Genomic DNA, 86,573 nt, shown 5'->3' with positions numbered 1-86,573 from the left:
AAGAAGCGATGAAGCAACTTGATGCTGCGCTAGGGCTGGATGGAGATAAAAAAGCTACAAGTAAACCATCGAACGCTAATGAAATTTCAAAAGAAAAGGTGCAGGCCATTTTTGATCAAGTAGAGGCGGGTACACTAACGAAAAAAGAATCTATGAAGCAACTTGATGCTGCACTAGGGCTGGATGGAGATAAAAAAGCTACAAGTAAACCATCGTACGCTAATGAAATTTCAAAAGAAAAGGTACAGGCCATTTTTGATCAAGTAGAGGTGGGTACGCTAACGAAAGAAGAAGCGATGAAGCAACTTGATGCTGCGCTAGGGCTGGATGGAGATAAAAAAGCTACAAGTAAACCATCGAACGCTGATGAAATTTCAAAAGAAAAGGTGCAGGCCATTTTTGATCAAGTAGAGGCGGGTACGCTAACGAAAGAAGAAGCGATGAAGCAACTTGATGCTGCGCTAGGGTTGAAGGACGATAAAAATAAAGTGAGTGGGCCAGCAAGTAAACCTGTAAAGTAGCTTTCAAGAAACCTCAAAAACTGAGAAACTATCCATTATAAACCAAGTAACGGGTAACCTAATATGTAAGAAATAAAAGTAAAAGTGGCAATATCGTAATAAGAATACAGAAGCACCGATACATTCGTAGTTTTTTTACATGTATTGGTGCTTTTTGAGATGAAAGTTATAAGAAAACCTACTGTTTGCAGCACGTCAACAAATATAGAAATGCTATTCATTTACTCCCTTTATTGTCTTTATTTTAGGGTGAAGCCTAATGATTCAATTATGATGGGTGTTCCTCTAAATAATGTGCCATCGTAGGGAGTAATGGTTAAGGCCGTGTTTGATAGGGAATAAATACCGCCCTCTTGCATAACAGCATTAATATACAAATTGATATAGCCATTTGGTGAAAAAATCACGAATTCAGTAATGGGATCTGTCTGATCATTCCAAAAGAGAGTAGCGGGTAGGATTGCTCCGTTTGTTAAATCAAGATCGCTTGTTAAAATGTAAAAATATCTATTAATCGTTGGAATGACTACTCCATCTGGGACAACTTCGGTGGGAGGGACGATTGGACCGTAAGAGGCTTTTATACGGGGCCAAATAAATCGATCCTCATTGTTACAATCACAGCTTTTATTACTGATTTGACCATGCTTAGGGTTGACCATGTGTTATCACACTCCATTCTTGTAAATTTAACCTTTGCCCCGAATTCAGTTACTATAAAATATGAAGAAAATAAAATTCAATCTAGTTGAGCATCTATCATTCGATAAAGATTATTTCAGACAACCATGCTTTTTTTATAAATGCTAGTTGGATAGAAGCGTTGGCATACATGCTTTTTACCGTAAATTAGTGTTATACTTTGCTAGTTGAATAAGGTAGAATACTAATTATGAATAATTAACGAAAAAGGGGTTACTGGTTTCATGAAAGATTTTGATCAACAATTGGAGGGGCTACTAAAGCAAGCCGCTTTGCAATACATAATATATCAGCATAATGGTGATTCGGAGCGCATGGATAAAACATCACTTTTTGCCCGAAAAATTCAGCAAAAAGAGTATGTGATTGGGTTTGCAGGCCATTTCTCTGCCGGGAAGTCGAGTATGATTAATGCGCTGTCTGGCGAGAATTTATTAGCATCAAGTCCGATTCCAACAAGTGCAAATATCGTAAAAGTGCATAAATCGGAGGAAGACTTTGCGATTGTTTATATGCACAATGAAAAGCCTGTTAAATTTGAGGCAGGCTATGATTTTAAAACGGTCAAAGAGCTTAGTAAAAATGGGGATTTGGTATCTCAAATTGAAATTGGTCATAGTGCGTCAACACTACCGTTTGGCGTTACCGTGATGGATACACCTGGAGTAGACTCCACAGATGATGCACACCGCATGTCGACGGAATCTGCGCTCCATATTGCCGATATCGTATTCTATACAATGGACTACAACCATGTGCAATCGGAGTTGAATTTCCAATTCACGAAGCAATTAATGAAATATAATCCAAATGTTTATTTGATTGTTAATATGATTGATAAGCATAAAGAAAATGAGTTGAGCTTTGAAGAGTTTAAAGCAACTGTTCATAATTCCTTTGCGGCGTGGGGCGTTGTGCCGAAAGGTGTATTTTTCACATCATTGAGAGAGCCTGAACACCCACATAACGATTTTGAAGCCGTGAAGAAAATTGTGATGGATAGTATGAACGATTGGCAGGATCAGCTTGTCCAAACAGCAACCAATACATTGCGTTTATTACAAAGCGAGCATGACCATTATTTAATGGAAGAAAAAGAGGATCGTCTAGCGTTAGATGAAGAAATGTTAAGTGCAGATGACTGGGCAAACCACCAAGATATTTTAGAGCAATACAACAAGTTAAATCGTCAGGTAGAGCTGTTCTCTGTCGAGGCATGGAACGAAACATTTGAGGAGCAGCGAAAAGAATTGCTTGCCAATGCTGCTATTATGCCAGCTGACTTACGTGATCGCTTACGTCTTTATTTAGAAAGTATGCAGGAGGGCTTTAAGGTAGGAGGGCTCTTTACGGCGAAGAAAAAAACAGAGGAAGAGCGAAACCGTCGTAAAGAAGATGCTTATAGTGCCTATCAAAATGTTGTCCATTCGCAAATTACAGGGCATTTAAAGGGTCTTATGAAATATGCACTGAAGGACGTCGGTGCCTTAAATGAAGATCGTGCGTCTGCTATTGACGCTTATCCATTTGACTTACCTTTTGCATTAATTGAACAGCAAGTTCAAACAGGAGCATTGTTAACAGGTGATGCAGTATTAAACTTTGCCAACCGTGTGGCAGAGGCAACAAAGCGCTATTTTATTCAGGAAACAGATAGCTGGAAAAAAGCACAAGCGACAACATTAGAAGCAGTGGCAACCGAAACAGCGGCTCCTTCGAAGTTGAAAATGGCAGGCATGCAGGATAAAGTGGATGCTATTAAGGCTGTACTTGAAATCGAAGGCTACCAACAATATAGTGCGAGCATTATGCATCAAGCGAGCAATGAAATCCGCAAAGTTGCGAATGAGCAGCTAACAAATTGGGAAAATTCCTTTAAACAGGACTTAGCAGAGATTCGTTTGTTTGATGAGTCCATGCTACAACCAAAGGAACAAGTCATTCAGCAAGAAGAAGCGCAGCAAACTGTTAGTGCGACGAGTCTGCCAATCGATGGTGTGATTAATCGTGCTCTGCATACCGCCAATGCTGTAAAAGAAGTACAAGGTTTTGCTGAAGTTGCTCAATATCTAGAAAATAAAGTAGAACGTCTACAGAAAAAAGACTTTACGATTGCTTTGTTTGGGGCTTTTAGTGCTGGGAAGTCCTCCTTCTCGAATGCATTAATGGGAGCGAAGGTATTACCTGTATCGCCAAACCCAACAACCGCAGCTATCAATAAAATTCGTCCAGTTACACCAGAGCATCCTCATGAAACGGCCGATGTCCTGCTTAAAACAGCTGAACAAATGTTAGAGGATATTCAAGGGTCGTATGCCGCGATTGGCTTATCCGTCCATTCATTGGAGGAAGCATATAATCGTGCTGACGAAGGGCTTGCTGTACAGTTAACAGATGAGCGTTTAAATGTGCACAAATCATTTATTCGTGCCTATAAAGAGGGGTATCCAACGTTCAAGTCTGAGCTTGGAACTATTATTCGAGTGGACCGCGTTGAATTTGAAAAATTTGTTGCGCAAGAAAATAAATCATGCTTTGTGGACAATATCGACTTCTATTATGATAGTCCATTAACGCGCATGGGCGTTACATTGGTGGATACGCCAGGAGCAGACTCCATTAATGCTCGACATACAGGTGTAGCTTTTGAATATATTCGGAATGCGGATGCCATCCTATTTATTACGTATTATAATCATGCATTTGCCAAAGCGGACCGTGAGTTTTTAATTCAGCTTGGTCGTGTAAAAGATGCATTTGAATTGGATAAAATGTTCTTTATTGTAAATGCTATTGATTTAGCGACAACAGATGAGGAGCAGGAAGATGTAAAAGGCTATGTTCGTTCAGAATTACAGCGTTTTGGAATTCGATTCCCAAGACTGTATGGTGTATCAAGTCTTCTAGCGTTAAATGAAAAGGTAGAGGGTTCAGACTTAGCATCTGGTATGCCACCGTTTGAAAATGACTTCCATACCTTCCTAAATGATGAATTGAGTGCATTAGCAGTGCAGGCTCTTGCGGAGGAAGTTGATAAAACAGAGCAACGTTTAGCCGATTTAATTGCGCAAACAGAGGAAAACCTAAAACGTAAGGATGAGCGATTAGAGGAATTAACAGTACTTGAAAAACATGTTCAATCGAAGTTTAGTGTGCTGAATACAAGTATGCTGGAAAGTGAGACAAAGCAAGAGCTTGATGAGCTTCTCTATTATGTTCTACAGCGTGTCTACTATCGTTACCCTGAATTCTTTAAGGAAGGGTATAATCCTTCAACATTTGCGGCTATGCCAGCACAGCAGGCATTGGAGCAAGCATTGAAGGAAGTCATGCAAAGCTTACGTTTCGACTTTACACAGGAAATGCGTGTTACAAACTTCCGTTTATCACAGTTTATTAGCAAGAAAATGCAGCATCGCTTTAAAGATGAAGTACGTGAGCTAAAAGAGCTTAACCGTAGCTTCTCGTTCTTAGCATTTGAATCGTCTGAACCAAATTTACTTAATTTTGAAGGTCCATTTGGTGAGATTTCGAAATATGCGAGCGTAAAATCTCACTTCCGCAATCAAAAAGCTTTCTTTGAGAAGAATGAAAAGGTGAAGCTGAGCGAGGCATTAGAAACATTGACAAAACCAGATGCGCAGGATTATTTAGATGCACAGAAAGTTTCTCTCATGACATGGGCGATTACGTTTATTGCAGAGGAAGCAGAAAAATTACGTTTATATATTTATCATCAAGCGCTTGAGCAAATTGAAACAGAAAGATTGGCGCTTCAAGAAGAGAGCCGTTTAGCTTCTTGGAAAGCGATTTACGCACAATTACAATACGCATGAGGTGATTCCTATGGGAAAAGTATTCAAATCAGTGGATGAAATTCAGTCTGATGGTGTCCGTTTTATCGATGCTCGTTTTGATTTACAAGACAAGGAAGCTGGAAAAAAAGCGTTTGAAGAAGGTCATGCAATAGGAGCAATTTATATTGATTTAGAGCAGCAGCTATCTGATATGGACAGTAAAGATGGCCGTCACCCAATGCCGAACAAAGAAAAACTGACATCGGTATTTCAAGAATTAGGCCTACGTTATGAAGACCAAATCGTTATCTATGATCAAGGAGCAGCACCATTTGCTCCACGTGCATGGTGGATGCTGACGTATGCTGGTTTCCCAAATGTGGTCATTGTTAATGGGGGCGCATCTGCATTGGAAAAGAAAACTCCGTTTACAAAGGATGTCGTTAAATACCCACCAACCTTCATTGATTTTGTCTGGAAGGATGAGCTTTATGCTCCGCGCCAAGCGGTAAAGGCAATTGTGGACGGTGAAGTGAAAGCGACGTTACTCGATGCTCGTGCGGCTGAGCGTTACCGTGGGGAAGTCGAGCCATTGGATAAAGTAGCTGGCCATATACCAACCGCGAAAAACTTTGACTGGGAGCAATTAAAGACAGACGGTCAATTGCAGGCCAACGATGCATTACGTCAAAAAGTGGCACCAGATGAACATGTAGTTGTCTACTGCGGCAGTGGTGTGACTGCATCCCCACTCTATGCCGTCTTAGCAGATGAAGGCTATGAAAACATCCAATTATATGTAGGTAGCTTTAGTGATTGGATTACACAATATGATGTTGAAAAAGGTACAAATGAATAAATAAGAATCACAGTAAAAACGCTCACCTTAGTGAGCGTTTTTTTTGTGGAGAGGTGGATTTGATGCGGGGGAGAGTGGTGGATAGAGGTGGGGAAGTGACGGATAGAGCAGGGAGAGTGGTGGATAGAAGGATGAAAGTGATGGATAGAAAGGCGAAAGTGACGGATAGAAAGCCAAAAGTGACGGATAGGATGGCGAAAGTGACGGATAGAAAGCCAAAAGTGATGGATAGAAAGCCAAAAGTAGCGGATAGAGCGGAAAAAGAGCTGTCTAGTTTGCTTGATATGCGTAGGTAGAGCTGCTAATGGCTCGAATCCTGGAAGCGGACGGATAGAAAAATGAAAGTGACGGATAGGATGGCGAAAGTGACGGATAGAAAGCCGAAAGTGACGGATAGGATGGCGAAAGTGACGGATAGAAAGATGAAAGTGACGGATAGGATGGCGAAAGTGACGGATAGAAAGCCAAAACCGACGGATAGAGCCAAAAAGCGTCTCCCGTCTAGCTCGCTTGAAATAAACGGATAGCCAACCCTTACAACAGCCGATCGAAATCAAAATGACTCGCCATTCATTTTATGCTACACTCTTTTAAAAGGGGGAAAGTGGATGTTTAAACGGGAGACGAGCATAGTTGTTCAACACCATGGTGATGTACAATGTGCACTTGGAAAGGTAGCAATTCAGGGCTTTGGTATGAGTGTATATAGTTTTTTTGTGGATGGTTTATTAATTGATACAGGCTCTAATTCGCTGGCACAGGAGTTTCAATCTTTTTTTAAAGACTTGCCAATAGAGCAAATTGCCTTAACTCATGCGCATGAGGATCATGCGGGTAATGCCGCGTGGCTTCAGCAGCAAAGGGATGTACCTATTTATCTTCATGGTGAGTCTCTTCAGATTTGTACGCAGGATGGGGATTATCCTTTGTACCGTCAAGCATTATGGGGGGAGCGGCCAGCTTTTCTAGCGCAGCCGATAGGGACTACATTGCAGACGAAAACAGCTGTCTGGGATGTTATTGAAACACCTGGACATACGACAGATCACCTAGCTTTCTATAATCGCCAAACAGGTGCTATGTTCACGGGAGATTTATACATTCAAACGAAAACCAAGGTAGTACTCGATGAAGAAAATATTGTACATACCTTAGCTTCCTTAAAGAAATTATTAAACTATGACTTTAACGAAATTTATTGTTGCCATGCAGGCTATTTAGCGAATGGACGAAATAGAATACTAGAAAAAATAGCGTATATTGAAGAAATGGAAGAGAAGGTTCGTCACTTGTTTCAACAAGGTTATTCAGTAGAGGAGATGACGTCCAGTATTTTTCCTCGAGAATATCCCATTGTTCAAGTGTCCGGCGATCAATGGTCCTCTAAACATATAATCAATGCATTTATCCGTCATTTTACACAGGAGTCCTTGCAATAGGGCTCTTTTTTGTTGGATTAAAAGCTGTAACAGCAATAATAAAAAACTTTGTGAAAAAATGTGGATAAATTGTGACAAACTCAATTGGCTCAATGGATACGCTTACATAAGTTTGTGAAAAAATTCTCATTTACACAAGAAAAATACTATGTGAAATATTGAACAGCTTGAAAGGCGATAGTTGTACATTTTCCATTACTCATTATAGGATGTTAATTATTTCAAAATAATTGATTGTGAAAAGTTTAATTTGACAGAAAAATGTATATGAAGTCTTTTATTAATGCGTTTTCGAAAGAAAAAATAAATTGACAGAAAATTAATTGACTATATTTTCACAAAGTAATATGATTCTAAAATATAATGAAAAACAATGAGAAAAGGATGGGATGGAATGGATGTCATGAAGAAAGCTTTAGAAATGCATGCACACTATAGTGGTAAATTAGAGGTGATTTCAAAAGTACCAGTACAGGATTCTTATGATCTAAGTCTTGCTTATTCACCTGGAGTGGCCGCACCGTGTGTGGAAATTGAAAAAAATCCATCATTGGTTTATGACTATACAATGAAGGGGAATATGGTGGCAGTTGTATCAGATGGTACAGCAGTTTTAGGATTGGGCGATATAGGGCCTAAAGCCGCATTACCAGTTATGGAGGGGAAAGCGATTTTGTTAAAGCGTTTTGCCAATGTTGATGCTTTTCCAATATGTTTAGATACAAAAAGTACGGATGAAATCGTCAGCATTGTGAAGGCGCTTGCCCCTACGTTTGGGGCGGTAAATTTAGAGGACATTTCAGCACCTAGATGTTTTGAAATTGAGGATCGGCTGCGTCAGGAATGTGATATCCCGGTATTCCATGATGATCAGCATGGGACAGCAATTGTAGTAGGTGCCGCTATGATTAATGCCAATCGTATTGTGCAAAAGGATATTGCCACAATGAAGGTTGTCATCAATGGCGCTGGTGCAGCAGGGATCGCTATTTTGCGAATCCTTGTGCAAATGGGCTATAAAAATATTTTGATGTGTGATACGAAAGGTATAATTTACGAGGGACGTAAAGAAGGGATGAATCCGATTAAAGAGGCGGTTGCTCATTTAACAAATCCAGAGAAAATACATGGTACGTTGAGTGACGCGCTCGTTGGTGCAGATGTCTTTATCGGTGTTTCGGTAGCTAATCTATTAACAGAGGCGCATATTGTGTCTATGAATGAAAACCCGGTGGTCTTTGCATTAGCTAACCCAAATCCAGAAATTACGTATGAAAATGCGAAGGCGTGGGGAGTACGAGTTATGGGCACAGGTCGTTCGGATTATCCCAATCAAATTAATAACGTCCTTGCTTTTCCTGGCATTTTCCGTGGGGCATTAGATGTACGTGCGACGGATATCAATGAAACCATGAAACTGGCTGCAGTGGAAGCAATTGCTTCACTTGTAAGTGATGAGGAGCTCGCGGAGGAATATATTGTTCCGAAATCTTTGGATGAGCGTGTCGTTGCAATTGTCTCTCGTGCAGTTAGCGGAGCAGCGGTTGAATCTGGCGTGTCGGAACTATTCCAACAAACCACTGCGCTATCAATTTAACAAATAAAAGATATTGAAATACAGCAGATGTAGAAAAGCGAAGATAAGCTTTTCTACATTTTTTATCGAATTTGCTCGAAAAATGTTGTTGTTTGTTTTTTTATGTAATAAAATTGGTGAGTACAAGGTAATAACTTGTGCAAATAATTGTGAAGTATAAATACATAATATTGTAATATTTTAAAAGAAAAATAGGTCTTTATTCTAGAAAAGAGGAGATAAAATACATGAAAACATTCGTTCAATTCCGGTCCATTAAAGCCAAGCTGATTGCTTTCTCTTTATTGCTTTTAATGATTCCCCTTATTACTTTAGGCTATCTAAGCTATCAACAAAGTAAATCAAATTTAGAGTCGGTGGGAAAAGAAAATTTAAGAAACAGTGTGGAAATGACCATTGCCATGATTGAACAATTTAATCAAGAGGTTGAGGCAGGCAATTTATCTTTAGATGAAGCGCAAGAGAAAGTCAAGGTCGCTATTTTAGGAGAAATGGATAGTGAAGGGAAGCGACCTATTAATAAAAATATTAAACTAGGTGAGAGTGGTTATATTTTCGTTGTGGACCAAAAGGGGAACTCTATTGCGCATCCAAATATCGAGGGAAATAATGTCTGGGATGAGCAGGATGACAATGGAGTTAAGTATATGCAGGAAATCATTGCGAAGGGGAATGAAGGTGGTGGATTTGCCTCCTATTCGTGGCCATTACCAAATACTGATCAACTAGAAGAAAAAGGGGTCTATGCAGAAACGGATCCGTATTGGGGATGGGTGATTGGTGCCAGTACGTATTTAGCAGACTTTAATAAGCCCGCGGAGAGTATTTTGAAATTAACGCTTGTTGTGATTGGCGTGGCTATTATTATCGGGCTATTTGTTATTTGGCAATACGCGAGTAGTATGGCTAAGCCAATTAACCGAGTGGTCCAAGCGATGGAGCGATTTGCGCAGGGTGATTTGACGCAAGAAAGTATGTCTATTCGCTCAAAAGATGAAATTGGCAAACTGGCAAACGCTATGAATCAAATGCAAGCTAAATTGAAGGACATGATACACAATATTGCTCAAGCATCTGATTTAATCAATACATCCAGTAAGGAGCTATCACAATCAGCTAATGAAGTGAATATGGGTGCTGAGCAAGTAGCAATTACGATGAATGAATTAGCATCTGGTGCAGAGGGACAAGCCCATCATTCTAACGAATTAACGTCCTTGATGGAGCGTTTTACTGCGGATTTACGTGAAACAAATAAGCATGGGGAGCATATTCATCAATCTTCTGTTGAAGTATTAGGCTTAACCAATGAAGGAAGTCAGCTCATGACATCTTCGAATTCTCAAATGAGTAAAATTGATGGCATTGTACAGAATGCCGTAGAGAAAGTAAAAAATTTAGATGCTCAAGCACAGGAAATTTCAAAATTAGTGGTGGTTATTAAAGATATTGCTGATCAAACGAACTTATTAGCTTTAAATGCCGCGATTGAAGCTGCTAGAGCTGGGGAGCATGGCAAAGGATTTGCGGTAGTTGCGGATGAAGTACGTAAGCTTGCAGAACAAGTAGCCTTTTCTGTCAATGATATTACATCGATTGTCACAAATATTCAGCAAGATTTTGATGTCGTTACGAGCTCATTAGAGGATGGCTATCAGGAAGTAAAAGAAGGAACCAATCAAATTAAAGCTACGAGTGAAACGTTTTCGACGATTAGCCATTCTATTAATGATGTAGTAGAAAGTGTTCAATTGATTTCCAGCAATTTATCAAAAGTAACTGAAGATGGTCAAACAATGAATAGCGCTATTCAAGAAATCGCTGCGGTCGCAGAAGAATCTGCGGCAGGTGTAGAGCAAACGACGGCGACAACAGAACAGACAAGTAGCTCAATGGAGGTTATGGCGGGAAAATCAGCCCAATTATCAACATTAGCTTTAGAATTAAAAACATTGATTGCCCAATTTAAACTATAAAAAAATCTCCCACTCTCTTAAATGAGAGGGGAGATTTTTTTACATCATGCCAACACCAATAATCCCAACGAGAATAATGAAGAAAAGAACGAAGAACAAGATGAATAAAATAATTCCAGGAATAAAGATAGTGAAAAAGGCCATCCAATTAGAGATTTGGTGTGCTTCTGCTACCACACCGACTGAAATGACGAAAGACCAAATAGTTACAACAATAGAAGCTAAAATAGCTGGCCAAAAAACCCATGGCAGTGAGCCCATAAAGTTTGGATCTAGTAAAGATTCTGGTGACGTGAATAACCATATTAAATAAAATGGAATAAGCACTATAAATGGTACAGCTGTAAGGCTCAGCCCTTTAAATAAGTCTGAATACGTGCCAGTACCCTTAAATAGTTTACCAAATAGCCATGTAATCAGAGCGGATATAGCTGTCCCAATAATCCCAGCGATTGGAGCAAAAATTACACACAGTAAAGCCAATAACCAAGGGGAAAGATCAGTGAAAAACTCCGAATCCGTCAGCCCTGACATGATAGAACCGATATAACCGATGGACATAATCAAAATAGCAAAGCCGATTGATTTTTCGTTAATCATATAGCGAGCGGTTTGCTTTGGATGTAACCAAACAGATATAAACGGGTTCACCTTTGGCCTTTCTTCTTTCTGTGTGTCATTAAAGTTTTCCATCAAATTACCTCCAAAATAATAGAATAATTGCATGTTACGCATAGTTAGTATACGAGTGATACAGTGAAAAGTTTCGTAGAAAGTAAAAATAAGTTATTTTCATAACAAAAGAGCCGCACAAAGGCGACTCTTATTAGTGACTTAACATCATTTTTTCAAGCTCTAATGGTTCAATGTATTGCTCACCTTTGTAAGCACGCATATTGCCACCAGATATTTCATCGATTAATAAAATTTCGTTAGTTTGGGCATCACGGCCAAATTCCAATTTAATGTCAAAAAGCGTTAAGCCCTTTTTAGCAAGCTCAGTTCCAACAAACTTAGAAATTTCAATTGTACGTTGTTTTAAAATGGCATATTCTTCGTGTGTTAACAGGTTTAACATAGCTAATGCATCTTCAGAGATTGGAGGATCTTGGCGATCATCATCTTTAATGGTAACTTCCACAAATGCATCAAGATCTTGGCCTTCCTTCACATAGGCACCGTACCGTCGTAAGAAGGAGCCAACAGCCTTAAAGCGGCAAATTACTTCCAAACCGTTTCCGAAAACTGTTGCAGGTTTTACAGTCATTGTTGCATCATCAAAGTTGGCATTTACATAGTGAGTAGGAACACCTTGTTCATTTAATTTAGAATAGAAATAAGAAGTTAGGCGTAAACCCGCTAAGCCAGCACCATCAATTGTTAAGCCGACCGTATTAGCGCCTGGGTCGAACACGCCGTTTTCGCCTGTTACATCGTCTTTAAATTTTAATAAATAATGACCATCTTCTAATTTGAACACATTCTTCGTTTTCCCTGTATACATTAATTCCACAAAAATACCTCCAATATTCATAGTACTCTAAAATTATAACACGAATATTTTAAATATTTAATATTGAAATTGTTCGTTTTATGTGTTTGTTTCTATCGATTATTGCTAATTTACAATAAAAACACAAGGTGATAACGAATAATCGTCATCACCTTGTGTTTTTGAAATGCTTCGTAAACACGCTGGAGGATTTATGCTAGATAGCTAGGGCAGTTATTAATAAATGCCTTCAGCCAGCATTCCATCTGCCACTTTAATAAAGCCAGCGATGTTTGCTCCCATCACTAAGTTGCCAGGGAAGCCGTATTTTTCAGCAGCAGCTTTACTATCTGAATAAATATCTTTCATAATTTGATGAAGTTTCGCATCTACTTCTTCAAATGACCAAAATACGCGACTTGAATCTTGTGCCATTTCAAGAGCAGATACAGCAACTCCTCCAGCATTCGCTGCTTTTGCTGGTCCGAACAATACACCAGCATTTAAGAATTCATTAATTGCTTCAAGATCAGATGGCATGTTGGCACCTTCGCCAATTGCTTTGACCCCATTAGAAATTAATGTACGAGCTGACTCACCATTAATTTCGTTTTGAGTAGCACATGGTAGAGCAATGTCACAAGGAATCGTCCAAATGCCAGTGCAGCCATTTGTAAAAGTAGCATTTGGTCGGTAACTTACGTAAGTTGAAATACGATCACCTTTAACTTCTTTAATTTCTTTAATGACATCTAAATCTAAGCCTTCTGGGTCATAAATATAGCCTGCGGAATCAGAGCAAGCAACTACTTTTGCGCCATATTGTTGTGCTTTCTCAATCGCATACGTCGAAACATTTCCAGAACCAGAAACAACCACTGTTTTTCCTGCAAATGAATCGTTCGCATCTTTTAACATCTCATTGACGAAATAAACTGTACCATAACCTGTTGCCTCTTTACGTGCTAAGGACCCACCATAGCCAGGGATTTTCCCAGTTAATACACCTGATTCACTAGCTTTAGTTAGACGTTTATATTGTCCCCATAAATAACCTACTTCACGAGCACCTACACCAATATCACCAGCAGGAACATCGACATCTGGACCAATATGACGGTATAATTCAGTCATGAAGGCTTGGCAGAAACGCATGATTTCTGAATCTGACTTACCTTTCGGATCAAAGTTAGACCCACCTTTACCACCACCGATTGGTTGCCCTGTTAAAGCGTTTTTAAAAATTTGTTCAAAGCCTAGGAATTTAATAATGGATTCATTTACCGAAGGGTGGAAGCGTAGGCCGCCTTTATAGGGACCCATGACATTGCTATATTGTACACGATACCCGCGATTTACTTGCACTTGGTTCGTATCATCTTGCCAAGCAACACGGAACGAAATGATGCGATCAGGCTCAACAATACGAGATAAAATATTAGCCTTAATATATTCAGGATGTTGGACGAATACAGGTACTAATGAAATGAAAATTTCTTCAGCTGCTTGTAGAAACTCCGCTTGATGACAGTTCTGTTGTTTGAGTTGCTCGAATACGCCATCTACGTATTCTTTAGCTAATTGTTCATTGCTAACAGTTGTGATTGTCATAGTAAAAACCCCCATTTAGTTGATAGGTGTATCGTATATTTATTTTTCAAACTATTCAATAAAATACTTTTTTAGTTTGTGAAAAATTGAGCAAGACGGGTCGGGAAAATGATATTTTAGAATAATTTTAGGTGATAGTATTCATCTAATTATTAGAAAGGAATGATGCCTTATTGTGAAGGTTCTTATAGACGCTGATGCCTGTCCAGTAGTGGATTTGGCGCTATCTGTATCATCTGAGTTTGAGATTGAAACTATCTTATTTTGCGATACATCCCATCGTGTAGAACGTGATAATGTAATAACAATTATGGTGCCGAAAGGTCCTGATTCGGTTGATTTTACGCTAGTGAACGCGCTTTCAAAACACGATATTGTCATAACACAGGATTATGGGCTAGCGGCAATGGTTTTAGCAAGAGGAGGGTATCCAATTGATCAAAATGGACGAGAAATGTCTAATGAAAATATCGAACGCCTGCTCGATATGCGCCATGTCGGTCAAAAAATTCGACGAGCAGGTGGACGCACCAAGGGCCCTAAAAAAAGGACACAAGAAAACAATATTTCGTTTGAAATGAAATTTCGACAAATTTGTGAACGAGCGATTTTTGCACAAAAAATGGAGGACTCTACAGGTGAAAAATGAACGTAAGCATGATCTTTTAGAGCAATTTCCACAGTTAAAATTGATGGCAGCTACAGATACTGTACTTTGGGAAAATACAAATTGGGTGAAACAGCCGGAAACATCGCTCTTTACTATGCAAGAAGTAAAGGAGGCAGAGGAAACGTTACAACGCTTTTCTTCATATTTACAAGTGGCATTCCCTGAGCTTGAGGAAAGTAGTGGATTAATTGAATCAGATATTCTAGAAATTCCTGCTATGAAAAGCGCGCTTGAAAATAAATACGGTATGTTGATAGAAGGTCAGTTGCTTTTAAAATCGGATCATGCTCTACCTATCTCAGGCTCCATCAAAGCACGGGGAGGCATTTATGAGGTCTTAAAGCATGCTGAAAGGCTGGCATTAGCAAGTGGGCAGCTTCAAGTAACAGATGATTATGAGCGATTAGCATCAACGGAGTTTCAGTCCTTCTTTCAGCAATATACCATTGCGGTTGGCTCTACAGGAAATTTAGGTTTAAGTATCGGCATTATAGGCAAGAAGCTCGGCTTTAATGTCGTTGTACATATGTCGAGTGATGCCAAGGAATGGAAAAAAGCTTTACTTAGAGAGAAAGGTGCCACGGTAGTTGAATATGAGGCTGATTACAGTGTTGCCGTTGAACAGGGGCGTCAAGAAGCAGAATTAGATCCTATGTGTCATTTCATTGATGATGAAAATTCAAAGGATCTATTTGCAGGCTATGCAGTTGCAGCATTGCGTTTAAAAGGGCAATTAGAAAACAACAACATCCGAGTCAGTGCCACACATCCATTGTTCGTGTATTTACCGTGTGGGGTAGGGGGAGGACCAGGCGGTGTTGCCTACGGATTACGAGAAATATTTGGCGAACATGTGCATATTTTCTTCGCAGAACCTGTTGCCTCACCTTGTATGACGCTAGGCTTAATGACTGGACTTCATGATGCTATCAGTGTAGAGGATATAGAATTAGATAATAAAACCGAAGCAGATGGTCTTGCAGTGGGTCGCCCCTCCAAGTTTGTAGGAAAAGTAATGGAGACGTATATCAGTGGCTGCTATACAGTGACAGATGAAGAGCTGTTTACCTCTTTAGGTTTAGCTATCGATAGCGAAAAACTATTTTTAGAGCCATCTGCACATGCAGGAATGTTTGGCGCTATTCGCTTGTCCCAAAAAGGTCAACACTTTTTAGCTCAGCGCGAACTAACAAAGCATATGGCGCAGGCAACCCATCTTGTGTGGGCAACAGGTGGCAGCATGGTTCCAGACAGCATGCGTGCTACGTATTTGGCTAAGAGCAGAGATTTAGATTGAAAATGATGCTACTTATTGTTCGAACAGGGAAGGTCTTGCCCCAATCAAGTTATTCGAAAGAGCAAAAACAGGTGAAGAAAAATTCTTCACCTGTTTTCTTATTAACGTTGCAATGCTTTACGTTGAGCTGCTAAATATACCTCTTGAGCTGCAAGGACGCCTGCGCCTGGCTGGAAGTCATAAGCGAAGTCTTGGAGCGCCGCCTCCAATAAGGATACGGCTTGTAGTATATCACTCGGGAAGCAATAGCCCATATGGCCGAATCTGAAAATTTTACCTTGTAGATGACCAAGACCACCTGCAAAATCTAAGTGGTATTGCTGCTTAAGGTGCATTAAAAATTCACCAAGCTCAATACCCTTTGGTGCCTTAATCGCTGTAATGGTAGGGGAGGCGTATTGCTCTTCCGTTAAGAGCTCGATGTGTAAAGCTTTCATAGCACTACGTACCATGTTTTTCATCAGCTCGTGACGAGCAATGGTCTGTGAGAAGCCGCCTTCCCGTTCAATTAGCTGACAAACCTCATGCAGGCCATCAATCAGCGTGATAGCAGGAGTATTTGGCGTCATCCCCTTTTCTGCCCAACTACGATAACTTAATAGATTTAAATAATATGCTGGCGTTCGATTGTCTTCAATGACTTGCCAAGCTTTTTCGCTCACACTGATAAGAGAGAGTCCAGGCGGAAGCATCATCGCTTTTTGAGAGCCTGTCACGAGAATATCAATACCCCAAGAATCCATTTCAGCCGGCGCGCCGCCGATGCAGCTTACGCCATCCACGATAACGAGAGCATCTGTTTCGTCATGAATCACTTGTGCTAATTCAGCGACTGGATTTAAAATGCCTGTAGATGTTTCATTATATGTGACGAAAACTGCTTTAATTTTTTGTAATGGCTGTAAAAATGCTCGTAGCTCCTCAGGTGTGCAAGCTTGCCCCCATTCTTTTTCAAGCTTATGTACATGGAAGCCATATTGCTCACAAATGGAAACGAAATAGTCACCGAATGCCCCAACAGTAATGACCACAACTTCTTCACCAGCCGCAACCGTATTGACTGCCGCAGCTTCAAGTGCAGCTGTCCCGCCTGATGGCAAGAGTAAAATGTCCTGTGTCGTGCCAAAGACAGGCTTTACGGCTTCAATCGTCTCCCGGTATAATTCCACAAATTCTTGACTTCGATGACTAAAAATATCTCGACTCATCGCTAGTTGAACTCTCTTTGGAATCGGTGTTGGCCCTGGATGTCTTAAAATATTTTCATACATATTATCTATCCCCTTTACTTGACAGAAATTCGAAATTTTCTAACTATAATAATAACATACTTCTTGTAGGGGCTAGCTGCTTTTTTATTAAATAATGGAAGAGATTGTCATGATACTATAAATTGAAAAGGAGACCAAGGTGCATCAGGAACAGGGACATGTGGATTTTATTCAAACTGGGACATTTCTTTTAGAGCTACTGGCTAGAATGGAGGAACCGCCAAACATCTTTTATTTAGAATATAGAATTCGATATTTAATCTATAATGGCACCCTAGCATTAAAAGGTATTCCTAAATCTATGCGGGATTATTGTGTGAAAATATGCCAAAAAACCTCTTTAGTCTGAAGACTTAAAGAGGTTTTAGGATAGTGAACTAGGCAGCGAATGGTCTGTTCATGCGCATTAAACCGTAAATAGCAAAGAACAACCCGCCTGTAATAACCATTAGAATCGTGTAAAGTACAGCCTTACCAGTTTCACCACACCAGCGATAGAATAGGCGATATGTGAAATACAATGTAAAGCCCACCATACCTAGAGATGCGAGGAAACCGATAACTGGTATAAACGAAACGATAATCAAGCCTGCATAAATAAGGGTATTTTTTAGAGCTGTTGCACGAATCGTTTCTCGATTATCTCCACCGGCAGTCAGTAGGAAAAGGCTGTATACATTAATGATAGGAATCCAAGCAATATAGGCTACATCTCCAAAACCATTTGTTTTAGATGTCATAAAATAAATGAGTGCACTAATAATGTAGGCGATTAGCCCAAGAACAAGAGATGCTAAAATTAGGATAATAAATAAGCCTCCCATGGCTGCATCCAAATCAGAGTTATAATAATTATAGTCCATCAGAAAAACCTCCCTTCTTAAGAAAATACCTCCTAATGATACCAATCCTATTATGTTTAATCTACAACCATTTATATGTAAATTTTAGTAGAAACGGCATAAATGTACTAGAAAGAAATTTTTTATTCATTCTTTTATGATGATTTTTTGAGTAATGAATGAAAGAAATGCAAAAAATACCCTTGGGAAAATGAATATGATAGTTTAGGAGAATCATTTTTAAAGTTTTTTACCTTGTACTGCTCACAAACATTACTATCCTATGTTTGTAGTGGCATCTGACATGCCATTTTATTCAGAAAAAAATCACCTTCCCATATAGAAAGGTGACAATTTTACATGTATTACATAAATTTGGCGATATGCTCTAGCTCAATTCGTGAAGAATTATAGGCAGGGGCTGCTGCTTTACCAATCGCAATTAAAATAACGGGTACAATATGATCCGCTAATTCAAAATGTTTGGCGAAGGCTTCTTTATTAAACCCGCCCATTGGTACTGTATCATAGCCCATGTCTTTTGCTAAAAGCATGATTTGCATGGAAATGAGACCCGCATCAAATGTAACGATATTCTTTAAAACCTCCTGAGGAAGCTGAGAATATAAGTTCATAGAATTATTAATCATTAAATCCTTTGTTGCTTCATTAATATATCCAAGATCGAAATTTTTTGTAAAGATCGATTCAGCATTTTCGTACATTTTTGTATCGCCTAGGACAGCAATAACAGCTGAGGAAGTTTCCACTTGCTCTTGATTGTTAGCAATGGCACGTAACTCTTTTTTCATTGCCTCATCTTGAATAACTATAAAGCGCCATGGCTGTAAGTTACTTGAAGATGGTGCAGAAGTGGCTTCTATTAGTAGTTCCTCTAGTTGTTCTTGAGGAATTTTATAATTTTCGTCGTATTTACGAACAGATTTACGGTCATGCATAACTTTATTTAAATCGCTTTTTGTCACTGTCATTTATTTTGACTCCTTCATTATAAGATGCGTTTTTACTATACGATAAATGATTTCAAATTCCAAGTAAATTGCTCGAATTAAAGAGTCTTGAAGATAGGATTTTCGATGAGGTGGTGATCGCCTAAATGTCATGACGCATCAAGCTCAAAATTTGTAAGAAGCAATAACTGCATTTTTCATGCTTTTGATAGAATCTATCTTTGGTCTTAGAAAATATGTATTCGAACGAAGGACGACGAATCCTGCGGGAAAGTGGGTGTTGGGGTCGTGGATAGAGGGGATATTTTCTATGTGAAAGTGAAGAGAGGGATGCAGCTCGAAACTGTCCAGCCGTAGTGATAATTATTAAAAAAGACTATAGATCCACTCAGCTTTTTTGAGCTTGTCTACAGTCTGAAGGGCAACCCTCACTATCTTAATTTAAATGCCTCCCATTCTATATGGCTAGTAGGAGAGGACGATTTGAAGTGCTTCATCATTTTTTCGGGTCCACATAGATAAATACTTGTATGAGCTGGTATGGTCAGCTGGTCAAAAGAAAGTCTTTCCACCTGAGTTGTATCTATAAAAGTGACCGTAAATTGCTCATTGGATTGCGCATAATTCAGTAAATAATCTTTATAAACAATATTATCTACACCATGAAAGGAATAATATAAATCGATTTTCTCGGTTGGCTTTGTTTGCAAATAGGCGATAAATGGCGTAATGCCAATGCCCCCAGCAATCCAAAGTTGTTGATTGGCTCCTTTGGCAAAGTCAAAATGGCCAAAAGGACCATCAATGGCAACAGGGGTATCCACTTGTATTTCATTGTAGACCTGCTTAGTAAAATCGCCGACTGCTTTAATCGTCACCCTAATTTTTTCTCCATGACCACCAGAAATAGTGAAGGGGTGTGGTGCTTTTTCAATACCTTCCTGAAAGATTTTTAGAAAGAGAAATTGTCCAGGGCGGTAATGAAGTTTTTTCGTGAGGGTTAGCTCTAATTCGATAACATGGGCATTCAGTTTTTGAAAGTTGGAAATAGTTCCGTTATATGGGAAGAACATATCTTGATACATGGTCATCATATACAGGGCAGACATAAAGCCAATGGTTGCCGTAAGAGCTGTGAAAATACTTAATGCTGAAGGCTGTAATAAATCATATTCGCTCGAAAAATAAGTATGGTAAATGCCCAATGTATAAGGGAGCAGCAATAAGCGGTGTAGCCAGCGCCAATGCTCATATTTTAAAAATTTTGCTAGGAATGCGAGGGCGATCAGAATAATAAAGCCATATTGTGCGAGCTCACCAAGCTCTTTCGCCCATTCACGAAAAGATGTTTGTGGCAGATCTTCATCTGGAACCATCTTTTGCAATTGTCCATGGATAAGGATGAACGCAAGTGAAAACATGGCCAAAACTTTATGATAAAAATTTAGGCGCTCTAGCCCATGGAACCAGCGCTCTAATATTTTCATTCTTGTAGAGAAAAGAAATACAAGGAAGAGTCCTGTAATCGCTAAACCCCCAATAATATGGGCAAGCTTGTTCAGTGGATGAATGGGTGTCAGCGGTGTAGCAAAATACCAAAGGCATGCGCTACTTCCCATCGCCAAAATAATAAGTAGTAGTCCTCTATACGCTTTCATAAATAACCTCCATTCTTATTTTTAACCATATTTTTTATGGCTATACAATTATTGGATGAAAATATTTTAGATCGTACGTTCGGAATGTATGTTCCCTTTTGGGCATATGTATGTTACATTAAGAAGGTTCGCAAACTGCGTAAGAAAGGTGGAAGTAATTTATGCAAGGGAATACCCATATTGTTGGGGGCATTACAGCAAGTCTAGCCTTTGCACAAATTTCTAATGATAATCCGCTTGTTTTGGTAGGGGCAGGCGTTATCGGTGCATTACTTCCAGATATTTGCCATGGTGGTAGCAAAATCGGAAGGAAGCTTCCCATCATTTCAAAAATGGTTAATTCGTTGTTTGGACATCGTTCCTTTACACATAGTTTACTGTTTTTATTTTTGATTGGGATGCTACTACATACATTTATACCGTATAAATCCATTACAATAGGTATTTTATTAGGGATGGCAAGTCATGTTTTACTGGATATGGGGACCAAAAAGGGTGTTAAGCTATTTTTCCCAGTATCCATTTCGGTGCGTTTACCACTTACTACAAAAACAGGTAGTAAAGTTGAAAAAGTAGTGTTTACATTGTTAACAATGCTTTCAGTCTTTTTTAGCTATGAAATTATTGTGCAGCTTCTTGCTACTATTTAAGCAAAGAAACCCCTAAGCGTGTAAGATGCTCCCTATTAGGTAGGCAGATAAAAACATCTGTTTATCTGTGGGGAGTATTTTGTAAGCTTTTTTGTTGTGCATAGAAGCTTTGTGCAAGCCAAAAAAGCTTACAAATGGGGGATTTCTATGGAGTTTTTTCATTATAAAAAATCTGAAACTAGCTATTGCCCTTTGTGTAACACAAACCTTTATATAATAAGTGTTGCTCAAAAAGGAACCCCTGTACGAGAAAATTCTCATACAGGGGTTTTATAGGTTGTGCATCTTATTGGGTCATGCTAGAAAAGTAGGCCACTCATCAGTCAGCCTGTACCTCTTCGACCGTTTGTTCAACCTCTGTTCGTGTAATTTTTTCACGACCATCTTGCATGGCTTTCAATGTTTTATGCGCTAATGCAAGTGGTAATCGACAGAATAATAATACGGTGCGTTTATTAATATCTTTCATATAAAGATCAGCTTTTGCGAGGTTTTCCTCTGCATAAGCAAATAAGTCCTCGCGTGTCCAGCCGTCAGGAACGAAACTTACGCCACGCTCATCTAGATCCTCATGCTGATTGCGTAAAATATTGACAGCCTGGAGACCTCGGCCATAGCCAATTGCTAAATCTCGATCTGTTTGAATGTCTGCACCCCACGCCCAAAGCTCAGACAGCATTGTCCCAACAAGCCCTGCTACGTAGTATGTATAATCATCTAAATCCTCGCGTGTCTGCACCTGCCAATTCGCTTTAGACCACTTCGCCATACCAAGGGCCATTTCACTTGTAGAGGCTTGGACAATTTTTCGTGATTCCTCAGGGCAGAATGTTAGCCAATCTGCTAAGCGAAGGGTTACCTCAGGTAACTGTGCCGCATAAGGCGCTAACAATTCTTGATACGCCTCATCATTAAATGTGTCCTTTAAAAGGTCGCTAGTTGCTGATAATAAATCAAACTTCACATCATTGGAAAGCTGTTCATGATCTTCTATTTCATCAATGGCACGCATTGCTAAATAGGCAGCTGCTACCGATACCTTTAAATCATTTTTTAAGAAAGTGATAGGTATATAAAAAGTACGACTTGTGTCTTTTAAAACTTGCATCGCCTCTTTATAAAGTCTTTTTTGATCTTTCACTTGTATTCCTCCGTTCAAATGGTTCCACATCTATAGTATATCGTATCGTAAAAATGGGGAAAGATAAAACAGATTGTTCATGATTATGGAGATATTCTTTGAAAACGGTTACTAAAAATGATATAGTTTAATAGTAAACTATTTAAACCTATACCTTTATTGTGGTCTAAACGTGTCGGTTTATACTAGTACGACAGACAAATTTCAAGTGAGAGGAAGTATAAAGTAATGGGACGTTTAAATAATAAAATCGCAATGATTACAGGTGGAGCATCTGGAATGGGGGCAGCGATGGCAAAATTGTTTGCACAAGAAGGGGCTACAGTCATTGCAGCGGATATTAACGAGGAGAACCTAGCGAAAATTTCAGAGCTAGAAAATGTAGAGGGTATGAAATTAGATGTTTCTTCTGACGAAAACTGGGCAGAAGTGACAAAAGCGATTGTCGAAAAATATGGCCGTATTGATATTTTAATTAACAATGCTGGTATTTCTTCCGAAAAAGGTCCAGATGAAATTACACAAGCGGACTGGACAATCATGCATAATATCAATGCTTTTGGTCCATTCCTTGGCATAAAACATGCAGCTAACTATATGAAGGAAGCAGGAAAGGGTTCTATCGTTAATACATCATCTTACACAGCGATTATTGGTGCAGGCTTCAATGCATATACGGCATCTAAAGGTTCTTTACGTGCAATCGCTCGTGCAGCAGCTTCCGAGCTTGGTGCTTTCAATGTTCGTGTCAATACGGTATTCCCAGGTGTTATTGAAACACCGATGACAGCAAAATTATCGGAAGCAAAAGAAGCTATGGATATGTTAGTAAAAACTACGCCAATGGGACGTCTTGGTCAACCAGAAGAAGTAGCGAATGCCATCTTATTTTTAGCATCCGATGAAGCGTCTTATATTACAGGTGCTGAATTAGTTATTGATGGTGGTTATTCAGCTCGTTAATTAATACTAAAGAATAAGAAAGTGGAAATGCCTGTGTTCAAGCAGTGCATTTTCACTTTTTTTGTTTTTTTAGTAGAATGATGTTAAAGTATTATAATTCGTCAAGATTCCGCTGTTGATTAGAAAAATTTTGATAATTTTCGTGTTTTTTTCATGATTGTTTATGAAGTTATTGCACAATCATTTCAACAGCGTTAAAGTTTAGAAAGGGCGAAAATGTCATTACAAGATTTGGGGGACTGTACGAAGCATTATGGTTTCGTATATTAACTAGTTAGTCAGGGTTTTGGCACACAAAAACTCCTTGCAAAATCCTTGACACCAATGAAGGCATGAAACTTAAATAGTTGCCTGACTACTAGCGTAATGGTCATTAGGTAGATGAGATTACGTAATAAACACAAAGGAGAATAGTATGCCAAAGGCTATAGGTATTGATGCAGGTGGCACATTGACAAAGGTTGCTTTTTTAGATGAAGACAATGAACTTATTCTAACAACCTTCCCGTCAAATGATTTGCTATCTGTGAAAAATTGGATTATTGACCATCCAGATATTGAGGATATTGGTGTGACGGGGGGACGTACAGAACAATTACTTGATGTCATTAAAATGATGAAATCGATTCATTATATAGTAGAATTTGAAGCTACATTAAAAGGTGTTCGTTTTTTATTAAATAAAGAAGGCTACTTGTTTGAACGTAGTATGATTACTAATATCGGAACAGGAACTTCTATACATTATATGGAAGATAATACACATATACGCGTTGGTGGGACAGGCGTTGGTGGCGGTACATTAATAGGATTGTCAGCGCTTACAACAGGCATTACAGACTATAATGAAATTCGTGAAATGGCTGCTAACGGTAATCGAGAAAGTATCGATTTATTGGTAAAGGACATTTATCAAGGAATGGACACACCGATTGATGGTCATTTAACGGCTAGTAATTTTGGTAAAGTAGGTATTACACAATCATTGAAGCATCCTGCTGAGGATATTATTGCCACTGTCCAGGGACTTGTTGGCGAAGTGATTACAACATTAAGTATTCAATATGCTGAGGAAAAAAATACACAGCATATCGTCTATATTGGATCGACTCTCAGCAATAATGAGCATCTTACCCGCGTAATTGCCAATTATACACGAACAAAAAAGCATACACCTGTCTTTATTAATGATCATGGCTTTTCTGGAGCTGTGGGAGCATTACTAAATATAACGGAATATACAATTGTCTAAAAAATAAGAATGAACATGACTAACTGGCGTTAGTGGTGTTCATTTTTTTTTACAAAAATGCCCGAAAAAAAGACCTCATATAAACGGTAGTACCTGAGCAAATTATAGATAGGAGGTGATATCTGTGGGCAACCGAAATAATAAAAACAGCAAAAAAACAATGAATGCCAGAACGCATAATCCTTTTGGCACCTACAAAAGCAAAGACCTCGATAGAAGTAATAGTAATAATAACAACCCGAATGACAACTTGAATGAGGAGTTCTCGGCAGAATTTGATGCGAAAGCCAAAAATAAAAACAATAAAACGAATCATGATAAAAATCAACAATCCAATAAAAAAAGCTAATTATTATTTGGAGGTGTAAGCAATGGCGAAGAAAAGAAAAACAAGCTTTAAAAAGAAAAAGAAAGAGGATACACATAAAAAGAATGATCGGGAAGAATACTCAGCAGAGTTCAACCAAGTTATTCATAATAATCCTCAACAGCCAAAACAATAAACACTCCAGCTCCATAAGTAAAAGCTTTTGGAGCTCTTATTTTTTACTTGGTTCATCATTCTATACCGTCTAATGAGGAGGGTTTTCTGTGAAAAAAGTGTATGTAATGCTTGGTCTTCTGTTTGCCGTGCCATTACATATCCCTGAGATGGTTTTGGCACAGCAAGAAACACCTGCCTATGCGAAGTGGGGAAAGATGGCGGTAGAAGAAGTGAAGGGGAAGTATCCTCATGCCAAGATTGTGGATTATTTACATGAGGGCAAGGAAGTAAATGGGGCGTCAACCATTGAAAAATTTAAGCTTTGGCTGAAGCAACCTGACAAAGAATTTGGGGTTCATGTAAGAATTAGTTATTTAACCTCTACGCAAGAAGTAGAAAAAATCGAATTACAGGAAAGCCAGTCATAAAAAAGGGGATGCCTATGCTTAGGCATCCTCAATGCTTATCCCTCTAATTTTTGAATAAATTCACGCATAAGCCCTGGTAAATCTGGCCAAGCATGTCCGCTTACTAAGTTTCCATCTATGTGAAGATTGGCATCAATATAAGTGGCTCCTGCTATTTGGACTTCAGGCTTGCAGGCAATATAAGCTGTTAGTTCGCGTCCTTTTAGTATTTCGGGGATGGTAGCAAAAATTTGCGCTGCGTGACAAACGGCGGCAATCGGTTTATTGGTTTCAAAGAAATGGCTAACAAGTGTTGGTACATGCTCATTTAAACGAATATATTCTGGCGCTCTACCACCTGGAATTATTAATCCATCAAATTGTGATGGATCAACATCTGCAAAAGAAGCATGTGCCTCTAAGCCATAGGCAGGACGTTCAATATACGTATCGACGCCCTCTACAAAGTCATGTAAGACAGTTTGTAATTTCTTTGCGGATGGTGCAGCGATTGTGACATCAAAACCTGCCTCAAGACAACGATAATAAGGATAAAAAATCTCTAAAGCTTCTACTGCATCTCCTGCTAGTATTAAAACCTTTTTCCCCATGATTCCATCTCCTTTTCATTGTGAATCTCCTTGCTTAATTCGACAGAAGCAAAAAATTTCCTGCAAACATAGAACGACCTTTTGCCAAATTAGTTACTTTACAAAGAAAAAAATGAAGCGTATAGTTTATTTAGCTAGGTAAATAATTTTAGGAGGTAGATCATATGAATCCAATATTCCATGCTTTATTCCAAAAAAGCCGGTATTTAACGAACTGCTTAAATGAAGTTTTGAAGCAGCATCATTTATATAGCTCACAGTGGACCATTTTATATTGCTTACATAAAAACGGTCCTATGACCTTAACGCAAATATGGAAATATTTAAATGTAGAGGCACCAAGCATCACCAGAGCTATCACACGATTAGAAACTTTAGGGTGGGTGGAACGATTAGACGGGGAGGATAAGCGTGAAAAAATTGTAACCTTAACTGAACAGGCCAATGAGCGCTTACCAGCCATTACAGAAACGATTTTAGCGTTTGAGGAAGAAATGGTAGGATCACTGACGGCTGAGGAACAGCAGCAGTTTATGATATTACTGGAAAAAATGAAAGGTTGATTGACATGCAGCAAGAGGAAAATACACAAATATGGACAAAGCGGTTCATTAGTCTCTTTTTAACAAATATCTCAGTCTTTTTTGTTTTCTATGGGCTAGTAACGACTTTGCCGCTTTATGCCATCGGTGAACTACACCAAACGGATAAGGAAGCTGGCTTATTATTGTCAGGTTTTTTACTTTCAGCGATTATTGTGCGTCCATTTTCAGGAAAATTATTAGATGTGTTTGGAAAGAAAAAATTGCTAGTGCTATCCATAGCCGGCTATTTTATTTGTACTGTTTTATATTTATTCATACATCCATTTGGACTTTTACTTGGACTTCGTTTTATTCAGGGGATTTTCTTTAGTATTATTACAACAGCCGCAGGATCATTAGCTGCAGATATTGTACCAGCTAAGCGAAAAGGAGCAGGCTTAGGGTATTTCACGATGTCTACCAATCTAGCTGTTGTCATTGGGCCATTTATCGGCCTCTTATTAATTCAATATAGCACTTTTAACGTGTTATTTATTATCATGAGTATTTGTATATTAGCTGGGGGAATTTTAGCATTAACGGTTAATACCGACGATTTACCGCAGCCAACACATAAAGGGAAATTAACGTTCACCTTCCACGATTTATTTGAGCGTAAGGCTTTGCCCGTTGCAGCCATCGCTAGTTTAGTAGCTTTTTCCTATGCAAGTGTTTTATCATTTTTATCGGTTTATGCACAGCAGAAAGATTTAATGGCGGTTGCCAGTCTTTTTTATGCCGTGTTTGCAGCAGCTATGTTAATTACACGCCCATATACAGGTAAACTTTATGATACAAAGGGGCCTCAATTTGTCATACTTCCTGGTATTATCTCTTTTGCTATCGGACTTATCATGCTAGCCTTCGTTGAAGGACCTATCTTATTTTTGAGTGCAGCTATTTTTGTAGGCTTTGGCTACGGAGCAGTAACAACTAGCTTACAAGCTTTAGCCGTTCAATCAACAGCCATCCAACGAAGCGGTTACGCAACAGCAACCTATTTCACGATGTTTGACCTCGGAATCGCCCTAGGTTCTTATATATTAGGAATGGTAGCCGTACAGGCAGGGTATGCTTCTGTTTACTTATCAGGAGCCGGATTATTAGGAGTGGTCTTTATTATTTATCTCCTACGTCTTGCCAAGATAAAGCCGAAAAAAGTAGTGAATATATAGCAAAACAGTTGGGACACACCCAACTGTTTTTTGCTTTTATTATAAACGACCATAGCCAACGAAATGTTTTTTCCAATAGGCGTTATTAATATTAGCAATAGTAACGCCTCCATTACTAGCATTGATCATTTGATTATTGCCAATATAGATGCCGGCATGAGAAATTCCTGCTTTATATGTATTAGCAAAAAACACGATATCTCCGACTTGAGGTGAACTTACTTTTTTAGCAGACTGATAAAATCCAGCTGCCGTTTTACGTGATGTAGACTTACCAGCTTGATTAAAAACATAGGTGATATAGCCTGAGCAGTCAAAGCCTGTGCTCGGTTTTACCCCACCAAATGTATATTTGACACCTAATTGTTGCTTGGCGACCTGTAGTAATTTGGTCGACGTGTTCGGTGTAGTAGACAGTTGTTGATTGATCGTTAATTTTTGTCCAACATAAATATTGGAAGACGATAAATGATTTAAGTTCATCAATGTTTGATAGGATACACCGTGATGATTGGCAATCTTCCATAAGGAATCACCAGATTGAACGGTATAGGTCGCAGCTGATGCTGATTCTACTGTTGAAAAAAGTACGGATGCGCTTAATGCCAATGCCGCTAATTTCATGCCCCATCGATACTTTTTACTGCTCTTCATGCTTTCTTTCCTCCTATAATGTTAAAATTTAATACGAAAATGATTTTAACATCATATTATTACAGTTAGATGTCAATAAAATAACAATGTAGAGACTTTTTACAATGGGAAGAACATGATTTTTTTCTGATGATTTAGGGCTATATGGAGGTAGACAATGACCTGCTGAAGTTTGATCTAATTGGAGAACAAATGGTTTAGATAAGAAGGGAGAACACTAAATAACCAGATACTCAAATGAGTACCTGGTTTGATTTTATTCTAATCCTAATTGAGTTTTGTTCATTAATTTACCACCTTGAAACATTAACGAGGCATTGGCACCTAAGGATTTACCATTATACGTATACATAACGATATCCCCTGATTCAGAAAGAACCGCACCTTCGCCACCAAGAATATCGAATACTTGTTCTTTTGTCATTCCATTTTCTAGCTTGTTAAATTGATCAAGAGTAATTTCGATATCAGACGTTTCAACACCGAATTGTGCTTTATTGATTAACTTACCACCTTGGAACATCATTGTAGAAGATGACATGACGCCATCTGTTTCAAATTCGTACATAACAGTGTGGTGAGGTTCACCAGCTGACCCCGTTTCAGACATAATATTGCCCTCGGCACCAACAATTTTTACAACTTCTTCGTATGTCATGCCATCTTTAATTTGTTTGAATTTTTCTTCTGTCAATTTACCTTCTTCTTTTGCAGCTGGTGCGGATGCTTCTTGTTTAGAATCATTTGTTGGTTCATCCTTTGTAGCGGTCTCTCCACATCCAGCTAAGCCAAGACTTAATAATAGTGCCGCGCTAAAAATGAGTTTTTTCTTCATAATGAATTCCCCTTTAATTAAAAGTATTATTAAATTGTATCAATAATGGAAGGTATTGTCATTATGTAAAAAAACAACGTATTTTTATCAAGCATACCAGGGCTAGTGACTATTTTCTTTAGGTACAAAGGAGGTTTCCATTCCATTATTCCATGTTCTGAATAGCATGATGGCAAGACATAAAGCAATGATTACTGCACCCAATCCTACCCAATTCAAATTTAGGACGGAAGTATGGCTGATGACAAGCCCGCCTAATCCAGAGCCTAGCGCAAAACCAAATTGAATAAAGGACGTATTGATGCTTAGGGCAATGTCTGGATTTCGAGGTACCAAGGTAACCAAAAATAACTGCTGAGCAGGGGAAATACTCCATGTTGCTAGCATAAATATCATGAGAACTAAGATCAAAACAAAGAGATGGAAGCCCGCTAGCGTGAATAAAAGTAAGGTTACTCCCTGTAAGAACAGTCCGAAATAAATGGTGAATTTCAAACCTTTTGTATCTGCTAATTGTCCGCCCATTCTTGATCCCATGAAGCTACAAATTCCTGCTAGAAATAGAATGCCACTAATTTCAGTTATGGAAAGGGTGGATGTGGCTTGCAAGAAGGGCGTAATATACGTGAATAGAGTAGAGTATCCACCGATATAAAATAAAGTAATAGCCAGGGCAGTGAGAATTTTTGGATCTTTTAAAATAGAGAGCTGCATTCTAAGGGTAACAGTTTCTTCTTCTTTGATTGCTGGAACTCTTTTATATACGGTTAGCAATGGGAGAATCATTAATAAACCGATCAAAATAAACAAAACTCTCCATCCAAACATCTCACTAAAAAAGGTACCGATCGGAACACCAAGCACGAGTGAGCTACTTAGACCCATCAAAATAATTCCGATTGCACGGCCTCTTTTTTCTTTTTCAACTAGTCGTGTAGCTACTGCCATGGCTACCACTGTAGCAATTCCTCCGCTAACCCCTTGCATAATTCGTATCCACAGTGCTGCTTCATAAGCAGGACTTATAAACATTAGTATGGTGCTGGCAATAAACACACCTATAGTTATAATGAGTAGCTTTTTACGGTCCATATTGATCGTGAGGGCGATTAGAATGGGGGCGATAATGGCTGCAGCGAGGGCAAATACTGTCACCAATAACCCAGCTTCCGAAACGGTTACTCCAAAGTCCACGGCAATCATTTCAATTACTCCTGTAATAATGTACTCAACAGTTCCAATAAGGAAAACAATAAATGCTAAAATATAGATAATCATATTATTTTTCAACTCAATTCCCTCCGCCTTTTTAGTTTCTCTCTATAATGGGAATTTGTATTTCCATTAATTGTGCACCCTGTGACGTAGATAACGGTAAATATATTTCCCTACCAGGTTCGTTTTCTTTAATCTGATAGTTGTTTTTTTCAATCCATTTAGCTAAATCTACACAGGCTGTACTAGCGAAATGAGAATCCGAGCGAAAGGTCATGGTTGCCATCATCGGCTCAGGGGGAAGTGTTCGTAATTGAAATGTATCTGGATACGATGGAAGCTCCCGGCTTAAAAAATAACCGATTTCAAATTCGAACTCATCTTCCTGATCCTCTATTTCCTGCCATAAAACGACCTGAGGACTTTGAGCCAATTGGCGAGTTTCCTTGAGTAATATGTGATTAAATGTCCGAAATAGATCAGGAATGTCTTCTTCTCTTCCGTGCGCCTTCAATGAAAGGAACTGCTGGGCATCTTCAGCCTTGATCCTGATTTCTTGTAGGGTTTCTACTTGCCCCTCACTTTCTAAAAGCTGCATACGCTCCTCAATCCGAGCAAGTTTCAATTGTTCCATATCGATAATGCGTTGGATTTCACTTTTTTTTAGCTTAAACATCCCTTGAATATCCTTGAATGTAATATCCTCATGGAGCAAATGAATGATTTGTGGCAAAGTGAATCCTAATTCCTTATAAATAAAAATACGATTGATTTCAAGTAGCTGGTCTGCCGAATAGTAACGATAGCCGGTTTCATGATCCACCTTTCTTGGCTTTAATAGACCAATCTGATCATAGTAGCGCAAAGTTTTTAAGGATACTTTGCTTAGCCTAGAAAACACACTAATTTTAAACAAAATATTACCTCCAATCTCTATCATAATGGAAGTATATAGTTTCCCGTGCAGGGGAAAGTCAAGAGCAAAATAATTTTTATTCAAGCAGGAACATTTTTAGGTTTTGATCTATAAATTCAGAATCTGGCTCATGCTGTCCAATCCCTGCACAATGACCCCATTTCGATTCAATAGGGAGGAAGCGGGCATTTGGCATATGTAGTGCATCATAGTTATTATCCTCTGGAGGAAAGAAAAGATCTGTACTTCCTGGCATGACTAATGCACGAGCTGTAATCTTGCTTAATGCCAGCTCGAAATCGCCATCATACGTCGCATTGGCACTAATATTCCCAGTAATGCCAGTACGTAGCATGGAGATTAAATCATTGGCATCAAAGCTTAAAAACACTTGATCCCAGTAATCTACGAGATATTCCTCCAGCGTTTCATAGCCTTCTTGCTGATAGAGCTGTTCTAAATAATAAGCCTGTGAGAAGCCCCAAGCTGCATAGACGCGTCCCATGGCAGCTAATCCCACTTTAGGTTGTTCGGTGTAAAAACCATTTTTCCAGCTAGAATCTGCTTGAAGGGCAGCAATCATTCCTTCAAATACAATCCTGGCATGGGGTCTGGTCATGGCAGTTCCTCCGAATGGAGCGATTCGTTCGACCATATCAGGGTAGCTTGCTCCCCACTGAAAGGTTTGTACAGCCCCTAACGACCAACCAACGACGAGCGCTATTTTGGTAATACCAAACTTTTGAGTAACCAATTGATGCTGTAGTCGCACATTATCATCAATTGAAATGAGGGGGAAATTTGCTTGATGATAGGGTGCTGGTGTATTACTTGGAGAAGAAGATAAACCATTGCCAAGCATATTCGGTATGATGATAAAATACTTCTCTGGGTCCAGTGCCTTACCAGTTCCGATTAACCATTCATTATCAGTATGCAAACCTGCAAACCATGTGGGATAAACAATAACATTATTCTTTTCTGCATTGAGTGTCCCATATGTTTTATAGGCAAGAACTGCATTTGGCAGTATGTCACCTGATTGTAGCTGAATGTCTCCCAGTTCATAAAGTTCATAATCTCTCATGTGAAAAACTCCTTTTCGTAATTAAAGATGGATTAAATGGCCTTTCTTGTCATTACTCTACGAGAATGCTATTGTTAAGTCAAAGAAACGTTTTTGAATAAAACGTTCATTTTTTTTGAATTACGGGGTGAAATTTACTATGGAATTGCGTCAATTAAAGACCTTTTATACACTTGCTTCGACCCTCAGTTTTAGCCGTACTGCCGAAGTGCAAAACTATGTTCCATCAACGGTTACGATGCAAATGAAGGCATTAGAAGAGGAATTCGGTGTTAAGCTGGTGGATAGATTAGGAAAAAAAGTAATTCTGACCGATGCAGGTAGACGTTTTCTAGATTATGTAGTCCGTATATTGGATGAAATTGAAGAAGCAGAGCATGCTGTTAAGCAATCAGGCGAAATGACGGGGACGTTGGTCATAAGCGCAGATGAAACGTTGTGCACGTACCGTCTGCCTGCTGTTTTGCGTCTGTTTCGCTTACGTTATCCAGGAATTCGGCTCATATTTCGGCCGTTGTCTCATTCAAATTTGAAACAGTGTTTGCGAGAAGGGGACGCAGACATTATTTTTATGCTCGATGAGGACAAAAGCGAGATGGGCTTTTGCGGAGAAAAAATGCAGGATGAGCCCTTTTATATTTTGGTAGCTCCCGATCATCCTTTAGCTTCACGTACTGAATTGGACATTGAAGATTTTAATGGGGAGACCTTTTTGCTGACGGAAAAGGGGTGTTCCTATCGCACATTTTTTGAACGGAGTCTTTCACAAAAGGGTATGGGCGGAATTACCGAATTGGAATTTAACAGTGCGGAGGCCATTAAACAATGTGCGAAAATTGGGATGGGCATCGCGATCTTACCTGAAATGGCTGTAACAGCAGAATTGAGTAGGGGGGAGCTGGTCTCGTTGCCATGGGATATGACAGCTACATCGTTTGCCACCCAAATGTTTTGGCATGAGGAAAAGTGGATTTCGCCTGCCATCCATGCTTTTTTAAACTTGGCACGAGACTTTGCTTGAAGTTTAATCACATAAACAATTTAAACAATGACTCTATCAATTTTCACAATCAATATTTTCTTTATCAATACATTAGGTTATAAAGAAAATCCGTTTACAATGATTGTAGGTGTTCAATCAAATAGTAAATATAGACCTGTATCAAGTGTAGAGTTTGGATTTAAACCTGAAAACAGCATTTAGAGAAATAGCTAATCAAATAGTAACCAGCGTGGAACGGGATGTAATATGGCTAGAACCAACATTATTCTGTAAGGTACAGTATCTTGAGAAAACAAACACAAGATCTATAAGAATCGTTTCATTTAAAGGGTTTAATTTAGAAGTTAATGAGCTTTAAAATACGAAATTAAATAACCACTAAAAATAGAGAAAAAGCGTATTATGAAGAAATTTTTGTAACACCCTTTTTCTCTATTAAATGATTTGAAAATTTAACATATCAATTTAGTTATTGAATTCTATTCTAGCTTCATTAAAAATATTTTCAATTATTTCTAGTTCTGAATCATCTAAATTTTCTTCGTAAATTTCTAATCCATCAGTGTCCAATGGCACTTTACCAACTGTAACTCCACTTGTAGCAAATACTCCGTCTTGTTCGTCTGTTAGAAACAGTAAATACTCATCACCTGTATTCATTTTTTCATATCCATTAACACTGTAAATAGTACCTTCTGATTCAAAATTTAATTCTGCAATAGGAATAGTTTGCTCTAAATTAATTTTAGCATTCGTAGTTGCGTTTTTTACAACTTCATTAATTTCAAAATCGGCAACTGTATATCCGCCAATTACTGCTTCATCTATTTTAGATTTAAATACTTCTGTTCGTACATCTTCTTGTTTAATTCCTTTAACAATAATAGGTGATTTTTCTGCTAACTCATTGAAATCAGTGAAGCCGTCCGTTTTAGCCTCACCGTCAACTCTATTAGGTTTTGAAGGAGAATCTTCTGAAATAATTTTATTTTCATTAGCATCTTCTTTAGAGAATCCTTCTGAAATAAGCAAACTACCACTAAATAAAACTATTAATCCGGCACTAAATACAAAAATTTTTTTATTCATTTTTAACCTTCCTTTCAATATTTTTTTGCGATTCCGGCTTTGTCATCTTTTAAAGGATAAGCTTTGTTATTAAAGCCTAATCTTCTCATAACTGCTATTTCATCATTCTTTTCTTGTGTGTGTGCTAATCCAGCCTCATGACCAACTTCATGGACTATGGTTTCAGTTCTTTGAGTCGAATCTAACTCTACACGCCATTTTTTATAAATAGTGATTCTCCCATTACCAAAACTTTGACCATAAATATTTCCATTGTATTTATCTAAGTATTCAATACTTGCTTCTACACCAGATGCAGTAGGTACTTTTTTCGTAAAGTTAATTTCAGGGAGCGCATTCCATGCTAGAATTCCATTTTTGACTTCACCACCTAATTTGTAACTATCAAAAGTAGGGTCTATCCAATAAAACGCATCTTTTGGATTGCTAAATTTGTCGCTATTCAATTCATAAGCTTGTCCTTCAGGCACTTGAAAACAAAATAAGATTCCTAAACATAAAACTAAAAACGAAAATTTCCTCTTCATATTACCATCTCCCATTTACATAATATTACAACAATACCATATTAATATAAATTGAGAATAAAAGTCAATAATGCTAAAATTTAATAAGAAATACAATTAGAAGGGGGTATTTATGTGTTAAAAAAAATAATTATTATTTCATTTGCATTGATTTTTCTATGTGTGGGATGTTCTAATGATACAAAGAAAATTATTTTAGAGATGGCTGATAAAAATGGAGATTTTAAAGAAAGTTTAGAAATCCTAGATAAAGATCAAGTTTCAATAATAAATAAAATTCTTAATAAAGTTAAATGGAAAGAAAAAAGTGAAGATTCATTTGGACTATTAAAGTATAGAATGTCTTTTGATTTTATAGACCCTAATAAGGAGTTGAAGTCTTCTTATTATTTAATCTATGTAAATTCAAAAGAACAAGTAACTCTGGTAGAAAATGATATGAAATATACTAAATTATCAAAAGAAGAATCAAAAGAATTACTTGATATACTAGCAATATAATTACTTAATGACGACTTAACTAGCTTCAAAGATAGAAAAATTAAAAATCAATACAATGTTAATTAAGAACTTTATGAAGAAGAAATCCTTTAATGAAAGAATACAGATTTTTCAAAACATGTTCACAACTATTGAGAGAGTCTTAAATGTCACTCTTTAATTCAATAATATTTCCCTTTTATAAAATTAAATAAAAAAATACAAAACTGAAAACATACTACTCAATATTTAATAAAACAGAACCCTTTGAACGAAAACATGAAACTGATTTATATGATATGGGTAATTCCATGTTGGATCTATTATTTAGACAAGCAAAAGACAAACAATCAAAAAAATTTGATATTTTTCAAGAGTATATAAATTATCCGATAATTAGTATGTTCTTAAAAATACCTTTTGGAATAATAGTTAAAAGATAGATTATTTATTCAATAGCATGTTGTTCATAAAGAGAGAAACTTTAGCTTGATAAAGAAATGAAAAGAGAGCAGTTACGTCTGCTCTCCTTTTAGTTTAGGTTCTTTTGTAAAAAAGCCTTTGTCCGTTCGTTTTGTGGGTTCGTAAAGAAGTTTTCCGGGTGGTCGGATTCGATAATTTGTCCATCATCCATAAAGACAACCTTATTGGCTACTTCTCGCGCAAAGCCCATTTCATGTGTAACGACAATCATAGTCATATGGTCTTCAGCTAAGCTTTTCATGACCTTTAATACTTCTCCTGTCAGCTCTGGATCTAAGGCAGACGTTGGCTCGTCAAATAATAAAATTTGAGGGTTCATCATTAAAGCACGAGCAATTGCAACTCGTTGCTTTTGACCACCGGATAGATTCGCTGGATAGGCGTTTGCCTTCTCGGAAAGTCCAATTTTTTTCAATAAATCTAGACAACGGCTCGAAATGGCTTCAGCTGATTCTTGTTTTAATAAGCGAGGGGCCATTTCAAGGTTTTGCTGCACGGTTAAGTGGGGGAATAGGTTAAAATGTTGAAAAACCATCCCCATTTTAGCTGTCAGGTTTTTGATTTCCTGAGGCTTGGCATAAACGCCGTCCTGCACAAGATAATCACCATCTACTAATATACTACCACCATCAATTTCTTCTAAATGAATTAAGCTTCGAAGCATTGTACTTTTACCAGATCCAGAGGGACCGATCACTGCAATGACATCGTTCTTTTCCACTGAAAATGAAATTTGTTTAAGAACCTCCACTTGATTGAAGGATTTCTTTAAGTTTGTTACTGCCATCAATGCCATATAGATCACCTCTATTCAAATTTAAAACGTTTTTCTAGCCATTTAAAGAATACGGTCAAGATCAGCGTCATGATTAAATAAATAGCACCAGCAATAAAGAAAGGTACAATCGTAAAGTCACGATTGACGGCTGTTTGTGCAAAATGTAGTAATTCTGGAACAGCTACAGCATAGAGCAGGGCTGTGTCCTTAATTAGCGTAACCGATTCATTCGATAAGGCTGGTAATGCTACGCGAAACATTTGTGGCAAAATGACACGTGTTGTTGTTTGCCATTTTGATAAACCGAGTACTTGTGCTGCCTCATATTGTCCTTTATCGATGGCGAGTAAACCACCACGAAAAATTTCAGCAAAGTAGGCAGCATAATTTAAAATAAAGCCAAGACACGCAGCTACAAAACGATCCAATACTAAATATTCACCGATTACTGGCAGCATAGGTAGACCAAAGCAAATTAATAATAATTGTAGTAATAGTGGCGTACCACGCATGATATAAATATACGTATGTGCAAGCCAAGAAAGTGGTTTAATACGACTTTTCACTGCGAGTGTTAGTAAAAAGCCAAATGGAATCGATATAAGAATGGCGATGAAAAACAGTATAACTGTCATTTTCGCGCCTTCTAGCATCGGCCATATCATAGTTTGCCAGTAATCTGCCATAGTGATGTCCCTCCAAAAAGAGTAAGAGTTTCGCAGAGGAAACTCTTACAATAAATATCCTGTCCTTATTTTAAAACTTTATCCTCACCGAACCATTTTGTTGAAATGTCAGCTGCTGTACCATCTTCATTCATTTTGTCTAATGCAGCTTGCAGTTTTTCCAATAATGCTTCGTTCCCTGGTTTTACACCAATACCGTATTGTTCGGGAGCAAGTGATTCCTCTAATAATGTAAATGTGTCAGGCTCTTGTGTCATGTAATATTCTGCTACAACAGCATCAATTACGACGGCATCAACACGACCTGTTTTTAAGTCTGATAAAGCTAAAACGTTATCCGAGAATTCTGTAATGGTTTTCACTTCTTTATGGATAGGGTTACCATTTAATGCATCTGCAGCAGAAGAAAGAGATTGAATGCCTACTTCTTTGCCCGCTAAATCATTTAATTTCACAATCTTAGAATCTGCTTTTGTCATAACCACTTGAGAGTTTTCAAGATAAGGCTTTGTAAATAATACTTTTTCTTTGCGCTCATCTGTAATGGTATAACCGTTCCAAATTAAATCAATACGTCCACTGAGTAATTCAGCCTCTTTCGTTTTCCAGTCGATTGGTTGGAATTCAGCTTCTACGCCCATATGCTCAGCTGCCGCACGTGCTAAATCAATATCGAATCCCACGATTTCATTTTTATTATCACGGAAGCCCATTGGTGCAAATTTATCGTCAATACCAATAATGATGGTTTCTTGATCAGCTGAAGATGGGTCTTTCTCTGCTGATTTTTCTTTTGATGTGCCACATGCTGCTAAAACAATTACAGCTGTTAGCATCATAAGTAAAGTGATTATACGTTTCATCCTTAATTTCCCCCTATATAAATCTATCGCTTTCGTTTGCTAAACTACTAATGTGTTAAAGGATATCACCGAGGCTAATGGATGTCAATATCGTTTTGGATTAATCAGAAAATTTTATGCATTTTATAGCTAATTTAGGATGATCTTTAAATTGATTTCATAAAAATAATGGATCAGGGGAAATTAAGTATCTGAATAGAAGAGGAAAGAAAAGGGACTGTTATAGTTAACAGTCCTGTGGCATGCATGGTTTAATGATTATTGTTTTGAATAGCTTTTCGTGCCAAGGCATCAGCAGCTTTGTTTTGAGAATCAGGCACCCATTTAATAAAAAATAAATCGAAGGTGTTGGCGAGCGATAATGCTTTTTCTAGAAAAGGTTTAAAATCCTCGTTTTTCACATATTCTTTTTCCATAGAAGCGACAACGATTTTAGAATCAGAGCGAACGGAAACATGTGTAGAATTAAGCTTTTGTGCTTCCTCGAGTCCCCGGACTAAAGCAGTAAATTCAGCAATATGATTATTTGTTAGCCCGATATACTCACTAATTTGTATATGTTGACCCTCTCCTTTAATAAATATACCAATGCCACTTGGACCAGGGTTACCTGCACTAGCAGCATCTATATAAACCTCTAACATATCATCCCTACTTTACTATTTGACTTCCATATAATTGTACAACATGGATACGCTGTAAAACACCTATGTGCTAGTCGTAATGTGCTTGAAAAAAATTGCTGAAGTGGATAAACAAAATAGTTGCTTGTTCAAAATGAACGCTTCATAATAGTAGGAAGTGAATTTTGGACGTGAAAGGAGCGAGAGTTCACATGGATAAAGTGACGGTTATGAAGGATATAGACGAACTGCATGATACGTATTGCGCAGATTGCTTAGTCATTCAGCAATTACGTAAAGAACGTGGTAAACCAGGAGCTCATCGCTTCTGTATTGAAGCTTGTTCAATTGGAGAAAAGCTACAGTTTTTAGGTGAAGAGCTTTTGAAAGTTTACAGTAAATAAATAGGCATCGTTAGAAAAAGCTACACTTATCAGCAAATGCTAATAAATGTAGCTTCTTTTTTAGGTTTTATTTTGCTTCGACATAGCTATTTAAATCTTGGTAATACTTTGTAAGTGAAGAAGCGGAAATATCAAAAGTTGCGGCAATTTCTTTTACCGTCATAGAAAGAGATTCAAAGAGCTCTTTTTCCTGGCCATAACGAATTGCACCAGCAGCAATAGCCGCCTCTTTGCGCGCAGTAGGTTGTCCTTCTATTAAATAGTCCTCTAATAGCTCAAGTATTGGAGCTGTTTCACGATCATTTTGCTCCAAGAATTCTTTTACTTGTGTAAGGACTGTGCTTTCAAAATTAGTGAATTCTTCCCCTTTATAGCCGTTGGAGACAAGTAATTCCCAGAATGCAAGATGTTCTTCTTTTAAGAAAGCTCCAACCTTTTTCTCGGATGCTTCAAAGTTTTTCTTGAATTCTTCAAATACTTTTAAATGGTCCTCAGGGAAGAAAATCAATGTAGACACAGCTAAATAATGTGTCAATTTCTTCGTTCCATCCGGTAAAATAAAGGCAAAGACATGCATGCCTTCCGGAATTGGTTTATTATTTTCACGACGAATATAAAGCTCTTCATTTGTAAGTAAATGGCTAGCTTTAAAATATTTTTCCTCAACAACAGTTACCGTACCGATAAATAATGTAGGGTGAGACCAGTCTTCCAGTACTTTTACTGTAGAAGGTCTTACTGCTTTTTTCTTCGTTTTCTTTAAATAACTTTTCCAAATAGATGGCTCTTGATGGAAGAAAAAGTCGTCTAAAGCGATGGCTTCAATCAGCTCACGCTGTAGCACGCTCTCTAATTTAGGTTGCCATGTGCCTACATGCTCGATATAAGCACGAACATCTTTACGCTCAGGATACTCTAAGTAAAATGTTTGTAGCACACGCTCTAATTCTTCGATTTGTACTGTTTCCACTGTTACTTGTTGTTTACCTTCACAACATTTTTTATATTTTTTGCCGCTACCGCATGGGCATGGATCATTACGTTTTACCATAATTAGAACACTTCCTTTGACAATTGTTAATCGTATATTGCTAAATAATTTGCGTACTATTAATAATAACGGTACTTTTGTATGAAGAAAAATGATTGTCTATTTTGAAATATCTAAAAAGTGTGGAGGGACGCCCTAATTCAAGTATATGTATGCACGTTTTCACTTAGAACTAAAAAAAGAAAACGATCTGTACGTTGCAAGCACAGAACCGTTTTCTAGAACGTTTATGATTGTTGCACAGCCTCAATCTCTAATGTGAGGCGCTCAAGCTCGTCTACTAAATGGCCAATATAGCCAATCGTATCTCGAAGTGGTTGATCCGTTGTAATATCAACGCCTGCCATTTGTGCTAATTCCACAGGGGATTTTGTTCCACCAGCCTGCAGGACAGCTAACCATTCTTCAACGGCTGCATCACCTTCTTTTAAAATGCGCTGAGATACTTGTGTTGAAATAGTTAAGCCCGCACTATACGTGTATGGGTAAAGGCCCATATAATAATGAGGCTGACGCATCCACGTCAGTTCAGCACCTTCCGTAATATCCACTGCATCACCCCAGAATTCTTCAAGCACCGAACGTTTTAACTGATTTAAAATATTCGCGTTGACAGATTCACCAGCGTCCACCAATTCATATACTTTTCGTTGGTACGCGGCTTCAAGTAAGTGTGTGACAAAGTTATGATAATACGTTTTAGAAACAATATTTGAAATCACCCAACGCTTAAAGCGCACATCTTCATTATGCGTCAATAAATAATTCGCTAGCAGCATTTCATTCATAGTAGATGGTGCTTCAATAAAGTATAGGGAAGGGCGACTATTAAAATAGGATTGATGCGCATACGTATTCGCAAAATGTCCTGCATGACCAAGCTCATGAACGAGGGTAAAGACTTCATTCATACGTTCATTCCATGACATTAAAATATATGGGTGACTACCATAAGGACTTGAACAGAATGCCCCTGTGGATTTCCCTTTATTTGGTGCAAAGTCGATCCAACGTTCCTTGAAGGCTCTGTCCATTAGGTGATTGTAGTCTTCACCCATAACCGCTAATGATTTATCAACATATTCCTTCGCTTCGTCCATCGATAATTTTGGATCATAGGCAGAATCTAAAGCAATTTTTAAATCTGCAAATGTCATGTGCTCAATGCCATTCGCTTTTTGAATTAATTTTGCATATCGACGCATATGTGGGGCAAGCTCTTTTGAAATCAAATCGATTTGGCGATTATAAAGGGAGCGATCGACATCTTGATCGAATAGTAAATAATCAAAAATGGAATCAAAGCCTCGTAGATCCGCCATTGTTTTTTCTTGTTGAATATGTGTGTTGTAAACTTGTGCAGTTGTATGTTGATAATCACTCAACTTGCTTGAAAAAGCTTTAAAGGCAGCACGGCGAACTTCTGTATTGGCTTCAAACTCCCAATTATTTTCATAAAGGACAAAGCTTAACGGATGCTTTTCACCATCTGCTTCAAATTCACCAAAATTCATATCTACTAATTTCGTCGTATTATATGTTTCGTATGGCGCATCAAAAGTAGAACTAAAGGCAGCAAGCGTTTTTTCAACTTCTGGATGTAGCTGATGAGGTTTTCGTTTTAATAATTCCTCTAAATAATGTTTGTAAAGAGGGCTTAATGTTGCTGCTTCTTGTAGTATCCCTTCATCCAAAGCAAGTAATTCACTCCGTACGAATGATAAGGCACTGCTTATTTTGCCGATAGCTGTACCAAATTTTGCAGAACGCATTTGAGCTACATCATCCGTTCGATCTGCCTGTAGGTTTAAACTCGCATACGTACCAATTGGAACGATACTTTTTTGCAAATTTTCGAAAGCTGTTAATACATCAATAACTTTTTGTGCATCTGTAATGGAGCCTTGATACGTTTGTTCAAAGCTAAGAGCTTCCTCTACAAGCTGTGCTAAAATCGGTTCAAAATCTGCATCATTTTTCAGTAAATCAGTTAAATCCCACGTTTCTTCTACTGCAACATCTTTTCGTAATGGTAAAACTTCCATTTATAAACACCCCTTTACATATAAGTGATTTCATTATAACGAAACTATTTAGGAAAGTGAAATAATTTAATAGAATAGTTGAAATTTTCTTAAAGAAAACAGTCCTGTTTTTTAATCAAGTAAGTAGGCGTATGTTTGAAATATTGCTAGGCGGGAACAATATGTGTATAGCCAGCATCATTTGTAACGCATACTAAAGGCTAGAACAATTGACACATTGGAGGAGAACTAATTATGACACAAAACTTAAACAAACAATTAAATAAGCTAGTATCAACATGGTCTGTACTTTATACAAAGCTGCACAATTATCATTGGTATGTTACAGGGCACGCATTCTTTACACTGCATGCAAAATTTGAAGAATTGTATAATGAAACAACGTTGAATTTAGATGAAATTGCAGAACGCATTCTTTCGAAGGAGGGCAAGCCAGTTGCGACTTTAAAAGAACATCTAGAGCTATCCTATGTAGAGGAAGCAACAGGAAATGAGTCGACGGAGGAAATGGTAGCAACGACGATTTCTGATTTCCAAAAGCTCATGAAAGCATTGAATTCCACAATGGAGCTAGCAGCAGAGGATGGGGACGACCGTACAGAGGATTTACTGAATGCGATGTACCAATCTCTTGAAAAGCATACATGGATGTTAAAAGCCTTCCTCGACAAATAAACGATTTACAAGCATGCCCAGACAAGTGGGGATGCTTTTTTTTAGGGTTTTTACTCTTTATGACAAAAAGAGTACTTGTATAAAAGCATAGTAACAATTATTACAGTTTGGTAACGAAGCGGCAAAAAGAGTTTGTTTCCCCATTGTCAGGGTAATTATTTAGTAAGCCATACAAATTAGGAGGAATTGAACATGAACATGAACATGATGAATGAACAAAATCCAAAAATTGAGGTGGCCCATACAAGGGACGAAATGCTTCATATTCTAGAAAATATGCGAACAGAAGGTTTCCATAAAGAGGATATCCATATTATTGCGAAAGACTCCCAGCAGTTGGAGGATGTGAAATGGGATGATGATGTCCACACACATGAGGCTGGTAACTGGGTGGACCAATTTAAATCTTGGTTTACAGGTGATTCTGCTGTAACAGAAGGATTAAAACGTTTTAATCTTTCTGAGGGGCAAATCGCTTACTATGCTCATCTTGTAGAGCAGGGGAGTATCGTATTATTTGCAGAACGGGATGATGATTATGATACGCTACAATCACAACATCTGGAAACGGCTGCTGAGCAGGAAGAGCGTTTAAGACAAGAGCGTCTGAATGAGGCTGAGCAACTTAGAAGATTTTTATAAAAGGACAACAGATTGATCATTGTGAATCACTCTGTTCAGACTGTAGACAAACTCAATGAATTTTGAGAGCTTGCCTACAGTCTTTTTTCTTTGACAATTTGACCATAAAATAAAGTAAGGCTCGACCCCCATCCGCAGAAAGCATACACCCATAGTAGCTAGTGTATTACTAAAATGGGTGATTGCAGGGATGACAAAAGCCACCGAGAGTGAACTTCTCGATGACTATTGCCCATAGTTTGAACAGAGTGACATTGTGGACCCTCTGTTTTTTAATGAATTACTTTTTCTGGTGCATCTTTTTTAATAAAGCGCAACACATGGAAATGCTCTAATTGGGCAAATAAATTACCAATCAAAATAAAGCTACCACCAATAACGAGTTTCACTGTCAATCCTTCACCGATGAACATCATCGCAAACATCGCTGCAAATATAGGTTCTAGTGAAAAAATGAGACCTGTATGTGTAGCAGAAGTATACTGTTGTGCAACAGTTTGACCAACGAAGCAAAACGCACTACAAATGATTCCAAGACCTAAAATAGCAATCCACGATGTCGTATTATTTGGTAACGTCGGTGTTTCAAATAATAATGTTAAGATTAGCGCATAAATGCCAGCGAAGCCTAATTGGTAAATACCATATGAAATAGACTCCACATTCCGTGTAAATGAACTGTTTAAAAGTAAATAAATAGAATAGCATAGCGCAGCGATTGCAACTAACAAATCTCCTTTATGGAAGGAGAATGAACCTTGTGCCGTTAACACTGTAATACCAATCATTGTACAAATAATCGCAAAGCTGACGGCTCTGGAAGGTAATTTTTTATCAATAAAGCTACTGAAAATCGGCACTAATACAACCGTTAGACTTAAAATAAAGCCTGCATTTGAAACTGAAGTGGACTGTAAGCCAAATAAGCTTAAAGCGAACACAATGAATAATAAAAATCCTTGGATAGCGGCATATTTTAAAGTCTTACCATCTACCTTAATCATCCGTTTATAAAAAATAAGCCCTGCTACTAAAAATGCGATGATACAACGCAATGCCACCACATTATAAACAGCCAATGTTTCAAGCCCCATGACCATAAAGGTATAAGATAGTCCCCAAAACATTGTGACAATAACCATCAATACATTTGCTTTTCCTTGGATACTCATTATGTTCACCTACCATCTGTGTACTAAAACAGTTTTTATACTAAAAATTACTATATATCTTGTCTTGAGATTAGTAAAACGAATGTTTATAATGATTAGTATTAAAAAAATTCATGTATGTAGAGGGATTGCTGATGAGCTTAGTGAAATATGAGATTTTAACAAAGGTAGCAGAGGTAGCAAGCTTTACAAAAGCAGCAGATGCACTAGGACTAACTCAGTCTGCTGTCAGTCACGCCGTGTCAAGTTTAGAAAAAGAATTTGGATTTGCGCTCATACATCGGAGTAGAGTGGGTGTCACACTGACAAGTGAGGGGCAAACCATGCTAAGGGCGATGCGTCAGGTTTTAGACGCACAGGAATTATTGCAACAAGAGGCAGCACATATTCATGGAGTCACAAGAGGAAACGTGCGTATTGGCGTTATTTCAAGTATATCTTCCAATTGGATGCCAGAAATTATTAGGATTATGGATAATCAGTTTCCTGGAATACAGGTGGAATTACGCGAGGGTGATTATTATGAAATTGAACAATGGCTACTCAGTGGGGAGATAGAGGCTGGGTTTTTAAATGGTCAAAAATCTGAGCAATATCAATATACGGAATTACAGCAGGACCCATTATTATGTATCGTTTCAGATCAAAGTCCACTATTTAATAAGTCTGAGATCGATATTGTTGATTTGGAAGATATGCCTTTTATTATGACTTCCTATAAAGGGACCAATGATGTCAAAGTTTTGTTGGAACAATATCATGTGAAGCCCAATATTCGCTTTGAGCTTTCAGAGGAGGTCGGCATTGTTTCCATGATTTCTCATCAGCTTGGGATTAGTATTTTACCCCAATTAGTCATTCAAACGTTGCCGCCTACCTTAAGAGCGATTCCTCTGAAGCAAGGTGCCTATCGTACGATTGGAATTGCGATGAAGCATAATGCATCACCTGTAACAAAGAAATTTGCGGAAATTTTAAGTGCATGGCTGATGGAACAAAAAAATGCACTATGATGGAATCTATTGATGCCTATCCTTGCATTACGGTAAAATAGTAGGTGTATATATTTTAGAAAATAGGTGAGTGGATGGGGACATTACAAGGTAAAACCGTACTCATTACAAGTGGGGGAACACTTGAAAAATGGGATCGTGTACGAGGGCATACCAATTTATCAAAAGGGACAATGGGCTGTTATTTAGCGGAGGCGGCACTCGCTGCTGGTGCTAATGTAGTATATATGCATGGTTATTTTGCACAGCTCCCAGTGAATCACGATCAAATGACATTGATTAAATTTGAGGGTATTGAGGATTTAGGAGAAAAGGTTCGTCATGCTGTCCAACAAGAGCGTGTAGATATCGTTATTATGGCTGCGGCTGGCTCCGATTGGGTCATTGATAAAGTATATGATCAATCAGGCAACTTGATGGAGGAAGCGGGGAAAATGCCTTCCGATGAGCCACCTATTATTCATTTTAAAAAGGCACCAAAAGTCTTAGGGCAAATTAAAGGCTGGCAACCGAATGTGACGTTAGTAGGGTTTAAGCTAGAAGCGACCGATGATGAGGAGTTTTTATTAGCACGGGCACGACTGCGAATGGAAACAGCCCATGCTCAATTGATGGTAGCCAACAGCTCTCAATCTTTATATGGCGGAGACGAGCCCCATTGGATTGTACCTGCTAATGGACAGCCTATGAAAGTAACGGGCAAGCAAAAAACAGCCGAAGCTTTAATGAGGTATTTATAGCATCAATAAATGTGAACTGTGTAGAGAAATATTTCTACACAGTTTTTTCTTGTTTAAAAGAGGAGTATCATTTAATGTTTACTTAACGGTCGGTAAAAAAGGAGAATGATGATGGGGAATAAGGAACAAACTTTTCAAAAAATTATAGAAGTTGCTTATGTGATGTTTGCAGAAAAAGGGTTTGAAAAAACAAGCTTAGCCATGATAGCTGCAGAGGTCGGTATATCGAAACCAGCCATTTATTATTATTTTCAATCAAAGGATCAATTAATCACTTACTTATTTGATGAACTGTATAAAGTAATTCAACAGGATGTCGCTGTGGATTATATAGAGCTTTCTCGCGTTAATTTCAAGGAGGAATTACTAGAGCTGGGCTATAAGTCTATTGAGGCGCAGGGCAAGGATCCTTATTTTAATAAAATATTTAACCAATATGTACTATTAGCAGCTCGCGATGAAAGCTATAAGAAGCAATTAGAAGAGCTAGAAACCAGCTTTTTAACAAGCTTTGTGGAAGTCCTACAATATGGCGTGCGGCTAGGGGTTCTAGAGGATACTCCCACTATAGAAGCAAAGGCACAGATGCTGGCCTTGGTCTATGATAATATCGGTAATTTCATATTAACAGGTAACCAATTGGACTACAGAGCTATTTGGAAGGAGGCTGTGTATAGCGTTATCCAAGGAGGCGAAGATGGGAAAAAGAGATGATGAACAGCGCATTGAAGGCCTTGATTTTGCAAGAGCTCTCGCCATGTTTGGTATGTTCATTGTCAATTTTGGAGTTGTAACGGGTTCTACAACGAATGGTTCAACATGGTTGATGGCCTTACAACATCTATTTGAGGGGCGTGCCTCGGCCGTATTCGTCATGCTAGCAGGAATAGGAACAGCTTTAATGACTCGTCAGGCTAGAGAGACTAAGGACCCAATACTTCTTCGCAAGAATCGACTTACTTTGTGGAAGAGATCGTTTTTGTTATTCGTGATAGGGATAGTCCTATATACAGTCGGCTGGACAGGAGATATCTTACATTATTATGGCGTCTATATGTTTGTTGCCGCATGTTTGATTGCCCAATCCAAGAAAATGATGATGTTCATAATCGGTGGCATCCTCATCCTTTCACAGTGGCTCCAAATTCAATTTAATTACCTTGCTGGGTGGCATCCAACATATGTATTACTAGTGTATCTTGATTTTTGGACACCGGCAGGATTTATAAGAAATTTGATGTTTAATGGCTATCATCCACTATTTCCCTGGATTTGTTTCTTTCTAATTGGCATGGTAATCGGCACATTAGATTTAACTAATCGTTCATTACGAAAAATCTTATGGGTAATGGGCTTATTGCTAGTCATAATGACGGAGATTTTTTCAACGCTATTTATTAAGATGACAACGATCCATTTATTAGATGTAGAGAGTGCATTGTATTTATTTGATACGGGACCGATTCCACCGAATATGATGTATGTTCTATCTAACTCGGCGTCGGCAATTGTCCTTATTGTGGGCTCCATCTATCTTGTTGAGACATATAAAAATAAAGTAATTGAAGCTTTGATCTTTACGGGACAACTGTCTTTAACGCATTATGTCGGCCATGTTTTTATTGGCATTGGCATATTAATTGTTTGCCAAAAGTTGGAGAACCAGACGCTTACTTTTTCCATGCTCTATGCCTGCTGTTACTTTGTAGGATGTGTGCTTGTTTCTGTCTGGTGGAGAGCTAAACATCGTCGGGGTCCCCTTGAATTCATGATGAGGAAATGGAGTTCGTAATAAATTAATGGATTGCCATCTATTTCTCGTTGATTAGGCATAAAATACTTTAGAAATAGATAGTCTACTAATCTAAAATGATCATTACAAAGTATTCAGCTAGGTTTTCTAATATTTTATATTGACAATCTTATAACAGAATTATAGAATTATTTTCAAGAAACGCAGTACTCTTATCAAGATAGGTGGAGGGACTTGGCCCAATGAAGCCTCGGCAACCGAAACATAGGTGCCAATTCCAACAGATGGATCTGAGAGATAGGAGGGGCTATCAATCAGTTTGATGCATTGGCCTCTTTTGTACAACAAGGATGAAAAAGAAGGGGTGTATCGTATGGCTCAGTCGGCAAAGGTAGAAGATAAGAAATTAGAGGCTATTGCAAAGGCCATTCAAAATCTTGAATTTGGTGAAGTGCATATTACGATTCAGGATGGTGTAATTGTTCAAATTAATAGGCTTGAAAAGCAGAGATTTCCTCAGAGGAAATAAAGGATCATTTCAGTTGAACGATGTGAAAAGGCCACCAATAAGCATGGTTTTCGTTGCTTACAAGTGGCCCTTTTTTTATGGCAATTAGCTATAGAAGCTTTTTGGAATCTGACCGATATGACGGCGATGATAGAGAAGCGGCTCCTTTTGAGAGTTTGTAATATCTAGCACCTGGCCAATAAAAATAGTATGATCACCTGCATCTATTTGCTGAAAGGATTTACATTGTAAAATAGCTGCTGTATCATGTAAAATCGGTAGTCCTAAAGAAGAAGTAGACCATTTTGCTTGAGCAAAGCGATCTGGGACTTTACTTGCAAATAATGTACATAATTGCTCTTGATCACTTGCTAAAATATTGACAGCGAATTTCTCCGCGCTCATAAAGTAAGGATGAAGCTGAGATTTTTTATCCAGTGACCATAAAATAAGTAGTGGGTCAATGGAAACAGATGCAAAAGAATTGACTGTTAAGCCAATTGGATTCGTTTCATGACATGCTGTAACAACTGTTACACCTGTAGGATAGTTACCTAATGCCAATTTAAAAGCAGCAACATGATCTGTCATTCAAATCACCTCTTTATAGTTAGTAATAAATTAGTTAACGGAGTTAGTAGGTAAATGGCACTTTTTTTCATACCATATAGTAACTCCTTTTCTTAAGTAAATATTAAATCAATTACACATCCAGGTAAAGCTAGTGGGGGAAAGAAAGGGGAATTGCCATGACTTTATATTTTGATCATCTGGTACATCAAGTAGAATCACCAGAAAATATAAAGGTTTTCTTCAATAAACGAAATGTTCATACAGTGAACGGTGGTCAACACACGATGTGGGGGACTTACAATACACTAAGTTATTTTGGCTTAAGCTATATTGAACAAATCGCAATTTATGATCGTGATTTATTTGAGCAAGCGGCCCTGTACCCATATTCCCTACATTATACGTTTAAACGTGATCATGAGCGCCAAGGATTTTCACGAATTGCCTTGCGCACCAATAATATTGAAGACGAGGGTCAACGATTGCGTGCATTGGGCTATGAAGTATATGGTCCCGATGCTTGTAGCCGCACAAGACCAGACGGCACGATAATCGAATGGAAGCTATTACATTTTGGCAGACCTGGCCTTTCAGTGGATTTTCCATTCTTAATTGAATGGGCAGATGGAGATGAGGAGCGTTTGGCTCAATTAAAGGCTAGTGGTGCGATTGATGAAAAACAAGCCATTACAATGGAATCCATTCAGTTTTTTGTCAAGGATGTGGAGGAGACGGTGCTGCTTTGGCAGAAGGTTTTACAACTTCCCGAGTTTGAGCAGCATGAGCAGTTTATGTCTCTACAGCTACCGAATATGCGTTTGGATTTTTATGAGGAAGCCTCAGCATCTAGCATGACGCTCGGTCATTTAAAAGAAGGGCCAATCGGTGTAACATTGAAGGATCCACATCGAACAAAGGAAACATTAGTGTGTCCAGGTGCTTTTTATTGGATTAATAAATAAATTAAAAATCCACTTCAATCGTTGAAGTGGATTTTTATGTGCAAACATGCAAAAAGTGGATTGAGCCATTTTCAAATACTTCATCCACTTACTATATTCTAGCTTATAATTTTACAACATTTGATGCTTGCGGGCCGCGATTGCCTTCCACAACATCAAATGAAACCTTTTGACCTTCATCAAGTGTACGGAAGCCTTCCTCCTGGATGCCCGTAAAATGTACAAATACATCTTCTCCATCATCACATTCAATAAAGCCATAACCCTTTTCATTATTGAACCACTTTACGATCCCATGTTGCATAAGCATTCGCCTCCAATGCGCTTGAAAGTAAAATAAAGTTAAAGAAGTCGTGCTATCAATGAGAAAATGTGAAAAAATTGCATTTTCTCTTAGAACATACATGAATTGAACAAAAATGTCAATTGATTGTCGGAATGCTAGCATATCTGACTTTCTTTTTTTTCACAATTAAGACTATAATGGAAATGAAAAACATAGAAAGTAGGATGCCAAATGACAACGAAAAATCAACCATTAACAGATTTAGAAATCGCGAGTCAAGCAGTGATCAAACCTATTACGGAAATTGCCAATGCTGCAGGTATTCCAGAGGATGCTCTTGAGCAGTATGGCCGCTACAAAGCGAAGATTGACCCATTAAAAATTACAGCTCAAGGTGAGGACGCAAAGGTTGTATTAGTGTCAGCTATTAGTCCAACCCCAGCAGGTGAAGGGAAGTCGACTGTGACTGTAGGACTAGCTGATGCCCTTCATCAATTAAATAAGAAAGTGATGGTAGCTTTACGTGAACCATCTCTTGGTCCAGTAATGGGCGTAAAAGGTGGCGCAACAGGCGGAGGCTATGCACAGGTAGTACCAATGGAGGATATTAACTTACACTTCACTGGTGACCTTCATGCGATAACAACAGCTAATAATGCTTTATCCGCATTTATTGATAATCATATCCACCAAGGGAATGTCTTAAACATTGATCCACGACGTATTATTTGGAAACGTGTGATGGACTTGAATGATCGTTCATTACGGAAAGTGATTGTAGGATTAGGAGGGCCTGTTCAAGGCATGCCACGTGAAGACGGCTTTGATATTACGGTTGCCTCCGAAATTATGGCAGTTTTCTGTTTAGCAACAAGCATTGAGGATTTACGCGAGCGCATCGCCAGCATTGTAATTGGCTACACATTTGAGCGCGAGCCTGTTTTTGTGCGTGATTTACAGGTAGAGGGTGCCTTAACATTATTATTGAAGGATGCCTTTAAGCCAAACTTAGTACAAACATTAGAAGGGACACCAGCTATTATACATGGTGGTCCATTTGCTAATATTGCCCACGGCTGTAATTCTATTATGGCGACACAAACTGCTCGTAAGCTGGCTGATATTGTGGTAACAGAAGCGGGCTTCGGCTCTGATTTAGGTGCTGAAAAGTTCATGAACATTAAAGCTCGTAAAGCAGGCTTTAAGCCAAGTGCCGTTGTGATCGTAGCAACGATTCGTGCACTAAAAATGCATGGTGGTGTTCCAAAAACATCACTTGTCGGTGAAAATGTGGAAGCCCTGCTCCAAGGAATTGAAAATTTAGCTAAACACGTCGACACGGTACGTACATTTGGTGTTGAACCGATTATTGCATTAAACCGTTTCATTACAGACACAGAGGCAGAGCTAGAGGCCGTTCTAAACTGGTGCCAAGAAAATCATGTACGTATTGCCCGAACAAATGTCTGGGAAGAGGGCGGTAAAGGTGGAATAGCCTTAGCTGAACAAGTACTAGCTGTGTTGGAAGAAGAAAACAACTTCTCACCATTATACGATGTAACAGAGTCCATTGAAGAAAAAGTGCGTACCATTGTACAAAAGGTATATGGTGGAAAAGATGTTCAATTCACTGACCAAGCTAAAAAGCAAATGGCTCAAATCGAAAAATTCGGCTGGGATTCTCTACCGATTTGCATGGCGAAAACGCAATACTCTTTATCCGATCAGCCTAGCTTACTTGGACGTCCAGAAGGCTTCACGGTCACAATTCGTGAGGTGATTCCAAAGCTTGGCGCTGGTTTCTTAGTTTGTCTGACAGGCGATATTATGACAATGCCAGGACTACCAAAAGCTCCTGCAGCCTTACGTATGAATGTCGATAATGACGGACATGCGGTCGGATTGTTCTAAATAAATATTGAAAAGCTGCCCTTTAAAAGAGGTGCAGCTTCTTTTTTTATTTATTAGCTGATAAAGCCTAGTCATTTTAACATCTCCTTCCTCAAATGCCACTAAAAAGGATTCTGTTATTTTCCTTCTATACTTGATAACCTGTCGAAACATTCATCATCGCTATTTTTTTTATAAAATTTACGATTCTAATTGAAAAACTAGGATTTTTTTTCTTACGATTAATAACTCGAGAAGCTTCCTTATATAAATGTGTTTGGTATTTTTTATCAATTGTTCTCTGTTATTGGAAGGAAAAAGCGGATTTTTACAAAGAGAAGCAATTGTCAAATGAATTTTTATTTAAAAAATACATTGAATTTTCTTTTTCTTTTAAATATAATTTACTTAATTCTAATTCGGAACACTGTTCCGATTATAGGAACACGGAGGGATGGAGTCTTGAAAATCGCAACAGATATTGGCGGTACTTTTACCGACCTAGTTTATACAGATGAGAAAGGAAATCTTCATTTTGACAAGGGTCATACGACGCCAGGGCATTTTGAGGATGGGATATTAAACGTATTAGGACGACATGTAACAGAGGATTCTCTCATTGAATCGTTTATCCATGGTTCTACGGTAATTATTAATACATTAACAGAGAGAAAAGGTGGCGTAGTCGGATTAATTACAACAAAAGGCTTCCGTGATATTTTAGAAATTGCACGTGGTAACCGACCAGACTTATATAATTTTAAATATAAAAAGCCAGAGCCATTTGTAGAGCGTTATTTACGACAAGAAATTGATGAACGCATTGATTTTAAAGGTAATATTATGAAAGCGCTTAATAGGGACGAAGTTGGAGAGATTGTTCGTCAATTTAAGGAATCAGGTGTAGAGGCAATTGCCATTTCGCTGATTCATGGCTATAAAAATCCCATTCATGAGCAGCTATTAAAAGAAGAAATAGTAAAAATTTGGCCCGAGGTGTATATTACACTTTCAAGCGAAACGATTAAGGAATATCGTGAATATGAAAGAACAAATACAACGGTTTTAAATTCATATGTGAAGCCCATTGCTCACGCTTATTTAAAAAGCCTAAAAGAAAAATTAAGCACAGTTGGTATTACGGATCATTTAAAAATTATGCAATCCAATGGTGGGACAACAAGCTTTGATAAAGCGATGGAGTTACCAATCAATCTAGTAGAGTCTGGCCCTGTAGCAGGAATGTTTGGGGCAGCAAAATTAGGTGAGCTTCTAAATGAGTCCAATATTATTGCCTTTGATGTGGGTGGTACGACAGCGAAATGCTCACTTATTACAGATGGCAAAGTAAACGTTACGACCGATTACTATATTGAAAGAAATGAAAAATTTGCTGGCTATCCAATTAAAACTCCAGTTGTAGATATTGTTGAAATCGGTAATGGTGGCGGCTCTATCGCTCGTGTGGATCAGTTCGGCTCCTTAAAGGTTGGTCCGGATTCTGCTGGGGCAAACCCAGGTCCAGTAGCCTATGGGTTAGGCAATACACAGCCAACGATTACGGATGCTAATGTTTATATAGGAAGATTATCATTAGCCAACTTCGATAATCCAGTTTCTATCGACAAAGTAGAGGAGGCACTTGTTGAAGCGATTGCGAAACCGTTTAAAGTTTCTGCGGAAGAAGCAGCGCAAGGAATTTTAGATATTGCGAATTCCAATATGTTAAATGCGTTGAAGCTCATTTCCATTCGTAAAGGCTATGATCCAGAAGACTTTACAATGGTTGCCTTTGGTGGCGGTGGTCCACTACATGCTATTAATTTAGCTGAGGAATTAGGCATGAAAAAGGTCATTATACCTTATGGCTCCTCTGTCTTTTCAGCATTAGGAATGATGATGACAGAATATCGACAAGACTATATCCAAACAAGTTTAATGGGCTTTAATCACGCGCATCTTGCGGAAATTCAAGCAAATATCAATCAAGCTATTGAAAGTGCCTATACTGACGCACCTTTATCGAAAGAGCATTATTATTTCGAAATTAATTATGATTTACGTTATAAAGGTCAAGAGCATGCAGTCAAATTGAACGCATCGAATAGCACGATTGATGATGAAGGGCTTCTTCAATTGGCTGAAGCGTTCCATGTCAAACATAAACAAGAATTTTCATTCAATTTACCAACTACTCCAATTGAATTAGTAAATCTACACATTACTATCTATGGAAAAGATGAGGCTGTTCAATTTAAAGAATTAGATTTCTCTCATATTGATGTGTCAACATGTATCAAAACAAAGCGCAACTTATATGTAAAAGAGAAGGGTTGGGTTGAGGTCAATGTTTATGACCAGCAAAAGCTTGCTCCTGGGTATGTTATTGCAGGTCCTGCTATCGTCGAAAATCCAACATCTACAGTCGTAATCAATGAAAAGCAATCCATAGAAATTGATAAATATGGCAATTTGATTGTAGAGATGGAGGGGAAATAAATCATGAAAAAAGACGTTTTTGCTGTAGAGATTATTCAGGATTCATTGCTAGCTATAGGGGATGAAATGTTTGTCGCTCTAGCACGCTCTTCTATGAGTCCCGTCATCTATGAAGTATTAGACTATGCTTGTGGTTTAACAGATGCACAGGGTAACTTAATTAGCCAAGGAAATGGTGTTACCAGCTTTATTGGTATGCTAAGTCCAATGGTGCAGCGAGTCATTGAAAAATTCGATCATGGCCAAAAGTTACATGAGGGCGATGTCATTATTATTAATGACCCATATGTTGGGGGAGGCTCGCATTTATCAGATGTTGGCTTAGTGCTTCCTATTTTTTATAACGGTGAAATCATCGCTTACTCTGCCAATAAAGCACACTGGACAGAAGTTGGGGGTATGGATCCTGGTTCATTTACAAGTAATTCTAATGAAATCTATCAGGAAGGTCTACAACTGCCAGGTGTTAAACTATATCATAAAGGTGAATTGAACGAAGCCATTTATGAGATTATCTCGACGAATGTTCGTTTACCAGAGCTATCTATCGGCGATATGTTTGCACAAGTAGCCGCCTTAAAAACAGGCGAAAAGCGAATTACAGAGCTTTGTCAGAAATTTGGTGCTGAATCGGTGAAATTGTCCATTCAAAAACTATTGGACAAGGGTGAGAAAATTGTAGAGCTAGAGCTGCAGCATTTACCAAAAGGTGAGTTTTACGCGGAGGACTTTATTGAGGGAGATCCATTAAAGGGCGGACCATACCCGATTAAAGTAAAAGTAACGATTAGTAATGAAGAATTTATTTGTGATTTTAGAGGCTCCCATCCAGCGGTGAATGTGCCAGTAAACTGTTCCAAATTTGGTTTAATGGCCAGTGTGCGTGTCATGTTCCTAGCATTACTAGGTGATATTGATGTCATTAATGAGGGAGTCTTTAAACGGTTAACTATTTTAACGGATGAAAATTCCATCGTCTCGGCTAAGCGCCCACATCCAGTATCCATGAACTTTGAGGCACGTATTGGGGCAGCAGATTTAATTTGGAAGGCACTTGCGCCACATTTACCAGAAAGATTATCAGCAGGACACCTACAATCCGTTTGTACATTTATTCTGACAGGTAAAAATCCTGAAAATGATGAGTCATTCCTAATCGTTGAACCATCTGTTGGTGGTTGGGGAGCATCGAATGATGAAGATGGTCAAAGCGGGCAATATTGTATGGGGGATGGTGAAACTTATAATCTACCTGTGGAAATTGCCGAAACGAAATATGGCATTCAAATTGATGAGTATAGCTTAAACTGTGACGGTGCAGGTACAGGCCAGTTTAGAGGTGGCTTAGGTGTACGTCGTGTATATACAATCAATCATGATGGTCAAAAGGTTTCAGTCAACTTAGGGAGACACCAATTCGCTCCATTTGGTTTAAGTGGAGGAGGCGAAGGGTCTCATAACTATTTAATCGTTCATAAAAAGGATGGCTCCACAATTGGACCAGTTGGCGTACTAGCCAATTATGAGTTGCAAAAAGGTGATCGCATTGAGCTAGTTACCGCAACAGGTGGTGGCTATGGTAATCCACTTGAAAGAAGTCAAGAGGCTATTGAGCGTGATGTGTTAAATGAATATATATCTGTAGAAGTAGCGAAAATGCATTACGGTTATCAAAACGCTTAAAGGGAGAAATGAATGACTGTCAAGACATTAAAAAACTCATTAGATATACTAGAGTGTTTTGCGACGACAGAAAATGCATTAGGTGTACGTGAAATTTCGCGCATGATGAAAATGCCGACAAGTGTCGTACAAAGAGCCATTCATACATTTACAGAAACGGGTTATTTAATTCAGGATGAAGGCACGAAAAAGTATAAATTAGGCTACAAAATGTTCCTTTTTTATGATGTGCTCTCACATACAATGGACCCACACTCGACTATTTATGAATTAATGCAAAATCTTGCAAGTGAAATAAACGAATCGGTGTTTCTCACTTATATGGACAATGAATATGGTGTCACAACAAAAATTGCCGAAAGTAATAAAAATGTAAAGTATGCGGTGTCTTTAGGAACAAAGACACCCCTTTACATCGGTGCTTCCTGTAAAGTCATGTTCGCCTTTTTAGAAGAGGCTAGACAGCTTGAATTAATAGCATTTTTTCAAGGCAAGCAATCGAAAGATGAGCATAATGAATTTCTTGAGACATTAAGGGAAGAGCTACAAAGCATACGCCAAAATAAATGGTGTGTAACCGTTGGAGAATACAATGAACACGCTTTTGGTATCAGTGTACCGTTATTCAACTATAAAAAAGAAATTATCGCATCTCTTACAATTTCTGGATTAGTATACGATATAGATGATCAAAGGGAGAAATATATGCTTGACCAGTTAGTGAAAGTAGTTCATCAGATACAATCGCATATTTCAAAACTATAACAGCAATAGGGGAGCTGACAGTATGAATAATAAAGTATTACACCCACGGGCTTTGGAGCCTGTAACGCTACTAATGATTGTTTTAACATCAGTCGTTGGGGCCATTATCGGGATACAGCTGATTACGACTTTAGGGATTTCTGCCAATACATCAATCGTTGGGGCAATATTTGCGATGATTTTAGGAAGAATTCCAATTGGCAAACTAATTGCATTTAAATCGGTGCATAGACAAAATATTATTCAAACGGCCATTTCATCAGCTACTTTTAGTGCAGCGAGTAGCTTAATGTTGCCAATTGGTATTCCATATGTTTTGGGCTATGAAAATTTAGTATTACCGTTGTTTATCGGTGTTATTTTAGCGATGTTTGTGGATGCTTTATTATTATATAAATTTTTTGATACAAAAATTTTCCCAGCAGCAGGTACTTGGCCACCAGGGATTGCGACAGCTGAAGCAATTAAGGCTGGCGATAAAGGCGGTAAAAATGCCAAAGTATTAATTGGTGGTGTATTAATCGGTATCGTGGGAGCTATTCTTAAAATTCCGATGTCAGCTTTTGGGGTAGCGTTTATCGGTAATATTTGGGCACTATCGATGTTTGGGATTGGGCTTTTACTAAGAGGCTATTCGGTTCAATTATTTAATATTGATTTAAATGCTTATTATATTCCACATGGCATTATGATTGGTGCCGGCATCGTGGCTCTATTCCAAGTAGCCTTCACCCTATTAGGGAAACGCGCTGCTAAAAAGTCAGAAGAGTTAAGCTATTCTAAAGATACGAAAGAAATTCGCCAAGGGTTCGGTGTTGGGTTTATTGCCTATTTAGCGATTGCCTTATTAATTGCAGTTTTAGGCGGCATTATTACACATATGTCATTTGGGATGTTAATAGGATTCATCCTCTTTGCAACAATCGCAGCATTTGTCCATGAGCTAATCGTTGGTATTGCGGCAATGCATGCGGGATGGTTCCCAGCGTTTGCAGTGGCATTTATTACATTGATTGTTGGTATTTTAATAGGCTTCCCTGCACCAGCACTTGCTTTGTTAGCAGGTTATAGTGCAGCTACAGGGGTAGCATTTGCGGATATGGGCTATGATTTGAAAACTGGTTTTATTCTTCGTGGAAATGGTAGTGATCCAGCACTAGAAAAAGAAGGGCGTAAACAGCAAATGATCGCTGGTATGATTGCCTTCTCTATTTCTGCTATTGTTGTTTTACTATCCTACAAATCCTATTTTGCACAAGATTTAGTAGCCCCTGTTAACCATGTTTATGCGGCAACTATTCAATCTGGTGTTACAGGAGATGTAGCGAAACAACTAATGATTTGGGCTATTCCAGGGGCATTGATCCAATTGATTGGTGGCTCGAAACGACAAATGGGTATTCTTTTTGCCACAGGTTTATTACTAATCAATCCGATTGCTGGATGGGCGGTATTAGCAGGTATCTTACTTCGTGTTATTTTCACATATGTGACGAAAGGTAAGAGAGAATCTGAAATGACTGTCTTTGCAGCAGGTGTTATTGCTGGGGATGCTTTATACAGCTTCTTCTCTTCTATTCTAAAAATAGGGAAATAGAAAGGAGTAATGCTCGATGGCAAAAGTATTAACGTATGAGGATGGGATTGCTGCTGTTTATGGTGGTGCAATTCTTGGCGGAGGCGGAGGTGGCCTCCTAGAGGAAGGACTCAAACTGATGGAGGAAATTTTTGCAGCTGGGGAACCTCAATTAGTTGATCTGACAGAATTAGATGGCGAAGATTTAGTAGCGTGTGTCGCAATGGTAGGCGCACCTTCAGCAGCCGATCAATATATTTCGAACGAGCAGCTTTGCTGGAGCTATCGCAATATGAACACACATACCAATCACCGTCTAAAAGGCATCATTACCAATGAAAATGGTGCCATCACAACGATTAATGGCTGGTTGCAGTCAGTTTTATTAAAGGTGCCTGTCGTGGATGCTCCTTGTAATGGGCGGGCACATCCAACGGGTATTATGGGTTCCTTAAATCTTCATGAACAGCAAGACTATCAATCAGTGCAATTTTACGCAGGTGGCAAAGATGACTTTGCGGTTCAAGGATTTGTGGAAGGCCCACTACAAAACACGGCTAAAACAGCACGACAAGCGTCTATTTTAGCAGGAGGTTTAGTAGGTGTGACAAGGAATCCTGTGACGATAGATTATTTACAGAAACACGGGGCACCGAATGCCATTACAATGGCTATTGAGCTTGGCTATCGTTTCCTCAATGGACAAACCTTTGACGATAAATTGGCCCTTATTTTACAGCAATTGAATGGGGTGCATATCGTAACGGGTAAGGTCCAACATTATTCATTAACGAAGGAAAATGGCTTTGATGTAGGGAAATTATCCGTTGGCGATTACGATTTGACTTTCTGGAATGAATACATGACGTTATCGAAAGAAGGACAGCTACAATCGAAATTTCCAGATCTTATCATGACATTTGATACGGAAAAGATGCTGCCAGTTCCAAGTGCGAGCATAAAAGAAGGAATGCATGTGGCGGTCATCCATGTTGATCAATCTCAATTAAAATTAAGTTCAACGATGCAAAATCAAGAGCTATTAAAAGAAATTGATGAGGTCATCAAGGGCGTGTTGTAGGAACGAGCAAAAAATAATAAAAGCTGCCATCATCTACATGACTGTAAGATGGGCAGCTTTTATTCGTCCTTCAGCGGGAAGGTATTACATTTTATCACGATCGTTCCTACTTCCTTTATAACTTCTAACAATTTTGGCTTACGTGAATCTTCATTGTGTTTATACGACTCATTCACGTGGTTTCATAAACTGGCAGTCATCATCGTGTACGATTTTCATTAAAGGGAGGAGCTACGTTCATACAACATGAAGAAGGTAACAACCAATAACGAAAAACAATTACACATGGCTTCCATTTAATAATAACCTTTTGGTCGTAAAAACAACTAACTCGTTGTTCACAGTTTTCGGCTGTACATCATGCTATGCGGGTTAAACAAAGAATTTCTAAGGGAAAGTATTCACTTTTATTTGTTGGATGATTGGTTTTCTTTACTTATGTCATCTTGCAAACATACTATTCAATTGTAAGCCCGCTGAAGTTGATATTCATTCTGTCAAACACATAGCTGTTTGTACATAGCTGAAAAATATGAGGTACAGAACAAATTGTTTGTTCTGCACGTTTATCTTATAATATTCTGAAAAATTAGTCAATTGAAAAGGTATTGATTTTTTATTTTTCGTGAGGGCTATAAATACAGTATAATCGTGTAGGAAGGGAATGAGTTTGAACTATGGATTATTTAATGAGTAAAGTACGAGAAATTTATGAACAGTTTGACGCTAGCCATGATTTCCAACATATTGAGCGTGTCTATCAAAATGCACTAGCGATCTTACATACAGAGCCAGCAGCAGATGCAGAAGTTGTTAAAATTGCAGTGCTGTTGCATGATGTGAGCGACAAAAAGTATACCGATAGTAAGGAACAGGAGGAACAGCTTATTGCAGAGCTCCCTGTTAGCGAGGAAAAAAAGCAACATATTCGAGATTGTATTGCACAAGTATCGTTTAATGGTGGAAATGAGCTAGAGGCTACATCCTTGGAAGCAAAAATCGTTCGCGATGCAGACCGTTTAGATGCGATTGGAGCCATTGGCATCGCTCGAACATTTGCATATGGTGGTGCGAAAGACCGCAAGCTTTATGATAGGGATGAAGAAGCACGCACAAATATGTCGGAATCAGAATATCGTCAAAAAAATACGTCATCTGTCACTCACTTTTACGAAAAGCTATTACTCCTGAAGGATTTAATGGTAACGGAAAAGGGCAAGCAAATGGCACTTGAACGTCATCAATTTATGGAAAGCTTTTTACAGCAATTACAACATGAAATAGGTCAATAAAACAACACGAACCACCTTTCAATTGAAGGCGGTTCGTGTTATTTTATTTGCATATTTGTTTGACATAATCATTTTATTGTAATTTGAAGTTTTTTTAAATGAACTATGCAGTACTCTCAATTTTTACAAATATATTTGTGCATTCGCCCTTGTTATTCATTTGGATATCATCGATTAGAGGGACTCGTGGAAAAAGGATTGTATAGCTGTCGTTAGTGCTTCCCAAATAATTGTTAGATCTTCTGTGGTTGTACGCCAATTGCTGAAAGCCGCACGCATAGCTGGCACACCTTGGTAAACAGTTGGTGTCATGAACACTTTGCCTTGTTGATTTAATGTCTTCAAAAATTGTTTGTTCATTTCGACTGTCAGTGCTTCATGATTGATGGCAAAGCACACAACATTTAAACGAACAGGTGCTAGCAAAGTAAATTGGTCACTTTGCTCTATTTTTTGACCAAGCTGCTGAGCTAGCAGTACATTTTGTTCGATTAACTGTTGATAGCCTTTTTTACCATAAGCTTGTAGGGAGAACCAAGCTGGCAACGCACGGAATCGTCGTGAATTTTCAGGGGTAAGATCACTAAAATTCGGATTTTCAAGCGAGCTATCAAGGTAGGCAGCATTGTTTTGAAATACGGCTACTTGTAACGATTGATGTCGGGTAAATTGCATAGCCGCATCATAAGGGACATTCAGCCATTTATGTGCATCAATCGTAATCGAATCAGCATAGTTAATGCCCTCGACTAAGTGATAGTACTTGGGTGAACACGCAGCAAAGCCTCCAAAAGCCGCATCTACATGAAGCCAGAAATTATAGCGCTTTTTGAGCTTGCCAATTGCTAGTAAATCATCAAAATCAACCGTATTGACGGTTCCCGCATTTGCTACGACAACACAGGGTTCTTGTTGATTGTCTTCGAGAAACTGTTGTAATTTTGTAATATCGATCGCTTCACGCTGCTCCTGACATGGAATAAGATGAATGGAATTTCTTCCAATGCCAAGCATAGAAGTTGCTTTGACAATACTCGAATGCGGCGTACCACTGACGATTTTTATCGGTGGGATATCAAATAACCCATCCATCGCAGTGCTTTTCCCATAGTATTGCGCCACCCACTCTCTTGCTTGAGCAAGTCCTACGAAATTAGCCATCGTAGCCCCGCTGACAAATGTTCCCTGATAATCCTCACTCACTAGCAATAAATCTTTTAACATATCAATCGTCGCTAATTCCATTGAGCCTGCTACAGAATCTTGTGTATTGGATAGATTTTGATCGTAAATACTGACTAACCAATCCCCAACAATCGAAGCAGGCGTAGCTCCACCTGTAACAAACCCTAAATATCTTGAACCTGCACTGGCGCTTAAGCCTTCAGCATAATGCTGTGAAAAGTATTGAAGTATCGACTGAGCGCCATGTCCTACTTCAGGAAGTGTTGAAGCTGGTACGTTATAAGCTTGACTTGTTACCGCTCTTTCTTCAAGACTGGTAAAAAACTTGGCAGCATGGTGCACAACATCCGTTAAAATCGTTTCAATATTTTCCTGATCTTGCTTCATGTTCGTCATGGATCATCATTTCCCTTCATTTTAAATTTAGCTATTTCTGCCTCTACACTATATAGTGATATATATAACAGTCAAATTATGACTATAACAGTTGGAGGGTCAATGAAAATAAAGCTAAACCGTCAATCAGATCAAACCTTAATCCATCAGATTTCAAATATTATGACAGAAAAAATACGATCAGGCTTTCTACAGGAGGGGAGTCAATTACCTTCTATTCGGAGCTTTTCTAAAGAAAATCAAGTGAGCCCTGTAACGATTAGCAAGGCTTATGCATTGTTAGAAAGAAATGGGTATATTCAGGTGGTACATGGCAAGGGGGCATTCGTGCGAAAAAATGAACAGGGGAGCATGCATATAAGCCAACGTAATTATAATTGGCAATTAGCGATTCCCGACTACATTCAACGTTCACAATCCATGTTAAATAAAGGAACAGAATATGCGCTGAAATTTTCAAGTGCGACCATCCATCCGGGGTTATTGCCTTCAGTTTATTTGACGAATGAAATCGTGGCAATTTTACTCGCGAATCCTCAGATTGTTACGCGCTATGGGGCTGTACAAGGTGATGAAGATGTACGAAAGGCAATTCGGGACTATGTACAACAATATGGTGACATTGAAACAACACCTCAAGAAATTATTGTGACAAATGGTGTTCAACAAGGAATTGATGTAGTGGCTAGAACATTTATTGGACCAGGAGACATTGTCATTACCGAAGCTCCTACCTATACAGCAGCAATCGATGTCTTTAGAAATCGTGGAGCCCATATTATTCCGATTCCAGTAGATGCAGAAGGTATGCAGACAACTATTCTAGCGACATTATGCTTAAGCAAACAACCAAAACTGATTTATACAAATCCAACATTTCAGAATCCTACAGGAACTGTTTTAAGCGAAACGAGAAGAAGAGAGTTACTAGACCTTGCCCAACAATACGGCTTTCTTATTGTAGAGGATGATTCATGGAATGAAATTTATTTTGACGATAATCCACCACCACCTACTTTGAAAGCGTTAGATGAAAGTGGTCATGTTATTTATTTAAAAGGATTTAGCAAAACGTTAGCACCTAGTTGTAGAATTGGAGCCATCATCTCGAATGGCACTGTCCATCAACGGCTCCTATCAGCCAAATCCTTTGCCGATTCGGGCAATCCACTATTAACACAAAAGGCATTGATTCCTTTTTTACGATCAGAACGCATGCATGTCCATTTAGAAAAATTACGCATTGCGCTTGAAGTAAGAAGAGACCAGACGATTGCAATATTGAACAAATATGCACCACAAGGCGTTACGTGGATGGAACCAAAAGGAGGGTTAAATATTTGGGTGTCTCTGCCTAGTAATGGGAATACAGATGAACTGTTGTTTAAAGCGCAGCAAGCCCATATTACTTTTTTACCCGGCTCTGCTTGTTATCCGGGAGAGCCTCAATATCACCATTTGAGAATTAGTTATTCCTATCCAGAACCACAGGACCTAGAGCAAGGAGTCATGAAACTTTGTCAGATAATGCACACGTATTTACAGGAGAATAGGAGCATTGTTAGGACAAACCATTGACAGTTTGTTGTTCTTTGTTTACATGTCAATTGATGTTATGATGAATAGTGGATATCAATAATCGTCTACATAAAAGTAGTGTGGGCATGAACAATACCTAACATGAAAGAGATGGAATAGTGGAATGAGTCATTTAATTGTACAAAATTTAACAAAAACTGTGGGCGATAAAACGCTTTTTGAAAATATTGAATTTACCATTTATGAGGGTGAGCGAGCAGGCTTAATCGGTATTAATGGTACGGGGAAATCAACCCTGTTATCGATCTTAGCAGAGGATATCGAAGCGGATACCCTCACAATGGATCGCCCCAATAAATACCGTGTCGCATATTTACCACAGGAACCGACATTCCAATCTGGAGAAACGGTTTTACAAGCAGTCTTTGCTGGTGACTCACCGGTTTTACAACTAAATCGTCAATATGAGGAAACAGTTGCTGCACTGGCAGTAAATCCAACATCTGAAAGTTTGCAAAAGACTTTATTTGGCTTGCAACAGCGTATGGAAGAAGAGCAGGCATGGGATGTCAACGCGCTTGCGAAAACAGCCCTAACAAAGCTTGGCATTGAAACATTTGATAAAGAAGTGCTAACGCTCTCAGGCGGCCAGCAAAAACGAGTAGCATTGGCTAAAGTATTAATTGAACCAGCAGATCTCTACCTATTAGATGAGCCGACCAACCATTTGGATGTACAAGCAACAGAGTGGCTTCAAGAGATGGTGCTACGCCTAAAGGGCGCAGTTATTTTTATTACCCATGATCGTTATTTCTTAGATGAATTATCAACACATATATACGAGCTAGCCGATCAAACCCTGTATCGTCATACAGGAAATTATGGTGATTTTTTAGAGGCCCGTGCCATCCGTGAGGAAATGAAGGCGGCTTCTGCTCAGAAGGATCGCAACCGTTATCGTTCCGAGTTGAAATGGATTCGTCGCGGTGCGAAGGCGCGCTCCACTAAACAAAAAGCGCGTATCCAACGCTTTGAAAAGTTGGAGGATAATTTAGAGCGTAAATCTGAGGACGTTTCATTGGAATTGGGACTTGCTACAACACGTTTAGGGCGTAAAGTGCTAGAGGCTGAAAGTATTTCGAAAGCATTTGGCCAGCAAAAGATTTTAGATAACTTTTCATTTTTACTCCAGCAAGGGGACCGTATTGGCATAATCGGCGCGAATGGTGTAGGAAAATCTACTCTTTTGAACATGCTAGCAGGAGAGCTTTCACCTGACCAAGGAGAAATTCTTGTTGGTTCAACAGTGAAGCTAGCTCATTTCAAGCAAACTTTACCGAAAATGAATGAAAATGAGCGTATGATTGAATATATACGTGAGGCTTCGAATGATATTACAGATGCAGAGGGTGTCCGCTATTCTGCGGCTCAAATGCTAGAGCGCTTTTTATTCCCATTACATGCTCACGGTACACCAATTGGTAAATTATCAGGCGGTGAGCGCAAGCGCCTTCATTTATTACGTTTACTAATGGAGCAGCCTAATGTTTTGTTATTGGACGAGCCAACCAATGATTTAGATATTGAAACATTGGGCGTGCTAGAGGATTTCATTGAGCATTTCCCTGGCGTAGTCATCACGATTTCCCATGACCGTTTTTTCCTAGACCGCATTGCGAAAAAGCTATGGATCTTGGATGGAAAAGGGCAGGTAGAGGAAACACTGGATCTGTATAGTGAGTATTTGGAGAAGCGTGAGCATACTCCTGCTACCGCAAAAGTTGAGGCACCGAAAGCTGAAAAGCCGAAGTCCGAAAAACCAAAATCCGATAAGAAAAAGCTATCGTTTAAAGAGCAAAAGGAATGGGAAACGATGGCAGACGATATTGAAAAAACAGAAACAGCTATTATGGAGACTGAAGAGGGAATCGCTAATGCTGGTTCAGATTTTACAAAACTACAGGAATTAACAGCTCAGCTTGATGAGCTCAATGCACAGTATGAACATCTGATTGAAAGATGGTCTTACTTAGATGAAATTGTTAATGGATAAGGAGCGATAGACATGAAGATTATTACAATTGAACCGACACCAAGTCCCAATTCTATGAAGATTGTTGTTGATACAGAGCTACCGTTCGGGAAAAGCTATAATTTTACAAAGGATAATAAAGATAAAGCCACTGGTGAAGCAGCAGCTATTTTAGCGATTGAAGGGATAAAGGGCGTTTATCATGTAGCTGATTTCTTTGCGGTGGAGCGTAATGCCAAATATGCATGGGAGGGTATTTTAGCAAGTATCCGTCAAGTATTAGGTGAAGACGTTGAAACGCAAGATGAGACAATAGTAGCTAATGAGTTTTACGGGGAAGTTTATGTCCATGTTCAGTTCTATAAGCAAGTACCACTACAAGTAAAGGTGTTTGATAACCAACGTGAACATCGTGTGAGCTGTGGTGATCGTTTTGTCGATGCTTTTAATCAAATTATTGAATCAGCAGTAGATGAAAACTATATTTTCCAGCGTAAATGGATTGATTATGGTGTGCGCTATGGTGAATTAGAAGAAATCGCAGAAGTAGTCAAACAAGAAATTGATGTCACATATTCTGTAGAACGAATAGCAGAAATTGTTGCTGCGCTTAATAATGACGATGAAAAAGCTATCGTTCAATCAAATAAGCTGAAAATAACGGTGGAGCAGTTCCAACAACCGGAATGGGAGAAACGCTTCCAGTTATTAGACCAAATGGCTGATCCGGAGCTGGATGATTTACCACTTTTAGATGTAGCTTTACAGGATGAGCAAATGTCCATTCGTCGTCTAGCAACTGTATATTTAGGGATGGTTGAAGATGTTATGGTAGTTCCGTATTTAGAAAGAGCCCTTCAGGATAAAAGTGCTGCTGTGAGACGTACAGCAGGCGACTGCATGAGTGACCTTGGCTTTGTAGAATTTGAAAGCGCCATGCAGCAAGCCCTACAAGATAAGAACAAATTGGTACGCTGGCGTGCAGCGATGTATTTATATGAGGCTGGTACAGAACAATCATTACCAGTATTAAAAGCGGCCGCAGATGATAAAGAATTCGAAGTGAAGCTACAAGTGAAAATGGCCATTGCCCGTATCGAGCAAGGTGAAGAGGCAAAAGGCTCGGTTTGGAAGCAAATGACCGAATCTCGCCAACAATAGCTATGTAAGAAAAAAACCAGCAGCCGCTGGTTTTTTTATTTTGTGTGGAGAGTTTTATTCGAAGGAAATGAAGTCACTCCATATTCTCAATAATCCCTCTTTAAATTATAAAAAATCGGTGTAAAGTAGAGAAAAATGTTGTTTTTTAGCGATTTATTGCTAAACAAAAGGTTAAGGTCATTCTATGAATCATTAACATATTGTCTAGTTTCATAGAGAAGGGTCAATGTTAAAATAACATAAATTCAGAATATTCCCTAAAATAGGAGGTCCTTTGCATGATAGTAACTAGTTTAAAAACAACCAAATCGTATGTGCGAGATCGGGAGGCGGTCATCGCGTTAACACAAAAGCTAGTACGAATTGAAAGCGTTTACCGTGAGAATGATCCAAAGGGTAATGAAGAAGAGGTGGCACATGTTGTCGCGGCGTATTTACGGGATATTGGCATTGAGACGCATGTAGAGGAGGTTGTGCCAGGACGACCGAATGTTATTGGTATTATTGATTCAGGCAAGCCTGGGAAAACATTACTTTTTGAGGGGCATACAGATGTTGTGACGGAGGGCAATCGTGATGCATGGGCATACGATCCATTTGGAGCAGAGATTGTTGAAGGACGTATGTATGGTAGGGGAACAAATGATACGAAGGGCAATCTCGCTTGTATGATTACTGCCTGCCAATCATTATTACTAGATCAGGAAGAGTTTACAGGCAAGATTATTTTATGTATCCCTTGTGATGAAGAGGGGCTCATGCTAGGCATTAAACATTTTATTAAAAATGGCTGGGCAGACGGAGTAGATGGGGCTATTATTTGCGAGCCACAGGAAAATAATGTATGTATTGCACAGCGTGGGGCCATTCGTTTACAGGTTGATATTTTCGGTAAGATGGCACATGGCGCGATCTCGTGGAGTGGCATTAACCCAAACTGGCGTATGGCACGGTTGATTGTAGAGCTGGAGAAACTAGAAAAGGAGGAGCAGGCTCGGTTAGGCCGTGACCCGATGCTGAATTGGCCATCTATTACGCCAACGATATTACGTGCGCCTGTTAAAGGAGATGCACAAATCAATGTCATTCCTGATCACTGTATGACGACGCTTGATATTCGTACGGTTCCTGCCCAAGATCATGATGAATTACTAGGAAAAATCGACGCAATTATTAAACGCTTACAGGTGGATGATCCAGATTTTAATGTGGAACTAACGATTCTTGATAATCGACCTGCTACAGCAACGGCTAAGGAGGAAGCTGTTGTTCAGGCCATATACGAGGCAGTGGCAGAGGTGACAGAAAAGGAACCTACATATAACGGTGTTCCTGGTGCAACAGATGGTACGTTTCTTCACGTCCATGGTATTCCAATAGTGACGGTTGGTGCAGGAGATCGCGAAATTCCTCATCAAATCAATGAATATGTAGATATTGAAGAATTGGCAGAGACAACAGCTATTTATCGTTTAGCGGCATTAAAATTTTTGGCTGGTGATGCACAATGACAACAATAAAAATGGCGGTTATACCAGGGGATGGCATTGGAAAAGAAGTGATGCAGGAAGCATTAAAGGTTGTAAAATGTGTGCAAGAACGGGATTCATCCCTACAAATTACAACGACGGTTTTTCCGTGGAGCTCTGATTATTATTTAGCGCACGGTCGCATGATGCCAGAGGATGCACTGGAGACACTACAAAAATATGATGCGATATTATTTGGAGCGATTGGTGATGCTCGCGTACCAGATGATGTCACGGTATGGGAACTCATTATGCCGATTCGGAAAAATTTCCAGCAATATGTGAATTTCCGTCCTATTAAGTCATTGCCAGGGATTTCCTCACCTCTGGCTGGCGGGAACGAGATTGATTTTGTCATTTTTCGTGAAAATGCAGAGGGTGAGTATTCGGATAGTGGGGGGCGATTGTATCACAAGCAGCCACAAGAAATGACGATTCAAAATACGATTATGACGCGTATTGGGATTGAAAAAATTGTTCGAGCAGCCTGTGAATATGCACAGCAGCATGGGAAAACCAAGCTGACAAGTGCGACAAAATCTAATGCGATTATTCATTCCATGAAATTTTGGGATGAGCATACAAGAAAAACAGTGACACAAATTGCACCAGAACTACAGCTTGAAGCCATTTACATCGATGCATTAGTTGCTTATTTTGTCGAACGACCACAGGATTTTGAAGTCGTTGTGGCTTCCAATTTATTTGGCGATATTTTATCTGATTTAGGCTCTGCCATTGTTGGGGGGCTGGGCTTGTCTCCTTCAGCTAACTTAAACCCAGAGAAGACATTTCCATCAATGTTTGAGCCTGTGCATGGTTCAGCCCCAGATATAGCAGGCAAGGGTATTGCCAATCCAATCGCTCAAATATGGTCGCTTGCCTTACTGCTAGGACATCAAGGCAGAAAGGATTTAGAACATTTAATCGTCCAAGCTATTCGTAAGGTACTGGAAGAAGGCGTCGTGAAAACAGCAGATATTGGTGGACAAGCAACAACGGCTCAAATGGGCGATGCGATTTGTCAGGAAATCATTCATATGACTTTAACAGCAGGGGGTGTTTAGTATGACAACTGAGCCAAAGGTGATTGTTGTGACAGGTGCAGGTGGCGGAATGGGAAAAGCCATTATGGAAGAGCAGCTTAAGCAAGGTAATCTGGTTATAGGGCTTGATTTATCTGTAAAGGCGCTGTCCGATTTAGCACATGATTCCCTGCAATGCTTTGAAGTCAATGTATTGCAGGAGGAGCGAGTGAATGACATCTTCCAGCAAATTGTTAATAAGTACGGGAGAATTGATGGGCTTGTCAATGCACTTGGGATTGCACAGGCAGCAACGCCAATTGAACAAGTATCGATGGACGAGTGGAATCGCTTAATGGATGTCAATGTAAAAAGTTTATTTATTACAGCAAAAACTGTTGTCCCCTTTATGAAAAAACAGCAAAAGGGGTCTATTGTGACGATTGCTTCCATATCAGCAGTTCGCCCTAGACCTGGCTTACAAGCCTATATTGCATCGAAGGGTGCAGCGGAAAGCTTTACGAGAGGGCTAGCGATTGAGCTCGCACCAAACCAAATTCGAGTTAATACGATTCATCCTGGACCTGCTGATACACAAATGCTAGGGCAATTTGCCGCACAGGGCGCAGATGTCGAGCAAACAAAGCAAAGTGTGTTTGTGCAATCTGTCCCATTAGGACGATTGGTGAAGCCATCTGATATAGCAGGAGCCGTTAGTTATCTATTGTCTGATGCAGCTAGCATGGTCACTGGGACGACCTTACATGTAGATGGTGGTCGTGGATTATAGGAGGGGTACGATGAAAAATATACCTATGCTAATTAATGGGGAATGGATTTATGGTGATGCAGAAGCATTGTTAGATGTGGGCAATCCATCAACGGGGGAAATCATTGCGCAAATTAGTAATGCGAGTCAAGCACATGTAGAAGAAGCGGTGCGATCAGCACGGAGAGCCTTTGAAAGTGATGAATGGCGTCAATGGAAGGCTTTTGAACGAGGCCAGTTATTAATAGACTTTGCTCATTATATTCGTCAGCATGCCGAGGAATGGAGTCTACTAGAATGCCGGGACGTAGGTAAACCTTTAACGCAGGCAAGGGCAGATATTGAAGCGGCGGCTCGGTATTTTGAATTTTACGGTGGAGCGGCTGATAAGGTGATGGGGGATACGATTCCAATTGAGGATGGCCTATTAAATGCAGTAGTGCTCGAACCCGTTGGTATTACTGTACATATCGTGCCATGGAACTATCCGATTCAAATTACAGCACGAAGTGTCGCTGCAGCCATTGCTACAGGCAATGCAGTTATTGTGAAAAGTGCGGAAGATACGCCACTGACAACCCATGCTATCACGGAGTGGCTTGCAGAAAAACTGCCAAAAGGGATCTTTCAACATATTACGGGCTTAGGACGCGATGTGGGTCCGTATTTAACATCACATCCTGATATTAATCATATTACCTTTACGGGGTCGGTCCCTACAGGGGTTGCAGTGATGAAGGCAGCAGCGGAAAATGTTGTCCCTGTAACATTAGAGCTTGGCGGAAAATCACCCAATATTGTTTTTGCAGATGCCAATATAGAGCAAGCATTGGATGGGGTAGTGCGGGCTATTATTCAAAATTCAGGGCAAACATGTTCTGCTGGGGCTCGACTACTCATTGAAGAAAGTATAAAAGATACATTTCTCCCACAATTAGTACAAAAATTTCAAGCGATACAGGTGGGGCCAGGTGAGGCGGACATGGATATGGGGCCGTTACTCAATGAACGTCAGTATACAAAAATTACTACATTATTACAGCAAGCAAAGAAAGATGGCTATGTCATCACTGGTGGTGAGCCGTTGATGATGAGAGGGTATGAAAATGGCTTCTATGTGCAGCCAACTATACTAGATGGTGTACAGCCGAATAATCCTTTAGCGCAGGAGGAAATTTTTGGGCCCGTGTTGACGGTTTTAACATTTACGAGCGTGGAGGAAGCTATTACTCTTGCCAATAGCACAGATTATGGCTTAGTTGCGGGTGTTTGGTCACAGAACATTGATACAGCTCATTATGTGGCGAGTCGTGTGCAAGCAGGACAAGTATTTATTAATAATTATGGGGCAGCCGGTGGTATTCAAATGCCGTTCGGAGGCTATAAAAAAAGTGGGATTGGTCGAGAGAAGGGCTTTGTTGCACTGCGGAACTATACGCAAATGAAAAATATTGCCATACGCTATGCACCACCTATTCAACGCTGACAGGGAGGGACGCCTATGGAACATGCAAAAGATAAACAAGTGCTCTTAGAGGTCAATCAGTTATCGATTCGATTCCATTTGAAGAATGGCAAAGAGGCAAAAGTGGTAGACGATGTGAGCTTTACCATTCAGAAAGGAGAAACGGTTGCATTAGTGGGAGAATCGGGCAGTGGCAAAAGTATTACCTCCTTAGCAATTATGCGTTTACTGCCAATCCCTCCTGGGGAAATTACAGCAGGAACTATCAACTTTAACGGCAAAAATCTATTAGCCTATAAAAATAAAGAGATGAGCCATATTCGTGGCAATGAAATTAGTATGATTTTTCAAGAGCCTATGACTTCATTAGACCCGGTATTTACGATCGGCAATCAAATGATCGAAGGCATTCGTAGACATCAAAAGGTTTCAAAAAAAGATGCTTGGCAAAAAGCATTACAATTATTAAAGGAGGTGGGGATTGCCAACGCGGAGAAGGTAATCGCCGAATATCCTCACCAATTATCAGGGGGAATGAGGCAACGTGTCATGATTGCCATTGCGATGTCAAATAATCCCCAGCTATTAATTGCGGATGAGCCGACTACAGCATTGGATGTAACCGTACAGGCACAAATTTTAAAGCTGATGATGAAAATGAAGGAAGAACATCAATCAGCGATTTTATTCATTACCCATGATATGAGTGTTGTCGCAGAAACAGCGGACCGTGTCATGGTTATGTATGCCGGGCAAATAGTGGAGGAGGCCCCTGTAAGAGAGCTATTTTTAAATCCTCAGCACCCTTATACAGCAGCGCTGCTAAAAACAATGCCGAGTCTTGAAACAGAGGTGAAAAGACTGCCATCTATTCCTGGTACTGTGCCACCCGCATATGCATTACCAGAGGGTTGTCGCTTTGCACCCCGATGCCCGCATGTTATGGCGCAATGCCATCAGGATAGTCCGACCATACACTATATTCAAGAGACACATAAAGTGCGCTGTCATTTATTCACAGAGAAGGGGGAGCTGGCACATGACGAAGAAAGAAGTTTTGCTGGAAATTAATCATTTAAAAGCTTACTTTCCTGTGAAGCGCAAGTCTATGAAAGAAGAGAAAAAGATGGTCAAAGCGGTTGATGATATTTCCATTGAAATTTATCGGGGAGAGACGCTAGGCATTGTAGGCGAATCTGGCTCAGGAAAATCTACATTTGGACGAACGATTTTGAAGCTCGTTGAACCAACAGCCGGAGAAGTATTATATAAAGGACAACCGATCCAGCATTTAAAAGGCAATAAGCTTCAATCCTATCGCAATCAAATGCAAATGATTTTTCAAGACCCCTTTGCCTCACTAAATCCTAGAATGCGCATTGGAGCGATTATTGAGGAACCGATGAAATTACAATTAACATTGACGAAGGAACAGCGAAAAGAACGCGTGAAGGAATTGCTACAAAAGGTTGGACTTCCTGAGGATGCCATGCAAAAATTTCCTCATGAATTTTCAGGAGGTCAGCGACAAAGGATTGGGATTGCAAGAGCTCTTGCCATTCACCCTGAATTTATTATTGCGGATGAGCCAGTATCGGCATTGGATGTGTCAGTGCAATCACAAGTCCTTAACTTAATGATGGATTTACAGGATGAATTTCAGTTAACCTATTTATTCATTTCCCACGATTTAAGCGTTGTGAAGCATATAAGTGACCGTGTGGCGGTGTTGTACTTAGGACGGGTTGTGGAAATAGGAACGAAAAAGGAGCTATACGCTCATCCATTGCATCCTTATACACAAGCGTTGCTATCTGCTATTCCAGTCGTCAATTTTGATGAGTCAAAACAAGAAGTACTTTTACAAGGTGAACTACCTAGCCCAATCAATCCACCCATTGGCTGTGTTTTTCATACACGTTGTCCACATGTCATGGAAAAATGTCGGCAGGAGAGGCCAAAGCTTCAGGAGGAAAATGCAAATCAGCGAGTCGCATGCTTTTTATACGATTAAAAATCTGAATATTTAAACTATTTGAGGGTAGAGGTGTTGATATGTTTGGCAATATTACCGATGTTCCAGGTATTAAGGTGGGGCATCGTGAAAACGAAGAGGGGATTACAGGCTGCACGGCTCTATTAATGGAAGGCGGGGCAGTGTGTGGGGTAGATGTTCGAGGGTCTGCACCAGGTACTCGTGAAACGGATGCATTAGATCCCATCAATGAAATTGATCGTGTGCACGGTATTTGTCTGTCAGGGGGCAGTGCCTTTGGATTAGATGCTGCCACAGGAGTCATGCAATTTTTAGAGGAGCAAGGAATTGGGGTTGATGCAGGCGTTGCCAGAATTCCGATTGTGCCAAGTGCCGTCCTCTTTGACTTATTTATCGGCGATCCTCAAGCTCGACCTACAGCACAAATGGGCTATGAAGCGGCCCAAGCTGCGCAAGTAGGTTCATTTCAAAATGGCAATATTGGCGCGGGCTATGGGGCAACGGTAGGTAAACTGGCAGGACCAGACTTTGCCATGAAGGGTGGACTTGGCAGTGCATCCATTGCGGGTAAGGATGGGCTTATTGCTGGAGCTATTGTGGCTGTTAACGCAGTAGGTGATGTCAAGAATCCTAATACACGGCAAATTTTAGCGGGAGCGAGAAATCCTCAAACAGGACAGTGGCTGGATTGCTGTACTTATCTCGAACAGCATGCACAATCAGAGGCACTTGCTGGCACGAATACAACCATTGGCGTAGTAGCGTTGAATGCAAAATTAACGAAGGCAGAAGCAAAAAAGATTGCCCAGCTTACGCAAAACGCCCTTGCCAGAACGATTTATCCTGTCCATACGATGCTTGATGGCGATACTATTTTTGTGCTAGGTACAGGACAGCAGACATTTTCATTAGATTATTTGGGACATTTAGCGACTAAGGTGATGGAGGAAGCTATTCTTGCTGGTATTCAAGCGGCAGATAAATTGGCAGGGGTGGAAAGCTATACAAGCATTCAAAAGATAAGCACTTAGGAAAAAAGGGGGAACGACAATGAATTTGAAAAACGGTGGGGTAATACTCTTAATGTTCATGATGGTATTCATCATAAGTGCATGTTCTAGTGATGGAGAGAAAGTTTCAACGAGCTCTAATAGCTCTAATGGACAAGCTACAGCAGATGTGCCGCAGGAAATTGTAGTGCGTGTTAATGATGATCCCGATTTTTTAGATCCACATAAGGCAACGGCATCCATTTCGTATCAGATGATTATGAATTTATTTGAAGGACTAATGGCGCCAGAAACAAATGGTTCTTTAAAAGAAGGACTTGCAGAGAGCTATGAAGTATCAGAGGATGGTTTAACGTATACATTCAAAATTCGCCAAGGTGTGAAATTCCATAATGGTGATGACTTAACGATGGATGATATTCAATATTCCTTTGACCGTTTAATGGGGAAAAACGGTGGGGAAAAAATGTCCAATAACTTCGATAACGTGGCATCAACTGAAGCACCTGATGCCAGTACATTTGTGATTAAATTAAAGGAGCCTAATTCTAATTTCCTGTATTCATTAACGGCAAGACAATCAGCTATTATTCCTAAAAGTAATGATGGGAAGCATAATGAGAATCCAATCGGAACAGGTCCTTTTGCCTTTGTCAAATACGCGCCAGGGACAAATTTAGAGCTTAAGAAAAATGATCACTACTGGCAGGAAGGCTTACCTTATTTGAATAAAGTTACGTTTACCTTCCAATCAGATGATCAAGCAGCGATTATGAGCTTGATGGCAAATGAGGTTGATTTAACAAGTGTGCCATGGCATCGTGTGAGTGAGGTTGAGGGGGGCTACAATTTAACGCATCAAAATAATAACTCCTCTTTAATCATCACATTTAATGAAACAAAGGCACCATTCGATAACGTAAAAGTTAGACAAGCTATTAACTACGCGATTAGTAAATCCGATATTATTGATTCGGTATTTGCGGGCTATGCTGTCCCACTTGGTTCTAATATGAGTCCAGCGATGGGCGATTTCCAAAAGAAGGGCTTAGAAAGCATGTATGAACACGATATAGAAAAAGCGAAGGCATTATTGGCAGAGGCCGGTTATCCGGATGGCTTCAAAACAAAAATTACGGTATCTTCCCACAATGATATGTATTCGAATATTGCACAAATTGCTGTTGCGAATTTGCAAGAAATTGGCATTGATGTAGAGATTGAGGTGGTGGAGTGGGGAATTTGGCTAGATCGTGTTTATTTTGGTCGTGACTATGAAATGACAACGATAGATTTAACAGGTCGTGCATCAGCCTACGAGGTGTTGAATGATTATATTTCTACCAATGATAGTGAAAACTTCTTCCTATTTAAAAATGACGAGTATGACAAAATTATGATTGATGTGCTAAAGGAAACAGATCAAGCCAAACAAATTGAGTACTACCATCGAGCACAGGAAATTTTAGCTGAGCAGGCTACTGCGGTTTATATTGCTGATTACCAAATTGTTTGGGGTGCTGACAAACAAGTGACGGGGCTTAAGAGCTACCCATTCTGGTTCCATGATATGTCAGAGGTTCAATTTTCAAACTAGGAAGGGATGAGTGCTCATGATGTATATTTTACGTCGAATCATCCTGTTAATAACAACCATCCTGCTAGTATCCATCATCACATTTGGTGTTTTTCAAATATTACCTGGAGATCCGGTGCGAACGATGTTAGGGACAGAAGCGGATCCCACACAAATTGAAAATTTACGATCTGAACTCGGCTTAGATCGTCCTCTTTATGAACAATATGTGGATTGGATGAAGGGCTTATTGACAGGTCAGCTAGGCGATTCCATTCGTTTTTCAATGCCTGTAAAAGATTTATTATTTGATCGACTTCCTGTCACTATGTCGTTGGCGGGGATAACCTTGCTCATTGTTTTATTCATTTCCTTACCTTTAGGGATGTTTGCAGCAAGAAGACAAAATAAAATAAGTGATGTGTCATTATCGACTGTGACACAAATTGGGATGGCTGTACCATCCTTTTGGCTAGGAATGATGCTTATTCTTTACGTTGGCTTACAGTTTAGCTTCTTTAAAATCAGTGGTTATATTCCATGGACACAAAGTGTTGCAGGGGCGCTCAGTACGCTCCTTCTCCCAGCCCTAACCATTGCGATACCACAAATTGCTGTGAACTTCCGCTATGTGCGTACAGCTATTCTAGAGCAGGTTCAGCTCGACTATGTACGCACAATTCGCAGTAAAGGAATGTCTGAACATAATGTCATGTATAAGCATGTATTGAAAAATTCCATGATTCCGATTTTAACGGTATTTGGCCTAATTATGGCGGAAGTTGTAGCGGGGACGATTATTGTGGAGCAAGTATTTTCTTTGCCTGGTATTGGACAGCTTCTCATAACGGCTATTAGTAACCGTGATTTTCCGCTTGTGCAGGGGATTGTCATGTATATTACGGTTGCTGTAGTTATGATAAATTTTATTGTCGATATTTTATATTCTGTAGTAGATCCTAGAATCCGATTACGTTAAGAGGTGGATACAATGAAACAGCTACAACGTTATACGAAAAAACTGAATTTATCCATTGGTCTCCTCGTCATTGTCGGCTTTTTGCTCGTCATGTTGGTCAGCTTTTTTTATACACCTCATGATGTCAACGCCATGAACATACCTGAGAAATTGCGTGGGCCAGGTGGTGCTTATCTTTTTGGGACAGATGAATTCGGGCGTGATATTTTTAGCCGAATTATGAAGGGGACACAAACTGCTTTCGCCGTTGGATTATTAACTGTAGGAATTGGCACGTTTTTTGGGATTACCATAGGTGGGATTGCAGGCTATGTTGGCGGCTGGATTGATGAAATATTTATGCGAACGATGGACGCATTAATGGCATTTCCGGGCATTATTTTAGCGTTAATGCTAGTCGCTGTATTTGGCCCAGGGATTGTCAATACGGCCGTAGCATTGGGCATTATCGCCATCCCTGCTATTGCCCGAATTGCGCGAAGCGGCTTTGTCCAACAACGTGATTCGGAGTATGTATTGGCAGCGAAATTAATTGGCGTCAAGCCTCATAGCATTATGTTTCGTCATATTTTACCTAATATATCATCGCAAATAATTGTCGCGGCGACGGTCACATTCGCAACTGCCATGCTAGCAGAGGCAGCACTAAGCTATTTAGGGCTTGGTGTTCAGCCACCAAACCCTAGCTGGGGCAGAATGTTAAAAGATTCACAGGCTTATTTAATCGGTGCCCCTTGGTATACGTATGCGCCTGGAGGAGCCATTACGATTCTTGTTCTTGGTCTATATATGCTTAGTAATGCCTTACGTGATTTTATGGACCCGCGTTCAAAATCGTAATAAATCAGGTGCTGTTTTTTGCAAAAGCTCATAGGCCTTGACTGCCATTTCAATGTTTAGTCGATGTGGCGCCTGTAAAAAATCAGCACCAAATATACTTTCTAGTCGTTCAATTCGTTTATAGAGCGTTTGACGGACGATAAATAATTGCTCAGCCGTATCATTTTTAGCTCCATTGCAAGCTAAGTAAACAGCTAATGTTTGGAATAAATCATGACCATTTTTTTGATCTAGCAATAATAGTTCTTGTAAATAATCTTTCACAAATTGGAATAGGGCGGTCTGCTCCTGCTGTAGTAATAACCGGAAGACACCTAAATCCTTATAATAAATGGAGCTAGTCAATTGATGATGTTGCATTTGAATAACCGATTTAGCCTCCTTATAGCCAAGATGGACACTTTCTATCGTTTGATAAACATTGCTAATCCCACAAGTTAGGGTGAGCTGTTCAAAAAATTGAGATGCTTTTCTAGCAACAATTTGTGATATCGCTTGATCGAAGGAATCTCGATTATCCTTCATATAATCAGCAGCAATATAGAAGGCTAAAATAATAATTTCATGCTGTCGTACTGAAACGGTAGGGAAGAATCCTAGCTTCTTTAAGATGGAGCGGACATACATGGCATTTTGTAATTGAATTTCCTGCCACTCTTCCTCTGGTACTACTTTGGCTTCGTCATGTAGATTGAACACGACGACACGGTAAAATAAATTGCGACTTTCAATCGGTAAATAGCTTTGATAGTATTGGATATCGACAGGCTGGCCTTGAATTAACGCAAGAATAAATTCATCCTCACGGCTTTGCTGACGTTCCTGTAGCATGCGATTTCGCATTAAAATATGGGCAATCGACATCGTTGCACGTTCCAAGTTTAATAAGGTATAATCACTCGGTTTTGGCAGTCCAGAATGCATACATAAATAGCCCCAAACTTGCCCAAGGCCATTTACGGGGATAATGACAAAATGATCCTTGTCAATGGATAAAAGATGCAAGGGCTCCTGTAGTTCTAACTGCTGACAATGTTCTTCCATCATACGTAAATACTTTTTGGCTTCGACTGGATAATAAAAGCTTTTGGTATCTTCAGAGACAAATAAAAATGGTGCCTCTGTATCTTGATGAAGGACTTGTAGAATTTTTAAAATACCATTTGGCATTAACGATAATTCCATAAATGTTTTGGAAAGGGTATCGAGCTGTGTAAGTGCTTGTTGATGTTGATTAATTATGTACGTATGTAAATCTTGAGTAATATCGATAAAGCGTACTATTTCTTCAAAGACAATGATTGGGAAGTGATGCGCATTTGCCATGGCAATCAGCTCAACGGGGACATGATCAAAATAGTCTCCAATTTCAATACAAAGCCCTGCTGCTTCATTCCGAATAAGGTTTTGTAAGTAGGCGATTTGTGTTTCACGCTCTAACTGTAAACCGACACCGGTAGTTAAAATGAGCTCACCACCATTAATTAATGTATCAAAATCTTTAATTTCTAAAATATGTGTCCACTGAACTTGGCGTTCAAGGCCATGGTGTCCTGCTATAAGCTTCGCCGACTCAAAATATTTGCGCTTCAGGACATCTCGTACGAGTAGAGGATGTTTCGACATAAATTAGCACCTGCCCTTCGAATGTACAATGTCTATTTTTTATTATGTTTGAGAAGTCAGAAAATTTCAACATGATTGAGAAGAAATTGACGAAAGACAAAAAAGACATCTAGGATACACGATTGGAGGTCATGATATGGAACGAAGTGATCAGTTCACGCATACCTTACAGCAACAAGATCGTGAAAACGTTTGGCACCATATGTCCATTTATAACGACCACACACCTGTCATTATTGAACAGGGAGAAGGTGCCTGGATAACAGACAGTTTAGGCAACCGATATTTAGACGGCATGTCGGGCTTATGGGCAGTCAATGTAGGCTATGGACGTGAGCGACTTGCTAAGGTCGCTTATGAGCAATTAAAAAAACTATGCTATGCTCCTTTAACACAAAGTCATGAACCTGCTATTCGATTAGCTGAAAAAATCAACAGCTTATTAGAGGATGACTATATGCTGTTTTATTCGAATAGTGGTTCTGATGCAAATGAAGTAGCGTTCAAGGTCATACGACAATACCATCAACAAAACGGGGAAGGGACCCGCTATAAAATAATTGCTCGTTATCGTGCCTACCATGATAGCTCACTTGGAGCTTTAGCCGCTACAGGACAGGCATTACGTAAATATAAATATGAACCCTTAACACCAGGCTTCCTGCATGTTGCCCCACCCGATCCATATCGCCGTCCAAAAGGACAATCTATGGAAGCATATAATTTAGCAAGAGCGCGTGACATCGAGGAAAAAATTATTTGGGAGCAAAAAGAAACAATTGCGGCAGTTATTATGGAGCCATTCATAACAGCTGGTGGTGTCTTAATTCCACAACCAATATATGTTCAAGAAGTAGAGCGCATTTGTAGAAAATATGGGGTAATACTCATTATCGATGAAGTTATTTGTGGTTTTGGGCGAACAGGTAAGCTATTTGGCCATCAGCATTTTGGTATTCGCCCAGATGTTATTACGATGGCAAAGGGACTCACTAGCGCCTATTTACCTTTATCAATTACAGCAGTAAGAAAAGATATTTATGAAAAATTTAAAGCATCAGATAGCTATAGTCATTTTCGGCATATTAATACGTTCGGTGGTAACCCAGCAGCCTGTGCAGTAGCATTAGAAAATATGAAGATCATTGAGGAAGAGGGACTTGTACAACGGGCAAAAGATTTGGGAATTCAACTACTCCATGACTTACAAGACTTATTAGAGCTGCCCTTTGTTGGTGATATTCGAGGACTTGGGTTGCTTGTTGGTATCGAGCTTGTTGAAGATAAAGCCTCACAAAAACCTGCTAAGGAAGAACGTGTGGCAAGCATCATAGCTGCGTGTAAAGCGAATGGTTTAATTATTGGGAAAAACGGCGATACAGTGGAGGGCTATAATAATATTATTACGTTAAGTCCACCACTCTGCTGTACCGATGAAGATCTTGAATTTATGGTAGCTGTTTTAAAAAGAGTATTTGCCACCCATGTCTAGTACAAGGCGATTCCAGAGCGGGATAAATCAGGAATCGCCTTTAATAGTGTCGCCTCTGTCCTTTTTTTACAGCTTCCCAATCAATTTCAATATTTTGTAGGACGCGCGTGAGTAAATGGTGAATGCTATCGACTTCTTCGCTAGAAAAACCATCAAGTGCTCGTTCGTTGGAGTACTCGCCCTCCCGCTTTAAAAATGGATAGATGTCTAAGCTTTTATTAGTTGGGAAAAGTAATTTATTTTTCTTATTTCCTTGATCACTTCGTTTTTCAATAAAGCCTTTTGTTTCTAATTTTTGTATGGCTCGAGAAGCGGTTGTGCGATCGACCTTCAATAGCTCTGCCACTTTTTCTTGAATGATCCCAGGGTTTTCGCAAATTCGGATTACATATAAATATTGACCCTTCGTTAAATCCAATTCCTTAAATTCTATATTACTAATCGAGTCTAATGCCCGTGCAATCGCACCAATTTCACGCAAGATTTCTTTCATTTTCTATCCCCCTAAGATTTTTATTGTATTTGCAATAAAAATCGTTCTATACTAATAGTATCATCTTCAGGCGAAAAATGCACCTGGAGTAGAGGATGATTGAAGTGAAACTAGGAGGAGTATTCATGAGCATAAAAAAAGTAACAACTGAAGCAGACTTACAAGTAGCATTTGATTTTAGACGAAAAGTTTTTATTGAGGAGCAACAAGTACCTGAGGTAGAAGAGTATGATGAATTTGATTCACTGCAAGCACCATGTGATCATATTCTTGTATACTATAAGGAGCAGCCAGTAGGAACGGGTAGACTCCGTGTAGTCGAGGGCTATGGTAAATTGGAGCGTATTTGTATAGTAGAAGAGTTTCGTAAATTTGGGCTGGGCAAAGAAATCATTATTGGCTTAGAGCAAATTGCCCGCGATAATGGTCTGACAAAAGCTAAATTAAATGCTCAATCGTATGCAGAGGGTTTTTATGAAAAATTAGGCTATAAGCGTGAAGGGGAAGAGTTTATGGATTGCGGAATTCCTCATATTTTAATGAAGAAATATTGGTAAATGTGCTGGGAATGTCCACGTGCTCTTTATTGAAGAAAGCATGAAGTTTAAAAATACCTCCTCCTGTTGACCTTGGAGGAGGTATTTTATGGTTAACCTATGAAAGTTGGATATGTGTTCGATGATTCATCATGCTCCGTACGTCATAGTGTTGCGTATCTACCACTAATTTCAGCTATTCGTTTATTTTTCTTTCACAACCGTACCCGCAAAGCTGTCATGGGGAAGGCATTGACCATGCTGTTGCTCGAAAGCTTGGCGATTTTTTAAATAGTGAAACGAACTGATTGTGTCGCGATAAGCCATGCGTTTAATAATTTGACGGTCTGATAATGCATGACCCTCTTCATGTTCGAGTACTAGTCCCATGGCTTTGTAGCCAATGGTTTGTCCATTTTTACGAAGCTGTGCATACTCTAATGCCCATAACATGGCGGTCGGTGTAACGAGTGCATGAACTACCTCACTTTTCACTTTCTTTCGTAGAAAATACTCTACGCCTAATGTGACAGCTGTTGAAATAGCAGTATCCATTAAAAAAGCAAGGGCTCGTTTTTTTGTTATTGATTCCATGCAGGTCCTCCTTCCATTAATTTCTCTCCAGTACATACGGAAAATAACGATAAAAAGTTTCGAATGATGCTAGATTCATTCCAATAATTGTTCAGGATAAGAGGGGATTGCCCCGTGCTTCATTGTTGTGATTCCTGCATAGCGGTTTGCAAACGAAAGCAGGGATATCGCATGCTGTTCACAATAGGCCACCAAATGATCCACAGATAGTTGATGTTGCAGGAATTGACTTAATATCGCCCCAATAAAAGCGTCCCCAGCGCCAGTCGTATCAACTGCTTGTACGTTCTCAGCATGGACCTTACTATGACATTTCTTTGTATATAATGTTGCGCCTTCTGCTCCATGTGTAATGATAATCGTCTCTAGATGTCCCTGAAATAATGTGTGCACCGCCGACAATTCTTCTTCTATGGCTGTTAGAAATAACAGTTCTTCATTGGAGAGCTTTACAAGATGGGCTTTTGGTAAAAAAGCTAAAATCGTTTCTCGACATAACGTCTCATCCTGCCATAAAGGCAATCGCACATTCGGATCAAAGGAAACGATGCTGCCTGCTTGATGTGCCTGCTCAATAAAAGCTATATGGGCAGACTTCATCGGACTTTCCACAAGATTAACAGAACAAAAATGAATGATATCTTTGTCTGTTAATAGTTGTGAGGGGAGATAGTCTTGTTTATACAATAAATCTGCAGCATGACGTCGGTAAAATTGAAAATCCCGCTCCCCAGTTTCAGAAAGTGCTACAAAAGCAAGGCTTGTTTCTCCCTCAGTCGTTTGACGAATATATTGTGTATCCACACCTGCTAGCTGCAAAGTCTTCTTCAGAAAATCACCAAACGCATCCTGACCTACTTGTGTTAGGAGGGCTGCCTGTTGACCAAGCTTGGCACACACTGCTGCCACATTTGCAGGGGCTCCACCAGCATGCTTCGTAAAATGCTCAATATGGGCTAGGTCACCATGCTGCTTGGTTGGCGTAAAATCTATTAATAATTCGCCAATTGTAAAGAGTTTGCCCATTAGGTTACCTCCTGTGGTAGCCGTTTTTTCTTCGGTGTATAGATCGTATAGAAAATCCCGCCGAAGATGAATAGAATCCCCAAAGTTTGCATGAAATTCGGCATAAAATCAAGCAGCAGCATATCCAGCAAAATCGCGACAACTGGGTCGACGAATACTAATACAGAAACTAGAATGGTAGAAAGACTACGGATACTATCAAAAAATAAATAATAAACAAATCCAGTATGAATAAATCCTGTGCCTAAAATATAGAACCAATTGGTTGTGGTTAAACCTTCAAAGAGCGAGAAATCGATGAAGGGCAGTAGCATCACAATGCCAACCGTCGTTTGTATATATGTTAAGGCGTAGGAGCTAAGGTTTGTAATGGTCTTGCTTGTTAGCATAGTAAGGGCATAAAACACCGCTGACAGTAAGGCCCAAACAAATCCAGATTGCATAAATTCAGAGAAAGATACAAAATTTTGAAGACCCATAATAAAAATACTACCGATAAAGCAAGTAATGGTTGCTACAAGTGCTCGAATGGTCATTTTTTCTTTTAAAAAGATAGCGCCTAAAATTAAGACAAAGATAGGGGCTAAATTATAGATAGAAATTGCAATGGAAATGGACATTTCCTCAAAGGCTTTAAATAAAAATACCCAATTTAACACTAGGAAAACGCCACAAATAATAGTTTGAATAATTTCTTTCTTTTCCCATTTCTCCGTTTTATGTCCACCTGTGATGAGCCACAATACTCCTAGAAAGAGGGTTGCGCAAATACATCTAACAAAGACAAGCTCTGTTGCAGGAACACCCGTATGAACGGTGAAAAAGCCGATGGAGCCAAAAAGTGCCATCGATACGGTTAGTTTAATAATGGCTGAGATGTTCATACAAAACCTTCCTTCTATTTTTTTATTTATAAATGTGAAAATGAAAGCTAGTACGGTAAATCCCTACCAGCATTTATCTTGCTATCGCATTATTCGCGAATTTGCCCATTACCATATATAAAATATTTTGTAGAGGTGAGAGCGGGTAATCCCATCGGGCCACGCGCATGTAGCTTTTGCGTACTAATACCAATTTCGGCTCCATAGCCAAATTCAAAACCATCCGTGAAGCGTGTAGAAGCGTTATGATAAACTGCCGCTGCATCAACGCTGTTTAAAAACGTTTCCGCCACTAATGGATCTTCCGTAATAATCGCTTCAGAATGATTTGTCCCAAAATGATGAATATGCTCAATGGCCTCGTAAACATTTTCAACTAATTTAACACTTATTTTTAAATCAAGGAACTCAGTCGCATAGTCATCCTCAGTCGCTAAAAGGGCTCCAGAAAATGCCTCGCATACTCGCTCGTCACCAACAATCGTAACACCTGCTTTATGGAGCGAAGATAAAAGCTGCGTGCCATATGTTTTAAACCATACAGGGTGAATTAATAAGCTTTCTGCAGCATTACAAACAGAGGGACGCTGTGTTTTGGCAT

At 39.1% G+C, this 86,573-nt stretch carries 85 protein-coding genes, 1 pseudogene and 1 riboswitch (1 of these 87 running past the window's edge); of the genes and pseudogenes, 53 read left to right on the top strand and 33 right to left on the bottom strand.

The annotated features are described in order from the left end of the window. A pseudogene (locus AC07YC_RS07505) lies at positions 1-521 on the top strand (hypothetical protein); the annotation flags it as partial. Positions 522-760: 239 nt separating this feature from the next. Here the strand turns inward: AC07YC_RS07505 and AC07YC_RS07500 are convergent. Beyond that, entirely contained in the window at positions 761-1,183 is a 423-nt protein-coding gene (locus AC07YC_RS07500; protein WP_494918947.1) for a DUF4183 domain-containing protein, read from the bottom strand. 264 nt (positions 1,184-1,447) lie between these two features. Between AC07YC_RS07500 and AC07YC_RS07495 the strand changes: the two genes are divergently transcribed. The 7 genes from AC07YC_RS07495 (at position 1,448) to AC07YC_RS07465 (ending at position 10,891) form a co-directional block, all read left to right on the top strand. Continuing rightward, on the top strand, positions 1,448-5,059 hold the full coding sequence (locus AC07YC_RS07495) for a dynamin family protein (RefSeq protein WP_494918946.1): 3,612 nt from the start codon (positions 1,448-1,450) through the stop codon (positions 5,057-5,059). A 10-nt stretch (positions 5,060-5,069) separates the two neighbouring features. Then, the gene (locus tag AC07YC_RS07490; protein ID WP_494918945.1) at positions 5,070-5,879 is read left to right on the top strand and encodes a sulfurtransferase; all 810 of its coding nucleotides are present in this window, start codon (positions 5,070-5,072) and stop codon (positions 5,877-5,879) included. Positions 5,880-5,956: 77 nt separating this feature from the next. Next, positions 5,957-6,175: a hypothetical protein gene (locus AC07YC_RS07485; RefSeq protein WP_494918944.1), complete on the top strand. Its 219-nt coding sequence runs from the start codon at positions 5,957-5,959 to the stop codon at positions 6,173-6,175. A 42-nt stretch (positions 6,176-6,217) separates the two neighbouring features. After that, positions 6,218-6,406 (top strand): hypothetical protein, encoded by a 189-nt coding sequence (locus AC07YC_RS07480; protein ID WP_494918942.1) that lies wholly within the window; start codon positions 6,218-6,220, stop codon positions 6,404-6,406. Positions 6,407-6,487: 81 nt separating this feature from the next. After that, positions 6,488-7,318, top strand: coding sequence for an MBL fold metallo-hydrolase (locus AC07YC_RS07475; protein ID WP_494918941.1), 831 nt, complete (start codon positions 6,488-6,490; stop codon positions 7,316-7,318). Between the two features lie 394 nt (positions 7,319-7,712). After that, positions 7,713-8,915, top strand: coding sequence for an NAD(P)-dependent malic enzyme (locus AC07YC_RS07470; protein ID WP_494918940.1), 1,203 nt, complete (start codon positions 7,713-7,715; stop codon positions 8,913-8,915). 227 nt (positions 8,916-9,142) lie between these two features. Continuing rightward, positions 9,143-10,891: a methyl-accepting chemotaxis protein gene (locus tag AC07YC_RS07465; protein ID WP_494918939.1), complete on the top strand. Its 1,749-nt coding sequence runs from the start codon at positions 9,143-9,145 to the stop codon at positions 10,889-10,891. A gap of 39 nt (positions 10,892-10,930) precedes the next feature. On the opposite strand, the gene AC07YC_RS07460 is transcribed toward AC07YC_RS07465, so the two are convergent. The 3 genes from AC07YC_RS07460 to gdhA form a co-directional block, all read right to left on the bottom strand. Beyond that, positions 10,931-11,584, bottom strand: a complete 654-nt coding sequence (locus AC07YC_RS07460) for a Yip1 family protein (protein ID WP_494918938.1) — start codon at positions 11,582-11,584, stop codon at positions 10,931-10,933. Between the two features lie 133 nt (positions 11,585-11,717). Further along, on the bottom strand, positions 11,718-12,404 hold the full coding sequence (locus AC07YC_RS07455; protein WP_494918937.1) for a phosphoribosylaminoimidazolesuccinocarboxamide synthase: 687 nt from the start codon (positions 12,402-12,404) through the stop codon (positions 11,718-11,720). A 216-nt stretch (positions 12,405-12,620) separates the two neighbouring features. Beyond that, on the bottom strand, positions 12,621-13,994 hold the full coding sequence (gdhA, locus tag AC07YC_RS07450) for an NADP-specific glutamate dehydrogenase (protein WP_494918935.1): 1,374 nt from the start codon (positions 13,992-13,994) through the stop codon (positions 12,621-12,623). Between the two features lie 175 nt (positions 13,995-14,169). Here gdhA and AC07YC_RS07445 point away from each other — a divergent pair, with 175 nt between their 5' ends. After that, positions 14,170-14,643 (top strand): YaiI/YqxD family protein, encoded by a 474-nt coding sequence (locus tag AC07YC_RS07445; RefSeq protein WP_008181474.1) that lies wholly within the window; start codon positions 14,170-14,172, stop codon positions 14,641-14,643. Next, entirely contained in the window at positions 14,633-15,961 is a 1,329-nt protein-coding gene (gene dsdA, locus AC07YC_RS07440; protein ID WP_494918934.1) for a D-serine ammonia-lyase, read from the top strand. The genes AC07YC_RS07445 and dsdA overlap by 11 nt, the downstream gene beginning before the upstream one ends. A 101-nt stretch (positions 15,962-16,062) precedes the next feature. Here the strand turns inward: dsdA and AC07YC_RS07435 are convergent, their stop codons facing one another. After that, entirely contained in the window at positions 16,063-17,232 is a 1,170-nt protein-coding gene (locus AC07YC_RS07435) for a pyridoxal-phosphate-dependent aminotransferase family protein (RefSeq protein WP_494918933.1), read from the bottom strand. A 139-nt stretch (positions 17,233-17,371) separates the two neighbouring features. Between AC07YC_RS07435 and AC07YC_RS07430 the strand changes: the two genes are divergently transcribed. Further along, positions 17,372-17,581 carry a DUF3658 domain-containing protein gene (locus AC07YC_RS07430; protein ID WP_494918932.1) on the top strand — a complete coding sequence of 70 codons (210 nt, stop codon included), beginning with the start codon at positions 17,372-17,374 and terminating at the stop codon, positions 17,579-17,581. A 28-nt stretch (positions 17,582-17,609) separates the two neighbouring features. On the opposite strand, the gene AC07YC_RS07425 is transcribed toward AC07YC_RS07430, so the two are convergent. The 3 genes from AC07YC_RS07425 to AC07YC_RS07415 all read right to left on the bottom strand — a co-directional run bounded on the left by AC07YC_RS07425 (position 17,610) and on the right by AC07YC_RS07415 (position 20,703). Next, positions 17,610-18,095 carry a hypothetical protein gene (locus AC07YC_RS07425; RefSeq protein ID WP_494918931.1) on the bottom strand — a complete coding sequence of 162 codons (486 nt, stop codon included), beginning with the start codon at positions 18,093-18,095 and terminating at the stop codon, positions 17,610-17,612. A gap of 344 nt (positions 18,096-18,439) precedes the next feature. Further along, positions 18,440-19,066 (bottom strand): nitroreductase family protein, encoded by a 627-nt coding sequence (locus AC07YC_RS07420; RefSeq protein WP_336636535.1) that lies wholly within the window; start codon positions 19,064-19,066, stop codon positions 18,440-18,442. 410 nt (positions 19,067-19,476) lie between these two features. Further along, the gene (locus AC07YC_RS07415; protein ID WP_494918930.1) at positions 19,477-20,703 is read right to left on the bottom strand and encodes a ferredoxin reductase family protein; all 1,227 of its coding nucleotides are present in this window, start codon (positions 20,701-20,703) and stop codon (positions 19,477-19,479) included. Positions 20,704-20,864: 161 nt separating this feature from the next. On the opposite strand from AC07YC_RS07415, the gene AC07YC_RS07410 reads away from it, so the two are divergent. Continuing rightward, a complete protein-coding gene (locus AC07YC_RS07410) occupies positions 20,865-21,353 on the top strand; it encodes a metal-dependent hydrolase (protein WP_336636533.1) in 489 nt (162 codons plus the stop codon). 319 nt (positions 21,354-21,672) lie between these two features. Here AC07YC_RS07410 and AC07YC_RS07405 read toward each other — a convergent pair whose 3' ends face one another. Continuing rightward, positions 21,673-22,494, bottom strand: a complete 822-nt coding sequence (locus AC07YC_RS07405; protein WP_494918929.1) for a squalene/phytoene synthase family protein — start codon at positions 22,492-22,494, stop codon at positions 21,673-21,675. Positions 22,495-22,722: 228 nt separating this feature from the next. Here AC07YC_RS07405 and AC07YC_RS07400 point away from each other — a divergent pair, with 228 nt between their 5' ends. The 5 genes from AC07YC_RS07400 (at position 22,723) to AC07YC_RS07380 (ending at position 25,621) form a co-directional block, all read left to right on the top strand. Beyond that, positions 22,723-23,457 carry an SDR family NAD(P)-dependent oxidoreductase gene (locus AC07YC_RS07400; protein WP_336636531.1) on the top strand — a complete coding sequence of 245 codons (735 nt, stop codon included), beginning with the start codon at positions 22,723-22,725 and terminating at the stop codon, positions 23,455-23,457. 415 nt (positions 23,458-23,872) lie between these two features. Continuing rightward, on the top strand, positions 23,873-24,709 hold the full coding sequence (gene coaW, locus AC07YC_RS07395) for a type II pantothenate kinase (RefSeq protein ID WP_336636530.1): 837 nt from the start codon (positions 23,873-23,875) through the stop codon (positions 24,707-24,709). A 124-nt stretch (positions 24,710-24,833) separates the two neighbouring features. Then, a complete protein-coding gene (locus AC07YC_RS07390; protein WP_336636529.1) occupies positions 24,834-25,058 on the top strand; it encodes a hypothetical protein in 225 nt (74 codons plus the stop codon). Positions 25,059-25,080: 22 nt separating this feature from the next. Then, positions 25,081-25,212, top strand: coding sequence for a hypothetical protein (locus tag AC07YC_RS07385; protein ID WP_004269370.1), 132 nt, complete (start codon positions 25,081-25,083; stop codon positions 25,210-25,212). Positions 25,213-25,300: 88 nt separating this feature from the next. Further along, positions 25,301-25,621 (top strand): DUF3889 domain-containing protein, encoded by a 321-nt coding sequence (locus AC07YC_RS07380; RefSeq protein ID WP_336636528.1) that lies wholly within the window; start codon positions 25,301-25,303, stop codon positions 25,619-25,621. Positions 25,622-25,656: 35 nt separating this feature from the next. Here the strand turns inward: AC07YC_RS07380 and AC07YC_RS07375 are convergent, their stop codons facing one another. Then, positions 25,657-26,211 (bottom strand): DJ-1/PfpI family protein, encoded by a 555-nt coding sequence (locus AC07YC_RS07375; protein ID WP_494918927.1) that lies wholly within the window; start codon positions 26,209-26,211, stop codon positions 25,657-25,659. A 164-nt stretch (positions 26,212-26,375) separates the two neighbouring features. Here AC07YC_RS07375 and AC07YC_RS07370 point away from each other — a divergent pair, with 164 nt between their 5' ends. Together AC07YC_RS07370 and AC07YC_RS07365 are read left to right on the top strand one after the other, a co-directional pair. After that, on the top strand, positions 26,376-26,774 hold the full coding sequence (locus AC07YC_RS07370) for a MarR family winged helix-turn-helix transcriptional regulator (protein ID WP_233300855.1): 399 nt from the start codon (positions 26,376-26,378) through the stop codon (positions 26,772-26,774). A 5-nt stretch (positions 26,775-26,779) separates the two neighbouring features. Beyond that, a complete protein-coding gene (locus AC07YC_RS07365; RefSeq protein ID WP_036127806.1) occupies positions 26,780-27,970 on the top strand; it encodes an MFS transporter in 1,191 nt (396 codons plus the stop codon). A gap of 39 nt (positions 27,971-28,009) precedes the next feature. Here the strand turns inward: AC07YC_RS07365 and AC07YC_RS07360 are convergent, their stop codons facing one another. The 5 genes from AC07YC_RS07360 to AC07YC_RS07340 all read right to left on the bottom strand — a co-directional run bounded on the left by AC07YC_RS07360 (position 28,010) and on the right by AC07YC_RS07340 (position 32,677). Next, positions 28,010-28,624: a C40 family peptidase gene (locus tag AC07YC_RS07360; RefSeq protein ID WP_336636525.1), complete on the bottom strand. Its 615-nt coding sequence runs from the start codon at positions 28,622-28,624 to the stop codon at positions 28,010-28,012. 256 nt (positions 28,625-28,880) lie between these two features. Beyond that, the gene (locus AC07YC_RS07355) at positions 28,881-29,459 is read right to left on the bottom strand and encodes a DUF3862 domain-containing protein (RefSeq protein WP_494918925.1); all 579 of its coding nucleotides are present in this window, start codon (positions 29,457-29,459) and stop codon (positions 28,881-28,883) included. Positions 29,460-29,561: 102 nt separating this feature from the next. Next, entirely contained in the window at positions 29,562-30,749 is a 1,188-nt protein-coding gene (locus AC07YC_RS07350; protein ID WP_494918923.1) for an MFS transporter, read from the bottom strand. 19 nt (positions 30,750-30,768) lie between these two features. Next, a complete protein-coding gene (locus tag AC07YC_RS07345) occupies positions 30,769-31,590 on the bottom strand; it encodes a MerR family transcriptional regulator (RefSeq protein ID WP_494918922.1) in 822 nt (273 codons plus the stop codon). A 76-nt stretch (positions 31,591-31,666) separates the two neighbouring features. Further along, on the bottom strand, positions 31,667-32,677 hold the full coding sequence (locus AC07YC_RS07340) for an alpha/beta fold hydrolase (protein ID WP_336636521.1): 1,011 nt from the start codon (positions 32,675-32,677) through the stop codon (positions 31,667-31,669). Positions 32,678-32,816: 139 nt separating this feature from the next. Here AC07YC_RS07340 and AC07YC_RS07335 point away from each other — a divergent pair, with 139 nt between their 5' ends. Continuing rightward, on the top strand, positions 32,817-33,698 hold the full coding sequence (locus tag AC07YC_RS07335) for a LysR family transcriptional regulator (protein ID WP_494918921.1): 882 nt from the start codon (positions 32,817-32,819) through the stop codon (positions 33,696-33,698). 27 nt (positions 33,699-33,725) lie between these two features. Continuing rightward, complete coding sequence (locus tag AC07YC_RS07330) at positions 33,726-33,881, top strand: hypothetical protein (protein ID WP_162817395.1); 156 nt, start codon at positions 33,726-33,728, stop codon at positions 33,879-33,881. A 264-nt stretch (positions 33,882-34,145) separates the two neighbouring features. Here AC07YC_RS07330 and AC07YC_RS07325 read toward each other — a convergent pair whose 3' ends face one another. Both AC07YC_RS07325 and AC07YC_RS07320 read right to left on the bottom strand, forming a co-directional pair. After that, complete coding sequence (locus AC07YC_RS07325) at positions 34,146-34,769, bottom strand: hypothetical protein (RefSeq protein ID WP_494918920.1); 624 nt, start codon at positions 34,767-34,769, stop codon at positions 34,146-34,148. 14 nt (positions 34,770-34,783) lie between these two features. After that, entirely contained in the window at positions 34,784-35,296 is a 513-nt protein-coding gene (locus tag AC07YC_RS07320; RefSeq protein ID WP_494918919.1) for a zinc metalloprotease, read from the bottom strand. Positions 35,297-35,410: 114 nt separating this feature from the next. Between AC07YC_RS07320 and AC07YC_RS07315 the strand changes: the two genes are divergently transcribed. Then, a complete protein-coding gene (locus AC07YC_RS07315; protein WP_494918918.1) occupies positions 35,411-35,797 on the top strand; it encodes a hypothetical protein in 387 nt (128 codons plus the stop codon). A gap of 511 nt (positions 35,798-36,308) precedes the next feature. Here AC07YC_RS07315 and AC07YC_RS07310 read toward each other — a convergent pair. From AC07YC_RS07310 to AC07YC_RS07295, 4 genes are all read right to left on the bottom strand, one after another. Then, positions 36,309-37,055: an amino acid ABC transporter ATP-binding protein gene (locus tag AC07YC_RS07310; protein ID WP_107921818.1), complete on the bottom strand. Its 747-nt coding sequence runs from the start codon at positions 37,053-37,055 to the stop codon at positions 36,309-36,311. An 11-nt stretch (positions 37,056-37,066) separates the two neighbouring features. Then, entirely contained in the window at positions 37,067-37,723 is a 657-nt protein-coding gene (locus AC07YC_RS07305; RefSeq protein WP_008181970.1) for an amino acid ABC transporter permease, read from the bottom strand. Positions 37,724-37,788: 65 nt separating this feature from the next. After that, entirely contained in the window at positions 37,789-38,586 is a 798-nt protein-coding gene (locus AC07YC_RS07300) for an amino acid ABC transporter substrate-binding protein (RefSeq protein ID WP_494918917.1), read from the bottom strand. Positions 38,587-38,837: 251 nt separating this feature from the next. Next, positions 38,838-39,230, bottom strand: a complete 393-nt coding sequence (locus AC07YC_RS07295; protein WP_494918916.1) for a ribonuclease HI family protein — start codon at positions 39,228-39,230, stop codon at positions 38,838-38,840. Positions 39,231-39,421: 191 nt separating this feature from the next. Here AC07YC_RS07295 and AC07YC_RS07290 point away from each other — a divergent pair, with 191 nt between their 5' ends. Further along, entirely contained in the window at positions 39,422-39,613 is a 192-nt protein-coding gene (locus AC07YC_RS07290; RefSeq protein WP_012293843.1) for a zinc-finger domain-containing protein, read from the top strand. Positions 39,614-39,680: 67 nt separating this feature from the next. On the opposite strand, the gene AC07YC_RS07285 is transcribed toward AC07YC_RS07290, so the two are convergent. Both AC07YC_RS07285 and pepF read right to left on the bottom strand, forming a co-directional pair. After that, positions 39,681-40,664 (bottom strand): SEC-C domain-containing protein, encoded by a 984-nt coding sequence (locus AC07YC_RS07285; protein ID WP_336636518.1) that lies wholly within the window; start codon positions 40,662-40,664, stop codon positions 39,681-39,683. Positions 40,665-40,891: 227 nt separating this feature from the next. Beyond that, a complete protein-coding gene (gene pepF, locus AC07YC_RS07280) occupies positions 40,892-42,709 on the bottom strand; it encodes an oligoendopeptidase F (protein ID WP_494918914.1) in 1,818 nt (605 codons plus the stop codon). Between the two features lie 234 nt (positions 42,710-42,943). Here pepF and AC07YC_RS07275 point away from each other — a divergent pair, with 234 nt between their 5' ends. Both AC07YC_RS07275 and AC07YC_RS07270 read left to right on the top strand, forming a co-directional pair. Continuing rightward, positions 42,944-43,384: a Dps family protein gene (locus AC07YC_RS07275; RefSeq protein WP_494918913.1), complete on the top strand. Its 441-nt coding sequence runs from the start codon at positions 42,944-42,946 to the stop codon at positions 43,382-43,384. Positions 43,385-43,576: 192 nt separating this feature from the next. Continuing rightward, entirely contained in the window at positions 43,577-44,026 is a 450-nt protein-coding gene (locus AC07YC_RS07270) for a general stress protein (RefSeq protein ID WP_336636515.1), read from the top strand. A gap of 272 nt (positions 44,027-44,298) precedes the next feature. Here the strand turns inward: AC07YC_RS07270 and AC07YC_RS07265 are convergent, their stop codons facing one another. Then, positions 44,299-45,198, bottom strand: coding sequence for a DMT family transporter (locus AC07YC_RS07265; RefSeq protein ID WP_025115049.1), 900 nt, complete (start codon positions 45,196-45,198; stop codon positions 44,299-44,301). A 134-nt stretch (positions 45,199-45,332) separates the two neighbouring features. Here AC07YC_RS07265 and AC07YC_RS07260 point away from each other — a divergent pair, with 134 nt between their 5' ends. The 5 genes from AC07YC_RS07260 (at position 45,333) to AC07YC_RS07240 (ending at position 49,233) form a co-directional block, all read left to right on the top strand. After that, complete coding sequence (locus AC07YC_RS07260; RefSeq protein WP_036146496.1) at positions 45,333-46,211, top strand: LysR family transcriptional regulator; 879 nt, start codon at positions 45,333-45,335, stop codon at positions 46,209-46,211. Positions 46,212-46,285: 74 nt separating this feature from the next. Further along, a complete protein-coding gene (locus tag AC07YC_RS07255) occupies positions 46,286-46,951 on the top strand; it encodes a phosphopantothenoylcysteine decarboxylase domain-containing protein (RefSeq protein ID WP_494918911.1) in 666 nt (221 codons plus the stop codon). 111 nt (positions 46,952-47,062) lie between these two features. Continuing rightward, positions 47,063-47,665, top strand: coding sequence for a TetR/AcrR family transcriptional regulator (locus tag AC07YC_RS07250; RefSeq protein WP_494918909.1), 603 nt, complete (start codon positions 47,063-47,065; stop codon positions 47,663-47,665). Next, a complete protein-coding gene (locus AC07YC_RS07245) occupies positions 47,649-48,743 on the top strand; it encodes a DUF418 domain-containing protein (RefSeq protein WP_494918908.1) in 1,095 nt (364 codons plus the stop codon). The genes AC07YC_RS07250 and AC07YC_RS07245 overlap by 17 nt, the downstream gene beginning before the upstream one ends. 170 nt (positions 48,744-48,913) lie before the next feature. Next, positions 48,914-49,008: riboswitch (SAM riboswitch) on the top strand. A 33-nt stretch (positions 49,009-49,041) separates the two neighbouring features. Continuing rightward, complete coding sequence (locus tag AC07YC_RS07240) at positions 49,042-49,233, top strand: YezD family protein (protein ID WP_494918907.1); 192 nt, start codon at positions 49,042-49,044, stop codon at positions 49,231-49,233. 84 nt (positions 49,234-49,317) lie between these two features. Here the strand turns inward: AC07YC_RS07240 and AC07YC_RS07235 are convergent, their stop codons facing one another. Continuing rightward, positions 49,318-49,803 (bottom strand): flavin reductase family protein, encoded by a 486-nt coding sequence (locus AC07YC_RS07235; RefSeq protein WP_008180194.1) that lies wholly within the window; start codon positions 49,801-49,803, stop codon positions 49,318-49,320. A 158-nt stretch (positions 49,804-49,961) separates the two neighbouring features. Here AC07YC_RS07235 and AC07YC_RS07230 point away from each other — a divergent pair, with 158 nt between their 5' ends. Continuing rightward, positions 49,962-50,747: a VOC family protein gene (locus tag AC07YC_RS07230; protein WP_494918906.1), complete on the top strand. Its 786-nt coding sequence runs from the start codon at positions 49,962-49,964 to the stop codon at positions 50,745-50,747. A gap of 103 nt (positions 50,748-50,850) precedes the next feature. On the opposite strand, the gene AC07YC_RS07225 is transcribed toward AC07YC_RS07230, so the two are convergent. Further along, complete coding sequence (locus AC07YC_RS07225; RefSeq protein ID WP_324727670.1) at positions 50,851-51,051, bottom strand: cold-shock protein; 201 nt, start codon at positions 51,049-51,051, stop codon at positions 50,851-50,853. A gap of 213 nt (positions 51,052-51,264) precedes the next feature. Here AC07YC_RS07225 and AC07YC_RS07220 point away from each other — a divergent pair, with 213 nt between their 5' ends. The 7 genes from AC07YC_RS07220 (at position 51,265) to AC07YC_RS07190 (ending at position 61,819) form a co-directional block, all read left to right on the top strand. Then, entirely contained in the window at positions 51,265-52,944 is a 1,680-nt protein-coding gene (locus tag AC07YC_RS07220) for a formate--tetrahydrofolate ligase (RefSeq protein ID WP_336636509.1), read from the top strand. Between the two features lie 441 nt (positions 52,945-53,385). Beyond that, positions 53,386-55,422 carry a hydantoinase/oxoprolinase family protein gene (locus tag AC07YC_RS07215; RefSeq protein WP_494918905.1) on the top strand — a complete coding sequence of 679 codons (2,037 nt, stop codon included), beginning with the start codon at positions 53,386-53,388 and terminating at the stop codon, positions 55,420-55,422. A 3-nt stretch (positions 55,423-55,425) separates the two neighbouring features. After that, complete coding sequence (locus AC07YC_RS07210) at positions 55,426-57,105, top strand: hydantoinase B/oxoprolinase family protein (RefSeq protein WP_494918904.1); 1,680 nt, start codon at positions 55,426-55,428, stop codon at positions 57,103-57,105. Positions 57,106-57,117: 12 nt separating this feature from the next. Further along, entirely contained in the window at positions 57,118-57,870 is a 753-nt protein-coding gene (locus AC07YC_RS07205) for an IclR family transcriptional regulator (protein ID WP_336636505.1), read from the top strand. A gap of 22 nt (positions 57,871-57,892) precedes the next feature. After that, the gene (locus AC07YC_RS07200) at positions 57,893-59,467 is read left to right on the top strand and encodes an OPT/YSL family transporter (RefSeq protein ID WP_494918902.1); all 1,575 of its coding nucleotides are present in this window, start codon (positions 57,893-57,895) and stop codon (positions 59,465-59,467) included. A 16-nt stretch (positions 59,468-59,483) separates the two neighbouring features. Next, on the top strand, positions 59,484-60,527 hold the full coding sequence (locus AC07YC_RS07195) for an S-methyl thiohydantoin desulfurase domain-containing protein (protein WP_494918901.1): 1,044 nt from the start codon (positions 59,484-59,486) through the stop codon (positions 60,525-60,527). Positions 60,528-61,204: 677 nt separating this feature from the next. After that, positions 61,205-61,819 (top strand): HD domain-containing protein, encoded by a 615-nt coding sequence (locus AC07YC_RS07190; protein WP_336636502.1) that lies wholly within the window; start codon positions 61,205-61,207, stop codon positions 61,817-61,819. A gap of 174 nt (positions 61,820-61,993) precedes the next feature. Here the strand turns inward: AC07YC_RS07190 and AC07YC_RS07185 are convergent, their stop codons facing one another. Beyond that, the gene (locus AC07YC_RS07185; protein ID WP_494918900.1) at positions 61,994-63,400 is read right to left on the bottom strand and encodes a pyridoxal phosphate-dependent decarboxylase family protein; all 1,407 of its coding nucleotides are present in this window, start codon (positions 63,398-63,400) and stop codon (positions 61,994-61,996) included. A gap of 102 nt (positions 63,401-63,502) precedes the next feature. On the opposite strand from AC07YC_RS07185, the gene pdxR reads away from it, so the two are divergent. From pdxR to AC07YC_RS07120, 13 genes are all read left to right on the top strand, one after another. Then, positions 63,503-64,978: a MocR-like pyridoxine biosynthesis transcription factor PdxR gene (gene pdxR / locus AC07YC_RS07180; protein ID WP_494918899.1), complete on the top strand. Its 1,476-nt coding sequence runs from the start codon at positions 63,503-63,505 to the stop codon at positions 64,976-64,978. Positions 64,979-65,102: 124 nt separating this feature from the next. Beyond that, positions 65,103-66,992 (top strand): ABC-F family ATP-binding cassette domain-containing protein, encoded by a 1,890-nt coding sequence (locus AC07YC_RS07175; RefSeq protein WP_336636499.1) that lies wholly within the window; start codon positions 65,103-65,105, stop codon positions 66,990-66,992. A 12-nt stretch (positions 66,993-67,004) separates the two neighbouring features. Continuing rightward, the gene (locus AC07YC_RS07170) at positions 67,005-68,132 is read left to right on the top strand and encodes a conserved virulence factor C family protein (protein WP_494918898.1); all 1,128 of its coding nucleotides are present in this window, start codon (positions 67,005-67,007) and stop codon (positions 68,130-68,132) included. A 278-nt stretch (positions 68,133-68,410) separates the two neighbouring features. After that, on the top strand, positions 68,411-69,643 hold the full coding sequence (locus AC07YC_RS07165) for a M20 family metallopeptidase (protein WP_494918897.1): 1,233 nt from the start codon (positions 68,411-68,413) through the stop codon (positions 69,641-69,643). Beyond that, the gene (locus AC07YC_RS07160) at positions 69,640-70,728 is read left to right on the top strand and encodes a tartrate dehydrogenase (protein ID WP_336636496.1); all 1,089 of its coding nucleotides are present in this window, start codon (positions 69,640-69,642) and stop codon (positions 70,726-70,728) included. Before AC07YC_RS07165 ends, AC07YC_RS07160 begins: the two co-directional genes overlap by 4 nt. A gap of 1 nt (position 70,729) precedes the next feature. Further along, entirely contained in the window at positions 70,730-71,476 is a 747-nt protein-coding gene (locus tag AC07YC_RS07155) for an SDR family NAD(P)-dependent oxidoreductase (protein ID WP_494918896.1), read from the top strand. A gap of 10 nt (positions 71,477-71,486) precedes the next feature. After that, positions 71,487-72,941 carry an aldehyde dehydrogenase family protein gene (locus tag AC07YC_RS07150; RefSeq protein WP_494918894.1) on the top strand — a complete coding sequence of 485 codons (1,455 nt, stop codon included), beginning with the start codon at positions 71,487-71,489 and terminating at the stop codon, positions 72,939-72,941. Positions 72,942-72,956: 15 nt separating this feature from the next. Next, entirely contained in the window at positions 72,957-73,991 is a 1,035-nt protein-coding gene (locus tag AC07YC_RS07145; RefSeq protein WP_494918893.1) for an ABC transporter ATP-binding protein, read from the top strand. After that, complete coding sequence (locus AC07YC_RS07140; RefSeq protein ID WP_336636492.1) at positions 73,960-74,934, top strand: ABC transporter ATP-binding protein; 975 nt, start codon at positions 73,960-73,962, stop codon at positions 74,932-74,934. The genes AC07YC_RS07145 and AC07YC_RS07140 overlap by 32 nt, the downstream gene beginning before the upstream one ends. 41 nt (positions 74,935-74,975) lie before the next feature. Continuing rightward, positions 74,976-75,947 carry a P1 family peptidase gene (locus tag AC07YC_RS07135; protein ID WP_336636491.1) on the top strand — a complete coding sequence of 324 codons (972 nt, stop codon included), beginning with the start codon at positions 74,976-74,978 and terminating at the stop codon, positions 75,945-75,947. A 19-nt stretch (positions 75,948-75,966) separates the two neighbouring features. Beyond that, positions 75,967-77,523, top strand: coding sequence for an ABC transporter substrate-binding protein (locus AC07YC_RS07130; protein ID WP_494918892.1), 1,557 nt, complete (start codon positions 75,967-75,969; stop codon positions 77,521-77,523). Positions 77,524-77,539: 16 nt separating this feature from the next. Further along, positions 77,540-78,481 carry an ABC transporter permease gene (locus AC07YC_RS07125; protein WP_336636489.1) on the top strand — a complete coding sequence of 314 codons (942 nt, stop codon included), beginning with the start codon at positions 77,540-77,542 and terminating at the stop codon, positions 78,479-78,481. Between the two features lie 12 nt (positions 78,482-78,493). Then, positions 78,494-79,321 (top strand): ABC transporter permease, encoded by an 828-nt coding sequence (locus tag AC07YC_RS07120; protein ID WP_008180243.1) that lies wholly within the window; start codon positions 78,494-78,496, stop codon positions 79,319-79,321. Here the strand turns inward: AC07YC_RS07120 and AC07YC_RS07115 are convergent. Then, positions 79,310-80,947: a PucR family transcriptional regulator gene (locus AC07YC_RS07115; protein ID WP_336636488.1), complete on the bottom strand. Its 1,638-nt coding sequence runs from the start codon at positions 80,945-80,947 to the stop codon at positions 79,310-79,312. The genes AC07YC_RS07120 and AC07YC_RS07115 overlap by 12 nt on opposite strands. A 136-nt stretch (positions 80,948-81,083) precedes the next feature. Between AC07YC_RS07115 and AC07YC_RS07110 the strand changes: the two genes are divergently transcribed. Then, positions 81,084-82,439 (top strand): aspartate aminotransferase family protein, encoded by a 1,356-nt coding sequence (locus AC07YC_RS07110; protein WP_494918891.1) that lies wholly within the window; start codon positions 81,084-81,086, stop codon positions 82,437-82,439. 40 nt (positions 82,440-82,479) lie between these two features. On the opposite strand, the gene AC07YC_RS07105 is transcribed toward AC07YC_RS07110, so the two are convergent. Next, on the bottom strand, positions 82,480-82,932 hold the full coding sequence (locus AC07YC_RS07105; protein WP_494918890.1) for a MarR family winged helix-turn-helix transcriptional regulator: 453 nt from the start codon (positions 82,930-82,932) through the stop codon (positions 82,480-82,482). Between the two features lie 125 nt (positions 82,933-83,057). Between AC07YC_RS07105 and AC07YC_RS07100 the strand changes: the two genes are divergently transcribed. Beyond that, positions 83,058-83,489 carry a GNAT family N-acetyltransferase gene (locus AC07YC_RS07100; RefSeq protein WP_336636485.1) on the top strand — a complete coding sequence of 144 codons (432 nt, stop codon included), beginning with the start codon at positions 83,058-83,060 and terminating at the stop codon, positions 83,487-83,489. 183 nt (positions 83,490-83,672) lie between these two features. Here the strand turns inward: AC07YC_RS07100 and AC07YC_RS07095 are convergent, their stop codons facing one another. From AC07YC_RS07095 to AC07YC_RS07080, 4 genes are all read right to left on the bottom strand, one after another. Then, a complete protein-coding gene (locus AC07YC_RS07095; protein ID WP_494918889.1) occupies positions 83,673-84,062 on the bottom strand; it encodes an RDD family protein in 390 nt (129 codons plus the stop codon). A 75-nt stretch (positions 84,063-84,137) separates the two neighbouring features. Further along, entirely contained in the window at positions 84,138-85,088 is a 951-nt protein-coding gene (locus AC07YC_RS07090) for a carbohydrate kinase family protein (RefSeq protein WP_494918888.1), read from the bottom strand. Continuing rightward, complete coding sequence (locus tag AC07YC_RS07085; RefSeq protein ID WP_336636482.1) at positions 85,088-85,972, bottom strand: DMT family transporter; 885 nt, start codon at positions 85,970-85,972, stop codon at positions 85,088-85,090. Before AC07YC_RS07085 ends, AC07YC_RS07090 begins: the two co-directional genes overlap by 1 nt. Positions 85,973-86,061: 89 nt before the next feature. Beyond that, on the bottom strand, positions 86,062-86,573 hold the 3' portion of the coding sequence (locus tag AC07YC_RS07080) for a glutamate-5-semialdehyde dehydrogenase (protein ID WP_494918887.1). The gene runs 739 nt beyond the window's last position; the window shows 512 of its 1,251 coding nt (coding positions 740-1,251); its start codon lies beyond the right edge, outside the window; it ends in the stop codon at positions 86,062-86,064.

The organism is Lysinibacillus sp. GW247-5R2A, from assembly GCF_059424475.1.
This window is presented reverse-complemented; position numbering and strand designations above follow the sequence as displayed.

Coding starts and splice junctions, on each gene's coding strand:
- AC07YC_RS07500 (WP_494918947.1), bottom strand. CDS start 1,183: ATGGTCAACCCTAAGCATGGTCAAATCAGTAATAAAAGCTGTGATTGT.
- AC07YC_RS07495 (WP_494918946.1), top strand. CDS start 1,448: ATGAAAGATTTTGATCAACAATTGGAGGGGCTACTAAAGCAAGCCGCT.
- AC07YC_RS07490 (WP_494918945.1), top strand. CDS start 5,070: ATGGGAAAAGTATTCAAATCAGTGGATGAAATTCAGTCTGATGGTGTC.
- AC07YC_RS07480 (WP_494918942.1), top strand. CDS start 6,218: ATGAAAGTGACGGATAGGATGGCGAAAGTGACGGATAGAAAGCCGAAA.
- AC07YC_RS07475 (WP_494918941.1), top strand. CDS start 6,488: ATGTTTAAACGGGAGACGAGCATAGTTGTTCAACACCATGGTGATGTA.
- AC07YC_RS07470 (WP_494918940.1), top strand. CDS start 7,713: ATGGATGTCATGAAGAAAGCTTTAGAAATGCATGCACACTATAGTGGT.
- AC07YC_RS07465 (WP_494918939.1), top strand. CDS start 9,143: ATGAAAACATTCGTTCAATTCCGGTCCATTAAAGCCAAGCTGATTGCT.
- AC07YC_RS07460 (WP_494918938.1), bottom strand. CDS start 11,584: ATGGAAAACTTTAATGACACACAGAAAGAAGAAAGGCCAAAGGTGAAC.
- gdhA (WP_494918935.1), bottom strand. CDS start 13,994: ATGACAATCACAACTGTTAGCAATGAACAATTAGCTAAAGAATACGTA.
- AC07YC_RS07435 (WP_494918933.1), bottom strand. CDS start 17,232: ATGTATGAAAATATTTTAAGACATCCAGGGCCAACACCGATTCCAAAG.
- AC07YC_RS07425 (WP_494918931.1), bottom strand. CDS start 18,095: ATGGACTATAATTATTATAACTCTGATTTGGATGCAGCCATGGGAGGC.
- AC07YC_RS07420 (WP_336636535.1), bottom strand. CDS start 19,066: ATGACAGTGACAAAAAGCGATTTAAATAAAGTTATGCATGACCGTAAA.
- AC07YC_RS07415 (WP_494918930.1), bottom strand. CDS start 20,703: ATGAAAGCGTATAGAGGACTACTACTTATTATTTTGGCGATGGGAAGT.
- AC07YC_RS07410 (WP_336636533.1), top strand. CDS start 20,865: ATGCAAGGGAATACCCATATTGTTGGGGGCATTACAGCAAGTCTAGCC.
- AC07YC_RS07400 (WP_336636531.1), top strand. CDS start 22,723: ATGGGACGTTTAAATAATAAAATCGCAATGATTACAGGTGGAGCATCT.
- coaW (WP_336636530.1), top strand. CDS start 23,873: ATGCCAAAGGCTATAGGTATTGATGCAGGTGGCACATTGACAAAGGTT.
- AC07YC_RS07385 (WP_004269370.1), top strand. CDS start 25,081: ATGGCGAAGAAAAGAAAAACAAGCTTTAAAAAGAAAAAGAAAGAGGAT.
- AC07YC_RS07375 (WP_494918927.1), bottom strand. CDS start 26,211: ATGGGGAAAAAGGTTTTAATACTAGCAGGAGATGCAGTAGAAGCTTTA.
- AC07YC_RS07370 (WP_233300855.1), top strand. CDS start 26,376: ATGAATCCAATATTCCATGCTTTATTCCAAAAAAGCCGGTATTTAACG.
- AC07YC_RS07365 (WP_036127806.1), top strand. CDS start 26,780: ATGCAGCAAGAGGAAAATACACAAATATGGACAAAGCGGTTCATTAGT.
- AC07YC_RS07360 (WP_336636525.1), bottom strand. CDS start 28,624: ATGAAGAGCAGTAAAAAGTATCGATGGGGCATGAAATTAGCGGCATTG.
- AC07YC_RS07355 (WP_494918925.1), bottom strand. CDS start 29,459: ATGAAGAAAAAACTCATTTTTAGCGCGGCACTATTATTAAGTCTTGGC.
- AC07YC_RS07340 (WP_336636521.1), bottom strand. CDS start 32,677: ATGAGAGATTATGAACTTTATGAACTGGGAGACATTCAGCTACAATCA.
- AC07YC_RS07335 (WP_494918921.1), top strand. CDS start 32,817: ATGGAATTGCGTCAATTAAAGACCTTTTATACACTTGCTTCGACCCTC.
- AC07YC_RS07330 (WP_162817395.1), top strand. CDS start 33,726: ATGACTCTATCAATTTTCACAATCAATATTTTCTTTATCAATACATTA.
- AC07YC_RS07325 (WP_494918920.1), bottom strand. CDS start 34,769: ATGAATAAAAAAATTTTTGTATTTAGTGCCGGATTAATAGTTTTATTT.
- AC07YC_RS07320 (WP_494918919.1), bottom strand. CDS start 35,296: ATGAAGAGGAAATTTTCGTTTTTAGTTTTATGTTTAGGAATCTTATTT.
- AC07YC_RS07310 (WP_107921818.1), bottom strand. CDS start 37,055: ATGGCATTGATGGCAGTAACAAACTTAAAGAAATCCTTCAATCAAGTG.
- AC07YC_RS07305 (WP_008181970.1), bottom strand. CDS start 37,723: ATGGCAGATTACTGGCAAACTATGATATGGCCGATGCTAGAAGGCGCG.
- AC07YC_RS07300 (WP_494918917.1), bottom strand. CDS start 38,586: ATGAAACGTATAATCACTTTACTTATGATGCTAACAGCTGTAATTGTT.
- AC07YC_RS07295 (WP_494918916.1), bottom strand. CDS start 39,230: ATGTTAGAGGTTTATATAGATGCTGCTAGTGCAGGTAACCCTGGTCCA.
- AC07YC_RS07290 (WP_012293843.1), top strand. CDS start 39,422: ATGGATAAAGTGACGGTTATGAAGGATATAGACGAACTGCATGATACG.
- AC07YC_RS07285 (WP_336636518.1), bottom strand. CDS start 40,664: ATGGTAAAACGTAATGATCCATGCCCATGCGGTAGCGGCAAAAAATAT.
- pepF (WP_494918914.1), bottom strand. CDS start 42,709: ATGGAAGTTTTACCATTACGAAAAGATGTTGCAGTAGAAGAAACGTGG.
- AC07YC_RS07275 (WP_494918913.1), top strand. CDS start 42,944: ATGACACAAAACTTAAACAAACAATTAAATAAGCTAGTATCAACATGG.
- AC07YC_RS07270 (WP_336636515.1), top strand. CDS start 43,577: ATGAACATGAACATGATGAATGAACAAAATCCAAAAATTGAGGTGGCC.
- AC07YC_RS07265 (WP_025115049.1), bottom strand. CDS start 45,198: ATGAGTATCCAAGGAAAAGCAAATGTATTGATGGTTATTGTCACAATG.
- AC07YC_RS07260 (WP_036146496.1), top strand. CDS start 45,333: ATGAGCTTAGTGAAATATGAGATTTTAACAAAGGTAGCAGAGGTAGCA.
- AC07YC_RS07255 (WP_494918911.1), top strand. CDS start 46,286: ATGGGGACATTACAAGGTAAAACCGTACTCATTACAAGTGGGGGAACA.
- AC07YC_RS07250 (WP_494918909.1), top strand. CDS start 47,063: ATGGGGAATAAGGAACAAACTTTTCAAAAAATTATAGAAGTTGCTTAT.
- AC07YC_RS07245 (WP_494918908.1), top strand. CDS start 47,649: ATGGGAAAAAGAGATGATGAACAGCGCATTGAAGGCCTTGATTTTGCA.
- AC07YC_RS07235 (WP_008180194.1), bottom strand. CDS start 49,803: ATGACAGATCATGTTGCTGCTTTTAAATTGGCATTAGGTAACTATCCT.
- AC07YC_RS07230 (WP_494918906.1), top strand. CDS start 49,962: ATGACTTTATATTTTGATCATCTGGTACATCAAGTAGAATCACCAGAA.
- AC07YC_RS07225 (WP_324727670.1), bottom strand. CDS start 51,051: ATGCAACATGGGATCGTAAAGTGGTTCAATAATGAAAAGGGTTATGGC.
- AC07YC_RS07220 (WP_336636509.1), top strand. CDS start 51,265: ATGACAACGAAAAATCAACCATTAACAGATTTAGAAATCGCGAGTCAA.
- AC07YC_RS07210 (WP_494918904.1), top strand. CDS start 55,426: ATGAAAAAAGACGTTTTTGCTGTAGAGATTATTCAGGATTCATTGCTA.
- AC07YC_RS07205 (WP_336636505.1), top strand. CDS start 57,118: ATGACTGTCAAGACATTAAAAAACTCATTAGATATACTAGAGTGTTTT.
- AC07YC_RS07200 (WP_494918902.1), top strand. CDS start 57,893: ATGAATAATAAAGTATTACACCCACGGGCTTTGGAGCCTGTAACGCTA.
- AC07YC_RS07195 (WP_494918901.1), top strand. CDS start 59,484: ATGGCAAAAGTATTAACGTATGAGGATGGGATTGCTGCTGTTTATGGT.
- AC07YC_RS07190 (WP_336636502.1), top strand. CDS start 61,205: ATGGATTATTTAATGAGTAAAGTACGAGAAATTTATGAACAGTTTGAC.
- AC07YC_RS07185 (WP_494918900.1), bottom strand. CDS start 63,400: ATGACGAACATGAAGCAAGATCAGGAAAATATTGAAACGATTTTAACG.
- pdxR (WP_494918899.1), top strand. CDS start 63,503: ATGAAAATAAAGCTAAACCGTCAATCAGATCAAACCTTAATCCATCAG.
- AC07YC_RS07175 (WP_336636499.1), top strand. CDS start 65,103: ATGAGTCATTTAATTGTACAAAATTTAACAAAAACTGTGGGCGATAAA.
- AC07YC_RS07170 (WP_494918898.1), top strand. CDS start 67,005: ATGAAGATTATTACAATTGAACCGACACCAAGTCCCAATTCTATGAAG.
- AC07YC_RS07165 (WP_494918897.1), top strand. CDS start 68,411: ATGATAGTAACTAGTTTAAAAACAACCAAATCGTATGTGCGAGATCGG.
- AC07YC_RS07160 (WP_336636496.1), top strand. CDS start 69,640: ATGACAACAATAAAAATGGCGGTTATACCAGGGGATGGCATTGGAAAA.
- AC07YC_RS07155 (WP_494918896.1), top strand. CDS start 70,730: ATGACAACTGAGCCAAAGGTGATTGTTGTGACAGGTGCAGGTGGCGGA.
- AC07YC_RS07150 (WP_494918894.1), top strand. CDS start 71,487: ATGAAAAATATACCTATGCTAATTAATGGGGAATGGATTTATGGTGAT.
- AC07YC_RS07145 (WP_494918893.1), top strand. CDS start 72,957: ATGGAACATGCAAAAGATAAACAAGTGCTCTTAGAGGTCAATCAGTTA.
- AC07YC_RS07140 (WP_336636492.1), top strand. CDS start 73,960: ATGACGAAGAAAGAAGTTTTGCTGGAAATTAATCATTTAAAAGCTTAC.
- AC07YC_RS07135 (WP_336636491.1), top strand. CDS start 74,976: ATGTTTGGCAATATTACCGATGTTCCAGGTATTAAGGTGGGGCATCGT.
- AC07YC_RS07130 (WP_494918892.1), top strand. CDS start 75,967: ATGAATTTGAAAAACGGTGGGGTAATACTCTTAATGTTCATGATGGTA.
- AC07YC_RS07125 (WP_336636489.1), top strand. CDS start 77,540: ATGATGTATATTTTACGTCGAATCATCCTGTTAATAACAACCATCCTG.
- AC07YC_RS07120 (WP_008180243.1), top strand. CDS start 78,494: ATGAAACAGCTACAACGTTATACGAAAAAACTGAATTTATCCATTGGT.
- AC07YC_RS07115 (WP_336636488.1), bottom strand. CDS start 80,947: ATGTCGAAACATCCTCTACTCGTACGAGATGTCCTGAAGCGCAAATAT.
- AC07YC_RS07110 (WP_494918891.1), top strand. CDS start 81,084: ATGGAACGAAGTGATCAGTTCACGCATACCTTACAGCAACAAGATCGT.
- AC07YC_RS07105 (WP_494918890.1), bottom strand. CDS start 82,932: ATGAAAGAAATCTTGCGTGAAATTGGTGCGATTGCACGGGCATTAGAC.
- AC07YC_RS07100 (WP_336636485.1), top strand. CDS start 83,058: ATGAGCATAAAAAAAGTAACAACTGAAGCAGACTTACAAGTAGCATTT.
- AC07YC_RS07095 (WP_494918889.1), bottom strand. CDS start 84,062: ATGGAATCAATAACAAAAAAACGAGCCCTTGCTTTTTTAATGGATACT.
- AC07YC_RS07090 (WP_494918888.1), bottom strand. CDS start 85,088: ATGGGCAAACTCTTTACAATTGGCGAATTATTAATAGATTTTACGCCA.
- AC07YC_RS07085 (WP_336636482.1), bottom strand. CDS start 85,972: ATGAACATCTCAGCCATTATTAAACTAACCGTATCGATGGCACTTTTT.